The organism is Pedobacter psychrotolerans (genome assembly GCF_004340665.1).
In the GTDB taxonomy this organism is placed as follows: domain Bacteria; phylum Bacteroidota; class Bacteroidia; order Sphingobacteriales; family Sphingobacteriaceae; genus Pedobacter; species Pedobacter psychrotolerans.
On record NZ_SLWO01000005.1, the window covers coordinates 172,727 to 288,069 of the forward strand.

General features: G+C 37.1%; 93 protein-coding genes (1 of these 93 cut by a window edge). 31 read left to right on the forward strand and 62 right to left on the reverse strand.

Features of this window, described 5'->3' with window-relative positions:
* On the forward strand, positions 1–163 hold the 3' end of the coding sequence (htpG, locus tag EV200_RS13865) for a molecular chaperone HtpG (protein WP_208864551.1). It extends 1,724 nt beyond the left edge of the window; only the last 163 of its 1,887 coding nucleotides appear in the window; its start codon lies beyond the left edge, outside the window; the stop codon is at positions 161–163.
* Positions 164–309: 146 nt separating this feature from the next.
* On the opposite strand, the gene EV200_RS13870 is transcribed toward htpG, so the two are convergent.
* Positions 310–798, reverse strand: a complete 489-nt coding sequence (locus tag EV200_RS13870) for a type I restriction enzyme HsdR N-terminal domain-containing protein (RefSeq protein WP_051666673.1) — start codon at positions 796–798, stop codon at positions 310–312.
* Between the two features lie 449 nt (positions 799–1,247).
* Here EV200_RS13870 and EV200_RS13875 point away from each other — a divergent pair, with 449 nt between their 5' ends.
* On the forward strand, positions 1,248–1,991 hold the full coding sequence (locus EV200_RS13875; RefSeq protein ID WP_132533612.1) for a LytR/AlgR family response regulator transcription factor: 744 nt from the start codon (positions 1,248–1,250) through the stop codon (positions 1,989–1,991).
* 152 nt (positions 1,992–2,143) lie between these two features.
* On the opposite strand, the gene EV200_RS21785 is transcribed toward EV200_RS13875, so the two are convergent.
* Complete coding sequence (locus tag EV200_RS21785; protein WP_165877933.1) at positions 2,144–2,284, reverse strand: hypothetical protein; 141 nt, start codon at positions 2,282–2,284, stop codon at positions 2,144–2,146.
* 140 nt (positions 2,285–2,424) lie between these two features.
* On the opposite strand from EV200_RS21785, the gene EV200_RS13880 reads away from it, so the two are divergent.
* Positions 2,425–3,540 carry a sensor histidine kinase gene (locus tag EV200_RS13880; protein ID WP_132533614.1) on the forward strand — a complete coding sequence of 372 codons (1,116 nt, stop codon included), beginning with the start codon at positions 2,425–2,427 and terminating at the stop codon, positions 3,538–3,540.
* On the opposite strand, the gene EV200_RS13885 is transcribed toward EV200_RS13880, so the two are convergent.
* The 4 genes from EV200_RS13885 to EV200_RS13900 form a co-directional block, all read right to left on the reverse strand.
* Positions 3,524–6,328 (reverse strand): lantibiotic dehydratase, encoded by a 2,805-nt coding sequence (locus EV200_RS13885; RefSeq protein WP_132533616.1) that lies wholly within the window; start codon positions 6,326–6,328, stop codon positions 3,524–3,526. The two genes, EV200_RS13880 and EV200_RS13885, sit on opposite strands and share 17 nt — an antisense overlap.
* A 119-nt stretch (positions 6,329–6,447) precedes the next feature.
* Positions 6,448–8,448: an OmpA family protein gene (locus EV200_RS13890; protein WP_229676838.1), complete on the reverse strand. Its 2,001-nt coding sequence runs from the start codon at positions 8,446–8,448 to the stop codon at positions 6,448–6,450.
* 11 nt (positions 8,449–8,459) lie between these two features.
* Positions 8,460–9,461 carry a PorP/SprF family type IX secretion system membrane protein gene (locus EV200_RS13895; protein WP_229676839.1) on the reverse strand — a complete coding sequence of 334 codons (1,002 nt, stop codon included), beginning with the start codon at positions 9,459–9,461 and terminating at the stop codon, positions 8,460–8,462.
* A 41-nt stretch (positions 9,462–9,502) separates the two neighbouring features.
* Positions 9,503–23,023: an Ig-like domain-containing protein gene (locus EV200_RS13900; protein ID WP_132533620.1), complete on the reverse strand. Its 13,521-nt coding sequence runs from the start codon at positions 23,021–23,023 to the stop codon at positions 9,503–9,505.
* Positions 23,024–23,248: 225 nt separating this feature from the next.
* Here EV200_RS13900 and EV200_RS13905 point away from each other — a divergent pair, with 225 nt between their 5' ends.
* Entirely contained in the window at positions 23,249–25,828 is a 2,580-nt protein-coding gene (locus EV200_RS13905; protein WP_132533622.1) for a hypothetical protein, read from the forward strand.
* A gap of 139 nt (positions 25,829–25,967) precedes the next feature.
* On the opposite strand, the gene EV200_RS13910 is transcribed toward EV200_RS13905, so the two are convergent.
* From EV200_RS13910 to EV200_RS14035, 26 genes are all read right to left on the reverse strand, one after another.
* The gene (locus EV200_RS13910) at positions 25,968–26,807 is read right to left on the reverse strand and encodes an OmpA/MotB family protein (protein WP_132533624.1); all 840 of its coding nucleotides are present in this window, start codon (positions 26,805–26,807) and stop codon (positions 25,968–25,970) included.
* A gap of 58 nt (positions 26,808–26,865) precedes the next feature.
* Complete coding sequence (locus tag EV200_RS13915) at positions 26,866–27,528, reverse strand: DUF2461 domain-containing protein (RefSeq protein WP_132533626.1); 663 nt, start codon at positions 27,526–27,528, stop codon at positions 26,866–26,868.
* A 140-nt stretch (positions 27,529–27,668) separates the two neighbouring features.
* Entirely contained in the window at positions 27,669–28,064 is a 396-nt protein-coding gene (locus EV200_RS13920) for a DUF983 domain-containing protein (protein ID WP_132533628.1), read from the reverse strand.
* A 3-nt stretch (positions 28,065–28,067) separates the two neighbouring features.
* Complete coding sequence (locus EV200_RS13925) at positions 28,068–28,340, reverse strand: hypothetical protein (RefSeq protein ID WP_132533630.1); 273 nt, start codon at positions 28,338–28,340, stop codon at positions 28,068–28,070.
* A 97-nt stretch (positions 28,341–28,437) separates the two neighbouring features.
* A complete protein-coding gene (locus tag EV200_RS13930; protein ID WP_165877934.1) occupies positions 28,438–29,754 on the reverse strand; it encodes a DUF4302 domain-containing protein in 1,317 nt (438 codons plus the stop codon).
* Between the two features lie 16 nt (positions 29,755–29,770).
* Positions 29,771–31,150, reverse strand: coding sequence for a zinc-binding metallopeptidase (locus EV200_RS13935; protein WP_132533634.1), 1,380 nt, complete (start codon positions 31,148–31,150; stop codon positions 29,771–29,773).
* Between the two features lie 2 nt (positions 31,151–31,152).
* Positions 31,153–32,613, reverse strand: coding sequence for a RagB/SusD family nutrient uptake outer membrane protein (locus EV200_RS13940; protein WP_132533636.1), 1,461 nt, complete (start codon positions 32,611–32,613; stop codon positions 31,153–31,155).
* A 10-nt stretch (positions 32,614–32,623) separates the two neighbouring features.
* Complete coding sequence (locus tag EV200_RS13945; RefSeq protein ID WP_229676840.1) at positions 32,624–36,244, reverse strand: SusC/RagA family TonB-linked outer membrane protein; 3,621 nt, start codon at positions 36,242–36,244, stop codon at positions 32,624–32,626.
* 344 nt (positions 36,245–36,588) lie between these two features.
* Positions 36,589–37,767 carry a FecR family protein gene (locus tag EV200_RS13950; protein WP_132533640.1) on the reverse strand — a complete coding sequence of 393 codons (1,179 nt, stop codon included), beginning with the start codon at positions 37,765–37,767 and terminating at the stop codon, positions 36,589–36,591.
* A gap of 64 nt (positions 37,768–37,831) precedes the next feature.
* Positions 37,832–38,425 (reverse strand): RNA polymerase sigma factor, encoded by a 594-nt coding sequence (locus EV200_RS13955; protein ID WP_132533642.1) that lies wholly within the window; start codon positions 38,423–38,425, stop codon positions 37,832–37,834.
* Between the two features lie 158 nt (positions 38,426–38,583).
* Positions 38,584–39,126: a DUF420 domain-containing protein gene (locus tag EV200_RS13960; RefSeq protein WP_132533644.1), complete on the reverse strand. Its 543-nt coding sequence runs from the start codon at positions 39,124–39,126 to the stop codon at positions 38,584–38,586.
* A gap of 72 nt (positions 39,127–39,198) precedes the next feature.
* Complete coding sequence (locus EV200_RS13965) at positions 39,199–39,894, reverse strand: SCO family protein (RefSeq protein WP_132533646.1); 696 nt, start codon at positions 39,892–39,894, stop codon at positions 39,199–39,201.
* Entirely contained in the window at positions 39,894–40,241 is a 348-nt protein-coding gene (locus tag EV200_RS13970; RefSeq protein ID WP_132533648.1) for a cytochrome C oxidase subunit IV family protein, read from the reverse strand. The genes EV200_RS13965 and EV200_RS13970 overlap by 1 nt, the downstream gene beginning before the upstream one ends.
* A gap of 24 nt (positions 40,242–40,265) precedes the next feature.
* A complete protein-coding gene (locus EV200_RS13975; protein ID WP_132533650.1) occupies positions 40,266–40,973 on the reverse strand; it encodes a cytochrome c oxidase subunit 3 in 708 nt (235 codons plus the stop codon).
* Positions 40,974–41,004: 31 nt separating this feature from the next.
* Complete coding sequence (locus tag EV200_RS13980) at positions 41,005–41,571, reverse strand: cytochrome c oxidase subunit 3 (RefSeq protein ID WP_132533652.1); 567 nt, start codon at positions 41,569–41,571, stop codon at positions 41,005–41,007.
* A 16-nt stretch (positions 41,572–41,587) separates the two neighbouring features.
* Positions 41,588–42,496 (reverse strand): heme o synthase, encoded by a 909-nt coding sequence (cyoE, locus tag EV200_RS13985; protein WP_132533654.1) that lies wholly within the window; start codon positions 42,494–42,496, stop codon positions 41,588–41,590.
* Positions 42,497–42,508: 12 nt separating this feature from the next.
* On the reverse strand, positions 42,509–43,567 hold the full coding sequence (locus EV200_RS13990; protein ID WP_132533656.1) for a COX15/CtaA family protein: 1,059 nt from the start codon (positions 43,565–43,567) through the stop codon (positions 42,509–42,511).
* 82 nt (positions 43,568–43,649) lie between these two features.
* Positions 43,650–45,530 (reverse strand): cytochrome c oxidase subunit I, encoded by a 1,881-nt coding sequence (locus tag EV200_RS13995; RefSeq protein ID WP_188754120.1) that lies wholly within the window; start codon positions 45,528–45,530, stop codon positions 43,650–43,652.
* A 23-nt stretch (positions 45,531–45,553) separates the two neighbouring features.
* On the reverse strand, positions 45,554–46,789 hold the full coding sequence (locus EV200_RS14000; protein WP_132533668.1) for a cytochrome c oxidase subunit II: 1,236 nt from the start codon (positions 46,787–46,789) through the stop codon (positions 45,554–45,556).
* A 72-nt stretch (positions 46,790–46,861) separates the two neighbouring features.
* The gene (locus EV200_RS14005) at positions 46,862–48,085 is read right to left on the reverse strand and encodes a quinol:cytochrome C oxidoreductase (protein WP_132533670.1); all 1,224 of its coding nucleotides are present in this window, start codon (positions 48,083–48,085) and stop codon (positions 46,862–46,864) included.
* Positions 48,086–48,100: 15 nt separating this feature from the next.
* Positions 48,101–48,718: a c-type cytochrome gene (locus EV200_RS14010; protein ID WP_132533672.1), complete on the reverse strand. Its 618-nt coding sequence runs from the start codon at positions 48,716–48,718 to the stop codon at positions 48,101–48,103.
* Positions 48,690–49,226 (reverse strand): DUF3341 domain-containing protein, encoded by a 537-nt coding sequence (locus EV200_RS14015; RefSeq protein ID WP_029286947.1) that lies wholly within the window; start codon positions 49,224–49,226, stop codon positions 48,690–48,692. Before EV200_RS14015 ends, EV200_RS14010 begins: the two co-directional genes overlap by 29 nt.
* 2 nt (positions 49,227–49,228) lie before the next feature.
* A complete protein-coding gene (gene nrfD / locus EV200_RS14020) occupies positions 49,229–50,701 on the reverse strand; it encodes an NrfD/PsrC family molybdoenzyme membrane anchor subunit (RefSeq protein WP_029286948.1) in 1,473 nt (490 codons plus the stop codon).
* Positions 50,702–50,727: 26 nt separating this feature from the next.
* Positions 50,728–53,748, reverse strand: a complete 3,021-nt coding sequence (locus tag EV200_RS14025) for a TAT-variant-translocated molybdopterin oxidoreductase (protein ID WP_132533674.1) — start codon at positions 53,746–53,748, stop codon at positions 50,728–50,730.
* A gap of 48 nt (positions 53,749–53,796) precedes the next feature.
* Positions 53,797–55,098, reverse strand: a complete 1,302-nt coding sequence (locus tag EV200_RS14030; RefSeq protein WP_132533676.1) for a c-type cytochrome — start codon at positions 55,096–55,098, stop codon at positions 53,797–53,799.
* A gap of 253 nt (positions 55,099–55,351) precedes the next feature.
* Entirely contained in the window at positions 55,352–56,332 is a 981-nt protein-coding gene (locus EV200_RS14035; RefSeq protein ID WP_057931708.1) for a deoxyhypusine synthase family protein, read from the reverse strand.
* A gap of 230 nt (positions 56,333–56,562) precedes the next feature.
* Between EV200_RS14035 and EV200_RS14040 the strand changes: the two genes are divergently transcribed.
* Positions 56,563–57,690: a BamA/TamA family outer membrane protein gene (locus EV200_RS14040; RefSeq protein WP_132533678.1), complete on the forward strand. Its 1,128-nt coding sequence runs from the start codon at positions 56,563–56,565 to the stop codon at positions 57,688–57,690.
* Between the two features lie 79 nt (positions 57,691–57,769).
* Here EV200_RS14040 and EV200_RS14045 read toward each other — a convergent pair whose 3' ends face one another.
* Together EV200_RS14045 and EV200_RS14050 are read right to left on the reverse strand one after the other, a co-directional pair.
* Positions 57,770–58,660 (reverse strand): hypothetical protein, encoded by an 891-nt coding sequence (locus EV200_RS14045; protein ID WP_229676841.1) that lies wholly within the window; start codon positions 58,658–58,660, stop codon positions 57,770–57,772.
* Positions 58,661–58,756: 96 nt separating this feature from the next.
* Positions 58,757–59,461: a DUF2490 domain-containing protein gene (locus EV200_RS14050; RefSeq protein ID WP_132533680.1), complete on the reverse strand. Its 705-nt coding sequence runs from the start codon at positions 59,459–59,461 to the stop codon at positions 58,757–58,759.
* A gap of 241 nt (positions 59,462–59,702) precedes the next feature.
* Here EV200_RS14050 and fabV point away from each other — a divergent pair, with 241 nt between their 5' ends.
* The 5 genes from fabV (at position 59,703) to EV200_RS14075 (ending at position 63,754) form a co-directional block, all read left to right on the forward strand.
* Positions 59,703–60,896, forward strand: a complete 1,194-nt coding sequence (fabV, locus tag EV200_RS14055; protein WP_132533682.1) for an enoyl-ACP reductase FabV — start codon at positions 59,703–59,705, stop codon at positions 60,894–60,896.
* Positions 60,897–61,005: 109 nt separating this feature from the next.
* Positions 61,006–61,539 carry a GNAT family N-acetyltransferase gene (locus tag EV200_RS14060; protein ID WP_132533684.1) on the forward strand — a complete coding sequence of 178 codons (534 nt, stop codon included), beginning with the start codon at positions 61,006–61,008 and terminating at the stop codon, positions 61,537–61,539.
* A gap of 223 nt (positions 61,540–61,762) precedes the next feature.
* Positions 61,763–62,215, forward strand: coding sequence for a cold-shock protein (locus tag EV200_RS14065; RefSeq protein WP_132533686.1), 453 nt, complete (start codon positions 61,763–61,765; stop codon positions 62,213–62,215).
* Between the two features lie 435 nt (positions 62,216–62,650).
* On the forward strand, positions 62,651–63,343 hold the full coding sequence (locus EV200_RS14070) for an SIMPL domain-containing protein (RefSeq protein WP_132533688.1): 693 nt from the start codon (positions 62,651–62,653) through the stop codon (positions 63,341–63,343).
* 96 nt (positions 63,344–63,439) lie between these two features.
* Complete coding sequence (locus tag EV200_RS14075; RefSeq protein WP_132533690.1) at positions 63,440–63,754, forward strand: hypothetical protein; 315 nt, start codon at positions 63,440–63,442, stop codon at positions 63,752–63,754.
* Positions 63,755–63,943: 189 nt separating this feature from the next.
* On the opposite strand, the gene serS is transcribed toward EV200_RS14075, so the two are convergent.
* Positions 63,944–65,215 (reverse strand): serine--tRNA ligase, encoded by a 1,272-nt coding sequence (serS, locus tag EV200_RS14080; protein WP_132533692.1) that lies wholly within the window; start codon positions 65,213–65,215, stop codon positions 63,944–63,946.
* A 100-nt stretch (positions 65,216–65,315) separates the two neighbouring features.
* Between serS and rsmI the strand changes: the two genes are divergently transcribed.
* From rsmI to EV200_RS14110, 6 genes are all read left to right on the forward strand, one after another.
* Positions 65,316–66,026, forward strand: coding sequence for a 16S rRNA (cytidine(1402)-2'-O)-methyltransferase (gene rsmI, locus EV200_RS14085; RefSeq protein ID WP_132533694.1), 711 nt, complete (start codon positions 65,316–65,318; stop codon positions 66,024–66,026).
* Positions 66,027–66,047: 21 nt separating this feature from the next.
* A complete protein-coding gene (locus EV200_RS14090) occupies positions 66,048–66,692 on the forward strand; it encodes a PH domain-containing protein (RefSeq protein WP_132533696.1) in 645 nt (214 codons plus the stop codon).
* A 193-nt stretch (positions 66,693–66,885) separates the two neighbouring features.
* Positions 66,886–68,502, forward strand: coding sequence for an apolipoprotein N-acyltransferase (gene lnt, locus EV200_RS14095; protein ID WP_132533698.1), 1,617 nt, complete (start codon positions 66,886–66,888; stop codon positions 68,500–68,502).
* 162 nt (positions 68,503–68,664) lie between these two features.
* Positions 68,665–69,171, forward strand: a complete 507-nt coding sequence (lspA, locus tag EV200_RS14100; protein ID WP_132533700.1) for a signal peptidase II — start codon at positions 68,665–68,667, stop codon at positions 69,169–69,171.
* A 132-nt stretch (positions 69,172–69,303) separates the two neighbouring features.
* Positions 69,304–70,053, forward strand: coding sequence for a M57 family metalloprotease (locus EV200_RS14105; RefSeq protein WP_132533702.1), 750 nt, complete (start codon positions 69,304–69,306; stop codon positions 70,051–70,053).
* A gap of 206 nt (positions 70,054–70,259) precedes the next feature.
* On the forward strand, positions 70,260–70,676 hold the full coding sequence (locus tag EV200_RS14110) for an OsmC family protein (protein WP_132533704.1): 417 nt from the start codon (positions 70,260–70,262) through the stop codon (positions 70,674–70,676).
* A gap of 101 nt (positions 70,677–70,777) precedes the next feature.
* Here EV200_RS14110 and EV200_RS14115 read toward each other — a convergent pair whose 3' ends face one another.
* Both EV200_RS14115 and EV200_RS14120 read right to left on the reverse strand, forming a co-directional pair.
* Positions 70,778–72,418, reverse strand: coding sequence for an NAD+ synthase (locus EV200_RS14115; protein WP_132533706.1), 1,641 nt, complete (start codon positions 72,416–72,418; stop codon positions 70,778–70,780).
* Positions 72,419–72,465: 47 nt separating this feature from the next.
* The gene (locus tag EV200_RS14120) at positions 72,466–73,155 is read right to left on the reverse strand and encodes a porin family protein (RefSeq protein WP_132533708.1); all 690 of its coding nucleotides are present in this window, start codon (positions 73,153–73,155) and stop codon (positions 72,466–72,468) included.
* Positions 73,156–73,180: 25 nt separating this feature from the next.
* Here EV200_RS14120 and gldB point away from each other — a divergent pair, with 25 nt between their 5' ends.
* Both gldB and EV200_RS14130 read left to right on the forward strand, forming a co-directional pair.
* Entirely contained in the window at positions 73,181–74,215 is a 1,035-nt protein-coding gene (gldB, locus tag EV200_RS14125; protein ID WP_132533710.1) for a gliding motility lipoprotein GldB, read from the forward strand.
* 113 nt (positions 74,216–74,328) lie between these two features.
* Positions 74,329–75,099 (forward strand): patatin-like phospholipase family protein, encoded by a 771-nt coding sequence (locus EV200_RS14130; RefSeq protein WP_132533712.1) that lies wholly within the window; start codon positions 74,329–74,331, stop codon positions 75,097–75,099.
* A 65-nt stretch (positions 75,100–75,164) separates the two neighbouring features.
* Here the strand turns inward: EV200_RS14130 and EV200_RS14135 are convergent, their stop codons facing one another.
* A complete protein-coding gene (locus EV200_RS14135; protein ID WP_132533714.1) occupies positions 75,165–75,881 on the reverse strand; it encodes a 2-phosphosulfolactate phosphatase in 717 nt (238 codons plus the stop codon).
* 78 nt (positions 75,882–75,959) lie between these two features.
* The gene (gcvT, locus tag EV200_RS14140; RefSeq protein WP_132533716.1) at positions 75,960–77,039 is read right to left on the reverse strand and encodes a glycine cleavage system aminomethyltransferase GcvT; all 1,080 of its coding nucleotides are present in this window, start codon (positions 77,037–77,039) and stop codon (positions 75,960–75,962) included.
* Between the two features lie 172 nt (positions 77,040–77,211).
* On the opposite strand from gcvT, the gene EV200_RS14145 reads away from it, so the two are divergent.
* Entirely contained in the window at positions 77,212–77,775 is a 564-nt protein-coding gene (locus tag EV200_RS14145) for a DUF4256 domain-containing protein (protein WP_132533719.1), read from the forward strand.
* A gap of 25 nt (positions 77,776–77,800) precedes the next feature.
* On the opposite strand, the gene EV200_RS14150 is transcribed toward EV200_RS14145, so the two are convergent.
* A complete protein-coding gene (locus EV200_RS14150; protein ID WP_132533721.1) occupies positions 77,801–79,003 on the reverse strand; it encodes a glycosyltransferase family 4 protein in 1,203 nt (400 codons plus the stop codon).
* 22 nt (positions 79,004–79,025) lie between these two features.
* On the reverse strand, positions 79,026–79,634 hold the full coding sequence (locus tag EV200_RS14155; protein WP_132533723.1) for a ribonuclease HII: 609 nt from the start codon (positions 79,632–79,634) through the stop codon (positions 79,026–79,028).
* 221 nt (positions 79,635–79,855) lie between these two features.
* Between EV200_RS14155 and EV200_RS14160 the strand changes: the two genes are divergently transcribed.
* A complete protein-coding gene (locus tag EV200_RS14160; RefSeq protein WP_132533726.1) occupies positions 79,856–80,248 on the forward strand; it encodes a GxxExxY protein in 393 nt (130 codons plus the stop codon).
* Between the two features lie 223 nt (positions 80,249–80,471).
* Here EV200_RS14160 and EV200_RS14165 read toward each other — a convergent pair whose 3' ends face one another.
* The 3 genes from EV200_RS14165 to EV200_RS14175 are packed head-to-tail and all read right to left on the reverse strand — an operon-like array spanning position 80,472 to position 83,705.
* Positions 80,472–81,614, reverse strand: a complete 1,143-nt coding sequence (locus tag EV200_RS14165; protein ID WP_132533728.1) for an ABC transporter permease — start codon at positions 81,612–81,614, stop codon at positions 80,472–80,474.
* Entirely contained in the window at positions 81,614–82,750 is a 1,137-nt protein-coding gene (locus tag EV200_RS14170; protein WP_132533730.1) for a glycosyltransferase family 2 protein, read from the reverse strand. Before EV200_RS14170 ends, EV200_RS14165 begins: the two co-directional genes overlap by 1 nt.
* Positions 82,728–83,705 (reverse strand): lysylphosphatidylglycerol synthase domain-containing protein, encoded by a 978-nt coding sequence (locus tag EV200_RS14175; RefSeq protein WP_132533732.1) that lies wholly within the window; start codon positions 83,703–83,705, stop codon positions 82,728–82,730. The genes EV200_RS14170 and EV200_RS14175 overlap by 23 nt, the downstream gene beginning before the upstream one ends.
* A gap of 41 nt (positions 83,706–83,746) precedes the next feature.
* Between EV200_RS14175 and ruvC the strand changes: the two genes are divergently transcribed.
* Positions 83,747–84,334 carry a crossover junction endodeoxyribonuclease RuvC gene (ruvC, locus tag EV200_RS14180; protein ID WP_132534128.1) on the forward strand — a complete coding sequence of 196 codons (588 nt, stop codon included), beginning with the start codon at positions 83,747–83,749 and terminating at the stop codon, positions 84,332–84,334.
* A gap of 260 nt (positions 84,335–84,594) precedes the next feature.
* On the opposite strand, the gene EV200_RS14185 is transcribed toward ruvC, so the two are convergent.
* From EV200_RS14185 to EV200_RS14195, 3 genes are all read right to left on the reverse strand, one after another.
* Positions 84,595–85,482 carry a DUF4349 domain-containing protein gene (locus tag EV200_RS14185; protein ID WP_132533734.1) on the reverse strand — a complete coding sequence of 296 codons (888 nt, stop codon included), beginning with the start codon at positions 85,480–85,482 and terminating at the stop codon, positions 84,595–84,597.
* Positions 85,483–85,809: 327 nt separating this feature from the next.
* The gene (locus tag EV200_RS14190) at positions 85,810–86,028 is read right to left on the reverse strand and encodes a hypothetical protein (RefSeq protein ID WP_029287390.1); all 219 of its coding nucleotides are present in this window, start codon (positions 86,026–86,028) and stop codon (positions 85,810–85,812) included.
* A gap of 58 nt (positions 86,029–86,086) precedes the next feature.
* Positions 86,087–86,851: a 5'-nucleotidase, lipoprotein e(P4) family gene (locus EV200_RS14195; protein ID WP_132533737.1), complete on the reverse strand. Its 765-nt coding sequence runs from the start codon at positions 86,849–86,851 to the stop codon at positions 86,087–86,089.
* Positions 86,852–87,035: 184 nt separating this feature from the next.
* Here EV200_RS14195 and EV200_RS14200 point away from each other — a divergent pair, with 184 nt between their 5' ends.
* Positions 87,036–87,773, forward strand: coding sequence for a hypothetical protein (locus EV200_RS14200; protein ID WP_132533739.1), 738 nt, complete (start codon positions 87,036–87,038; stop codon positions 87,771–87,773).
* A 53-nt stretch (positions 87,774–87,826) separates the two neighbouring features.
* Here EV200_RS14200 and EV200_RS14205 read toward each other — a convergent pair whose 3' ends face one another.
* From EV200_RS14205 to EV200_RS14245, 9 genes are all read right to left on the reverse strand, one after another.
* Complete coding sequence (locus tag EV200_RS14205; protein WP_132533741.1) at positions 87,827–88,954, reverse strand: ATP-binding protein; 1,128 nt, start codon at positions 88,952–88,954, stop codon at positions 87,827–87,829.
* A gap of 199 nt (positions 88,955–89,153) precedes the next feature.
* Positions 89,154–90,041, reverse strand: a complete 888-nt coding sequence (gene atpG, locus EV200_RS14210; protein WP_132533744.1) for an ATP synthase F1 subunit gamma — start codon at positions 90,039–90,041, stop codon at positions 89,154–89,156.
* Between the two features lie 87 nt (positions 90,042–90,128).
* A complete protein-coding gene (gene atpA / locus EV200_RS14215) occupies positions 90,129–91,703 on the reverse strand; it encodes a F0F1 ATP synthase subunit alpha (protein WP_132533746.1) in 1,575 nt (524 codons plus the stop codon).
* A 179-nt stretch (positions 91,704–91,882) separates the two neighbouring features.
* Entirely contained in the window at positions 91,883–92,422 is a 540-nt protein-coding gene (gene atpH, locus EV200_RS14220; RefSeq protein WP_132533748.1) for an ATP synthase F1 subunit delta, read from the reverse strand.
* Between the two features lie 120 nt (positions 92,423–92,542).
* Positions 92,543–93,037 carry a F0F1 ATP synthase subunit B gene (gene atpF, locus EV200_RS14225; RefSeq protein WP_132533750.1) on the reverse strand — a complete coding sequence of 165 codons (495 nt, stop codon included), beginning with the start codon at positions 93,035–93,037 and terminating at the stop codon, positions 92,543–92,545.
* Between the two features lie 86 nt (positions 93,038–93,123).
* The gene (atpE, locus tag EV200_RS14230; protein WP_088299481.1) at positions 93,124–93,336 is read right to left on the reverse strand and encodes an ATP synthase F0 subunit C; all 213 of its coding nucleotides are present in this window, start codon (positions 93,334–93,336) and stop codon (positions 93,124–93,126) included.
* Between the two features lie 40 nt (positions 93,337–93,376).
* Positions 93,377–94,540, reverse strand: a complete 1,164-nt coding sequence (atpB, locus tag EV200_RS14235; protein WP_132533752.1) for a F0F1 ATP synthase subunit A — start codon at positions 94,538–94,540, stop codon at positions 93,377–93,379.
* 14 nt (positions 94,541–94,554) lie between these two features.
* Complete coding sequence (locus tag EV200_RS14240; protein WP_229676843.1) at positions 94,555–94,983, reverse strand: hypothetical protein; 429 nt, start codon at positions 94,981–94,983, stop codon at positions 94,555–94,557.
* A gap of 236 nt (positions 94,984–95,219) precedes the next feature.
* On the reverse strand, positions 95,220–95,441 hold the full coding sequence (locus EV200_RS14245; protein WP_132533754.1) for an AtpZ/AtpI family protein: 222 nt from the start codon (positions 95,439–95,441) through the stop codon (positions 95,220–95,222).
* 108 nt (positions 95,442–95,549) lie between these two features.
* Here EV200_RS14245 and porW point away from each other — a divergent pair, with 108 nt between their 5' ends.
* From porW to EV200_RS14270, 5 genes are all read left to right on the forward strand, one after another.
* Positions 95,550–98,324: a type IX secretion system periplasmic lipoprotein PorW/SprE gene (porW, locus tag EV200_RS14250; RefSeq protein ID WP_132533756.1), complete on the forward strand. Its 2,775-nt coding sequence runs from the start codon at positions 95,550–95,552 to the stop codon at positions 98,322–98,324.
* 110 nt (positions 98,325–98,434) lie between these two features.
* Complete coding sequence (locus EV200_RS14255; RefSeq protein ID WP_132533758.1) at positions 98,435–100,657, forward strand: transglycosylase domain-containing protein; 2,223 nt, start codon at positions 98,435–98,437, stop codon at positions 100,655–100,657.
* A gap of 113 nt (positions 100,658–100,770) precedes the next feature.
* Positions 100,771–102,573 (forward strand): excinuclease ABC subunit UvrC, encoded by a 1,803-nt coding sequence (uvrC, locus tag EV200_RS14260; RefSeq protein WP_132533760.1) that lies wholly within the window; start codon positions 100,771–100,773, stop codon positions 102,571–102,573.
* Between the two features lie 131 nt (positions 102,574–102,704).
* On the forward strand, positions 102,705–103,103 hold the full coding sequence (locus tag EV200_RS14265; protein WP_132533762.1) for a nuclease A inhibitor family protein: 399 nt from the start codon (positions 102,705–102,707) through the stop codon (positions 103,101–103,103).
* A 37-nt stretch (positions 103,104–103,140) separates the two neighbouring features.
* Entirely contained in the window at positions 103,141–104,514 is a 1,374-nt protein-coding gene (locus EV200_RS14270; RefSeq protein ID WP_132533764.1) for a DNA/RNA non-specific endonuclease, read from the forward strand.
* Between the two features lie 163 nt (positions 104,515–104,677).
* Here the strand turns inward: EV200_RS14270 and porN are convergent, their stop codons facing one another.
* From porN to EV200_RS14300, 6 genes are all read right to left on the reverse strand, one after another.
* Positions 104,678–105,586, reverse strand: a complete 909-nt coding sequence (gene porN, locus EV200_RS14275; RefSeq protein ID WP_165877935.1) for a type IX secretion system ring subunit PorN/GldN — start codon at positions 105,584–105,586, stop codon at positions 104,678–104,680.
* Between the two features lie 7 nt (positions 105,587–105,593).
* Complete coding sequence (gene porM, locus EV200_RS14280) at positions 105,594–107,126, reverse strand: type IX secretion system motor protein PorM/GldM (protein ID WP_132533768.1); 1,533 nt, start codon at positions 107,124–107,126, stop codon at positions 105,594–105,596.
* Between the two features lie 40 nt (positions 107,127–107,166).
* Positions 107,167–107,976, reverse strand: a complete 810-nt coding sequence (gene porL, locus EV200_RS14285; RefSeq protein WP_132533770.1) for a type IX secretion system motor protein PorL/GldL — start codon at positions 107,974–107,976, stop codon at positions 107,167–107,169.
* 39 nt (positions 107,977–108,015) lie between these two features.
* Entirely contained in the window at positions 108,016–109,341 is a 1,326-nt protein-coding gene (gene porK, locus EV200_RS14290; protein WP_132533772.1) for a T9SS ring complex lipoprotein PorK/GldK, read from the reverse strand.
* A 217-nt stretch (positions 109,342–109,558) separates the two neighbouring features.
* Positions 109,559–110,329 (reverse strand): uroporphyrinogen-III synthase, encoded by a 771-nt coding sequence (locus tag EV200_RS14295; RefSeq protein WP_132533774.1) that lies wholly within the window; start codon positions 110,327–110,329, stop codon positions 109,559–109,561.
* 14 nt (positions 110,330–110,343) lie between these two features.
* A complete protein-coding gene (locus tag EV200_RS14300) occupies positions 110,344–111,324 on the reverse strand; it encodes a DUF4271 domain-containing protein (protein WP_132533776.1) in 981 nt (326 codons plus the stop codon).
* A 97-nt stretch (positions 111,325–111,421) separates the two neighbouring features.
* Between EV200_RS14300 and hemW the strand changes: the two genes are divergently transcribed.
* The 4 genes from hemW (at position 111,422) to EV200_RS14320 (ending at position 115,257) form a co-directional block, all read left to right on the forward strand.
* On the forward strand, positions 111,422–112,555 hold the full coding sequence (gene hemW / locus EV200_RS14305) for a radical SAM family heme chaperone HemW (RefSeq protein WP_132533778.1): 1,134 nt from the start codon (positions 111,422–111,424) through the stop codon (positions 112,553–112,555).
* 98 nt (positions 112,556–112,653) lie between these two features.
* Positions 112,654–113,436 carry an SDR family oxidoreductase gene (locus EV200_RS14310; protein ID WP_132533780.1) on the forward strand — a complete coding sequence of 261 codons (783 nt, stop codon included), beginning with the start codon at positions 112,654–112,656 and terminating at the stop codon, positions 113,434–113,436.
* 202 nt (positions 113,437–113,638) lie between these two features.
* Positions 113,639–114,190 (forward strand): fasciclin domain-containing protein, encoded by a 552-nt coding sequence (locus EV200_RS14315; RefSeq protein WP_132533782.1) that lies wholly within the window; start codon positions 113,639–113,641, stop codon positions 114,188–114,190.
* Positions 114,191–114,471: 281 nt separating this feature from the next.
* Positions 114,472–115,257: a DUF3050 domain-containing protein gene (locus EV200_RS14320; protein WP_132533784.1), complete on the forward strand. Its 786-nt coding sequence runs from the start codon at positions 114,472–114,474 to the stop codon at positions 115,255–115,257.
* Positions 115,258–115,343: the final 86 nt, after the last annotated feature.

Sequence of the window (115,343 nt, forward strand, 5' to 3'; positions counted from 1 at the left end):
CATTAATGGTAACCATAAATTGGTTAGCAAAATTCTAAAGGCAGAAGGCGAAGAGCAAAGTAATCTTGCTAAGCAAGCTGTAGATTTAGCGCTTCTGGCCCAGGGCATGTTAACTGGTGCTGAATTAACTGCATTTGTAAGTAGAAGTGTAGCGTTAATTTAAAGAATATAATGATTTAAAAAAGGGAGAAATCGAAAGGTTTCTCCCTTTTTTGTTTTAAACAGATGGGCATAAAAAAAGTCCTGATAAATCAGGACTTAATTTCTGTAGAATTTTTCGGGAACGTTAAATTACTAATGAGTATATGTTTAGCTGGCTACATTTTTTTGATCAACATTGAAGTAATCTTTATGTTCTTCAATCATTTTAGCAATAGTAGCTGCTTTTGTATCGGTTAATTTAAATTCAAATAAAGGTTCTTGGTTTTTCTTCGATCTAACCATTTTCTCTGTATAAAAACGGTAAACCAAACCATTTGTCAATAGGCCATATTTGGCTTTTGTTTTACGGAAATATTTAGATAAACGTGAATCATGAATATCCAGACTATCCTCATGGTGTTTACATTCTACCAATATGGTTGGTTCGCCATCTTTCATAATGGTGTAATCAACCTTTTTGCTTTTCTTCACACCAAAATCTAAAACTGCTTCAGATTGAACTTCTGAAGGATCAAAGCCTAGGATTTGAATGAAAGGTAAAACCAACGCATTTCTGGTTAAGTCTTCTGTTTGAACTTGTGGGAGCATTTTTTTGATCCTGACAGCAAATTGCCCTATTTCGTCTTTAAGTTCCATGATAGTATGTTTGTTTTTAGAGGTATCAGTTTTTTATATGGTATTGTTGAATACGATATTCGCTTATCTATCTTTTACTGTAATCCGGTTCATCTGTTTGTTTGCAAAACCAACTCTATTTTAAGTGCTAAACCCTGTATTGTGTGGCCTGCTTAAAATATTTTTCAACAGGCTACACAAATTTGGGCAGGCAGATGTTAGGTTAATTAAAATGATAAACCATTAGAGATTAGTCATCTTAATTATTTGTTTTTGGCAAACATCTTAAAGATTAGAATAATATATCAAGCGAGAGATTTTTTTACATGAACCTACCAGTTTATTACACGAAACCCGTAGATCTTTAGACGAAACAGATGTTATGTTTTTTTTAAGACCGGAAGCTAAATAGAACCTAATTTTTATTTAACTTGCATAGAAATCATTTTAAGCATATTATTATAACTATCATGAATCTAAAATGCGTTGTTATCGACGACGAACAACATGCCATTGAGGTGATTACCGATCATATAACGGAAATGCCTGGTTTAACTATTTTTAAAACCTTTACCAGTCCTATTCAGGCATTAACAGAACTGAGCTTAAATGATGATATAGATTTATTATTTATGGATATTGACATGCCCGGTATTAACGGACTTGAATTAGCCAAAAATATCAGGGAAAAGGCGAAGTATCTTATCTTTACCACTGCACACCCTGACTATGCACTCCAGGCTTTTGATGTACAATCTGATCAATACCTGCTTAAACCAATTTCATTTGCAAAATTTGCTTTAGGCATAGATCGAATTCTAAAAAAAGAATCCAATAATGCCAGGGCTGCAAAAGAAACAGATCAAGCTGCTGCTGCGCTTTATATCAAAGGTGATCATAAATACGCTTTCTCTAATATTGCCATTGATGAAATACTTTACATCAAATCTCTTCAGAATTATATTCAGATCATTACTAAAGCAGAATCACACACTACTTACCTCACCTTAAAAGAAATAGACAAAGCTTTAGAACGACATCCGTTTATCCGTGTAAACAAATCAAATATTGTGGCCAAAGCTGCAATCAAAAAGGTTGATGGTAATATCATCCGCCTGGTTAATAATGAAGTAATTCAGATTGGTGAAGGCTATAAAGAAGCTTTCTTTACTTACGTCCAAAATAGTTTACTCAAATCAAACAGAAATCAGTAAAATCTAGATCACATACTTTATTATTAGGTGTTTTTTACTTCAATTAAATAGATAAAAAATATTTTAAACTTTATCTACAACAATTGCTTTGAAAACCTGAATAGCCTCTTCGTTTAAAGTATATAACCTACTGAATAAATTGATTAATAATACTAGTTTGCTACAATAAAGCTGGTGGCAATACTGTGGCTGATATCTCCGGTTGGATGAGTTGAAAAATTATCTTGTACCTTTACAGCTTTGTAAATAAAAACAGTTTTTTTTGTAATTTTAGAATGGCCTTGTGGTTTCATAATCGCTTTATTTAATTTATAGTAATTGTTCTTATTATTTATATAAAGGTGCACTGTAAACTTTTGAGCAACCACTTTTTTACACAAAACCTTAGTTTTAGAAGATAAAATCCATACTTTAATAGATTAACAAACCAAAAATGACCTCTTTTAATCTCAAAACATATTATAAAAACTACAGACTTCACCTATTAATTTGGAGTATTTATGTTTTTTATGACGTATTTATTTTAGGTTTCATATCTAAATTTCGTGAGCCGGGGGTTTATGTTATTGTCTACATTATCAACATTTTTACTTTTTATTTGCAAGCTTATTTCTTTAAAAAAATATTAAATAATAACAATAATTCGGTTAAAGTTGTAAAAGTCTTATTACTGGATACTTTGGTTGTGATTACCTACATCCTATCTACTCAATTATTGGTAATTGCTTTTGAACAATTTAAGTTAATTGACTCAGACACTTTAAGCATTTTTGACAGGGGTTTTATTCTCTCATGCATTTACAGATCTTTACTTTTCATTGGTTTTGCAACCGGATATGTATACATTTTAAAATCATTTGAAGATCAAAAGAAGGTTGAAAAATTAGAGCGTCAAAACCTGATCAGTCAGCTTGAAAAACAGAGCCTGGAAAATGATTTGGTTCAATCACAAAATAATTTTCTGCGAAGTCAGATTAATCCACACTTCTTGTTCAACACTTTAAATTTTATTTATAACGATACCCGCAAAAAGGCACCATTGGCTGCAGATGCCATTATGAACTTATCTGAAATGATGCGATATGCGTTAAAACTCCCCGAAGCTTCAGAGCTGGTACCGTTACGTGAGGAGGTGGAACAAATAGAACATTTAATTAATCTACATAAACTACGCACCGCAAATAGCATTAATTTATCACTTGAAGTAAATGGTGATTTATTTGGCCTGAGGTTTCCGCCCCTTATTTTGCTCACATTAGTTGAAAATATTTTTAAGCACGGAAATGTGTCGCACTCCACTCAACCTGCCCTCATTAAGATAGACTATAGTCTGAATACCTTAATGATCAGCACCATCAATATGGTAAATGATGTTAGAGGCAGGCATGAAAGTCATCATGTAGGGCTTGAAAATGTAGCCAACCGCTTAAAAAGTTTTTATAAGGATGATTATGTTTTTAAACATTACACAGATCCCTTAAACAGATACGTAACCGAAATATGTATCAATGTAATCAACCCACTGGCTAAGCTTAATATGACCCGATAGCTTTGCTGCGTTGAAAATCTTTTAACAAAAAATAATACATCACCATTTCATGCGTCCTTTGATTTTTATTGAAGAGACGGTTCACATGCATGTGTATTAAATCAGTAAACAATTTGGTTTTTCGGTTAGGCTCCATATCTTTCAGCAGCGCTACTAATGATTGCACCAGCCCTGTAAAACATTCCAGTTGATATTCGTCTAACGGTGCAACCGTATGGCTTTTGTAAGATTGGTATTGCTGATTCAGTTTTTTAAAGTCTGTTGCCTCTAAATGATGTTCATGGTTAAATGAGTCTGATGCAAGTTTGATTATCCGCCTGATCTCTTCACCTTCAAAAACCTCTCGTTGCAGTAATTGCGCTACAATTTCAGCACAAAAGCTGTATTTACTGAATGAATCTGTTTGTGACTGAAGCACGGATAGCACAAAATTACTATCAACACTAAAATGCATTTCTACATCTCCGATTAAATCGCTACCGTATCGTTCTATCTCCCGCTTATATGCTCTGGAATAGAAATCAGACACTAAGCCAGAGGTAAGATAAGGAAATAGATAGTCTGCAAATGAAGCATTAAGCTTTTGTCCATCTTCTTCATGATAAAGATTGGCCCGAAACCTTAAATGATTACCATTTTCATTATACCGAATAAAAAACCATGATTTGATTGCCTGACGATGTGCTTGCAAAAACTGATCAATTACACTGACCAGAATTTCGTCGGCACGTTGCTGATGACAAAATATTTCAAAATATAGCCATTCTTTACCAGGGAGAAAAACCTGCTGCACATGAGCTGTGCTATCCACATTTATTAATGAGGCTCCATTATAAATACGTTCATTATGTGTAATGCTAAGTATAAATTGGGTGAGGTAGGGTTTTGATTCTTCATCTACCACCACATTTTGTTTTGGCAAAATCACCTCTTCAAGGTAAATACTTTTTTGCTTTTGAATAAACTGCATCAATGCATTTAAATCCTCATTACTGGATAGATTGAAACACAAAGTCTGATCTGATAAACCAGTTTTAAAGAATCCAGATATACCTATTTTTGTGAGAAACTCACGGCAGGCATCAACAGACAACTGTACTTTACCAGGGAAAAAAGCTTCCTTATTTACTCGCCATTTTTGAGTGTTCAATACAATATTCTGATACTGTAATCGTGGGTAATAATCCAGATCTGGAAAGATACCATCCAGGGGCAGCAATAAACTGCTTTGTATTCCCTGATGCTGTAAATCACAAAGCAACCTGAACACAGCAAGATCCGATCTCGTATAATTATACGCTGAAGCCATGCGTGGCATCAAACGTTTGTTTAATGACTTGGAACGAAGAATCACCTGATCATTTCTAACCGAAATCTGAATATCGTTTAACAAAAGTGGGCTTGCCGATGTGTCATAATTCAGGATAGATAGTTGGTGATTGTAAACCAGTTTCCTGCGGTTAATATTATCTACATTGGCTTCAACCATGTATGCCACGTCAAAAAATAACACTTCAGGATTGGCACTTTCTTCTACATTGGAAATTTCTTCACAAAAATCCGTAACATCATCACTAGCCATTGAAAAACGACCAGCCAATGCATTTGCCGTTACCCCGCCTATCTGATCAATTATAACCAGATCATCAGCAATATGCATTAACACGCTGAGTGAATTGGGTAAGGGCACCGGCTTTTCATTTAAATCCAGATTGAGTTTATTGAGGAAAAGCGTTTTACCATGTTCAAAATTTTCTAATGACAAGGTTTTTTTTAACCTCGCCTTAAAATCGTTGCTGGCTTTGTGATCATTTCTTTTGTTGTTAAACTGAATGATAAAGTCATATCCTTCGCTACTTTGCTCCAGCTCATCGTAACCAATGCCTATTTCCGGATCAAGCGCCATTAAAAGCGAAACTTCACGCTGTTCAAATTTCTTTTTAAACTGCCGGATGAATGTGGTTAATGCTGCTTTTTCTTCCTTTGGTATTATTTTCCGCAGCAAGTCGAGTGCATTTGGAATCGCCTTTAGCAGGTTTTGGTCAATTTCTCCATGATATGCTTTACGTTCTGCGATAAGGTATTCTGGTGTATTTCCTGCAATCTCCTTACCCGTTCTTTTAAAGAAATCTTCACCGATAATGTTCGGATCCTGATCTGTAAAAAGGAGTTGCAGATCATGCATATCATTTAAAAGCATCAATAATTCTGACTCACGCTCATCTTCCCATTGCAGTTTTGAAATCAAATCCTTCAGCCGGATTGGCTGCATGCAGGCATTCAGAATTTGCATTACGAAATCATCATGATCAATTTCGGCAAGCTCAAAAACACCTTCTGAACAGGCAATATACCTGATCCCATTTAGGGTGACATAAAAACTACTGTTGCTGAAAAGATACCCATTTTGTTGTATGGTATGCTCAAAATCAAATTCTAGTTGATTGCGATATGGCCAATCGATAAGGCGATGTATAATTTGTTCTTCGCTAACCTTCACCTTAGACTCAGTTTGCTTAATGGCATTTTTCAAAATACCGAAACTTGCGAATGTTCCGTAAGGTGTAGAGCGATATTTCGCCCGGTTAAAATATTTCCAGATTGTAAAATAAATTCTCGGTGGCAGATTACCTAAATCCTGCGCCTCAACGTCTTTAATCGTTTCATAGAAATCACCCGATGAAATCGCAATGGCATTTTTCAAATCACCCCAACAATCCTGCAAATTGGCTTGGTGGGAAAACATTGGTGTTCGAAAAATGAGTGTAGCGTGCAGATTAAGTTTCATAAAATGGTATAGACAGCGAAAATTACAAAGATTAATGATAAAACTGCCATCTACACCCAACTAAAAAAGCCACTTCCATAAAATGAAAGTGGCCATCAGCGGGAGCAATAGATGAGCGTTTACTTTTTTGTCACTTTAAATTCAGTCCTTCTGTTTTTGGCTCTTCCATCCGGATTATCTTTTTTCCTCTTGCCCCGACCTATCTCATTTGACGCAATTGGTGTTGATTCACCATAGCCTTTGGAAGTCATCCTGGATGAAGCAATACCTTTACTGGCCAGATAATCCACGCAAGACTGCGCTCTTTTATTGGATAATTCCAGGTTATATTCATCCGTTCCAACGTTATCGGTATGTGAACCCAATTCAATTTCCATATCGGGGTTATCTTCCATAATCGGAATCAGATAATCAAGTACTTTTTTAGAGGGCTCGGTGAGTTCTGCACTATTAAATTCATAATAAACATTATCTATGGCAATCGGAATGCCCATTTTAAATGGACTTAAGCAATAATCTTTATAAATCATGGTATCGGCTTTCGCCAACTCTTCATAAACATAGTTTTTAATAATAGAAAAATAGTTCTCCTTAGAGAAAGATAGCTTTACAGGGCGCTTGGAATCAGCCCTAAAATCATATTTACCGTCGATACCCGTTACGGCCTTTTGTGTTCCTTCTGCATTGGTAAAGGTTACCGTAGCATCTGCCATTGGCAATTTTGTTTTACAATCGGTTAATATACCATTGATGGAAAAGAATTCTTTTTTAATTTCGAATACCTCTAAACAGCAGGATGATTCGCGATCTGAACTGATGTATCCTTTCGTATCATCGGCATTGGCAGAGGTGAAATATAAATCGTCTTTTGAGGAATTGAACGGATAACCTATATTTTTAGGTTCAGACCAGGTAACCAGATCGCCTTCCGATTCGAAAAAATCTAAGCCGCCTAAACCGATTCGTCCATCGGTACTGAAAATTAATTTCTTGGTGAAAGGGTTGTAATAAGGCGCACGCTCATCATCTTCGGTATTAATGGTTGGCCCAAGGTTTACGGGCTGCCCCAGCGATCCATCACTGCGAATGGCACAAAACCAAAGATCCAGTTTACCATATCCGCCGGTACGATCTGATGCGAAGAGCAGAAATTTACCATCTCTGGTTACAAATGGCTGCAAGGAATTAAAATCCTTACTATTAACTTCAAGCCCTACCGGCTGAGGTTCTGCCCATTTATCGTCATTTTTTTTTGAAGTGTAGATGGAGTATTGCGATTTTTCTTTCCACCCGGTAAAATATACCGTATTGCCATCAGGTGAGAAACTTGCGGCAGCTACTTCCATATTCTTTGGTAAATTCAGGTTCATCATTTTGACCGGAATTTCATTTGCCGTGAGTTCATTTTTGGCGGTGTAGAGCGTATTCAGGAATGGGTTAGCTTTGGTAGATACCTGCACCTCGCCGGTTTCCGTTTTCACGATATCACGCTTGCCAGCTACATTAATGGGCCTTGAGGAGGTAAAATAAAAGCTCTGATCTACTTTAACCGGTGCATAATTTGAACCTAAACCATTAACATTTGCCGGTGCTCTTTTTACCTGTACCATTCTTGGAAACCGCATTTCTTCCATTGCAAATTTGCAGGAGGCAATTTCTTTTTGAGCATCTTTAACCAGGGGATTACTTGGGTTTTTGCTGATAAATGATTCAAAGTTGGTGATGGCCCGATCAAATTTTTTATTCGCCCTTAAGCTTTCTGCATAATAAAAAAGTGCCCTTCTGTACCTGGTGTTGGTAAAGGTTATGGCAATAGCATAATATTTTTCGGCCTCTGCAAATTCACGGTATAAACGGCTTGATTCTGCCAGGTTATAAATTGCCCCTTCATAATCTTCAATCACTTTTTCCTCTGATGTACCCTTACGCTCCTTACCATAAGGCAGAATGGCCTGAGTACTGTCACCCGTAATTCTTAATGCCTTTTTATAAAAGGTAGACGCCGCATAATAATCCCTATTTTCAAAGTAGGTGTCAGCAACTCTTTTGTAATTTACTACATACTGAGCTTTAGCTAAACCTCCCACTGCTAATAACAAAAACAATAGTATTTTTCTCATTTGATGATTAATTATAAGCGTGGACAAAAGAAATTCGGGCCAATAATACCATTGCGACCAATTAAAGAAATGGATAGTTCTATACCCCCATTGCTATTGGATGCCCGGTTAAAGGTGGAGGTATTCACATCATAACTTAATCCAAATACCATATTGCTGAGTTGTAAACCCACAAATGCAATTGCAGCATCTTTAACGCGATAATTGCCGCCAAATAAAATATTGGAAGATTGATTCACATTAAGCTGTGCGTAAGCACCAACAGAAACTTCACTGGTATTACCCTGATACATCACCAATGCATTTGGAACAAGATCTAAAAAATCTGACGCCCGGATTCTGGCTCCTCCATGCCCGGTTAAACGAACGGGAATTCTCGATTCAGTTCCGCTAAACCGGTCAATTGGCCGGGTTAAGTGGGCAGCACTTGCACCAATAAAAACGTTTACGTTCTGGTTTGGGTTACCATCAAAATACATTACTCCAAAGTTAACATCGGGCACCAATGTAGATTGCGATTGGAAAGTTTCACCACTGATCATACCACCATCATAACCGGTAATAGGATTGAATTGGTTGCCAAATCTACCTTGTGAGTAATCGAAACTTCTGTTGATAATACCTGCCTGCAAACCAAAATTTATGGTTTGCAAACCTTCACGGCCAAATCTTAAACGATACGAACCTGATACCAAGGCGGTGAGGTAATTAAAATCAAGTTCACCAGCACGCTGATTGAGGATGGTGCCGCCAAATGCAAAGTTTTTCTTAGGTGCCAGATCAAAGGATGCTCCACCAGTTAAAAAAGAACTGTTTAGAGCACCCCATTGCTGTTTAAAATTCACTGATGCACGATAATCACCATCAATAACCCCTGTTAACGCAGGATTTAACCAAAGCGGGTATGCATAATATTGCGAAAAGTGTGGATCAGTTTGTGCAAATAACCCGGATGTGCAGAGTAGCAAGCTTAGCATTGCCATCAATGATCTTAAAAACGATGGTATTTTCATGGTATTTAATTTTGTCTGTTTATTTTTTATCCTGCTCATCATTATCTAATTAAGGTTACTGTTCCTTTTTTCATGGTGTCGGTACCATCAGAAAACTGAACTTCCACCATGTACACGTATACCCCAATCGGTTGATTTATTCCTTTAAATGTTCCATCCCAGCCATTAGCCATATTATCAGACTGATATATTAATTGACCCCACTGGGTAAATACCGACATTCTGGCTGATGCGATGGTTGTTCCATAAATCAGGAAGGTATCATTCTTACCGTCGTTATTTGGTGTGAATGCATTTGGAATATAAATCTGGTTTCCAAGTGGATTGGCAGCTTTTCCGGTTACCGGACTTGAATTGGCACTGGTTTGACAAGCCAACTGACCTTTAGCCCTTACGATAATGGTAACACTTTGGTCTGGTCTTAAACCCGTAGCCAGATAACTCGTTCCGGCAGTGGCTTGCCAGGTTAATCCGTTATCAGTAGAAATTTCATAACCCAATGCACCATTTATGGCTACCCATGCGAATGTTACACTATTTGCAGTGGTAGATTGTACCACAACTGAAGGTGTAGCTAATACAGGAAGAACCGTTACCGTAACTGGTGTTCTCGTAGCACTTGCGCAACCACCAACTGCAATACTTTCTACATAAAAGATGGTTGTCGCAGTGATATTCGGTGTGGTAAACGTAACGCCTTCACCTAACACATTTCCATTAGAACTTACATTGTACCATCTGTAAATGATTCCCGGTACCGGATTATTCACAGTTAATGTGGTATTGCTGCCCGCACAGATTATTCCATTGGCAGCCGTTGCTAAAGCTGGCGCAGCAGGCACAGGTAAGGCCACCACACTTACAGGAGTTCTTGATGCTGAACTACAAGATCCGTTTGCTCCTTCAACATAGTAGGTTACATTGGTTGTGATGGTTGGCGTGGTAAACGAAATACCTGTTCCCGCAATTGTACCACCAGTTGCCGAAGTATACCAATTGTAGACTACACCAACTTGTGGATTAGTTACCGTTAGGATGGCTACATTTCCAATACATACATTCACATTGGCAGCGTTAACAACCGGAACTGCAGGTTTTTGATTTACAGTAACCGTAACTTTCACTCTGCCCCCATTGTTATTACAGCCTCCGGCATTTACTGCTATCACATAATAATCGGTAGTAGTGGTTAAAGCTGGGGTACTGTAAGTTGAGCCTGTGAATAATAAGTTTCCACCTACAGCAGCACTATACCATTCGTAAGTAACGCCAGTTTGCGCATTGCTGATCACCAATTGCGAGGTCTCTCCAGAACAAATACTGGTTCCCGTATTGGCAACCACAGGATTATTTGGTGCACTGTTTACAGTAACGGCTATTGCCAAACCATTACCCGAAGCATTTTCGCATTTATTATCGCCTTTAACACTTACATAATAAGTGGTATTGGCCGTTAATACTGGTGTGGTAAATACGCTGCCCACAAATACTGGTGAGGTTAATGCAACATCACTATACCAGGTAAATACCGGATTAGTTACTGTTGTACTACTAGCTGTTAAGGTTGCCGCAACATTTCCGCAAACTGATCTGTTTCCACTTACGGTAACATCAGCTTGTACGGCTCTTGGGTTTACGGTAACTGTTATGGTTTTGGCATTAGCAGCTGAATTTTCGCATTTATTGGTACCCTTAACTGTTACATAATAAATGGTACTGGCCGTTAATGCTGGTGTATTAAAGATTGGACCAACGAAGGCGACACTGGTGAGTGAAGCATCATTGTACCAGGTAAATACCGGATTGGTTACCGTGGTAGAACTGGCATTAATGGTTGCGCTTCCTGAACCACATATTACCGTTGGTGCAGATAAGGTAATATCCGCAGCTGTTGCTGCTTCATTTACATTTATAGTAACTATTCTGGCTGTAGATGCAGAACTCTCGCATCTGTTGTCGCCTTTAATTGTGAGGTAATACCTTGTCGTTGCATTTAATGATGGCGTATTAAATGTTGCTCCAACAAATGCTACGGATGTTAGGGCCGCATCAGTGTACCAGGTGAACGTTGGATTGGTAACCGTTGTGGTCGTTGCGATGAGTGTAGCACCTGAACCCGCACATATGGTGGCATCATTGGCTGAAACATCTGCAGCACCTGCAATTGGCGTAACGGTAAGCGCTACTGCCAAGGCACTTCCCGATGCGTTTTCACATTTATTATCTCCCCTAACGGTTACATAATAAGTAGTATTGGCGGTTAATACCGGAGTGGTAAACACACTACCAGTAAATACGACTGATGTTAAGGTAGCGTCACTGTACCAGGTAAATACCGGATTGGTTACTGTAGCGCTCGTTGCGGTTAACACAGTTGCTACGCTTCCGCAAATTGATCTTGATCCGCTTACGGTAATATCAGCTTGTACCGCTCGTGGATTAATGGTTACTGTAATTGGTTTAGCATTTGCAGCCGTATTTTCACATTTATTAGTGCCTTTAACAGTCACATAATAAGTGGTACTTGCAGTGAGCACTGGTGTATTAAAGATTGGCCCCACAAAGGCAACGCTGGTTAGTGAAGCATCATTGTACCAGGTAAACACCGGATTGGTTACCGTGGTTGAACTGGCGTTGATGGTTGCGCTTCCTGAACCGCATATTACCGCTGGCGCAGATAAGGTAATATCAGCTGCTGTTGCTGCTTCATTCACGTTTACCGTAATTATCCTGGCAGTAGCTGCTGAACTTTCACATTTGTTATCACCTTTAATCGTAAGGTAATATCTAGTGGTTACATTTAATACAGGTGTATTAAATGTTGCACCGACGAAAGCTACAGAAGTTAGGGCTGCATCGGTATACCAGGTAAATGTAGGGTTGGTAACCGTTGCGGTACTCGCCACTAACGAAGCTGATGTACCCTGACAAATGGTTGCATCATTGGCGGTAACATCTGACGCACTTGCAACTGGCGTAATGGTGATGGTTACCGATTTACCTGTATTTGCAGCATTCTCACATTTGTTATCACCGCGAACGGTTACATAATATGTGGTTGTTGCATTTAAAACTGGAGTGGTGAAAACGCTGCCAATAAAATTAATATTGGTTAGAGCGGCATCACTATACCAGGTAAATACCGGATTGGTTACTGTTGGAGAGCTGGCAGTTAAGGTTGTACCCACTCCTGCACAGGCATTCGTATTGCCATTTACAATTATATCGGTAGTCGTTGCCAGCGGATTAACGGTTACCACCACTACTTTAGCATCAGCTGCAGTATTTTCACATTTATTTGCCCCCTTAACGGTTACATAATAGGTTGTAGTGGTAGTTAAACCACTCACCGTAAATGTCGGCCCTACAAATGCTACACTGGTTAAAGAGGCATCGTTGTACCAGGTAAATACTGGTTGAGTTACCGTTAAGCTCGATGCCATCAACATTGTGGTAGAGCCAGCACAGATTTGAGTATTGGCTACCGTAATATCTGCAGCCGTGGCATATGGTTTTACTGTTACAGTAACCACTTTTACAGCATTTGCCGGATTCTCACATTTATTATCACCGCGAACGGTTACATAATAACTGGTTGTGTTGGTTAATACTGGTGTGGTAAATGACGTACCAACATAAGCTACTGAAGTTAGAGCCGCATCACTATACCAGGTATAAACCGGATTGGTTACCGTAGTGCTTGACGCCGATAGCTGAGTGGTAGAACCCTGACAAATCGAAGTAATTCCATTCAGGTTAATATCTGCATCGGTAGCAAAAGGGTTTACTGTTATGGTTATTGCCCTAGCCGTTGCTGCTGTATTTTCGCACCTGTTGTCGCCTTTTACAGTTACATAAAAGGTGGTGGTAGCGGTTAATACAGGTGTTGTAAATTGAGCCGTTGTATTTACCGGAGTAGGTAAAGCGGCATCACTATACCAGGTAAATACCGGATTAATAACGGTTGTACTGCTTGCTGATAAGGTAACGGTTGAACCTCCACAAATGGATGTTGGTCCTGCCAGAATCAGATCGGATGGTGATGCTACCGGATTAGTGGTAATAGTCACTTCCTGTGCATTTCCTGGTGCATTCGCACATTTATTATCGCCCCTAACGGTTACATAATATTTGGTCGTGGCTGTAATGGCTGGTGTGGTAAATGTGGCCGAATTACTCACCACTTGTGTTAAAGCAGCATCACTATACCAGGTAAATACCGGATTTAGAACTGATGTGCTCGAAGCAGTTAAAGTAGTGTTTGCTGAAGCACATAATCCCGTATTTCCTGCAACTGTGATATCAGATGCTAATGCCGCTGGAAGCACTGTTATAGATGCCTTTGTTCTGGTTGGATTGCTACAGCCATTTGCATTTACAGCTTCTACATAGTAATCGTAGGTTCCGGCAGGTAAACTGGCAGACGTTACAAAATTGCTGTTATTGGTGACCAACATATTGCCGTTTACCGCAGCATCGTACCAGTTATAGGTGTTGCCCGCTACAGGAACAACAGTTAAGGTAGCAGAAGAATTGATACAAGTGGTTACCGGATTGGTCGAAGAAAGTACTGGTGGCGCTGGGGGAGCCAAAATGGTTACTGTAACTTTTACTTTAACGGTTTCGCAACCATTTGCATTAGCACTTACTGCATATTCGTAAACACCTGCTGCTAAAGCCGGATCAGTTATAAAGGTTATTCCATCCTTACCGTTTTGATATACGCCAGCTAAATACCATTTATAAATGATTCCTGGTTGAGGATTTTGTACACTTAATGTAGCTGAAGTGCCCTGACACGCACTAACCGTGGTGGAAGTTACCGTCGGAGCCAGTATACTTCTTTGCGCATAATCAAAATTCACAGAATTTAATGCACCGAGTAATCCAGAACCTAACCTCAATTCTACACCATCAAAACGACTGGCTGGTACGAAAGTAAGTATGGCAGAATTTCCTCCGTTCAGTAAATTCAGACTAATTAATGGGTTAGAAATGGCGACGGCATCATTATTCGACGTTGTGCCTTGATAAGTTGTTAAGGTTAAGTTTGATAGTAATCCTACAGAAATTAATTGACCTGGAGTTGTAATTTTTACCCTCAAGGTATCACCAACATTTGATAATCCTGGAAAGCCTAATTGTTGGAACACTGACGAACCTAATAATCCAACCGGGATCACCAGACTTGATCCGGTATTAATGTCGCCATCAATTGCCTGAAGCGGATTAATTACACCTGCACCAATGGTAATTCCGCCAGCTACACCATTGGTTTGGGTAGTGGCTGCCCCACAAGGTGTTGGCACAGGAGTTCCATTCGGAATTACAGTTACCACAACTTCTGCTCTTGCAATGGCAGTACATCCGCCAGGAATAGTTGCTTCTACATAAAAAGTGGTCGTAGTTGATAAGGGATCCGTTACATAATTTTCTCCTGTAAATATTGGAGTAGTTCCGTTTGCTGTGGTATACCAGTTAATGGTAGCACCCGCAGTACTGGATGTTGCCTTTAGTGAAGCAACAGCACCTTGAGAAATGGTAATGGCAGATGGCGTAATTACCGGAATATCTATATTACCAATGGCAATGGTTGCAGTTGCTCTTGCAGATGCAGCACCACAACTATTAACAGACTCTACCGTATAAGTGGTGTTGCTGGTTACATTAGCGATGGTGAATGTTGCACCATCTAATCCTGCCTGGTATACATTTGCGGCATCATACCATTTATAAGTGGTGCCTGCAACAGGATTTTTCACCTGCAATACCACACCGGTATTGATACAGGTATTCACATCAGGATTTAATAGTTCTGGCTGAACAGGCGCTGGATTAGTCGTTACATTTACCCCTGTTTTAGCGCTTACACAGCCGGATGCCGATACCGCAGCTACGAAAAACCGGGTATCACCAGTTAACACCGGAGTAGTAAAAATAATTCCGTCTTTACCAGTTAAATATGTTCCAGCAGCATCGTACCACCTGTAAGTTAAGCTTGAAGATGGATTGTTAACCACCAGCTGCGTGGTCTGACCCACACATGCAGTTACATTTGGTGAAACCACCGCCGGGGCCACTAAAATGCGTTGGGCATAATTAAAGTTAATTGATGTAAGCACACCCAAAGCGCCGCCATTTAACCGCACTTCTACTGCATCAAAGCTTGTAGCAGGCACGAAGGTAACCAGTGCTTGTGTATCGCCATTTAATAACTGAACATTTAAAAGGTTGTTATTTAAAAATCTTGAATCGCCGTTACTATTGGTTCCAAGGTAACTGGTGATTTGTGCATTCCCCAATAAGCTGAGTGAAAGCAGCCTTCCTGGTGAAGAAACCAGTACCCGAACCGTATCGCCTGCATTTGAAACGGCGCCAAAGCTTGCTCTCTGGTAAACCGAAGCACCTAATGCCCCCACAGGTAACACTAACGAAGAAGCGGTTTGTGTATCATTATCAATTGCCAATGCTGGATTAAATACGCCTGCCAGCAATGCTACCCCAGTAACGCCATTGGTTTGTGCAACTGCGGCCTCACAAGGAACAACGTTTGGCGTATTGTTACCATTCACATTAATGGTTACCTGAATCCTGCTGGCTGAGGTACATCCGTTAGCCGATACAGTTTCTACAAAATAACTGGTTGTAGTAGTTAAGGGTGGTGTTACATAAGTAGCACCTGTATAAATTGGCGTAGTCGCATTTGCCGAATTGTACCAATTAAAGGTAACAGCAGGGTCTGTAGAAGTTGCCGTTAAAATAACGGTTTGTCCAGGCGCAACGGTTGATGCACTTGCAGTAACGACAGGCAACGCCGGACGTGGATTTACAGTTACGGCTACAGTTGCCCGGCTAGCGCTCACGCAACTTCCTTCGGCAGCTTCTACATAATAAGTAGTATTTGAATTCAATGCTGGTGTGGTAACCACTGCCCCGGTAAACAATAAGTTTCCGCCAGTTAGCGCATCATACCAGTTATAAGTAATCCCATTAACTGGATTGGTAACCGATAAAGTGGCAGGAGTACCCGCACAATAAGTAGCCACTGTTGCCACCACTGGCGTAGCCAGCGCAGGTGTTACAGTTATCGTTACCGGAATGCGTAAGGTATTAGGGCAATTACCTTTTGATACCTGTATATAATAAGTATTGGTTGCGGTTAAGGCCGGCGTGGTAAAAGTTCCACCAGTTGCCAGTTGGGTACCTCCTGTTGGCGCATTATACCAGGCTAAAGTGGTACCAGCACTTGCGGTAGCTGCAAGTGTAGCAGTACTACCTGCACAAATGGTTTGCGCACCAGCGGTAACAGTTGGGTTAGGATATACCATTGTTGCCCCGTAAATATCTAAGCTGGTTACCGCAGAAACCAGAGCACCAATTCGAACTTCTACACGATCAAAAGTACCACCCGCAGCTAAGGTTGCGGTAAAGCGGCTTCCGCTCAGTAACTGAAGATTTAATAAAGAAGAACCCAGTTGAACCGTTCTAACTACTGTTGTTCCATTCAGGATATTAACAGTTACATTGTTCAGCAACTGAAGATCCAACAATCCACCCGGCAAAGCCAGATCTAATCTTACGCTATCGGTAGCAGAACCAGCTGTTGGGAAAATTAATTGCTGATACCCTGTTGAAGCCACACCAGCACCTAAAGTAATCTGGGTGAAATTTGTCGCATCATTATCTGTTGAATTACCCGCACCAGTTATTCCGCATAACAGACATAAACCAGTGATACCGCTGTTTTGGGTATTTGCTGCATTACAGGCAGTACCTGTTCCGCCAGGAATTACAGTAACCGTTACCGGAACACGACTTGCACTCACGCAGCCTGCCTGACTGGTGGTTTCAACATAATAGGTAGTATTGGTATTAAGAACAGGTGTAAAGAAAGAAGTTCCGGTACCTACCTGTGTACCGCCTGTTGGCGCATCAAACCAGGCAATGGTATTTCCCGCATCAGCAGTTGCCAATAAAGTAGTAGACTGTCCGGCATTAATCACCTGGCTGTTCGTGGTTACCGTAGCTAATGTTGCTGATGGATTGACAGAAACTGTTACCGCCGTTCTAGGGCTTACCGCTGTACCAGATACAGCCTCTACATAAAAAACGGTTTGAGTAGTAACTGCTGGCGTTACAAATACACCAGTATTATTGGTAGCCAGAGGTGTATTTCCGGTAGCGGCATACCAGTTGTAAGTTACACCCGATTGGATATTACTAACTGTTAATGTGGCTGATGAACCCGCACAAACAGTAGCCGCAGCCACAATTGGTGCCTTTACGGTTACAGTCAGGCTATAACCTGTTGTTGCTTTATTGCCATTTGCATCGGTAGCCATTAAAGAAATGGTAAATGTTCCGCCTACAGTTGGCGTACCTGTAATTTCTCTTGTAGTGGTATTAAATGATAATCCTGCCGGAAGATTAGTAGCCAGATAAGTGTATGGCCCTGTGCCACCGGTTACAGCAGGAAGTGTTACCGCCGGATAGCTATCTCCAACCACGCCATTTGGCAAGGTTGCAGTTGGTAAGTTTAATGCACCAATTACTGTTAAGCCATAGTTATTTGATGCCGTTCTGTTTTGACTATCCGTAACGGTTACCGAAACAACATAATTACCTGCCTGAGTAGGCGTACCAGTAATGTTTCTGGTTACCGGATCAAATGATAAGCCCGGAGGAAGATTGGTAGCAACATAACTGTATGGTCCTACCCCACCAAGAGCGGCTGGAATATTCTGAACCGGATAAGCCACATTTTCATTTCCGTCAGCCAGGCTAGCCGGTGGCAATACCAAAGGATCCATGATTGAAATACTGTAATTCGTAGTAGCTGTTTTTCCTGTCGCATCAGTTACGGTAACCGGAATACTAAAGGTGCCAGACTCGCCGGGTGTACCTGTAATTTCTCTGGTAGTGGTGTTAAAAGCTAAACCTAAAGGAAGGCCTGTAGCCGAATAAGTATATGGTGCTGTTCCACCGATTGCCGATGGAATGCTTTGAGTAGGATAAACAGATCCTTTGGTTCCACTGGCTAAAGTAGCAGGTGGCAAAACCAATGGATCAGTAACCTTAAGTGTATAATTAGCTGTAAAGGTAATTCCATTTGCATCAGTTACTGTTACTGGAATAGTATAGTTGCCAATTTGTGTTGGAGTACCAGAAATTTCTCTTGTTGTCGGATCAAAAATTAATCCCGGAGGAAGACTGTTCGCCGTATAAGTATAAGGGCCAGTTCCTCCTGCTGCGGCTGGAATGGTTTGAGGAACATAAACTGTTCCAGTAACACCATCTGGCAATGTACCTGCGGCCAGCGATAAGGCCGGCGTAACAGTTAAGTTGAATGTTGCCGTTACACTACAATTTTTAGTGTCGGTAACCACCACAGAGAATGTAGGTGCGCCTGTTGCTGTTGGTGTTCCGCTGATTAAACCAGCTGAAGATAAAGTTAATCCGGCAGGAAGCGTACTTCCTGATGCCAGTGCATAAGTAAAACCTGGCGTTCCACCAGTTGCTATAGGAAGTGGTTTGCTGTATGGCGATGCAATCGTTGCATTAGTAAGTGTCGTTCCATTAAAAACAATAGCCGGATTTACCGTTACCACAACCGGAACGCGTGTGGTATTGGCACAATTTGCCTGATTAACCTGAATATAATAAGTGGTGGTTGCGGCAATTGCAGGAGTAGTGAAAGTTTCACCTGCACCTAATTGTGTTCCGCCAGTTGGCGCATTAAACCAGGTTAATGTTGTACCTTCATTTGCCGTGGCCGCTAAAGTAGCCGTGCCGCCAGCGCAAATTGATTGGGCACCAGCTGTGATGGTTGGATTTGGATAGATAACCGTAGCGCCATAAATATCTAAGCTACTTAATGCAGATACCAATGCGCCAAAGCTCACCTGAACCCGATCATAAACACCACCTGCCAATACAGTAGCGGCAAATCTGTTTCCACCTAATAGAGTGAGATTTAATACGTTTCCATTAATTTGGACAGTTCTGACAACGGTGGTTCCGTTTAATATACTTACCGTAATATTATTAAGAAGGCTTACATCTGCGAGACCTCCAGGCAAGGCAAGGTCTAAACGGATACTATCCGTTGCCGCACCTGCAGCAGGGAAAATTAATTGTTGATAGCCTGTAGCGCCCACACCAACAGCCAGTGAAATTCTGGTAAAATTATTCACATCGGCATCAGTGGAGTTACCCGCACCATTAACCGAACATAATAAACAAATACCATTTATACCTGTATTCTGACTGCTCGCAGCATTACATGCAGTATTACCTCCACCAGCGATTACAGTAACTAGAACTGGAACCCGCGTCGCACTGATACAACCTGCAGCACTTGTGGTTTGTACATAATAGCTGGTGCTGGTTTGTAGAGCTGGTGTGGTAAATGAGGCACCAACACCAACCTGATTTCCACCAGTAGCAGCATCATACCAGGCAATTGTATTTCCGGCATCAGCAGTCGCTGTTAAAGTAGTGGTTTGACCAGCATTAATCACCTGGTTGCTGGTGGTTACAGTGGCTAAAGTAGCTGGTGGATTAACAGAAACCGTAACGGCAGTTCTGGAACTCACCGCAGTACCCGAGAATGCCTCTACAAAAAAAGTGGTTTGAGAAGTAACTGCCGGAGTGGTAAAAGTACCTGCAGCGCTGGTTTGTAAAACGGTATTTCCTGCCGGGCCATACAACCTGTAAGAAACATTCGGCAATACATTACTCACCGTTAAGGAAGCAACCGAACCGGAGCAAACCGTTGTAGATGCCACAACCGGTGCATTTACGTCTACCGTTATGCTGTAAGATGTGGTGGCCTTATTGTTATTCGCATCTGTTGCCGTAACCTGAACATTAAAAGTACCTCCAACCGTTGGTGTACCAGTAATGACTCTTGTTGATGGATCAAAGGTTAAACCCGAAGGCAGATTTACCGCAGCATAAGTATATGGTGCAGTTCCACCGTTTACCGCAGGTATGGTTTGAGCCGGATATCCGGTTCCAACAATTCCATTTGGTAAGGTAGATGATGGTAAATTAAGCGTTCCAATTACTTTAATCGGATAGGCATTAGTTGCTGTTCTGCCTTCGCTATCAGTTGCAGTTACTGATATGGAATAATTACCAGCCTGAGTAGGTGTACCGGTTAATTGTCTGTTTGCTGGATTATAGCTTAATCCGGCAGGAAGGTTGCTGGCAACATAAGTGTATGGTCCAACACCTCCTGTAGCTGCAGGAAGAGTAGTCGCTACATAAGCAACATTTTCATTTCCATCCGGAAGTGCAGCAGATGGCAATATTAGCGGATTAATTACGGTAAGCGCATAATTAGTCGTTACCGTTTTCCCATCTGCATCAGTGGCCGTAACCGCTACTGTAAAAGAACCATCAACAGTCGGTGTACCCGTAATTGCCCGGGTAACCGGATTAAAAGTTAAACCTGCAGGCAAACCTGTAGCCACATAGGTATAAGGTGTTGTTCCGCCTGTTGCCGATGGAATAAATTGTGGCGCATATACCGTTCCTTTGGTTCCCATGGCAAGCGTTGCAGCAGGCAACACAAACGGATCGGTAATTTTAATGGTGTAATTTGCTGTGATGGTGTTTCCATTGGCATCAGCTACCGTTATCGGAATGGTATAATTGCCCGGAGTGGTAGGTGTTCCGGTGATTTCTCTTGTTGCCGGATTGAATGTTAAACCAGACGGAAGGGGATTTGCAACCGAATAAGTGTAAGGGCCGGTTCCGCCTGCTGCTGCAGGAATAATTTGAGTTGGATAAGCAATACCAGTAATGCCTTCGGGCAAGTTTCTTGATTGTAAAGTTAGGGCAGCGGTAACCGTAAGCGTGTAAGCAGCGGTAACCGTACAACCTTTTGAATCCGTTGCAACGATAGAAAAGTTATATACATTGGGTACCGTTGGTGTACCACTGATGGTTCCATTGGTAGAAAGCGATAAACCAGTTGGCAAAGTACTGCCAGAGGCTAAAGTATAGCTAAAACCAGGCGTACCACCAGTTGCTGCAGTAATTTGCTGATTGTAAGCAAACTGGCTGGTTGCATTTACTAAGGTAGCCCCTGCAAATGTGATTTGTGGATCTACAGTGATCACCACAGGTACCCGAACCGATTCATCAGTACAATTTAAACGTCTTGCTGCTACATAATAAGTTTTATTGGCAGTTAAAGCAGGTGTGGTAAAGCCACCATTATAAGGAACTGTTGCCAATGGTGTACCCCCTTGCAAAGCATCATACCAAATTAATTCATTTGTATTGGCGGTTGTAGCAGTTAAAACTACCGGAGCATTGTAACAGGCAGCTATTGCATTACTTGCAGGAGCCGTAAAGGTGGGTCTTCCTGCAGATCGTGTTAATCCATGAACATCAATCGTCTGCGTTAAATTTGCATTTACAAGTGATGAGAGCGTAACTTTTACCCGATCGAAAGATCTCCCGGGTGAGAATGGAATCGAAACAATTGATCCGTTATTGAGTAGCGTAAGTAACTCGAGGTTTAGTAACGCAGGATCTAGTGTTTGTGTAAAAACTTCATCAATTCCATTGTAAGCCGTAACCCTGATGTTATTTAAGAGACCCAGTGTTAAAAGTGCAGGAGAAGCTTTAAACCTTAAATTAAAATCATCGGTAGCATTGGAAGAAGTGGTAAAATAAAAAATCTGACTGGCTGTTCCACCTACCGCGGCAACACCAAGGCTGATCTGAGAAAAGTTATTTTGATCTGCATCTATTGCCCTTTCACTATTAATCACACCTGAATTTCCTAAGCGCAAAGCATCCAGGCTAATCCCTGTTCCTTCGAAACTCGTGGTAAAGGCTTGTGCACAAGGATCTGTTCCAGAAGTGTAGAATGCATAATATACTTTAGTGTTATTATTTGCACCAATTAAGGCTGCATTGGTAATGTCGCGGATAAATACCCGATCATAAATTTGGTTCGGCGTAATGGCCACATAAAACCGACCTAAACCATCTTTAACCAAACGAAGGTTATTATTGGTAAACTGCCCGCTACTGGCCCCATCTGTAACGATAGTACCAGAGGCATTTTTAGCTGCGATATAAAAACTGTGATTTCCTAAAACTACGTTCCCTAAAACGTTAGCCAGCAAGCCACCTAAATTACCCCCTACAAGCGCATTTAATAAATCAGGATCAGAATCTATTCTGATGTAAGTAGTCGTATTCGCCGGAATATTAGATGGAAACTTTAATTCAAGTTCACCACTGTACGCTAAAATATTTAAAGCAATACCTCCCGACGACTTTACAGTTGCAAAAGTATTTTCATCATTGGTAATGGCATTTGTAGCATTATCTATCGTAGTAACTGAACATGCACCTAAACCCAATGTACCACAACCTGTAAGGCTGGTGGCATTGCCTGATGCCGTTACCGAATTTGCATAAATTTTTGTTTGTGCATACGATTCTGAATATAAGAGCGTTATTAAAACGATAACTAAAATTTTAAACAAAACGCGGTTTATCCCTGTTAAAGATATAGTGGTAAAGGTTTTTATCATTTCAGGCGTTATTTAGGGTGACAATTGAAATACTTCAGTACCATTATTTTTAGAAGTACCTAGTAACAAATCTACATTCCGGACTATAATCTGTCTTATCCATTCCTATTCATTACTTGCCTGGGGTTTTCCATTCATTTCATTCATAGCTGCATTTGTTACTCAAATCATTTCTGCTATTGTTAAAATTTGATGACATTAGCGTAGTCATCATCTCTATAATTAATGAACTCAAACGAACTCCTTATTGAACTCAGGAAGTTTGTACTTACAAAATCAGGATTGAGAAATATTGATCCAGCTCATTGTAAGGTAATTTCTGAGTACGTATTCCAGGAAACGAAAAACTATGTTAGTGAAACCACTATCAAGCGTTTCTTTGGTTTTGCAAACACACTGCATAAATTTTCTTTGTTCACATTAAATAGCTTGTCTCAATATGTTGGCTACTCAGACTGGGATGCTTTCAGGAGAGACAAAAAAGATAATATCACTGTTACCCAAAGCTTATGGCAAACCTTAAAACTAAAGGCAAAGTCCATTACTGACGCTTCTCTGGTGATTAAGAAAAACAATTCAGGTGTGCCATTTGAGTTTACAGCAAAACGAAGTTTCTATTATCCCGATTTCGATTACTTTTTAAAGAATAATTATCAGTTTGCTACGGTAAGTGCGCAGCCAGGCCATGGTAAATCCATACTAATGGCTCATTTAGTGGAACATTTTTTTCATTCAGAACAAGCGCTTTATAAAAATGATATTGTTTTATTGATCAATTCAAACGTAATCATGTCTACTATTCAGGCAGGATTAACGCTAAAAGAATGGTTTGCAAGAGAATTTAACTTTGGGAGTGTGAGTGAGATGATCACTTATTTAAAGGACAATCCCCTTCAAAAAGAGGGACGATTTATCATTATTATTGACGGAATAGATGATTACCTGGCCAGCAGTAACAGATTTAAATCATTTGTAGACTTCCTGTATAGCATTGAGGAGAACAACTTTTTAAAGACGGTAATCAGCGTAAGAACCCATACCTGGATCAATCTTCAACCAGCATTAACGGGCTCCGCTTTTTTAACCAAATCATGGTATACAGGTGTATATTACGATGAGGAAACTTTATGTAATGTTCCACCGCTCAGCACTAAAGAAATTTTATATACACTTAGCCATATTGAAAAAAAACTGGTAATGATAGATGATATCAGCCAGTCCTTAATTACACAGCTTAAAACCCCTTTTTGGCTACAGGTTTATTTTAAACTTTCAAACGAGATCAAAAATCTGGAGCTTGAAGATCCATTATTGTGCTATGAGTTAATCAATTACTTTCTGGAGAAAAAAATCTTACTAGCCAAAAAAAGTACTGAAAAAATATTCTTGTTAAAAAAAATTACCGAACACATATCTATAGGTAACAAGGGGTTGCGGGTGGCTAAAGAAAATGTACTTAGTTATATAGACAGCTATCCCGATGCATATGAAGAACTACTGTATACCGGAATTTTAATTGAAGAAAAGCGATTAAGTACAGTTGTACCGACGGAAATAGTTCGTTTTCTAAATAATGATATTTATACTTATTTCGTATTCATACAAATTACGGAGAACTTTAAATATAAGTCGAGCAAAGCTTTTTTCGAATACATCCTACAGAATTTTGATCCCAAAACGGCATTAAGAAATAACATTCTGAATTGGTCTGTAAGGTTTTGCGTGAACAGAAACGAAATTGCCGAACTCAAAAATATTTTAATGTTGCCGTTCACCAATGAAGAAAAGAACAAAGCCTTCGACTTCATCTGCAGCGTTGCAAAATATGAGCTAAGTAAGTCCAATTCCATGTTTAATAAACAAAGCATCGGGCAGGATTTTATCGACCTCATGGCTTCTGGAAGAACCATGAGCAAGTTATACAAGGAAACGATCAAGAACATTTCTGATAATGTGCTGAATCAGGATATACAAATCATGTTGCATATTATTGAATGTAATATTCTTTTAATTGATATTGATAAGGCTTCATTGGTGAACACCATGCAATTATTAAAGCGAAACTATAAGAGACTGAATGAACTTTTCCCAATAAACCCTTATGATTTAATCTTATACTTTTATAACAACCTCATTAATAAGCCAAATGAGGGCCGCTCATTTGAAGATAAAATCATTAAACTTTGCCATCAGATAGACCAGAGTCCACCATTAAGGAATGAAGCACTTACCACTACAGAAATACTTTGCTATCGCCTGGTTTTACTTACCCTGTTTACACAAAAAAATTATGCAGAATGCCATCGGTTTATTATGGCAATCCTGAATAAATATCCAAATATTTTCTACATCAGGAATTCTGTATTCTCTCCATTTTTATTAATTCATTTAGGTCACACCTATCTTAAACTGAATTATTATAAAAAGGCGCAGAGAATTGTTGATTTTGTTGATAAAATCATCAGAAGTGATTACACTTACTACACGCCATTTATTTCGGTTGGATTTTTTATTTTCAAAGCCAGTTTTTACAATTGCATTCACAACTATGAACAGGCAGTTATTGAAAGCGATGAAGGGCTAAAAATAGCAGAAAAAGAAGATTTTAAAATGTTAGAAGTGACACTGTACCTATTAAAAATAGATTCACTTAAACATACTGATGTATCTGAAGAGGTATCCAATATCATCAAGCAACTGCTAAACTTTTTATCCTATCATAAAATTTCCATGCCCGATTATACAAATTTAAACGGAGGAGATTTTGAGCAAACATTTAAAGTGTTAAAATCATATCGAAAATAAAATAATCTATGTCATAAACACAAAATGTCATCCTGAGCCTGTCAAAGTACCATTAAAAAATTTCCTTAACGGTATTTCGACAAGCTCAATATGACAAATCTTGATATCAATTAATACTTATGATACAACATTCAATCTTTTATTTGATCAGGTTGTAAAGCTCATCCAGTTTTGGCGACAGTACAATTTCTATCCTTCTGTTCTTGCTTCTACTTTCAGCAGTATTATTTGCACCCAGAGGTTGAAATTCACCTTTTCCTGTAGCCGTCATCCTTACACTTTCTACTTTTTCATTTTCAGTTAAATAACGCACAACAGATGTTGCCCTGAGCACGCTCAAATCCCAGTTATCTTTAATCTGACCCAGGTTATTAATTTTTTGATTATCAGTATGACCTTCTACCGCGATATTGATTTCTGGCTGTTGCTTTAACACATTAGCCAGCTGGGTTAAGGCTTGCTTACCTTTTTCATCAATAATGATACTTCCCGAAGGGAATAAAAGTTTATCTGTTAAGGAAACGTATACCTTACCATTTTTAATTTCTACTGTTAAACCATTTTTCGTAAAGCCTAATAAAGCCTGTTGCAGTTTTTCTTTTAATGAATTGGTAGCTTCATCACGTTTACGCAACACTTCTTCTACTTCTTTTAAACGCTTTTCCCTTGCAGCTAAATCACCTGATAACTTGGTTATTTCGCTAGTCGAATTGTTTTTAAGTTTTTTGTAATTGGCATCAACTTCATTATAGTTATTCTGCAAATCCCTCAACTCCTCAGCCATCATCGTGGTATCCTTTTTAAGCCTCGAGACTTCTTTATCCAGATTTTCTATTTTAACCAGGCCTTCATTAAAAGCGGTGTATAAAGAATCTTTACTACCTAACAATGCCTTATACTTTTTGGGCGAAAGAACCACACATGATGTTAGGGATGAAATAAACAATAGAAGTGCAAAAGCTAAAAAGGTATTTTTCATTTTTTAGTGTTGAAATTTATTTGAGTAAAGAATATTAAGTGTTATGCCCCCTTGAAGGTTATTGGTCAATAGCATTTCGTAAAAATGCAACTAATGGTTTAACAGTTGCAAAAGAACTTATCAACTTATTAACGAGTTCAGGCTTAAAAAATTCTTCATCATCTAATTTCATCGTTGCTTCGAAACTTTTGAGTTTTAAGTATTCAATGTTTGGATCAGCGGGATCGTAACCCTTAGGCGCATTTTTTAAGGCATTTGAAGTGCCTAATTTGAAATTGCTTTTAAAATCTTTATGGTTAATGATCTCTTTAAAATCACTGATATTATAATCAATCTCCTGTCTGATCAGTTTAACATCTGGTGCATCAGGCATCCAATAACCCCCGGCTATAAAGCTATTGCCCGGTTGAATATGCAAATAATAGCCTGGTCCGTTACCCCCCTTGCTTTTTGCAGAGAACCAGATTCCAAAGTTATTTTTATAAGGGTCTTTATTTTTGCTGAAACGAACATCACGGTAAATGCGCATTAGGCTTTTCTTGGCATCAGTATCTGCAGAAATGAATGGATCTATTTTGGCAAGTTCAGGAATAAGCGCAGCAACCATATTTAAAACGTCTTGCCTGGCATCCTCATATTTTGATTTATTCTCGGCGAACCATTCCCGGTTGTTGTGGCTGGCCACATCTTTTATGAATTTTAAAGTTTCTTTCTTTAACATAGGTGAGGTATTAATCTGGTAAGCTGTGAAGGTGGTAAGGTGTAAAGGTGGTTATCTGGTCAGATGGAGAGTTGGACTTAATTGATTGAATAATGAGCTATCAACATCTCACCAAACCTACAACTAACCAACTTGCTTCCTTACTTATCGTAATATGGCTTATACTTGATATTAGGCGATAAGACATGTAATAATATCATTCGCGAATACCGGTAATTAAAAGGATATAAAATAAAGCATCCCGCAAAAATGACAATCAGATAATGCCAGAAGGTATCATCTGTTAAAGGACCAAAGATGAGGTAAGTAACAAAACTGGCGATGAGCATTTCAATCACATTCATCGCATAACTCACATACATGGCCGCATAAAAATAGCCAGGTTCTATTTCTATCCTTTGCGCACAATGACTGCAGACTATTTTTGTATGCTGAATATTCCACCCGTACATGCTGCCTGTAAAAACATCACCCCTGCGGCAATGCGGACATTTACAATGTACAATGGCGTAAATTTTTGATGTTTGTTCAGCCATGTGTTAATTCAAATGAAATGGCTCCTTCTTCATTTCCAGATGAATATTTTTCTTACGATATTTTTTATACCAGACTACACCTACAACAATAGCCATTAAATATGGAATGGCTAACAGATAAAGCACACCTGTATTTAAACCGGCAGAAACAGTGTTGCCATTTTTATTACCTTGCTCTGCGTTAATGCTGCACATGGCACATTGTGCATTCACCTGTAACGTACTACCGAAATTAAGTAGGGCTAGAAATAAGACGAAAATAATTTTCCTTTTCATGTTTACAAATATAACGATTTAACGAATGGAGGGAGTTAAAAATTATGTCATAAAAAAACCCTCGCTGTTGGGCGAGGGTTGAAAGCATAAACTTAACTTATTGTAAAGAGCCGGAGAATGTAAAGTTTGGATGTTCTACACTTTTAAACTGACCTAAGATCTCACCAGTTGTTGGATTTGTAAAATACGCCAATGTGAAAGTATCTGCATTAATGCGTTGTGTAGTGAGTGGTGCCATTTGCGTTACAATTAAAGCAGCATTCCCAGTTGGTGCTGATGCTGTAAATTTGTACACACCTGCTGTGGTTTTATTAAAAGTATACGGAAAATCTGCAACAAACCTATTTGCACCCTGATAAACATCTGCACTTAACAACATGGTATTGTTTATGGTATTAAAATTAAAAACCATTCGATCTAATCTTAAATTATATCCAGATGCCAATGTACCTGCCGCAGCCGCTGCTCTTCTTGTAATAAACTCTGTTCCCCACCCTGGGTAATTCGTACCATTTGGAACGATAATTTCAGAATATTGTATACCCAAAAGTAAATGTAAAGGATAAATTGAAGTTGTTGAGGAAACGATTTCCAGCCTTGCTCCACCCACTGTGGTAAAATATACCTGCTTAGCCGGATCCCAGGTGAGTTCACTAATGGCTTTATCTTTATATATCAAAGGCTCTTTAAATCTTATTCCTGTTAAGGTAAAAGCAAACCCGGTTGAAGTCGTGTTTACGCCACCATTACCGTTATCCCAAATAAATGTAATTACTTTTTGGAGGTAGTTGATAGAGGTTTGAACTTTTACCGCATCAACCAATGTAAAATAGAGGTTGCTGTTAGCATCAATATAACCTACAGATGTCAGGATAGCATTCAATAAACCTTTCTCATTATAAAGTTTTTTTTCAGCTGGCGTTGCTTTTACTAAAACCAACTTACTTTTTAAAAGCTTACCCGAAAGCATAATCGAATCACCCACTTGTTTATCGAATGTAAACTCAAAATCTGAAAAAACACCCCACCCGGCAACACCTCCAAAAGTATTTGGATCAGGATCAGCCAGAATATGCATATAATTGTAGGTATCAAATGATAATGTTGGATTTTGGAGTGCCTTGATTCGATAGGTACTTTCCATGCTTTCGCTGGCAGGATCAGAATCTAAATCAGCGTACATGCTTACCTTATTATCTTTTGTGAAAGTAAAATAAAAGGAATAGCCACCACCACCTTCGGGATATAAAAATGCTTTCCAGCCGTTTGTACTCCCGGTTAATTCATCATTATACTTTGTTATGGCAGTAGAAACCCTTTCTTCAGGTCTTTCGCCATCAATCAATACCTCTTCCTTTTTACAACCCGTAAATAAGGCAAGAGAAAAAAGTGTATATATTAATATTTTTTTCATGTTGATTTCTCTTAAATTATTGCCCCATTGTTCCATAAAAATAGGAGTTAGCGTTTGTGGTTTTATAAAATGCGCCTAATGAACCCAAGTATCCTATTTCGCCAGGTATAATCTGATTAATCCAGTTAGCCCTGAATGACCCCGTTGAAAAGTAACTATTCACCCCTGCCATTCTTGCATTAATTACCCCCATGTTACTGTAGGGTACAGGATCCACAGCTGGAACTGTAGCGGTAGGTTGTGTTGCATTTAAGGTAAAAGTAGTAGTTCCGGTAGATGCATTTAATGCCAAAGTATAGTCAGCATCGGCAGAGTAGGTTGTCGTACCAGCAGCATTTGTAAAAGTATATCTTAAAGTCATCAGATTAGTAGCTCTAAAAGTCATTTTAAAATCTTTAAGTACAAACCCGCCAGCAGCCATAGAATTTCTTGCGGCGTTCCACAACCCTAAAAATTCAGCAGATTGATTTGGATCCGTGGTTGGGTTCGAATATAATGTAGTATAGCCTACACCATAACCAGTTAACCTTGATAAAACAGGGGGAGACACCTTAAATAATGCCTTTTGAACTTCCTTCTGTAACTGATAGAAATCAATATTAAATGCAGTCTTAAAATAGTCTACCACATATTGTTCTTTTTTCTTCAATTTAACCTGAGCATCTGCAGGTGTTGTGGCTACAATGGCATTATATTGTACCCTTCCCATCATCAACATATTTGATGACTGCTCGGCAAAATCTTCTATTGGCGATACCCTGGCATATTGTGTAATGAAACCCAAAGAATATGCTTCAGAAAGCGGTCGTTGAGTCCAGTTTGCTTCATAACCACCACGAGATACCGTTTGATATTCCGGAGAAAAATCAACCGTTTGATTTAAAATGTGTGTGTATTCATGTTGAATCACCTGGATCATCTGTTTTACAGAATTGATATTGGTTTTATCGAATGAATTAATAACATAAAGAACAATTTTACGTCCACCTTCGGCAGTACCTAAAGTGATTGATCCATTACTATTATATTCTGCACTACCAGCTAAAACGAATTGTTTAGGGGAGATTTTTTTTATAAAATCTCCTCCTCCGGCAACTTCGTATGGCCTGATCCACACATCCCGAACCATTTCCATTGCAGGGATTACCTGTTCTACTAATGGAGGAGTAATATTCTTTCCTGAGGCCAATTCAAATCGGTCAAATCGGTATTTAGTTTCAATATTATACGGATTCAAAAAGTTTTGATCTAACCAGATATCAGTCGAATTTTTATCTTTTATTATATTTTGGTCTATCGCATCCAGATTGGCATTTAGCTTAGATTCCTTTTTACAGGATGCGAGGATTGTAAGCAGGACTAATGCAACAAATCCATATTTAAATGTTTTCTTCATAATTATCTTGGATTTTGGTTAATACCAGAAAGTGTAACCTGTGTAGGCAGTTGAAATAATCTTCTAGGATCATTAGCCGTAAGTTCGATGGTTGTAAATGAACCATTTACAGCGTAAATTCGATGTGTTACCGGTATTTTATACCTTAAAATATCAAACCAACGCAAACCTTCCTGAGTAAATTCTTTTTTCTTAAAATCAAGGATAGTTGCAATTAATCCTTCTTTCGGATCAGTAATACCATAGTAAGCAGCAATTTTAGCCAATGTTACCGCATGGATAGTAGCACTATAATTTAAAATCCTGGTACTGGCATATGTATTTAAATCCTGTAATGCCAGTGTATTTTGTCCTGATGATGCATAAGCTTCTGCTCTATTTAATAACGTCTCATCTGCTGTAAGTACAGGAACTATAGTGTATGGTTCTCCAATGGTGGCGTTAGGACTCGTTTTTACAAAATATTCCTTCCATTTAAGCATACTATAGTGGGGTTGCCCATAATAAGCTGATTTATACGACCAACGGGCACCAGTTACATTATTGGTAAAAACCTCATTATTAATCACCTGGCCATAACCAAAACGGGGAGTAAGGGTTCTTGCCCAAGAAGAGGCCGTTTCAATTAATAATAAAGTAGAAGGCTCCGAAGCTTGTGTAAAATACAGGTACATCTCATCAAGGGTATAAGTGTTATATCGAGTATTCCACGGCCTCAAAATGTTCGCAAATGAATTTCCAGGAGATACGGCACTGGCATATTGAATTACTTTATCATAATCTTTTTTAAACAAAAAGAATCTGGCGGCAAATGCGTTACCGGCTGAAATATTAAAGTGATATTTAGGAATTTTATATGCCGTGTTCTTTAAAAGAGGCAACCCTTCTGTTAAGTCTTTTTCTATATTCGCATATACGGATGCAACAGTACCTCTAGAATATTGGCCAACTACAACCTTCTCTGGCGAGGTTACATACGGAATTCCAGGAGAATCATTGGCGGTACCAGCTTCATAGGTTTTTGAGAAAAGAGTAACCAACATAAAGTGAGCGTAAGCTCGGGCAAGTAACGCTTCGCCTTTATAAGGTAAATAAGCCGTTTGATCAGGTACCTTACCAATAGCCTCTAGTGCTGCATTAGCAGCTGCAATAGCAGTATAACAGGCATTCCAGTAATTAGTAGGTGTATCTTCGGTATAATTGTCGTTATCTCTCCAATTGTAAGGAAAAACAATTTCCCTATTTTCATCACCTATACCCGGTCCTTTATCTTCTACATTATCTGATGATGTTTCCGTAAAAGCAATATAATTCCCTTCCGGATAAGCACTGGTTAATAATTCTGCTACTTTATCAACTGAATTTAATTGCGTTCTTTGATCTGGAGATTGCTCTAAAAACTTCTTGCATCCCAGGTTTGAAAGAAGAGAAAGGGCAACAATAGATATAAATATTTTTTTCATGATTTTTTATTTAGAATCCTACTTTTAAAGACAATGTGAACTGACGCGGTATCGGCAATGCAACACCACCTGACCCGAAGAATTCTGGATCTTGCCCATTCAACTTTTTATCCGAATAAATCAAGAATAAGTTGTTACCTACAGCACTTATTGAAGAATTGGTTAACCCAAGTTTCTTAGTATATTTTGAAGGGATGTTGTAGCTTAAGATGACTTGTTTCATTCTTACAAAACCTCCATCTGCTACACGTTCAGTAGAATAATTATAATTATTATAGGCATAAACACTTCTAAAGTCAACGGCTTCAAGTGCATCCAAAATAGAAGGCACATTAGTTTTAAGCTCATCCCCCTGCATTTCCCAACGGCTTAAGAAAGCTTTAGGCATAGCATCTAAATCGGTATAACTGGTTTTGAAGGCTGGAGCAAGACGTACCTTATTTCCTGCAGCAAAAGTAACCAGTGTAGAAAGTGTAAAATCTCTATACTTAAATGTGTTTGAAAAACCACCAGTGTATTTCGGATCAATTGGTCCTTCATATTTTAAATACTTAACCACATTGCTCTGCAAATAAACATCGCCACTAACCACACCCTCGTTATTCAGAAATTTCGGAGAACCATTTACCGGATCTAATCCCTTGAAATCGATTGAAAATAAACCGCGTTGGGCATAACCTTCCAAAGCACCACCATCTGGCCCGATTAAGTCAAAAATTAATGGCTGGTTCTTAAGATTTGTGATTTCATTTTTATTGTATCCAAAAATTAATTGTGATGACCAGCTAAAGTTACCTGTCTTTAAAATTCGGGCACCAAGAGATGCTTCTATACCGTGTGACTTCATATCTGCATAATTGGCTTGCTTCACTGCTTCACCACCTATGCCACCATTTCTAAATTCTCCTATTAAATCAAAACTCTTTCTTTGATACGCATCTACAGTAAGTGTTAATCGATCACTAAATAAACCTAAATCTAAGCCAAGATTTAGCTCATTAAGTTTTTCAAATGTTAACTCAGAATTCTCTAGTCCATCTATATATAATTTGGTTTCTTTTTCCGGAATGTACGGCCTGCGTGTAGCCATACTTCTCAACACAAGACTAGAATTTTGCGCTGTACCCATACTTGCAACTAACCCATAAGTAGCACGAAGAGTAGCCCGATTAATTACCTTTTTAATCCGCTCAGATTGCATAAAATTTTCTGTATCAATATTCCATGCACCAGATACATTCCAGGTAGGTAGCCATCTTGCCGTAGGTGATTCGCCCAGAAGATTTGATCCGTCATAACGCCCTGTAGCGTTAATACTGTATTTTCCTTTATAAGAATAAGCCCCTCTTAAAGAATAGTTTAAGTATCGTTCGTAACGATAACCCATGCTGTAATAGTTAAAACCACCTTCTACATTTGACTTTACGATATTTGGATCGATAAACGGAATACCTCCCTTATCATATTGGTACCCATATCCGTCAAATACTTTATTCTGACGGTTGATGTATCTCATTTCCTGAGTGGCAAAAAAGTTGACTAAATGGTCTGCATTAAAAGTTTTATCATACTCCAAACTGTTCCTTACATAATAATTAACAATATTATCATCATTGGTTTTATAGAAACCACCATAAGGCAATACACTAACCGGTAGCGCATTTGGATCATCAGGATCGCGGTATAAAAATTTATTGTTTGATCTAACCGTTGCATCATTTGGACTTATACCCGCACGGTAAGCCTCAGCCATATTGGAGTTTTCAGTAATTTTATGTTCCTGACTGGTTTTAGCATAACGATATGCGCCATCAAATGAATACTTTAAATCCTTTGTGATTTTATACCTTACTCCGCCCTGAACCTTAAAATCAATTAAATTAAGCTCTAAAGTATTATTTTCAAGTTCATGTAAAATATTGAACGGCGCATAGTTCTGGGTAAAAAATTCTCGGTTTCCATTTGTATCAAAGGCAGTTAGTGCACGGCTGGTATTAAGCGAATAACTGAATGGGTTAATATCAAAATCGCGATCATATGTTCCATAAACCGGATTACCGTTTCTACCCAATGTACCTGGGGCTTTTTGATCACGGATTGATCCTTGCGTAATGAGTTCGATACTTAATCTGTCATTAATTTCAAAGTTTCCACGAACATTGCCTGTAAAACGTTTCACATTATCGCCAACAGTCCAACCATTATCCTGCAAATAACTGGTTGATGCATAAATCTTTGATTTTTCAGTACCTGATGAAATTCCTATTGAATGTTCCTGCATAAAAGACTGTTTGAATAAGATATCAAACCAATCTGTATTGGCATCCGCATAACGTTGCAAATATTGTTTTTGACTAAGTGCATCATTCTTTAATCCATATGTTCCTGTTGCGGCATCATACTTATACATTTCATTGTACATTTTAGTAAACACGCCTCCATTTGCACTACGTGATGAACTTGAATGATTTAGCCAACCCTTATTTTGCATTTCCAGATAAACATTCATCTGATCTGCAGAATTTAAAATATCAAAATTATCATATGAGGGTTTCATGTAGCTGGAGAAGTTACCTGTGTAAGAGATCACGGGCTTACCTTGAGTATTTCTCCCTTTTTTAGTTGTGATGATAACTACCCCATTCATTGCTCTTGCACCATATTGTGCAGTAGCAGCTGCATCCTTTAAAATATTGAAGCTTTCGATGTCATCAGGATTTAGCCCGGCTACTGAAGATCCAACCAGAGTTGAAGGATCACCAGTGGATAATTGTTCGTTGGAAATGTTTACAACATCTTCAAGAATAATCCCATCTACTACCCATAATGGCTTATTATCTCCGGAGATCGAAGTTGCACCACGAACGCGGATTTTTGGTGCAGCACCAAATGTACCTGATACGTTCTGTACGGAAACGCCGGCAACACGCCCCTCCAGCATTCTGCTAACGTCATTGATACCATCTCTTTTTACATCAGATGCCTTAAGCGAGGTGGCAGCACCTGTAAATAACTTTTTATTCAGATCCTGATAGCCGGTAGAAACTACATTTACCTCACTAAGCTGTTCAGCATCTTCCTCTAAGGTTATATTTATAAGTGTCTTACTTCCAATTTCAACCTCTGTTGATTTATATCCAACGTAGCTAAAAACTAAAGTAGCCCCCTCCTTTACTGTGATTGCATAATCACCTGATGAAGTAGTAGAAACAGCATTTGAGGCACCTTTTTCTCTTACACTAACACCAGGGAGCGCATTACCACTTTTATCTTTAACCTTACCTATTACCTTTACGGCAACAAAATAATCAACTACTTTATCTAAGATGGATTTATCTTTTGGCTTGATCAAGATCGTTTTATCTTCAATGGTATAGCTTAAATCCTTACCAGCAATAATCTTAGCCATCACTTCTGCAATGGTTGATTGATTAAAATTAGCATTGAATGTAGTGGTACTTTTAATCTTATTGGTTGATAATAAAACATCGTAACCAGATTGCTTTCTGATTTCTTTAATCATTCTTTCCAGTGTTACATTCTTTTCCTTCAATGTAACAAGCTGGCCAAACGAAGCTGCACTAACCTGCATCAGGGAGGCAAGTAATATGACCGTAATTAACTTCATCATCAATAGCAATTTAGGTATGTAGCGGCGATGCGTACATAAAATTCTTATATAAATTTTGTACATTTAATAGTCTGTTTTTTAGCGATACACACTTATTGTTTAAGCGCATAATGTGGTATCGTGGTTATTCAAGAAATAATTGATTTTTTTGATCGATTCCGGTTTACCGAAATAGCCAGACAGCAAAATTAAAGGGGTGTTGCAAGCACTCCTTTTTTATTTCGTTGGCTTTTCGAACATCAGGGGTATTGTCGAAGTTTGTACATAGTTGTTGGTTTAGGTTAAGGTTGATAGTTAGTAATATTTTTATAGATAAGAGTTAGTTATGCCCTCATCTTTATGCTTTAATCTTTGTAAACAATAAGCTTATTGCCTTGCATCTCAAAACGAACCTCACCGGTCTGTTCAAATTTGTGTAACACCTGAGAAATTTTATCAAATCTGCTCACAGTTCCATAATACATCACATCTTTAGCTTCTTCGTCAGCGTATTCAACTTTGATATTGTACCACCTGGATATCTTACGTAGGATACTTTCCTGTTTTTCGTTATTAAACATAAAATACCCTTTTTTCCAGGCAACAGATTCATCAGTGTCCACTGTATTTATTTTAATTCCCTGCGCTGATAATACCGATTGTTCGCCCGGTTTTAAAACCTCATATTCAGATGTATTAGTGAGTGAGGAAACTCGGACACTTCCCTCTAACAACGTTGTTCTGGTTGCACGTTCATCCGTATAGCTATTAATATTAAAGTGCGTACCTAACACCTCTAATTTTTGCTTTTCAGTTTCCACAACAAAAGGATGAGCGCTGTCTTTAGCCACTTCAAAATATGCTTCTCCTTTTAATTTTACATTTCTTGTTGTGGCATTACCAATATTTAAAGGATATTCAAGTGATGATGCAGCATTTAACCATACATCGCTACCATCTGGCAAGTGTATTTGCCATTCACCTCCATTAGGTGTTGTAATCGTATTGGTTTCATTCTCACTAGCCGACAAATCCCCATTCACAACATTATAAACTAAATGGCCACTAGCTGTTTTTGAAATAGATAAGCCAGCTTCTTTAATCAGATCCCCATCAGCCACATCACTTAATGAGATTTTTTTTCCATTGGCTAGGGTAAGAATCGCCTTGTTCCCGCCTGGCGCTATGTCTGCGGTAAAAACATGTTGTTTTTCACGTATTTTATAAATGAATATAGATGCAAAGGCTAGAATTAACACTGCAGCAGCAGCCCATCTGAAATAAACAGAAATTGAAGTTTTCTTCGGATGTTTAAATTGATCTACAGCAACAATTTTATTGAAGACTAAATTCCACCTGTTCTGATCAATATCCATTTCTTCATCACCCACATGTACCAAATCATGTGCACTAAGCAAATTCAAAATTTCTCCACTAACAGTATCTGGGTGGTTTTCTATAAAATTGAGTAATTCAGTTTTTTCAGCATCAACCATTTGGCCTGCCTCAAACTTATTGATAAGAAATATTACTCTTTCTTCCATAGATCTGATACTAAGAAGCACAAAAGACAAATTAGGACTATCGAAGAATTATTTTTTTTTCATTTTAATGAATACCCCTGATAAAATAAATCAAGAAAAGAGATATACCATGCTTAATTAAGTTCTCACGGATACTTTTTAGCGCAATAACGAGTGCATTTTTAACAGTACTAGCTGATAAACCCAAAATTTCGGCTATTTCAGGAATGCTTTTTCCCTCTCCTCTACTTAATTTATAGATTTTCCGGCGTTGGCTGGGTAATTTATCAACTGCAGCAATAATAATTCGATTTATTTCATTAAGATGGATCGCATCAAGGGTTACATTCTCCAGTTCGGAGTAGCGGGTTTTCAATAAACCTATTGCTTTTTCCTCCTTTATTTTTTTTCTGATGAAGCTTAAGCATTCGTTTGATACGTATTTATACAAATAGGCCTTGATATTGTCAACGTGTTCAAGTTTATCACGATTTAACCAAATACGTAAAAAGGCATCTTGGATGACTTCTTCAGCAGCATGCTCAGATTTTGTGAACTTAAGCGCAAAAGATTGTAGAATAGGTAGATAATTAAAAAAAAGAATAGAAAATGCTTTCTCACTTCCTCCAACAATTTCTATAATCAGTTCTCGCTCTTTGTTACAATCCTTAAAGGCCATATATCAATTGGTCATCATTCGTTTTCATTAATTAAAGTCACGAGGGATATCAAAAGAGATATATTTATTCATCCGTATCAGGATGCCATAAACATTAGCCAATAATACATAATATTGCCTAATGTTTCACGAAAAACAAGCTAAAATTCAGAAATGTATTAATACTGATAATAAGGCGAAATCATCAAATACACCACCACACCGGTAATGGCCACATAAAGCCATAGAGGAAAGGTGATTCTTGCGATTTTGCGGTGTCGGTCAAAACGTTCTGCCAATGCCCTTACATAAGTAACCAATACCAAAGGAATAATGGCTATAGACAATAGAATATGAGTCAACAGAATAAAGAAATAAACATATTTTATGGCACCATCCCCCCCAAACTTAGTGGAAGGTGTTGTCATGTGGTATGCAATATACATCACCAAAAACAATAAAGAACAACCAATTGCCGATTTCATCAGGTTTTGATGTAAAGTGATTTTACCATTTTTAATCGCCCAAACAGCTATCACCAACAACACAGCAGTAATACCATTAATCGTGGCATAAATAGGTGGTAAAAAAGGTAGGGTGGGCGCATCTATACCTAAATCCTTTAGCTTCACCACAAACAAAAAAGCAACGGCTACAGGTATAAAGATCGAAAGAATGATGATCCACTTACTATACTTTTTTTCAATTGGGCTATTTTCCATGAATATTTTAAATCTCTTTATTTTTTGTTACTGTAATCAATCCTGACTTTAGACTAGCGACTAAAGACTCTCCTACCTGCCGTCATTAACGTTTCTTAAATACTCTGCAATAAGTACTTTTATCTCATCTTCAAGCTTTGCAGTAGCATCCGGACTATCAGTTTCGTAAATTCCTCTGATGCGATGCTGAACATCAATCAATAAAATTTTATTTCCGAAAATGAAGTGTGGCTTATCTTTTCTATCGTCTTCAATAACATCAAGCAGTAAACCATTTCTAATGAACGGATAAGTAACAGCCGTATCACCAGCTAAAAAATTCCATTGATTAGATTTTGCGTTTAGAGTTGCTGCATAATCTTTAATTTTGCTTTCATCAGACGGATCTACCGAAAGACTTACAAATCTAACTAGCGGCTTCTTTTCGTAGCCTTCAGATAATTGTTTAATGTATTTAGTAACACTGGTATTATTGGATTGGGTATAAAATAAGTTTAATACCACGATCTTATTTTTTAAAGACGCCCAGGAAACAGTGTCACCAGATTGATTAGCCAGTTTAAAATCTGGAATCTGATGATAAATAGTATCTGGTATTTGTTTCCCCTTTACAGTATGAAAAGTAGACGAAACAACTTTCTTTCCATATATGGGAAGGCTCTTATACCTATTCTTAGCAAACTGTGGCAATAAGTAAAAAAACAAAAATCCCGGTACAGCTAGAATGCTTACCAGGATTAGAAGTTTTTTGATAGAGTTACCTTTCATTAATGACTCATCATATGGAGATTTAAAAATCCTCCTTCAATTAACATTAAAACAATAAAGTACATAATGAAAATGAATGATACAGTTAGTGAAAGCTGTAAGCCTAATTTCTCATATTTTAAGTGCATAAAATAGGCAACGATATAGAAAGCTTTGACTAATGTTAAAGCAATATAAACGAAGTTTCCAATAGCATGAGACATGTAACCGTTTGGTAAAACCCAAAGGGCAACAATAAATTCAATAACAGTAATTAATAAAAGGATACCAAAAACCTGCCAGATTTTACCTTTAGATAAACCTGCATGCTCCTCGTGCCCTTCTGTATGTGCGTGATGTTCTGACATGATAATATTTTTAAAGATGATAAATTAAACCAAATAGAAGAATGTAAATACAAACACCCACACTAAATCAACAAAGTGCCAGTATAAACCAACTTTTTCAACCATTAAATAATGACCTCTTCTTTCAAAAGTGCCATTGATCGTCATAATTAAAATGATAATATTAATGACTACCCCACTAAATACGTGAAATCCGTGAAAACCTGTAATGGTAAAAAATAAGTTTGCAAACTGTTGTGCAGCAACTAAAGATACATCACCCGTAAATAAGTGCTTTAACTCTTCAGCACTTGGAATTTCACCCCACCAGAAACCTTCATGATGTAAGTGTGTCCATTCTAATGCCTGGCAACCTAAGAACATGAAACCACCAATGATAGTAGCAACCATCCACCAAATGACTTCTTTTTTAGCACGACGATGACCTGCTTCAACAGCTAAAACCATTGTTACAGAACTCATGATCAAGATAAAAGTCATGATACCCACAAATACTAATGGTGCACCAGTATCCTTAATACCTGGAATTGATTGGAAAACCAAATCCGGATCTGGCCATGTTAATTTAGAAAAGCGTTGTGCGCCGTAGTAGATCAATAAAGAGGAGAAGGTAAAAGCATCTGATAATAGGAAAAACCACATCATGATTTTACCATATTCTACCGACCACGGAGAACGGCCACCATTCCATGGCCCGGTTTTAACTTGATCTAATTGTGATACTGAATTCATTTGGAAATAGTATAATAGTTTGTTAACAAATTTAACGGTTCAAAAGTAAAAAAACATACAGATATATCCATAATATATCTATAAAATGCCAAAAAATAGAAGCAATTTCCATTCTGTAATTGCTTTTAGCAGGAGAAATATTTTTGTAGCTGCCTGCCAATGCATTAATAATCAATCCAACACCCCCAATAATGTGTAACAAGTGTAACCCTGAAACCACATAAATAAAGGAAATTGCAGCATTATTACCCACTAAAGTAGCACCGGTTTTTACCATACTGCTCCAGGCGCTAAACTGCATAACACCAAATGCTACCGCTAAAATAACTGTCAGCCATAACATATTCCGTTGAAGGCTAAAGTTTAGCTTCCGCATGGCCTTAGAGGCCAGTACAAGCGTGATGCTACTGGCAATAATAACTAAGCTGCTGTAGATAAAGGCATCAGGTAAAACTAAACCATGGCCTTTGCCTTTTGATGCGGCAAATACCAAATAATAACTGGTAAATCCACCAAACATAATCGTTGATGATACCACAAACAACCAGACAATAAATTTTCTGGGTTTAGGGTCAAATGTATCTTGGATCTTTTCCATTGTTAGAACCATAAAATTATTGGGCTATAAAATTTAATAATAAACCCAGCTGTACTGCTGGTATGTAAAAAAACGAACAAAACATCACCTTCTTTGCATCAGCAAGTTCCCTGTTCATTAATAATTTAAAGGCAAGCCAGCTGAATATCAAACCAGCAATTAATGATAAGCCACCTACATAATAACCACCGAAACCGTATAATGTTGGTAATAAGCTTACCGGAATTAAAATTAATGTTGTTAAAAATGTAAGCAATGCTGACGTTTTATCTCTTTTCTTAGTCGGTAGCAATCTAAAGCCGGCTTTTTTATAATCATCATCCAATACCCAAGCAATCGCCCAAAAGTGTGGGAATTGCCATACAAATTGAATTAAAAATAAAATTCCGGCAATGTAATAATCAATCTCATGAAACATTTCAGCTTTCAAACTTCCAAAAGCAGCCAGATAACCGATCAGTGGTGGCAAAGCACCGGGTATAGCACCTACAAAAACAGCTATAGGTGATTTTCTCTTTAAAGGAGTATAAGCAAAAGCATATAACAAAATAGAAAAGACAGAAAGTAAGCCCGTTTCAAGATTTAGTTTACCCAATAACCAGGTACCTAAAAATGCCATAAAAACACCCAAAATTAATCCTTGTCCGGTGGTCATTCTACCAGCCGGCATAGGACGATCCTTTGTTCTGGACATTAATTTATCCAGGTCCTTCTCTATAATTTCATTAAAGCAATTGGCTGCAGCAGTAACTAAAAAACCACCCACAATCAATATCAACCAGTTCCCCCAATCTATAGATGGAATATGATTTCTCCCTACCTGCATTTTCTGTCCGATCAGAAAAGATATAGACGCAGAAAAAACAACCGTAAAAGACAGCCTGAATTTGATGAGCTTAGAAAAATCTGAAAAAACTTGTTTCAACTTCCTTAAATATTATTGCTTATAAGTACTCGTCCGGTAAACCAACAAGTAGAGATAAAACTGTAAACTAAATAATAACGTAGAAAACAAAATATGCACTGCCTGCGCTGCTGGCGGAAAGGCTAAATATGCTAATGCAAATCCACTTAATAATTGTATGAGAAGCGTAACTAAAATACATCTTGCAGTTAACAGAGGTGCAGCTTTACCACTAAAACGATCAATCACCATCTTGTATACAATTGCGTTGCAAATAATCACTAAAATGGCTAAATCTCTGTGATAAGAAAATATAGCACCTAATTTTGAAATCCAGGTATCTCTTAAACCACTGGCCAATGACTTAGCAACAACATCAACAGATTCCCTTACTTCTGTACCTAAAACAATCTGTAGGATACTGATGAATACCGTAAATAACAAAAATCCTTTAAGCCAAAGTATCCGATACATAATTACCGAAGGTGTTTTGCTTAGCTGTTTAGCATAATTGTAGGTATAAATCGAAATCGCTAAAATAACCAATGCCAATAACATGTGTACTGTAACCACCCATTGTGCCAGATTGGTAGAAACTACAATTGATCCCAACCAAGCCTGATATCCAACAACAAAGATATTTAACAAACTCAGTACGATAATGCGCTTTGCACTTTTCTTGTAAGTAAAGGAATAAACAAAAGTCAGTAGCAAAAACAAACCTGCCAAAACCCCTACCAACCTGTTTATATATTCAACCCAAGTTTTGGTTGGATTAAACTCTTCAGGAATAGTAATGCTTTTATCATGTCTGATGCGATCAGCCAATTCGGCTTTACCCATACTTTCAAGATACTTCGCAAACTTTTCATTCTTTTTTAATCTGCCTTCAACATATTTCTGTTTGTAATTTGCTGGAAGCTGTGAAATATCTGTAGGAGGAATATACCGATCAAAGCACTTCGGCCAATCAGGGCAACCCATACCAGATCCTGTACTTCTTACAATACCGCCGGCAAGTATCACCATCAAAGTAACTATAATGGTGATAAAATTAATCCTGATAAATCGTTGTTCTGATCTGCTGACCATATACCTTTTTAAGTGAAAAGGGTATCTGGATAAGCAGAAACTTAATCAGATACCCCTTTTAAATTGTATGGAAGACTATTAATTAGCCTTTGTTTTCTTCAACAGGGTTAGCTAATTCCCAATCCTGCTGTATTTTTTCTGCTTCTGCATTTCCTTCAAAGTCATGAGGCAAATTAGAACTCATGGTTTGAGAGAAAGGAACCGTTTGTGGAATGAAATCTTCATCATGACCAGGTTTACTGTAATCATATGGCCATCTGTATACTGTAGGGATTTCTCCTGGCCAGTTTCCGTGAATGTGTTCTACCGGAGCAGTCCATTCCAGTGTATTGGCTTCCCAAGGATTTTGAGGAGCTACTTTACCTCTAAATATGGAGTAGAAAAAGTTGAATAAAAACGCAACCTGTGCAAGTGCAGCCATAATAGCAGCCCAGGTAACAAATACGTTTACAGTTAACCATTTCTTCATAAATTCAAACTCAGTAAAGGCATAGTAACGACGAGGTACACCATCTAAACCTAAAAAGTGAAGCGGGAAAAATACTAAGTAAGCAGCAATAAAAGTTAACCAGAAATGTAGGTATCCTAATTTCGCATTCATCATTTTACCAAACATTCTAGGGAACCAATGATAAACACCCGCAAGCATACCAAAAATAGCAGCAGAACCCATTACCAAGTGAAAGTGAGCCACTACAAAATAAGTATCATGTAAGTTAATATCCAAAGAAGCGTTACCCAGGAAGATACCCGTTAAACCACCAGAGATAAAGAATGAAACTAAACCAATAGCAAATAACATTGCAGGTGTAAAACGAATATTACCACGCCATAAAGTAGCTAGATAATTAAAGGTTTTTACAGCAGATGGTACAGCAATAATCAAGGTAGTAATCATGAATACACCACCTAATAAAGGGTTCATCCCGGTTACAAACATGTGGTGACCCCACACAATAAATGAAAGTACAGTAATACCAATTAACGAATAAACCATCGCATGGTAACCAAAGATTGGTTTACGTGAGTTAACAGAAATTACTTCAGATGAAATACCCAATGCTGGCATAATTACGATATATACCTCAGGGTGACCTAAGAACCAGAATAAGTGCTGCCATAAAATTGGAGAACCACCCTCATTTGGCAAAATGGTTGTACCCATCACAATGTCAGACAGATAGAAACTAGTACCGAAACTACGATCAAATACCATTAATACCACACCCGCCACAAGAACAGGGAAAGATAAGATACCTAAAATAGCGGTTAAAAAGAAAGCCCAGATAGGTAACGGCATTTTCCAAAGGTCCATTCCTTTAGTACGCATATTTAAGATCGTACTTACATAGTTGATACCACCCATTAAAGATGATGCCACAAAAAGTACCATACTAATTAACCATAAGGTCATTCCCATACCAGATCCAGGCATTGCCTTAGCTACAACCGAAAGTGGAGGATATACCGTCCAGCCACCAGATGCAGGTCCGGTTTGAATGAAGAATGAAGACATCATGATCACACAAGCGCTGAAGAAGAACCAATATGAAAGCATGTTTAAGAATGGCGATGCCATATCTCTTGCTCCGATTTGAAGCGGAATTAATAAGTTACTAAATGTACCACTTAAACCCGCAGTTAATACGAAGAATACCATAATGGTACCGTGAATCGTTACCAGTGCTAAATAAAAGTCTGGCTTAATACGTCCGCCTTCAGCCCATTTACCTAAAAATGTTTCCAGGAAAGGGAAGTTTTGATCTGGCCAGGCCAGTTGAATACGGAATAATATTGATAAGCCCATTGCAATAACTGCCATGATAATACCCGTGATTAGGAATTGCTTAGCAATCATTTTGTGATCCATGCTGAAGATATACTTGGAAATCAAAGTTTCCTTGTGGTGTCCATGATCAGCGTGATCGTGATTGTGTTCGTCGTGTAATGCTATTGTTGACATAATTCTTTCGCTCTGCAGTAATATTATTTATTTAAAGCCATTTGGTTAGTTTTCACAGCTGCTGAATCTTTAGCTGTTGAATCTGATGCTGCTTTTGGAGCAGCAGGAGCAACCGGCAAATTAAATTGTTTTCTTAAATCATCGTTTAAGTATGTTTTCTGTTCAGCTATCCACGTTTTGTATTCTGCATCAGAAACAACCCTTACAACTTTTTGCATGTTGTAGTGACCTGATCCACAAATTTTAGCACATAAAATAATGAACTTAAAGTTTGGATCATTCGTTTCCTGCTGCATCTGAGCAGTAGTTTTAGTTGGCGTAAATTCAAAGAAAGTTTTCATACCTGGAACGGTGTTTAACTGTACCCTGAAATGTGGCATATAAAAACTGTGAATAACATCCTTACTCGTTAAAATCAACTTCACTGGTTTCCCAACCGGAAGAACCATTTCATCAGCCATTTCATCATCACGAGAGTTAATGTCTTTGAAATCGATACCTAATTGATTGGTAGCTGTAGTTAATTTATAGTTTTTAGTACCTACAATACCGTCAGCTCCAGGATAACGGAAAGACCATTTAAACTGCTCTGAAGTAACTTCAATTTGTAAAGGCTTATGATTTGGATCTTCAACTTTGAAGAAAATTGATCTCCAGGTTAAGAAACCCATTAACACCAATACAGTTAAAACCAAGGCTGGAACAATTGTCCAGATTTTCTCAATAGTATTATTATGAGGATAGTAGTAAGCTTTTCTTTTAGCAGAATATCTGTAGATATAAGAAAATCCGAATAATAAAATGTGTGTAGCAATGAATACGATCGTAGTAATGATTAATGTTAAATTGAACATCTCATCAATTTTCTTACCATGCTCAGAAGCTGCATCCGGTAACAACATTGAACCATGAACCGTATATTCCCAATACACACCATACAAACCTAAAACAAGGAACAATGCAAATAAACTTGCATGAACTCTGTTCCAGTTGATCCCTACAGGTTTACCTTGCGCTTCGCGGCTTAATTCATATACCTTTATTGATTTACCAATAATTGCAATGAATAAACATACGGCCAGGAAAATCAGAATGTAAAAAATTACTGATTTATAAATCTCACCCATATCAACTTTCGGTGCCGCGGCAGCACCTGCTACGGATGCATCCTGCGCAAATGCGCTCGTGTTTGCAAAAACAGTAAATAGTACTGCTAAAGCTGCGGTCGTTTTATTCGTGATAAACTTTCTTAAACTCATTTTCTTAAAAGTAGTACGCTGTACTGCTAATTATAATAATAATATAAATATTTGCCCTTATAATATCACCTGCTATAGTTGGTGATGCAAACTTTCTTGTAATAATGGGTGATTCTTTGCAATCAAAGGTTTTTTACTTAACGATGTTAAGACCGTAAAGGTAAACAATCCTACGAAACCTATTGCAGTTCCGATTTCAACAATACCAAATCCATTATGACCATCTTCCACTGCACCTGGCATAATCATCTGGTAATAATCAACCCAGTGACCCAACAACACTACAATTGATACGAACAATAATTTCACATCAGTTCTTTTGTTATCTCTGTCCATTAATAATAGTACTGGAGCTAAGAAATTCATGGCCAGGTTTAAGAAGAACCAGAATTTGTAATACTCAAAACGTCTGTAGAAATAAACAGTTTCTTCAGGCATGTTTGCATAGTAGATTAGTAAAAACTGCGCAAACCATACATATGTCCAGAAAATAGAGAAACCGAAGATAAACTGACCTAAGTTATGTAAGTGACTATTGTTAACCCATTGCATGTAACCAGCTCTTCTTAATAAGATAAGAATAATAGCGATAGTTGCTAAACTGCTTACCCACATGGCAGCAAAATTATACCAACCGAACATAGTAGAGAACCAGTGCGCTTCTAATGACATGATGGTATCGAAAGCAAAAATTGGCGTAGTAAAACCGTAGATTACTAAAAAGATACAAGCATTTTTAAATCCTTTCCTGTATGATTCAAGTCCACCAGCTAAATCTTCATTATAAGATAGTTTAACAAAGAGCATGGCGAAAATGCTATACACACCTAGAAATACCACCTGACGACCTAAAAAGAAAGGCACATTTAAGAAAACCGCTTTCCCTGCAATTAGAGAATCATAGTTTGGGCTATTTGGATCAGTTAATCCATCGGCATGCCAGTGATGATAGAGATTATGTGTGTATAAACCAGCTGAAATAATTACAACCAGTATTACAGCTGCAATTGGCAAAGTTTTAGCCATTGCTTGTGGTACACGTAAAATAGATGCAGACCAACCAGCCTGAGCTACATATTGAACAGCAAGGAAAAACATACCCGACATACAAACGCATGCAAAGTAGTATCCCATAAGCAACAGGTTGGCAAAAGTACGCTCATGCATTACTTTATCTCCAGCAATAAAACCATAAGCAACAGCAGCGATACCTAAAGCGATACCAACTATACTTAAAGTTTTTACTTTTCCTGTAAACTCAAATTGTTCACTAAAATTAATATTGTGAGTTCCCATTTATATTCTGCTTTACTATTGTCCTTTTTGTAATTGTTGAACATACATCACTACTTTCCAACGATCTATTGGTGTAATTTGTGAAGCATGCGAGCCCATGTTATTTACACCATAAGTAATGGTGTGATAAATTTTACCAGCAGTAAGATCTACCATGTTGCCTCCTCTTGATGAAGCACCCGTTTGATAAGCAGGAACACCGCTAAATTTCTCAATTTTCACTAAGTGTCCTTGTCCATCACCCTTATCGCCGTGGCAAGGACTGCAAAAAACGGTGAACAAATGTTTACCAGCCGCCAGGTTAAGCGTATCAACTGTTAACGGGTTAACCATACTTACACCTGCCGCTTCATATCCTTCTTTTGTATTAGGATACTCATCATATTCTGTAAAACCTACAGGTTTCGTGTTCGCCGGTGGTATCTGAGCCGCGTGACCTTTAAAACTAGGTACGTGGGTAGTATCAACTGGCTGATCCGGATTTAAAGCAATCGGATCATACATATTCCTGGCATATTCTAAACCAGTACTGCGTTTATCTTTACAAGCGGTGAAGGTAGTTGCAAAAGCAATAGCTAAAAGCGCTGTACAAACAAATTTATTCTTATTCATAGCTAATGTACTTCCTTTCATTATACTTTACTTCTAAAGCACCTGCATCTTTTAATAATCCATCAATTACAGTATGTGCTGCATTATCTTTAGCATCAATTGCGATCACAAAACGATCATCAGTTGCACGAAGATCCATTACTCTTGGAGCCCTTCCTGGAAACAAATGCGTAGATGCATAATAGGTTAATACCATACCGAAAGCACAAAATAGTACCGTCAACTCGAACATTATCGGAATAAAATCTGGTAAGGCAAAAGATGGCTTACCACCGATATTTACTTTCCAGTCAATCACCGCACAGAAATAAATCAATGCAAATGCTGCGCAGGTTCCGGTAATACCAAAGCAAAATGCTGCGATATCAATCCTTGATCTTTTAATTCCCAATTTGGCTTCTATTCCGTGGATAGGCATTGGGGTGTATACATCATGAATGCTGATGTTATTTTCCTGAAGCTTTTCGATGCCATGCATCATTTCATCAGGATCGCCAAAACTGCCTAAAATATATTTGATATTACTCATTGTTATATTTTTGCGTAATCTTCTTGTTTAACACTATCAAATTTCTGTAAAGACTCTACGTATTCAGCAACGTACTCTTTATTCTCATGACCTTCTTTAATCTGTTTCATTTTGGCTTGCTCACTCGCAGATTTTAATAACAATTTAACCTCTGCAATAGCAATTGAAGGTAATACCCGCAAGAACAATAAGAATAAAGTAAAGAATAAGCCGATTGAACCAACAAATACACTTACATCAACCCAGGTTGGATAAAACATTGCCCAACTTGAAGGAATATAATCACGGTGTAGTGATGTCACGATAATTACGAAACGTTCAAACCACATACCGATGTTTACCACGATTGATAAGATCCAGGTTGCACGAATGCTTAAACGGATCTTCTTGAACCAAAGTAATTGCGGTGAAATCACGTTACAAGTCATCATCATCCAATATGCCCACCAGTAAGGACCAGTAGATCTGTTAATGAAGGCATATTGCTCATATTCTGACCCAGAATACCAGGCAATAAAAAATTCAGTTAAGTAAGCAACACCAACGATTGATCCGGTTAAGATGATGATTTTATTCATCGACTCAATGTGGAACATGGTGATATAGTTTTCAAGACCTAATACTTTACGGGCAACCAATAATAAGGTTAATACCATCGCAAATCCAGAAAAAATCGCTCCAGCCACGAAGTATGGAGGGAAGATAGTAGTGTGCCATCCAGGGATTACAGATGTTGCAAAGTCCATTGATACAATCGTGTGTACCGAAAGTACCAGTGGTGTAGAGATACCAGCTAAGATTAACGACACCGCTTCGAAACGTTGCCAAGTTTTAACACTTCCACTCCATCCAAAAGAGAAGATAGAATAGATTTTTCTGCGTGTGCCCACCGCACGGTCACGAATAGTTGCAATATCTGGTAATAAACCTGTGTACCAGAATAATAATGATACAGAGAAGTAAGTAGAGATGGCAAACATATCCCATACCAATGGTGAGTTAAAGTTTACCCAAAGTGAACCGAATTGGTTTGGCAATGGTAAAACCCAGTAAGCTAACCACGGACGGCCCATGTGTGATACAACATAAGTTGCGGCACAGATAACGGCGAAGATCGTCATCGCCTCTGCAGAACGGTTAATGGAGTTACGCCAGTTTTGACGGAAAAGTAAGAGTACTGCTGAAATTAATGTTCCAGCGTGACCGATACCAACCCACCATACGAAACCGGTGATATCCCAAGCCCATCCAACAGTTTTATTTAAACCCCATGCACCGATACCATTCCAAAAAGTGTAGCTTACGGCTACCACCCAAAGTAAAGCACCCAATGAGGCAAAAATGAACCCAATCCACCAGGCTTTATTTGGCTTATTTTCTACCGGTCCTAAAATATCATCCGTAATTTTAGCATACGTGATATTATCGCCGGTAATTAATGGTTCTCTAAGTATTGATTCGTTATGTCCTGACATAATTTGTATTTTCTTTATGCTAAAGCTTACGCTTGTACTGATGGATCTGTATTTCTAATTTTAGTCATATATCCGATACCTGGTTTCACGTTAATTTCTTCTAATACGTAGTAGATACGCTCAGAACGTAAAGCTTTTGAAACTTCTGAATTAGGATCGTTTGCATCACCAAATACAATTGCATTTGCTGAACATGCTTCTTGACAAGCCATTTTAATATCGCCATCTTTTAATGGACGCTTCTGTAATTTAGCTGCTAGTTTACCTGCTTGAATACGTTGGATACACATCGAGCATTTTTCCATTACACCACGTGAACGTGTAGTTACATCAGGATTTAAAACCAATTGTGTAAACTCGTTATTTAAGTAGTTATCGAAACGTGAATCATTCCAGTAGTTAAACCAGTTGAAGCGACGAACTTTATATGGACAGTTATTTGCACAGTAACGGGTACCAACACAACGGTTATAAGCCATTTGGTTTAAACCATCTGATGAGTGAACAGTTGCCAATACCGGACAAACTGTTTCACAAGGTGCATGGTCACAGTGCTGACATAACATGGGTTGGTGAACAACAGAAACATGATCTAAATCTTCCAACTTAGCAATTTCCTTTTCCTTAGTTACATCACCATCCTTGGTTTCGTAGCTGTAATAACGATCGATACGAATCCAGTGCATCTCACGGCGACGGCGAACCTCATCACGACCTACAACAGGAATATTATTTTCTACGTTACAAGCCACTACGCAAGAACCACAACCAGTACAAGCATTCAAATCGATTGCCATTACCCAGTTGTTACCTGGTTTTTCATATTGATCCCAAAGATCGTAATCTTTATGTTCACCTTTTTCGTTACCAGCCGCAGGGTCTTTTAAGAACTCTTTGAAAGTAGCTTCCTTAATTACTGCACGACCTTCGAAAGAGTGGTGAGTTTGTGTTTGTGCCAATTCATAATAACCGCCTGTTGGGGTAATGGTTACTGAACTCGCATACTGCATGGTACCATTCACAAAAGAAACAAAAGGGAAAGCATTTTTACCAACATCATTACCAGCCTTACCAACTTTAGTACGGCCATAACCTAATGCGATAGATGCTGTTCCTTGTGCTTGTCCAGGCTGGATCAATACAGGTAAATCTATTGAATATCCGTTTGTACCTTTTACAGTAACAACATCAAATTCTTTAATTTTTAATTTCTCAGCGTATTTTGGAGCAAGGGCTACATAATTATCCCAGGTTACTTTAGAAACCGGATCAGGTAATTCCTGTAAGAATGCATTGTTTGCATTTTTACCATCACGCATTGGGATGTTTTCATAAACCTGAAGTTCCACCTCTTTAGCCAATGCCTTGCTGCTACTTACGATAGAAGTAGCTACTTGCGCTAATGATTGTGTAAATGAATAAGCTGCTGCAGGCTTTGGTGCACTAGATACAACACCTTTTTCTAAAATATCATTCCATTTTAATCCAAGAGCAGGTAACATTTTAGCTTCCCAGTTGCTGCGAACAAACTGATAATAGTTCTTAACGGGAGCATCTGCCCAGATTAACATGCTTTCTTCTGCCTGACGGCTATTGAAAACAGGGTTAATGGTTGGCTGAACGATTGAATAATAACCTTCGTACGCATTTGCATCACCCCAAGACTCTAAATAATTGTGGTTAATCGCAATGGCGTCACAAAGTGAAGCAGTTTCATCAGCCCTGTCTGCAAATGAAATCTTTGCAGGAACATTTTTCAATGCTGCTTCAAATTTCTTAACATCCAGATAGTCATAAGCCGGGTTGCTGTTCAAGAATAAAACTGCACCTACTTCTCCACGACTCATTTCAGCAACTAAACCATTAAATTCAGCATCGTTACCAGCATATAAGTAACAAGGATTATCTAAATCAATAGTAGTACCATAACTGCCAATTGCAGCATTGATTGCATTAACCAGGATTTGAGTTGAAACATCGTTCGAACCGCAAACCACAAGTCCTTTACCTTTATTTTGTGCTAATTCTTTTGCCGCTAATTTGATTACTTTATCTGCAGTAGTATTATTACCTAATGTTCCGCCTGGTAAAGATTGACCAGTAATAGCATTATATAAAGCAATTAATGCAGGTCCTTCTTCTGATAATTTAACCGGAACACGCGTATCTGCATTAGTACCTGTTAAGCTCATACCACTTTCAAACTGAATGTGGCGGCTCATTTTTTTGCTTGCTAATGATTTGTAATTACGGTTAGCAGTATATTGAGCTGTAAACTCTTCTCCGCTAATCCATGTACCTAGAAAATCAGCACCGAAACTTACAATTAAGTCAGCCTTATCAAAATTGTATTTTGGTAAAACAGCTTTTCCGAAACTATTTTGATTGGCCTGAATAATTCCTGTATAAGAAACCGCATCATACTGAACCAATTTAGCTGCAGGATATTTAGCAACAAATTGTGCAATAACCGCATTGGTAGAAGGACTGTTTACAGTAGAAGCTACTAAACGGATTTTCTTGCCAGAAGCTTGTGCTTTAGCCAGTTCAGTTTTAACAAAACCATCTAATTTAGTCCACGTAGTTTCTTCATTCTTAAGAACAGGTGCCTTTAATTTAGAAACATCATATAAATCTAAAACTGAAGCTTGTGCTCTCGCATCTGTTCCACAATTGAACTCACCTGCATTAGGATTTGGTTCAATTTTAATCGGACGACCTTCTCTTGTTTTAACTAAGATACTCTGGCCATTAAAGCTAGAAGTATAATAGTTAGGAATACCCGGAGTAACCTCTTCAGGTTTTACCAGGTAAGGAATAGATTTATGAATCGGGGCTGTTTGACATGCAGCCAAAGTAACCGCTCCTAAACCAAAACCTAACGCCTTTAAAAAGTCGCGGCGTGGGGTAACGGTGCTTAACCCTGCTTCATTTAAAACATCTTCTATTGGAAGTGGCTCGGCGAATTCGTTTTTGTTATTCTTAACAAAATCGGGTGTATTGTTATACTCCTCTAAGCCTTTCCAGTATTTTTTATTGCTTTCCATTTAAGCTATATTACTGTTTATCGAACGTTCTTACTAAAACTCTAATTATTAATAGTGGCATTTACCACACTCTAAACCACCCAATAATGCTGGTGTGATTTTCTCGCCTTTTTTAATTTTCTCATGCGCTTCGATAACCTTAGCGTAGAAAGCATTATTTTTCTGACCAGAAATATCAGTTTCCTTGTGGCAGTTAATACACCATTTCATGGTTAGTGGAGAATATTGATAAATTTCTTCCATTGTATTAACCGGACCATGACAAGCAAAACATACTGGCTCATTTGGCTGTAAACCTTTTGCTTTACGAATCGCATCCTCAGCAACCACTACGTGTTGAGAGTGATTGAAGTAAGCAAAATCAGGAAGGTTGTGTACACGTACCCACTCCATTGGTTTTGATTTACTTTCATCGTACTTCTGAGTTTCAGGATCGTAACCTAAAGCATTATAAATCTTTTTGATTTCCGGAGAAATTTCACCATCATACTTATCTCTCGCCTGTACCGCTTTATGGCAGTTCATACAAACGTTTAAAGATGGAATGGTTGCATTTTTAGATTTAAAAGCACCGTTGTGACAATACTGACAATCGATTTGATTGATCCCCGCATGTAACTCATGAGAGAATTTAATAGGTTGTACTGGCTGATAACCGGTGTGAACACCTGTATTCCACATACCCATCCAACCGAATGAACCCAATGCAATGATTAAACACAAGATGAAGAACATAACGAACTTCTTGTTTTTGAACATCTTGCGGATACCCACTTTCAATGGCACATCTTCTTCGATTTCGATACCTTGTTTTTGAAGAATTAAGCGCTCCAGTAATTTGCTGGCACGACCTAAAATAACCAAAATCACAATTGCGATAGCCACAATAGCAACGATACCTGCAATAGATAAACCAGAAGTACCTTCATCTTTAGCTGAAGCACCTGCTGCACCTTCAGTACCTGCAGCCGGTTTTGGCTCACCTTCCTGAATGTACGCTAAGATATCTTTAACCTTAGCTTCGTCTAATTCAGGGAAAGAAGTCATCGCTACTTTTCCATTATCATTAAACAATTTAACAGCCTCTGGATTTCCAGATGCAATTAATGCCTGAGAATTAGGAATCCATTTCAAAAGGAATTCTTCTGAATGGCGATCGGTTACTCCGGTTAAGGCCGGACCGACTAGTTTCGCATCTAAGGCGTGGCATGACGAACATTTAGCTCTGAAAAGTGTTCTCCCCTCTTTAGCATCCTGCGCGTTAACAGTCGAAACCGCTATTACAGAAATTGCTGAAAATACGAATAACGACTTCCAAACGCTTTTTAAAATCATCGAGATATCTCTCATAATGAACACTTTATACTTATTTAATTTACTTTTTGTTGTGAAATTGATGCCTGAGCTAAGGTAGCCCCATCAAAACTTGAACAAAAGTATAACTTATTAATAAATCCCATGACATAATAGTGACTGGAAATACAATTTATAATCATTCTAAACAAATGTCGATTCTAGCCACTGAGGCAAGAAAAATGCCCATTTTTGATCATCATCTCAAATGGGCATTACCAAATCAATTTGCAAAAATCGATTTTACTTATTATTGTTTTAATATCCAGGCGAACATTAGTGGCGCAACGATAGTCGCATCGCTTTCTACAATGAATTTTGGCGTATGGATATCTAACTTACCCCAGGTAATTTTTTCATTTGGTACCGCACCGGAATAAGATCCGTAAGAAGTAGTAGAATCTGAAATCTGGCAGAAATAACTCCAGAAAGGAATGTTCTCCATTTCCATATCCTGATACAACATCGGCACAACACAAATCGGAAAGTCACCCGCAATACCACCACCAATCTGAAAGAAACCAATACCCTTACCTCCGCTGTTTGCAATATACCAATCGGCTAACCAACCCATATATTCAATTCCACCTTTAACAGTGGTTGCAGTAAGCTCTTTCTTCATGACGTAAGAGGCGAAAATATTACCCATGGTAGAATCTTCCCATCCTGGTACAACAATTGGCAAATTCTTTTCAGCCGCAGCCAGCATCCATGAATTTTTTGGATCAATTTCATAATATTGCTCCAAATCACCACTTAAAAGCATTTTATACATAAATTCATGTGGGAAATAGCGTTCGCCAGCAGCTTCTGCATCCATCCAGATTTTTTGAATGTGCTTTTGCAAACGACGGAAAGCTTCTTCTTCCGGAATACAAGTATCTGTAACGCGGTTGTAATGGTTTTCTAAAAGATCCCATTCATCCTGCGGACTTAAATCGCGATAATTAGGTACACGTTTATAATGTGAGTGGGCAACCAGGTTCATGATATCTTCTTCCAGGTTGGCACCAGTACAAGAAATGATAGCCACTTTATCCTGACGAATCATTTCTGCAAGTGAAATTCCCAATTCTGCAGTACTCATCGCACCAGCAAGCGTAATCATCATTTTACCGCCTTCATCCAAATGCGTTTCGTAACCTTTAGCCGCATCCATCATTGCTGCAGCATTAAAATGGAGGTAATTACGCTCCATAAACTGAGATATCGGTCCTCTTGTATTGCTCATTTTGTTTTGTCTTATTTGGCGCAAAAATAGGCATTTAGCTTGAAATTTAACCGCAAACGCCATAAAGTTTTTCGCCAGGTACAAAAAAAGGACTGATTACGCAAGATGTACAGCAATTAACCTAAATATAAAACTAAATTACTCCAACAAGGAACATATAGCAAAGAACTAATGAACCAATGACCGATGAACTGATAAATTTTAAATAAAAATTCAGTTAATTTGCGGCAATGAAAAAATACTACCTGATCATTGTTCTAGCCTTAATTTCTGGAAGCTCATTCGCACAAATGAAATTAATTAAAAAGCTACTTTCCAATGAGAAAGACACCCTGCGCAAGGCCAGCTTTTTACCCCTCCCCTCTTTTGGATATGCGCAGGAAACCGGATTTCAATTCGGCGTTGGAGCCATTGTAGGATTTTATACAGATCGGGCAGATACTACAAATCGTCCTTCTTCCTTAACATTAAACCTTAACTATTCAACATTGAAAGCCTATAACATGAGTTCGATGATTGATATTTGGGGCAAAGGAAATAAGCTCCATTACATAGGAGAATTACGTTTCAAAAGGATGCCTTTTAATTTCTATGGGATTGGCAACAGTACGCAGGAAGCAAATGAAGACAAATTGCTTCAGCAGCAAATAAAGGTATTATTTCAGGTAGAAAAGCAGCTGTTACCCAAAGCTTATACAGGCTTTTCTTTAGGCTTTGAAAATTATAAATATCGTGATTTTGTAGCAGATGGGATTTTTAGTCGAGATCCTTATTATAACAACAGAAGCGGAAGCGTTTTTTATTTAGGCGTATCGCAAAGTTATGATACAAGAAATAACAATAACTACACTACGAAAGGCCTTTTTGTAAGGGGAACCTATCAATATGCGCCTAATATTTTCGCTGATGGAAACTTTACAGGCAGTCAGATTAAAATCGACGCCAGAAACTTTTGGACTTTAAATAAAAGCTTCGCCATAGGTGTTCAGGGATTATACAACACCGTTATTGGCAAAAATACACCCATCTATTTGCTTCCGCAGATGGGCACTGATGAAATGATGCGCGGCTATTATAACGGGCGTTACCGGGATAAAAATCTACTTGCCTTCCAGGCAGAATTGCGGTACCGCTACAGCAGCCGTTTCGGGGCAACGGTTTTCGGAGGTACAGGAACCGTTTGGGGAATCGATGATTTTTCAACTAATTCATTCAAACCTAATTATGGTGCAGGATTTAGATACTTCTTCGATCCGGAGAAAGGCATTAGCGTACGTTTAGATTATGGCATTGGAGAAAAAAGGCCGAACGAAAAACGCCAGAGTGGATTTTATATCAGTATTGCGGAGGCTTTTTAAACGAAGTGAGATTATTATTATATTAGCATAATTGAAAAGCTCGACCTATCTTGTATATCAATTTGGTTATTTACGCTCACTAAAACTGAACACCAAGCAACCACATATTTTCAATGTAATTAATCTTCTGACTGGCTTTATCATATTCGTCCCAGCCTGTAGTATGCACCTGTGTTAAATTAGTTGCACCAAATTTAGTGGTATTTTGAAGGTACACATTCTTCCAGATATAAAACTTCAGTCCAACCTTTGCAGACACTCCATAGCCAGAAATATTCCAATGGTTATTTCTCCCTAACCCAAACAAACGAACATCAGATCTAGGAATCATTAATCCACCGCCTAGGCCAGTTTCTAATGTTAAAGAAGTGTTTCCACCAGGAGCTACCCAAATATCATCATAACGTTCTACCTCGATATTGGCATAATTAAAACCATCTGTATGCTCATAGGTTAGCATGCTTTCCTTCACGTTGATGTTTTGTCCGTTATAATCTCCGGCTAAAGAACCAGTTGCTACATTTTCAGGCGTAATATTCGCACCAATGTGACCAGTTATAGCAACTGTTTGAGGAATATCCATCACGTATTTCATGTGATCCCAACCAATAGAAACGCTATAATTATCTTTAATGAAGTAACCAACGCGAATGTTATATTGTGGAACGGTTACTAAACCTGGATTTAACCAATCCCAGCTTAATTTAGATTGTCTATCGTGTGCGACTACATCTTTAAGCGTAAAATCATAATTAGGACCAGTAAACCTGATATCACTTTTTCCATACCAGGAGTTATTATACCCCCAATGAACATAGAAATCGCCTTTACGGGAGAAATTTCGTTTATGCTCTGGGTTAAAGATGCTTTTAGAACTTGGAGTATTGGGATTAGGGGAATCTTGGTTCTCTTGCGCCTGCATCCGCCTTGCAAACAAGAGTGTAACAACCAATATAAAATATTTCTTCACGCCGCAAATTGAGCAAAAAGGAATTTAATTTACAAAAACTTTAACATATCTATATTAGTAATTTATAAAAAATGACTTTAAGATATTAAAATGAAATTAGAATCTGGTGTACACAGCCAGTTGAATAATATTGTTGTTGGTATGATTATTTATATTTTTCACAGCCTGATTCATATATCCCACTTCAAGATCCATTTTTTTTGAAAAACGGTATCCAGTAGCTAGATAAAGTCTGTTCTGATCAAAAAAACTGTTATTGAGCTGATCCTTATTCTGAAGATTTAAAAAAATTTCGTTTTGTAACGCCACAAACATCCCATTAGTGAAGGTTGCCTCTGTTTTTTTTAGGGGTTGAATAAGCCTAAAGAAATAACGGAATCGCTGTGCAAACACATCATCATTTGCCCGACCAATAAAACGCTGTTCTACTCTAAACCTATGACTGGCATATATAGATTTGAATTTATGGTTCAAAATATACTGTTCAAAAATACGATGTTCATGTAAAAGATTATTTGAAGACCCATCAAGCCAATTTTGAGTCGTTTGCCACAAATAACCCAGCGCAACATTATTTTGATCGTTAATAAAATATTGAATTGCAGGTCGTACCAGTGTATTTCTTACATTACTCCAATCATCCGCCGAGCGCACCTGAAGGTCAAACTGCAAACCCCATTTATCATTAAACTTTGTGTTGTTTAAAAACATGAACCAACCAGTATTCTGATGCTGCGTTTGTGCCGAAAGCTTTCCATTTAGAATAAAGAGCAGGAAGAAAAATAATAAAATGTTTCTCATGAATGATAAATGTTGGTTGTAATGACTTAATAAAAGATGTAAAGCTAAGCAGTTTACCTTAAAGTAATTTAACTAAAATTTCGAATTAGTTTTGGGTTGTACGATTGCTTTATTTGAATTTCATTTAATGTTACGCAATTAAAAATTTATCTTCGTTGAAGAAAGAGGATTTCAATATCAGCATAATTACTGAAATTGATCCTTTTTTTTAAGCATTACAAAAACGTAAAATAAGAGCAAAATGATTATTGAACCAAGAATGAGGGGCTTTATTTGTTTAACTGCGCATCCTGAAGGTTGTGCACAAAACGTAAAGAACCAAATTGAATATGTAAAATCTAAAGGTGCCATCAACGGCCCCAAAAAAGTATTGGTAATTGGCGCATCTACAGGTTTTGGTCTGGCTTCACGCATTACTTCAGCCTACGGATCTAATGCGGCTACGATTGGTGTATTTTTTGAAAAGGCACCTTCGGAAGGTAAAACAGCTTCGCCAGGATGGTATAACACAGCAGCATTTGAAAAGGAAGCACATGCCGCTGGCTTATATGCCAAAAGCATTAACGGTGATGCTTTTTCAAAAGAAATTAAACAAAAAACCATCGATTTAATCAAAGCAGATTTAGGTCAGATTGATTTAGTGATTTATAGCCTTGCTTCTCCCGTAAGGAAACACCCGGAAACTGAAGTTTTACACCGCTCTACTTTAAAGCCAATCGGTAGCACATACACCAATAAAACAGTTGATTTTCATACCGGAAATATAACTAACATTTCTATTGAGCCAGCTACAGATGATGATATTGCAAATACTATTGCGGTAATGGGTGGTGAAGACTGGACCATGTGGATTGAAGCCTTAAAGGCAGAAAACCTATTGGCTGAAGGTGCTACTACAGTTGCTTATTCATACATCGGCCCCGCTTTAACTGAGCCGGTTTATCGTAAAGGAACTATCGGCAGGGCTAAAGATGATTTAGAAGCCACTGCATTTAAGATTGCTGATCAATTAAAAGATATTAACGGAAAGGCTTTCGTTTCTGTAAACAAGGCTTTGGTAACACAAGCAAGTTCAGCGATTCCTGTAATTCCGCTTTATATTTCTTTATTGTACAAAATCATGAAAGAAGAAGGTATACATGAAGGAACAATAGAGCAAATTCAACGATTGTATGCAGAAAGATTGTATACAGGTGCTGAAGTTCTGGTTGATGAAAAAGGAAGAATCAGAATTGATGATTTGGAAATGCGTGAAGATGTTCAGGCTAAAGTGGCGAAGCTTTGGGAAGAGGCCACAACTGAAACCTTACCTGCAATAGGAGATTTACCGGGCTATCGTTCAGATTTTTTAAGCCTTTTCGGTTTCGAAGTTGATCAGGTTGATTATCAAAAAGAAACCAATGAAATGGTAAAGATTGAAGGATTAGTAGATTAATAAACTTTCGTTCTTTCTACGGAAAACATTCATGAACTGATTTTTTATCGGTGCAAATAATATCTAAATGGCTGGCTTATTGCTGGCCATTTTTATAAACAAATAAAAAATGAATTTCGATTTACAACCTACGTTAGAAGATAATTTAATAAAAGTGGTTCCATTAAAAGAAACTGATTTTGAAAATCTTTATGCGGTAGCTGCCGATCCGCTAATATGGGAGCAACACCCCAATAAAGACCGCTTCAAGAGAGAAGTGTTCGAGATTTTTTTCAAAGGAGCAATGGATTCAAAGGGAGCATTTATCATTTATGATCAGGCTACTGGTGAGGTGGTAGGTAGCTCAAGATATTATGAGTTGAATGAAGAAGAAAAATCCATTGCAGTTGGTTATACTTTTATAGGCCGTAAGTTTTGGGCTAAAGGTTATAACACTGCGCTAAAAAAACTGATGTTTGATTATGCTTTTCAATTTGCAGACCAGATCATCCTTCATATTGGTGCAACTAATTTTCGCTCGCAGAAAGCAACAGAAAAATTAGGTGCGATAAAAACCGCCGAGATCGAGGTTGCTTATTATGGCGAACCTGTAAAATGGAACTTTCTTTATCAAATTAATAAAATAACGTGGAATAGCAGATAGTTGGTTTATTTCTGGTATTTAATTATAATGCATCAACAATACTGCTCTTAAATTAACCAGAACATCTATTTGAATATTTTAGGATAGCCAAATATTGAGCAACAATTAGTTATCTATGCTCACGTTGATGGGAATAAAATCGTATTTCTGATTTAGTATTCTTATATTTGTATAAATCTCAATTCCACTTACCTTTTAAAAAAAACAAAACAATTATATATTTATGGCTAAATCTCAGGCAACATACAGTAAAAAAGAGAACGAAAAAAAACGATTAAAGAAACAAAAAGACAAACAAGAGAAAAAAGAAGAGCGTCAGTCTAACGCAAAAAAAGGCCAAGCTCTTGAAGACATGATGGCTTACGTTGATGAAAACGGTAACATCTCCTCTACTCCACCAGATCCGAAAAAGAAAAAAGTATTCAACATTGAGGATGTTCAAATTGGTATCACCAGACAAGAAGACATTATCGACGAAAATCCGGTTAAAAAAGGTACTGTTACTTTCTTTAATGATAGTAAAGGTTACGGCTTTATAAAAAATACCGAAACTCAAGACAGTATTTTCGTACATGCAAATGGCTTGGTTACCCAAATTAAAGAAGGTGATAAAGTTACTTTTGAAGTAGAAATGGGTCAAAAAGGTCCTACAGCTGTTAAAGTATCTAAAATCTAATCGTTATTAAACGCTCCAATTGCTTTCTCAACAGCAATAAGATAAAAATCTGCAGATCAAATTCTGCTGCGCCAGGTTTTATAAACATTTATATTTCCGTCTATTTAGCATAAAACCTAGCGCATTTTTTCTTTCTCAAATCGGACACAATTTAGTTCTTGATCCAATCTCATCCTTACGAAGGCATTCAAATTATATTCGAACCTAAGGGTAGAATTCATTTTAAAATGAAAATTCTTTGTTTTTTGATATTCAATTTTTGAATTAAATTAAGCGTTATCAGCCTGTTTTCAATCTGATTAACCAAAATAATAAGGCAGATTTCACAGATAAGAAAAGAGATAACTCATTCGCATTTTTAAAAAATTATTAATCTCGGTGTGGAATTTGCTTTGAATTTACATCATTACAGTACACACAAAGACAATATATCATATGAAAAAATTAATTGCAATTGCACTCGTTGCATTTTTAGGCTTATCTTCAGCCATGGCTCAACAAACAGATTTACGTAGAAAAATCAGTGTTAGCGGTAACGCAGAAACAGAGGTAACTCCTGATATCATATACATTGGAATTTCCTTAAAGGAATATTTAAACGGGAAGAAAAAAGTAGAGATTACTGAACTGGAAAAACAACTTTATGCTGCGGTACAAAAAGCGGGCATTGCGAAGGAAAATTTAACGGTCAGTAATTTAAGCAGCTGGAACGATAATACCTCAAAAAAGAAAAACCCTGATTTTTTAGCCAGTAAACAGTATCGTTTGAAGGTGAATGATTTAAATAAATTTAACGCTATCCTTGAGGAACTGGATGCTAAAGGGATTGCTAATACTAATATTGAAAGTTATGATTATTCGAAAATTGAAAGCCTAAAAAAAGACTTAAAAATTAAGGCCCTATTATCAGCAAAGGAAAAAGCAACCTACATGGTTGAAGCACTAAATGGCAAATTGGGTGCAGCAATTGAAATTCAGGACGGTGGAGACAATATTATACAACCCGTTTACAGAAATTTCATGGTTCAGTCTGCAATGGCCGAAACTTCAGCAGATACAGCACCTGAAATTGATTTCAAGAAAATCAAGTTAAACTTCACCGTTAATGTAGTTTTTGAAATAAAATAATATAAATAAAGTTAAAAAATCTCTTTTTAGAACCTACCAGAACATTTTGGTAGGTTTTTTGTTTAGTAAACATCGAACACTAAAAACTTTAAAATTATGAAAAAATTCATTTACACTTTAGCCCTTATTTTCTCTTTAGGCATTAGTTTCAATTCAGTACAAGCTGCAGATAAACCTGCAAAAAACCCTACTGAATTAACTGCTGAGCAGACACTGAAGTTGGAAAAAATTAAAACTCGTGTGGAAGAGATCAGAGACATGGATAAGTCTAATTTAACCAAAGCAGAGCGCAAAGCTTTACGTAGCGAGTTAAGAGAATTAAAAGGTCAGGCACGTGCAGTATCAGGTGGTGTTTATCTTTCAGTAGGAGCGATTATCATCATCATCTTATTATTGATCCTGATTTTATAATAAAAAACAACATCTATCTATAAAAACAAAAAAGCTTTGCATTGCTGCAAAGCTTTTTTTATGTGGAATAATATCGTTAAATCTAGTTTTAGCGTATCAAAATTTGGTTGTAGCGTCTCGCTACGATCCAACTCATATAGCGATAGCATTAAGATTGCTTCGTGCCTCGCAATGACGATTTATCTAAGTTTAATCAATAAAATCAAAACCTGTATATTTCACTAATGCTTCCGGAATTTTAATCCCATTTTCAGTTTGATAATTTTCTAAAATTGATGCTACAATACGTGGCAAGGCTAAAGCACTTCCATTTAGTGTATGTACCAATTGCGTTTTACCTGTAGCGCCTTTAAAACGAATTTTTGAACGGTTACTTTGGAAAGTTTCGACATTTGAAACAGAAGAAACCTCTAACCATCTTCCTTGCGCTCCACTCCAGGCTTCCATATCATATGTCATGGCAGAACCAAAGCCCATATCACCACCACATAACAATAAAACACGATAGTGTAATCCTAGTTTTTGTAATAATGATTGAACATAAGTGCTCATATCTTCAAGGGTTTGATAAGATTGATCAGGATGTGTGATTTGCACCAACTCCACTTTATCAAACTGATGTAAACGATTTAAACCACGAACATGTGCGCCATACGAGCCAGCTTCTCTACGAAAGCAAGGCGTATAGGCTGTATTTTTAATGGGTAAATCTTCTTCTTTCAGGATTACGTCACGGTATAAATTGGTAACCGGAACTTCTGCAGTAGGAATCAGGTATAAATCATCCACAGTAGAGTGGTACATCTGTCCTTCCTTATCGGGCAACTGACCGGTGCCAAAACCAGACGCTGCATTTACCAAATGAGGCACCTGCACTTCGTTATACCCCGCTTCAATAGCCTGATCTAAAAAGAAATTAATTAATGCCCTTTGTAATCTTGCACCTTTGCCCTTATATACCGGAAAGCCAGCACCTGTAATTTTTACACCTAATTCAAAATCAATGATATCGTATTTAGCTGCAAGCTCCCAGTGCGGCAAAGCCTGAGCAGGTAATTCAGCTGGCTCGCCAAAAGTATAAACGGTTTTATTTTCTTCTGGTGTAGTACCCTCCGGTACCATATCATGTGGTAAATTTGGTAACTGAACCAGTAAGTTAAACTGAGCTGTTTCCAGTTCGGCTAACTTATCACCCATGTTTTTTATATTTTCTTTATGAGATGCCGTTTGTGCTTTAATTGCCTCTGCTTCTTCTTTTTTACCAGTACGCATTAAATCACCAATTTGCTTGGCTGCTGCATTTGCCTCTGCGGAAATTGCATCTAGGGAAGTCTGAGTGGAACGACGCTCTTCATCAATTTTGATGATTTCATCTACCAACTCTGGTTGTTTAAAGTTACGTACACTTAAACGATCTAAAACTTTCTCTCTATTTTCGCGGATATAATTAACTTGCAGCATTATTTTATTTTTTTCACAAAGATAGAAAGAGTTTTCAGTTTTCAGTTTGCAGTTTTCAATCATGCACATCTTGATACTTAATTCTTGATACATTTAGACTATGGATGGCAAACTTTTCCTCGTACCTACACCAATTGGGAATTTAGAAGACATGACTTTTAGAGCCATACGGATTTTAAAGGAATGTGATTTAATCCTGGCGGAGGATACCCGTACCAGCGCACCAATGCTTAAACACTTTGGCATTGATAAACGCGTTTTCTCTCATCACCAGCACAACGAACATAAGGCAACTTCGGAAATTATTAAATTCTTAAATGAAGGGCAAAAAATTGCTTTAATCTCTGATGCGGGTACGCCTGCCATTTCTGATCCTGGGTTTTTCTTAGTTCGTGAAGCGATTAAAAATGATATTGCAGTAGAATGCCTGCCGGGTGCCACCGCTTTTGTACCTGCACTCGTTAACTCTGGATTACCAGCTGATGCCTTTACCTTTGAAGGATTTCTTCCGGTTAAAAAAGGACGCCAAACGAAGTTTAAAAAACTGGCAGAAGAGGAACGTACCATTATCCTTTATGAAAGTCCGCATCGTTTACTGAAAACGCTGGAAGAATTTGCACAGTATTTGGGTGAAGATAGACAGGCATCGGTAAGCCGCGAATTAACTAAAATGTTTGAAGAGACCGTTCGAGGCACATTAGTAGAAATAAAATCACATTTTGAAAACAATACTTTAAAGGGAGAATTTGTAATTTGCATAGCAGGAAAACCTGTAACAAAAAGTAAGAACAAATATGAAGATGCTGAATAGCATGGCAAACTTATACAATATATGAATAGCATAGATAGATTCCTTAGTGACGAACAAGATCCTAAGACTGTAGAAAAAGTTATTGGAAAATTAAATGACCTTTTAACCACGGGTGAAGAACTGTTGTACCTGGCAGTACAGAAAAAACCAGCCGTTAACTTGCTTCCAGATAGCATTGCCATTTCAAATAAAAGAATTTTTTATTGCGAACCGGGCAACTTGGGTTTGACCATGAATTTTAAAGATATTTCCTGGAAAAGCATTAAGGAGGTATCATTTAAAGAAGAACTTTTTGGTTCGAAATTTATCTGTGTTCCGCAATATGGTGAGAATATTGTAACGGAGTTTATACCAAAAATACAAGCAAGAAAATTACACCAGGCAGCCAATCAGCAATTAGAAGAATATAAAGAACTGTTACATCAGCAAAAGCTGGAAGAAAATCGTGCTACGGCATCAGCAATAAACATGAGCGCACAGCCAGTCGCAGAATTACCAATCGAAGAACCTAAAACTCCTGAATTCATTCAGATTGCTGAAGTGGTGGAAGAGCCAGAAGATGAAACGACTTTGAAGTTACGTAAACTGAAAACCTTGTATGACAAACACTTGATCACACAGGAAGAATACGAAACCAAAAAAGCCAATATTTTAGAAAGCTTGTAGATATAAGTGTTATGTCGAGTTATTTGAACGCTTCGTATTCTTCAATAAGCTACTATTGACGTTTTTATTTTCCTTCATTCAAAAATAGACTTTCATCAACTGAAGCAATCTCATTCGTTCAAGCAAAAGAGATTGCTTCGTACCTTGCAATGACGAGTGCATAATGCTCCAGGACGACAAATCACCTTAAAAGATGAACCCCAGACAAACTTACCTCCTTGCCTTAATAAGTGCATTTTTGCTTTGGCTAGCCTGGCCACCCATTCCCTTTACAACCCCATTGTTATTAGTTGCATGGGTTCCTTTATTAATAGCAATTGATGAGATCGCTAAGGATAATCTGAAGAAGCAAGGTAAACGCATTTTTTTAACGGCTGGTTTAACGTTTTTGGCATGGAATTCTGCATCAATTTATTGGGTATATAATGCCATCAGTGCTTATAACGGCGCAATTGTGGCCATTCCGGTATCATTAATTCCATTTGGTTTAGGTGCGCTCCTCATGACCTTTGCCTTTTGGTTATATTATCGCTTGGGTAAATATGTAAACAAAAAGATTGCCTACCTGGGACTAATTTCCTTTTACATCGCACTGGAGTATTTACAACAAACTTGGGATTTAGCTTTCCCCTGGATGACACTTGGCAACGGATTAGCTGGAATGCACCAATTGGCACAATGGTATGATTACACAGGTATTTATGGTGGTTCACTTTGGATTATAACGAGTAATATCCTTGCTTTTGAAGCGTACAAGAAACTAAAATCAGCGTCAGGATATTTAAGATTCAGACCCGCTCTTATCTGGGCACTTGTGGTTATTATTCCTGTTTCCATATCGCTAACAAAATATTATACAGCAACAGAAAAAGGCACCCCCAGTAATGTGGTGGTGGTGCAACCCAATATTGATCCTTATTTAAAGCTTAGTTCAATTCCTCCCGCAGCGCAAATTAAAATCCTTACTCAATTATCAGATTCGATTGCACAACCCAATACGGAATATTTTATCTGGCCAGAAACGGCAATTCCTAATTATGCGGATGAAGATCATATTCGAAGCAGCGAAGATTTTATCACGCTGCAAAACTTTTTAAGCAAATACAAGAATGGTACGCTAATTACAGGAATAGAAAGTATTAAAGTTTATGCCACAAAAAAGACGATCACATCGAAATATGATGAGCGTCAAGGCGTATATTTTGATAATTTCAATACAGCCATGCAGGTAGAAAACTCAGCAAATGTTCAGTTTTATCATAAATCGAAATTGGTTCCCGGTGTAGAGAAAATGCCTTTTCCGAAATTATTTTCATTCCTTGACGGTGTTTTTGCCCAATTAGGTGGAACAGTTGGCGGCTGGGGTTGGCAAGAAAAACCTAGTGTATTGTATGCACAGAGTGGAATTGGCGCAGCACCTGTAGTGTGTTATGAAAGTTTGTGGGGTGATTGGGTTGGACAACAGGTTAAGGATGGGGCTCAGTTTATTGCGATCATCACTAATGATGGTTGGTGGGGCAATACTTCCGGAAAAGACCAACATGCCATGTATGCCAAACTTCGGGCTATTGAAACACACCGTGATATTGCAAGATCTGCCAACACCGGGATTTCCTGTTTTATTAATCAACGAGGCGATGTAACCCAAAGCACTAAATGGTGGACAAGAACGGCGTTAAAAGGCGACATCAATCTAAATGATGAAATTACATTCTATGTAAAAAGTGGTGATATCATCGCAAAAATTTTAAGCTTTCTCGCGATTTTGTTGGTATTAATTATACCTTATAAAAAATGGGTGAAAAAATAAGAGTCCTTTTTATGGTAGTTTTATGGGTACACTGTTTAAGTATAAAGCACGAATATATTTGGATAGCTTAAATAGAATGAGGCCTAAAAAATTAATCCAGAGATAAATAAAGAATTGGTTATTCCACCGATGCAAATAACTAATGATTCTTATTAAAAACATATGCAGTACCATAAAAACTTTACCAGATTTTTCCTTATCATTTTCTTAATCTTAAATATCGCAATAGATCAGATTTCAAAGTTTGTTGTAAGATTAGAGATTTCTGATTACGAGCACATTGCCATAATTAAAAATTTCTTTACCCTTACAAGAGTTGAAAATAGTGGTGCCTTTTTAAGTTTAGGTGATAACATGCCCTATATTTTCAGGCTAATTATTTTAACAGGCTTGCCTCTTTTATTTCTAGGTTATGGCTTGTACTACCTATTTTCAAAACCTAACCTGCCTGGTAGCATGCAAATTGCATTATGTTTTTTAATTGGTGGTGGTATTGGCAATTTATATGATCGGATTGTACATGGATCAGTAACTGATTTTATGCACTTAGATTTTCATATTTTTCAAACAGGCGTATTTAATTTCGCCGATATTTCCATCATGATTGGTGTAGGGATTTTACTTTTCCTATCCATTATTGGAAATGTTATCAAAAAGAAAACTGAATAGTTTAGGAATTTTTATCGCCTGGCTTTAATACATCAAAATTATTGATGTAGAATTAAAATATACATATTTGTATATTTTATACTATATTTACTATAGTAATATAAGCCATTACGATCAACTAAAAACTAAACTATGAAAAATCTAATCAAAAACGCCGCATTAGTCGCGTTACTCTCCATTTTCATTATTTCCTGTTCAAAAAAGAATGAAATGCCACAGGATACACAAACTGAAACCACCCAACAGAATAAGGTTTTATCTTACATTAAAAACCTTGGATTTTCGGATGCCCAAATTGTTGACAAGGGTAGTAATTATGTTGTAGACGGAGATATTGTATTCAGCAAAACCATGGAAGTTCCTGCAGATAACGGAAAATCTATAACAGAGCAGTATTATAACGGTTATATTGTAACCAACAGTAGGAATATACGCGTCAAAATCGATCCATCAATAACCAGCATGACCAGTGAGATAAACGGTGCAATTAATCAATGGAATACGGTACCTAACTCTAGACTCAGATTTGTAATTACCACAGGTACCGTTTATGATATTCTGATTAAAGTGGATAATACCATTGGAAGCTCAACCTGCGGACAGGCTTATCTGTCAACATCTAATGGTCTGGCAGGCAATACGGTTTGGATTAATCAGGCACTGATTCAAAACAATTCAGCTGCACAACGTCAAAGAACAATTGCACATGAATTTGGGCACACCATTTCATTTAAGCATACCAACCAATCTACAACCACTAACGTACCTGGCGTTGGCGGAACAGATGCTCAATCCCTAATGAATGGCGGACAATGTGGAAGTGGTGCCACTGTTTTATCAACAAAAGATAAACAAGCTACAGCCGCATTATACCCATTATAAATAAAAATCAAATAAGTAACCAAAAGATCGTAATGTCATGGAAGCTGTTTCTTAGAGACAGCTTCTTTTTTGTAAGAAATCTTATCTATTCAGGATTTGAAATTGAATTAACTTCAGGTTTTCTTAACATAGAATAGTCGCCATTATACAAACATATATTTATATTTAGGTATTAAATAATCTTTAAATAACCAAAAAAAACAATCATGAAAAGAAATGCAACAGCCGTATGGCAAGGTTCTATAAAAGAAGGTGCTGGTAACATTACCACACAAAGTACCACGCTAAATAATACGCAATATTCATTTAATTCACGCTTCGCTGAAGGTGTTGGTACTAATCCTGAAGAATTAATCGCTGCTGCACACGCAGGTTGTTTCACCATGAAATTATCAGCCAATCTGGGTGAAGCTGGATTTACAGCAGATAAGCTGGAAACCAAATGCGAAATCAATTTAGATCCTTCAAAAGGTGAAATTGTTGAATCTCACCTTACTCTAACCGCAACTGTTCCAGGTTTATCTCAGGAAAAATTTGATGAATTGGTTGCCGACGCAGAGAAAAACTGCCCGATATCAAAGTTGCTTAATACTTCAATTAAAGTTGATGCGACTTTGGCTTAAATTCCTATAAACTTTGACAACTTTAATGAGCATCGTGCTTACATGTTGTCAAAGTTTATTCATTATATTACTACAAAACCCTCATAGCTATAGGTTTTATATTACGCCATATATTTTCCAACTATTGGCATTCTTCTGCCCATTCCAAATGCTTTTGGCGAAACCCTTAAAATTGGTGGCGTTTGGTAGCGTTTAAATTCCGCTATATTAACCATCTTTAAGATTCGTTGAACTAAAGCCTCATCAAAACCCTTTGCGATGATAGACTTCGAGCCTTGTTTCTCTTCAATGTGGTGATATAAAATTTTATCCAAGACATCATATTCTGGCAATGAATCTGAATCTTTTTGATCTGGTCTGAGTTCTGCTGATGGTGGCTTAACAATAGTATTCACCGGGATTAATTCTCTTTCGTTATTGATGTATTTCGCCAGTTCAAAAACCTGAGTTTTATAAACATCACCAATTACCCCTATTGCACCGCACATATCGCCATATAAGGTACCATAACCCACCGCACATTCGCTTTTGTTGGAGGTATTAAGCAAAATATAACCAAACTTATTACTCATTGCCATTACAATGGTACCACGGGTTCTGGCCTGGATATTTTCTTCCGTCAGATTAAAAGGCAAACCATTAAATGCTTGTGCTAAAACAGAATCAAATGCACTTGCTACCGCTGCAATTGGGATAATTTCATGCATACAACCAAAGTTATTCACCAAATCAATTGCATCCTGAACGGAGTGATCAGAAGAGAATTTGGATGGCATTAAAACAGCCATTACGTTTTCTGCTCCCAAAGCGCGGCAGGCCAGCGCACAAACTACGGCAGAGTCAATTCCACCAGATAAGCCCAGAACAGCCTTAGTAAAACCGGATTTTTTGAAATAATCCTGAATACCGAGTACCAACGCATCATGAATTTGCTCAATATCAGTTAAGCGTTCGGGTTGTGGATATTTATTGCGAACGTTTTCAATTTCTTCCAGATCAAAAACCTGAAGATCTTCTTCAAAGTATTTCATTTCTGCCTTCATCGCACCATCTGCATCAAAAACAAGTGAGCCTCCGTCGAAAATAATTTCTGTTTGTGCGCCCACCTGATTGACGTAAAAAACAGGAAGGTGATATTTTTTCGCATTATCAGACAGTACTTTTATGCGCTCATCATCATGGGTATATGAAAAAGGAGATGCAGCAATGTTAATCATTACATCAGGTTCTTCTTTAATCAACTCATCCATGGGATTTGAAACATAAAGTGGATTATCATTGATGTTCCAAAGGTCTTCACAAATGGTTAAGGCAATTTTCTTTCCCTTAAATTCAATACAGCTAAATGTTCTTGACGGTTCAAAATATCGGTACTCATCAAAAATATCATAAGTAGGTAGCAATGCTTTTTTTGCAATTGCTTTAATCTCTCCATTTTCGATAAAATAGGCGGCATTATATAAATCCTTCCCCTGTAAAACTTGATTTTTAACAGGTAAGCCAACAATACAGGCAATCTTTGTACAATGTGTAGCAATTTCTAATGCCGCTGCCTCGCAGAAGGATATAAACTCTTCAAATTCTAAAAAGTCTCTTGGTGGATAACCACAAATGGCAAGTTCTGCAAATACAACAAGATCAGCTCCTTTATCTTCTGCCAGTTTAATATGATCTATGATTTTCTGCGTATTTGCCTCGAAGTTTCCAATGTGATAATTAAGTTGAGCTAATGCTATTTTCATGTTTGTTGAGTCAGGTAGCGAGTGTTAGATAAAAAACAAGCTATAAATTAAAAGAATACACCGAAATTTAGTGCCAAATAATGATTTCTTACATCACGGTTTTTATCAGTAGTGATATTAGTGAAACCATTATTAAAGGTTAAACCAGCAACAAAACTCGTATTTGCTGAAATATCAAACTCACCGCCGCCACCAATGATCAATCCTGCACGATAAAATTTAGTATAATCTGAAATTTTAACGTTATCTAATTGAGCAGTGCTACTTACAGCATCTTGTTTAGCACTAAGCAAAAATGAATTTGACAGACCAAACTGTCCATAATATCTTCTGCCGTTATCTTTTACCGTTTTCAGTTTAATAGTTAATGGCAACTCAAGGTATTGAACTTTATATTTTAAATCATATGCCACAGGGATACTTTTATTGGCAGCCAGATCAAGGCTTTTAATATATGTAGGATCAACCTCTGTACTTTTTCCATTCATGGTGGTGATGGTTAGCGCCGTTGAAAAACTGTAATTAGGTGCGAAGTTAAAATCTCCCATCAACCCATAAGAGAAACCTAAAGCTATCCCATCGCTTTTGCCTTGTTCGGGTTTAACCCAGCCAATGGTTGGTGATGCCGTTAAACCTAACCGGAAGCCATAACTTGTAAGTTGTGGAAGTTTTGGGATTTGTGCAAAGGCACTAAAACTGAAAAGAGATAAAATTAAAATCGTTGATATTTTTTTCATACTGATGTGTTTATATTTGTTGAACATGATTGATAACGTAAAACACAGACAAATTTATCTAATTTTTCTCTTTGCTATCGCATTTATTTCTTGCAAACAAGATAACAGACCAGATGTGAGCCATATAAATCTGGATATTAAAATTGATCGTTTCGATAAGTCATTGTATGCTAATAAATCTAAAAATCCGTCAGAAGTTGATAGGCAGATGGCTAAAAATTATGGCTTTTTTTATGATGATTATATTCACCGAATGATTGGCTCTCCTGAATATAGCAATGATCAGGTACTAAACACTTTATTTAAAGATCAGGCTTATACAGATTTAACTAAAGATGTGGACAGCATTTTCCCTAATCTGAAATTACAGGAAGCTGGTTTAACAGAAACATTTAAATACATTAAATATTATTATCCGAAGGCTAAAATCCCTAAATTCATCTCATTTGTATCAGGTTTTGCCTATCAAATGCCAGTAGGCGATAATTATCTCGGAATTGGTTTAGATATGTTTTTAGGGAAAGACAGTAAATTTTACAAAGCTATTGTTCAGAGTGTTCCACTATATCTGTCAAGACGTTTTACGCCTGAATATATTGTACCCCGTGTTGCTGAAACCTATGCACATGAAGAACTGTTTGTGGAGCCGGATGAAAACCATACGCTGCTCTCAAAAATGATTTTCCAAGGAAAGATTCTCTATTTTCTTGATCAGGTTTTGCCAGAAAGCACCACTGATTCTATTAAAATTGGGTATAGCACCGAACAGCTGGAATGGGCCAAGCAGTTTGAAGGCGACATTTGGGCATATTTTTTGGAAAACAATTACCTTTATGAAACCGACTATCAGAAAATTCAGGTATTTTTATCTGAGGGGCCATTTACACCTGGCTTAGGGGAAAATAGAAATTCGGCACCAAAATTAGGCACCTGGACAGGCTGGCAGATTGTACGAAAATACATGGAGGAAAATCCAAACGTTACTTTACAACAATTAATGGCTGATCAGGATGCACAGAAAATTCTTAATCAGTCGAAATATAAACCTAAGCAGAAATAGCACGCTTAGTTGGTGAAACAATAAACATTTTAAATAAAGTTAGATGCTTTTCGCAACAATTATTCAATTTAGTCATCTAACCATCCATTGAGCCATTAATCTTAAACAATTTTATGAAAGTCGGCATCGTTTTATCAGGAGGAGGAATAAGAGGTATTGCTCATTTAGGCATTTTAAAAGCATTTAGCAATTTAGGCATTACTTTTAGCCACATCAGTGGTACCAGTGCGGGCGCCATTGCTGGTGCTTTTTTCGCTGCTGGAATAGATCCTGAAGAAGGACTAAGTATTTTTCTTAAAACAAAATTATGGCGATTTATTCGCCCTGCTGTTGGCTCACTAGGCCTGATTAATATTGAAAACACCTCTCTCATTCTGAAGGAATATTTTCCGGAAAATACGATTGAAACCCTTAAAATCCCTTTAACCATTGCTGCGGTAAATTTTAGCGAAGGCCGTCTGGTATATTTTACAAAAGGACCATTAATCAGGGCCATACAGGCATCGAGCTGTATTCCAGGTATTTTTAAACCCATTATGATTGATGGACAGATGTACGTTGATGGCGGAATTTTAAATAATTTCCCAGTTGAACCTTTAATGGAAGACTGTGATTTCATTATCGGTTCATCATGTAATCACCTCAAGCCGGTAGATAAAATTACTGGTATCACCAATTTAATGGGACGAGCCGGTATTATGTCTATAAACCATGATATGGAAAGAAAAGCAAAGTTTTGTAATGTACTTATTGAACCAAAAGGCCTTGGAGCCATTAGCACATTTGATATGAAACGTGCTGAAGATATTTACTGGTTGGCACATGAAGAAGCTTTAATTACGATCAAAAACAACCCGATAATTTCTCAGCTAATCACAAAATAAATTGGCCATCATTTATAAATGAAACAGCTCTATTAAAGTTAACCTGGTAGAGCTGTTTAATCTTTCTATGCATTTAAAGCGATTAGCTTTTCACCTACTAATACAGGGATTGCCTCACAAATATTCATTTGTAAACAGAAAACAACATCTTCTTCTATATTAAGCTGCGCCAGGCGATTGCTATGAGATGACTTGTGTAAGTATTTCCTTAAATCATCTTTTGCTAAAGCATACAAATCTTCAGCGGCTACACTAGAATCATCAAAGTGATTAAAATGCTGGCGGAGTTGACCTACCACCGCCCCAGCAAATAAAGTATCTTCTAGATTAAACTGATCCTTCCAGCCGGCACATAATAACAATACATTTTTATCCTGACTTTTTAAATAGGAACAAAGTGAATCCAGATTAAGGAATGAACCAATTACAACCTGATAGGCACGTTTTTGTGCCAGGTAAAGTGCTTTGGTTCCATTAGTTGTCGTCAATACAACCGTTTTGCCTCCCACTTTTTCTTTTGTATAAGAAAAAGGTGAGTTCCCGAAATCATAACCTGTTACCACTTCCCCATTCCGTTCTGCAGCTAGCAAATAACCTTTATCGGCATAAGTTAAACAATCTTCCACATTGGCTACCGGAATAATGGCTTCAGCACCATTGTTTATACCATAAGTTATAGATGATGTAGCCCTTAAAATATCAATCACCACTACGATACTTTCTTCTATATCGTATAAATCGATTAAGGCCGGTGTTAAACAAACTTCTATTTTTTTAGACATACTTTGAGATTTGAGTATTGAGATTTGCGACATGAGATTTAAGTATAGTTCTCAAATCTCACGTCTACTGTCTCAAATCTATTTATAAAAAGGAAATTTAACCACTTTAGCTTTGATAGGCGTATTGCGGATGTTAATGAAAATTTCTGTTCCTTCTTTTGAAAAATCTTTTGTAACGTAGCCCATGCCTATTGCCTTTTGCAAAGAAGGTGCTTGCGTTCCGGAAGTCACTTTACCAATAATATTTCCTTCAGCATCAGCTATTTCATAATCATGACGTGGAATACCACGGTCGATCATTTCAAAACCTACCAGTTTCTTTTGAATACCTGCCTCTTTCTGTGCTTGCAAAGCTTCAGAATTGGTAAAAGATTTAGAGAATTTAGTAATCCAACCCAAACCGGCTTCAATTGGCGAAGTGGTATCGTCAATATCATTTCCATATAAACAGAAACCCATTTCTAAACGCAAGGTATCACGAGCGCCCAAACCGATAGGTTTAATGTTCTGCGCTTTACCTGCCTCAAAAATAGCGTCCCAGATTTTGTCAGCATGTTCATTTTCAAAGTAAATTTCAAAACCACCAGCGCCTGTATAACCCGTTGCTGAGATCACTACATTATCAACACCTGCAAATGTTCCCTTAACGAAAGTATAATACTCCATTGATGCTAAATCTACATCAGTTAAAGTTTGTAATGCATCGGCAGCTTTTGGACCCTGAATGGCCAATAAAGATGTTTGATCAGATATATTATGCATTTCCACATCACGGGTATTAAACTGCTGAATCCAGTTCCAGTCTTTTTCTATATTTGATGCATTCACCACCAGCATATAGGTTTTTTCATCTATACGATAAACCAAAAGATCATCAACAATTCCACCATCTTGGTTTGGTAAACAAGAGTATTGAACTTTTCCATCATATAATTTTGAAGCATCATTACTAGTTACCCTTTGAATTAAATCTAAAGCATTTTCACCTTTTAAAATGAATTCACCCATATGGCTTACATCAAAAACACCAACCCCGTTACGCACAGTTGCATGTTCTGCATTAATGCCTTCGTAAGTAACAGGCATATTATAGCCTGCGAATGGAACCATTTTAGCGCCTAAAGCGATGTGTTTTTCTGTTAATGCCGTATTGTTCATGCGAATCTTTATTTGCCGCAAAAGTACTAAGAAAACAGCAATGTTTAATGTCTAATTTCGGAAGATACATAACTGTTTTCATACTGATGGTTACTCAAATATTAGTAAAATAGAAATCAAATTGCTGAAAATGTATATTCTTTCGTAAATTCAAAATAAATATAAACCTATTATGAGTACCGGAACAAAATTAACACCAGAGCGAGCAGTAGTACTAATCAACATACTGAAAAATCGTTTCACTGCAAACACGAAACGACATGCGGATTTGAACTGGGTTGATATAGAAACCAGGTTAAGTGCAAATCCACAAAAGCTATGGTCGCTCAATGAGATGGAAGAAACAGGCGGAGAACCAGATGTAGTTTTGTTCGATACCACCTCTGATGAATACCACTTTATGGATTGCTCACCTGAAAGTCCAAAAGGTCGCAGAAGCTTATGTTATGATCGTGAAGCACTGGATGCCAGAAAAGAGAACAAGCCACAGCACAATGTGGTTGATTTAGCCTCAGAAATGGGAATTGAGCTCCTATCAGAAGAACAATACCAATATTTACAGACACTAGGAAGGTTTGATGAGAAAACATCAAGCTGGATTAAAACGCCCGAAAAGATTAGGAAACTTGGTGGTGCACTTTTTGCTGATTTTCGATATGATACTGTTTTTGTTTACCACAATGGTGCACAATCTTATTATGCCGCCAGGGCATTTCGAGGCTTGCTAAAACTTTAATGATGATAAGAGATATATGAATACCTTAAGTACTGATCAACTCTTTATAAATTTCAATCATTTTAGATGAAATTAAATAAACACCATGATCAGTTTCTACCGTTTTACGGGCATTTTCACCAATCTCCATCCAACGTTTAGGGTTAATGATACATTGTAAAATAGAACGATAAAATTCATCCGCAGAATCTGCTATCAAAATATCATATCCATGTTTATAGTTTATACCTTCTGCTGCGATGGTGGTGGCAATAACACATTTTTTCATGGCCATGCCTTCAATAATTTTTACCCGCATTCCCGTTCCGGAAATTAGAGGTACAATCATAATGGCCTTCGAATTCATAAAATCTACGGCATCAAATACTTCACCTTCCACAATCAGGTTTTCTGAATCATATTCAAAGAAATGCCGCTGCATATTTTTGCCTGCAATATAAAAACGCAAATCCTTATTTAACTTTTCAATATCAGGCCAGATGTCATCCAGAAACCACTCCAGGCCTTCCTGATTTGGCCGCCAATCCATTGCGCCGAGATGAAATAATGTCGGAAAGCTAGTCTTGGTTTTATCTACCTTATACCTATCCAAATCAATGGCTACCGGAAAAACAGTCATGGGCACTTCACATCCAAACCTGAGAATACTCTGCCTATCGGGCTCACTGATGGCGAAAATTTGATGAAAGCGATTAATTTGATCCGTTTCATAAGCCTTTAATCGCTGCGCAAGAAAGGCGAGATATTTCCTACGCAATAAAAAAGTTTCAGAATGAGCTAAACGTTCCCACAAAGTAAACTCAATATTGTGTGCCCTATAAATGAGTTTGGCAGCGCTATTTGCTTTAACAATATCCAGATAGGGAACTACAAAAAGCCCTTCAAACTGAATGATATCGAAAACATTTTCACGAAGTATATTTTCGAGTTGACGACCAGCCTCATCACTATAAAACCTGGAAACGTTATAAGACTGATTGGTGAAAATATTGAAAAAGGCAGACCAAACATTTACATCTGTATCTAAATCAACTGTATGATGCTTGATCTTTTCAAAAACGGGATCGTAAATATCTTCAATATCAATCTTTCCTTTTGATGGATTCAAACTGAACAAGGTAATATCTGCACCAAGATGCAGTAGACCTTTCATGGTGTTATATACCACAATCGGATAACCACTATTTGGCGGAAAAGGAACCCGCTTAGTTATTAATAAGATCTTCACAATGCCGTGAAAATACTAAATTTTAAACGTTTTTTGTAAACAAATCTAATTGCGGATCGCGAACATTAAATGTTTTTCTGTGAAACGGAGAAAGCCCTATTTCCATCACGGCTTTTCGGTGTGCAATGGTTGGATAGCCTTTATTCTTTTGCCAGTTATAATGAGGATAATCGGTATGCAAATTGGCCATAAATTCATCACGATGTGTTTTTGCCAATATAGAAGCGGCTGCAATATTTAAATATTTGCCATCGCCTTTTATAATGCAGCAATGCGGAATTTGAGGATAGGCCTTAAAACGGTTTCCATCAATAACTAAATATTGTGGTTGAGTGTGCAACTTCTCTATAGCACGATGCATTGCCAAAAAGGATGCATTAAGAATATTGATCTGATCAATCTCTTCATGATCACAAGAAGCTACTGCCCAGGCCAAAGCTTCCTTCTCAATTATCGGGCGTAACAAATCACGTTGATTGTGGCTTAACTGCTTAGAATCATTTAACCCTTCCAAACAAAAACCTTTCGGGAGAATAACAGCCGCCGCGAATACAGGTCCGGCTAAGCAACCTCTTCCCGCTTCATCACAACCTGCCTCTAAAAATTCTTCCTGGTAACAACTTAATAACATCTACTGTGATTTATTATGATTTAATGAGTACTATGATTAAACAACCTACTATGATTTATAGTGATTTAATGAACACTATAATTAAACAACCTACTATGATTCAATAAGCATTATGATTAATTAGCACTATTATAGATCTCAATTATTATACAAAGATAACTCCTAAAGATAAATACCTGTAATATTTTATCTAATTTGTAGTTGACTATAATTTAAAAGTGATGATTGATACTCAATATGCTGAAAGCGAATTAACTGGAAAGATAATCGGCTGTGCGATGGAAGTACACAAAGCTTTAGGTAATGGTTTTCAAGAAAAGATTTATCAGAAAGCTTTTGCTATAGAATTAAATAATCAGGGCATAAATTTCGTACAAGAACATGAAATGAGCATTTACTATAAAGGCCATTTTCTTGGTAAACGGAGGGTTGATCTGTTTGTTGAAAATAAAATTATGGTCGAGTTGAAAGCCGTAATTTTACTGGATGATGCTCACTTGGCTCAAGCAATAAATTACTTAGAAGCATCAGGTTTTAAAATTGGCTTACTGATTAATTTTGGTTGCAGAAGTTTGCAGTTTAAACGGGTGATGAAACCAGGTACAAAACTATGATTTGGAAAAGACTTATGATCTAAACTAATGAAGTTAGAATTATTGAATAATAGTAATCTAATAATCAAAAAAATTATAACTTATTCTATTACATCCTTATAAATCATAGCTATCATTTAATCAAACAATCATATCCTAAGCAATCATTTAATCAAAAAAGTAATCCTATATTTTTACATCACTAAAGAATCATAGCTATCATTTAATCAAGAAAATCATAGTCTTACACCGTAACATTCTGCCCTTTCACATCAAAAGCATCTCTTAAGCCAATTGCTAACACATTAAAGGCATAAACAGTAAACATGATCGCTAATCCTGGCAAAACAGCTAAATAAGCTGCATCCATAATAATGTATCCATAGTGCTCCTTAATCATGCCGCCCCAACTTGGCATTGGCGGCTGGGCACCAAAGCCTAAAAAGCTCAAGCCAGTTTCAAGTAAAATAGCAGATGCAAAATTTGATGAAGCCACTACTAAAATAGGTCCCGCAATGTTGGGTAAAATGTGTTTAATAATTGTTCTGCTTGTGCTAAAGCCAAGGGCCCTGGCCGCTTCTACAAACTCTACTTCTTTTAAGGCCATCACCTGACCACGAACAAGCCTGGCCACATCTACCCAGGTTGATAAACCTACGGCAATAAAGATCTGCCAGAAACCCTTTCCTAAGGCAAAAGAAATGGCGATAACCAACAATAATGAGGGCAATGACCAAACCACATTCATGAACCAGCTAATAGCATCATCAACTTTACCCCCAAAATAACCAGCAATAGCACCTAAACTGATCCCTATAAAAAGGGAGATGAATACGGCCATTAATCCCACAGATAAAGAAACACGGATGCCCAAGATTAACCGACTTAATAAATCCCGTCCATATATATCTGTGCCAAAAAGAAACTTTTGTTTGTAGATGTTCGTTTTTTCAAAGCGCTGTTCAGGTGTTCCCTCCTTACTTGGAATGGCGCAATTGGCACAAAGTTCTTTCAGACTGTAAACTGATTCTTTACTGGTTTCTTCCTTTCCAATATACTCATGAACTAAAACCTGATTATTAATAATTTTGTAAGATGTTATCGGGATGCTTTTAAATTGTGGCTTTTGCCCATACAGCATTTTTTGGAGAAAATTTACCTTTTCTACATTTGGATATTTTTGGATAATCAGAAACGTGAATTTACTCCCCGGAGGCACTTTGCTGATCTGAACCATTTGCGTGTTTGCATCTGGAGAATCTATGGGCGTAATGAGGTATCCTAAAATCCCCATTGCCATTAATAACAGAATAAAAATTAATCCTGCAAATGCAAACTTATTCCGTTTAAATTTTAACCAGACTTTTCTCGAGGGGCTGTTATCCATTACCTAACCATTCTACCTTTCCAATTGTATTTACCGCTATTTCCCGCGATGCCAATATAAACCATATAAAAAATATGTAAAACAGTTAAAACCGGCGTTAATAAAAGCAGGCTTCGTCTCTTTGCGAAGCCAGTAACATCCCATAAAAATAAGCTTTCCAGAACCAATTTAATTACCAACTGATAACTTGTAACTAATAAAAGTCCTGGAATAAATAAGCCCGCAATAAAATTTGCTAAAATACTTACATTAAAAACCCAGACAAAAACCCCTAGAACAATAATGGCTTTATTCTTATATCGGGTGCTTTTTGATGCCCATCTTTTCCGCTGCTGGAGAAACGACTGAAGATTTTCCTTTGCATGAGTATACACAATCACAGCTCGGTTTTTCAGAAAACCGATTTGATCAGGATATTTAGCAGCAATTTTGTGAAGTAAAAGCTCATCATCACCAGAAGCCAGGTCATCAATCCCCTGAAAGCCACCAACCTCATAAAAAGTTTTTTTCTCATAAGCTAAATTAGCGCCATTACATGTTGACGGTTGCTTATTGCCTATCGTTGATGCACCTAAGCCGATCAAATAAAGAAACTCCAAGGATTGCAAACGTTCAAAAAAGCTTTTTTCCTCAAAATAAGCCACTGGCGAGGAGATCATTTTGTAATGCTGCGTTTCATAATAATTTATAATAGTAGCTAACCAGTTTTCGCCCATTCGGCAATCTGCATCAGTGGTAATGATAAAATCACCCGAACAAGTCCCTATAGCAGTTTGAATGGCTTTTTTCTTATAAGAATTAAGTGCCCGGTCCTCGTTCAGCTTGATTAATTTCACTCCCTGATCTGCATAGCTTAATACAATCTCAGCTGTTCGATCGGTTGAATGATCATCAATAAAAATAATTTCCGTTAAATGCTTTGGATAATTTTGAGCAACCAGATCCTCAATTGTTCCGGTGATATTTTGTTCTTCATCACGTGCAGCTACAATAATCGATACCTTCGTTATAGGTGTGCTTTTATTCGGATGAAAATTGACTAATTTATGCCAGCCTCTTAGAAAAGTGAGTACCAGAAAACCATAAACCAGAGTCAATACAGCGGATAATAGATTAGTGAGATTTAGAAATTCCAAAAAAATTGAGTTTAAAAACGAAATATGTGCCTAATATAGCAGGAATAATAATATTTATCAGCCAAATACTTGCCGTGCAAGCAATCACTGCCACGTGTTGATCTGTAATGTGCTTAAACAATTCCACTGCAGTAATGCTTCTGATCCCAACATCAAAGAGATCTAAAGAGGGTAATGCAGATTGAATAAAGAACAATAAGCAAGTCATCATTACGATGTCCAGATAATGTAAACCAGGAATAAGCCAGGCAAACAGAATGAAATATTGAGAGCTAAAAACTAAATAACGGGCCAGACAAAAAAGTATTATTTTAAAAAGTTCAGCTTTTCTGTATCGACCTAAAATACTATAGAACTTTTTATATTTCCTGGTAAACTTAAAGGATAATAAGATCCCATTTAACCAATGAATATTGAAATAAAAGACGATAAAAAACAGGCAAAACATTGAAGCAAAAACCACAAGTGCGGTGAAGAATAGATTATCTATAGGTACAAACTGATAAACGAAAAAGCACGCTGCAATAGCACCGAATACATTGGTGAGTACCAATTGACCAATATTTCCAACCGTCATGGCTACAATCCCTACAATTCGTCTTTTCGGAGAGAGAAAGAAAACGCGTCCACCATATTCTCCTAAACGGTTTGGCGTAAATATAGCCAATGTTAAGCCACAAAATACTGACTCTATTGCCCGGTAGAAGCTAATGTTTTCGATATGATTCATTAACCTTTTCCATTTGGCCGCCTCTAGAAGCCAATTGACCAACATCAACAGTAATACTAAACCAATGATGAAAATGATTTCTATCTGCGGGATATCAGTTAAAAGTGTTTTAAAATTACTCAGGTTTTTATTGGCCACAAGCTTATGGTAAATAAACCAGAAAGCAAAAACAACAATAGCCGCCTTAATTACAATAGATAATGTTTTTTTATTCTTGTCTGTCAAGATTATCATTTTAGTTTGCAAATATGCTTAATATTGCTGTAATGTTGAATGAAAAAAAGGAACGGGTAATTATGGGCATAGATCCCGGCACGGCGGTGATGGGCTATGGTATCATTTTAGAAAAAGGAAATAAAACAGAATTAATCAGCATGGGTGTTGTAAAAATGACACATCTAGATGATCCATTTCTTAAGCTTCAACGCATTTTCGAAAAAACCGTTGTACTGATTGATCAATATAAGCCAGATGTTTTGGCTATAGAGGCACCATTTTATGGCAAAAATATACAAGTACTTTTAAAACTTGGCCGGGCACAAGGCACAGCGATTGCAGCAGCACTTTCGAGAAATATTTCTGTTACCGAATATTCACCACGAAAAATCAAACAATCAATTACCGGAAGTGGAAACGCCACCAAAGAGCAAGTGGCAGCCATGTTACAGCGCTTACTTAACTTTAAAGAAACACCAGAATTTTTAGATGCTACAGATGGATTAGCCGTAGCCCTTTGTCATTCATTTCAAAAAATTTCTACTGGCGGGAAATCTAAAACCTATTCGGGTTGGGAATCTTTTGTAACAGATAATAAAACTAAGGTTAAGGGTTTAGCTGTAAAGGCTAAGAAATAAATCTCTACCAGTAGGCATATTATCTGAGTTGTTCGGAAGATTATGGTTTATCAATTGGGCTGCCAACAGAATGGCTAACCACCCCCTGCCCCTCCTAAATTAGGAGGGGAGTTCCAATCATAGCTGTATAATGTAATCTATGAATTAATCTTCCAAGCAATTAGGCGTAATATTAACAGATATAGAAAGCGATCTATGAAATAAAGCAATTAAAAAATCATCAAAAAGGCTGCTTGTTGACTTATGGCTATTTCAACATATTAACTTTGGTTATTAACCAAACTTCTGGTGGCATCTGCTATCTTAACTTTATCTTTTCTGATAAAGTACCTGATGAGCAGAAATATGCCAATTCCTAATAAAATTAATGCCCAAATGTTAGCCAGACCAATAATAAGCTCTTTAAATATAGTCCATCCATTTATAATGCCCATCCATAATCGGTTTCCAAAAGCAGGCTTGTAATCATAAATATCATCATTAGCCACTAGAATTGTTTTAATGGTATTATCCTGATAAAATTTGAGCGTAATGTTGCTATACCTCACACGATTATCAATAGATAGATTTTGTACTTTCTTATCTACATAATCATCTTTAAGATTAAGGGAAGTTTCTACATTTGAGCTTTTCTTGCCTGCGATCTTATTCATCTGATTCACAGCTTCTACCCTATTGTTCGACTTCATTCTATTCCCCAAATAGATCAAGCTTTGGTCATCCAACTTTAAGGATTGGTTATCAACAAATACAGCCATTTTCGCAACTGTATTGGTAAACTCATCTAATTTTTCAGATGGAACTTTTGCAACAAGATATCCTTCTGTGCGATATGAAGTAATTTCTTTAAGGGAATCAACAGATTGTTTAATTTTTTGAGTTTCCTGAATAACGCTTTCGATTGAAAATTCAGCAACTGTGCCACCTTGTGCTTTAATGGTTTGACTTAGCTGCTCTTTTGTATTTTGAACGTTTTTTACGCGAAACCGCATATCTGCAGTTTTGATGATTTTAGGTTCGGTTAATGGAGCTGCTGTATCAGTTGCAATCATTAATTCTTTAGCTTCAGCACTTTCATTGTTTTTATTTGCGTTGTTGCAGCCGAAAATTGTTAAAATGATGGCTATAGCAATTATATTCCTTTTCATGATTTTGTGGTTCTAATAAAATAATCATTTTAAATATTTGCTTCAAATGGCCATTTAAAGTTTCGACGTTTTTTGGTTAGTTTATCACATCGTATTTTCTCTTTATACAAAAAATAGATTAAGGTAACCCAACTCGTAAAAGCGTTTATTTCTTGATGATTTTTTTAAGAAAATTCCATAAACAGAATTAATACTTTGAGAAGTAGCGGAGGCAGCCATTGGAACTGAATTATATTTTAAAATAAATTTGAATTAAAAACCCACTTCAACAAAAAAGCCAATCACGTATTTAACGTAATTGGCTTTTATATTTGAAAAGAGAATATTTTATGCGTCTAATATTTTGAATACCCCTTTAATGGCAATAATTGCACCTATAAATAAGATAATCCATGAAACCAAAGATAAAACCCAAGAGTCGAATGCGAAACGTAAGTAAGTACCTAATATGGCAACAAGTACACCAAAAATCATTAGTTTATAAATTCCCGGCTGATTTGCCGTTTTCATACTCTCTGTATTATGCTTTAATTCGTTGTTCTCCATAATGTTTATTTCTATGATGCAGCAAAAGTAATATATATTGACGAATAAATTATAAAGTTTAGTAACTTTTTAATCGTTCTAAACGTTGTTTTGCTTTATCCTGATCATTTGGTTTTTCTCCCTGATATAGTGGCTTTTCCCAATCGCCATACATCGGATTAGGCAATACAATGTATTTAACTCCAAATAAGGTTTGATTCGTGTTAACCTGCTCAATTGTATTTTTATTTTCCCGATAAAAAATATTACTGAAATCACTCAGATTATCACCACATAACATTAAGATATTATGGGTATCAGCAATTTTTTGCCGCCGAGTTTCTTTATCTGATGTTCCTTTTGAAACCATTAAATGAACATCATCAGCATAAGGAAAACCAAATGCCTGAAGGTTTTTTAATGTAGCAGCATAATCCTTTTCATTCCGGTTACTAACATAAAAAGTTTCGATATTTTTTAATGCGGCAAATTTTAAGAAAGCCAATGCACCTGGAACAGTATCGGCACGAGCCAAGCTTGTCCATTCGGTCCAATCTTTTGCATCATAACTCAGGCCTTTTTTAATTTCATGACCTTGAAAAGCAGAATTATCTAAAACCGTTTCATCAATATCAACAATAATACAGTTTGGCTTTTTACTGGTATCAGCCCATAAAGCTTCTTTTAATGATAAGCGGGCGAAGTTATAGGCTTGAAAGCATAAAGCCCTGTATTCACCTGATGTTTGTTGCCAAAGTACCGCATTAGTATAATCCCTGGCAGGGTTTTGGGCATTTGCTAAAAAAGGAATTAATGCGAGTAATGTGAATATGTATTTTTTCATTTCTTCAATTGAATAACAAAGGTATTACTCCTTTTTAAGCATAGTGAATTTATTCTGATTTAAATCAATTCGTTATCAACCCTTTACATTTAAGACACAAATTATTTACATCAATAACCAAGCTTTTGATTTTTTAGCAAGGAGGTTTTACTATTTTTAAACACACACAAATAAAACTATTGATATGAAAATTAAGAATTTTCTAGGGCTTGCTATGGCATTAATGTGCCTTTCTGCCTGTAAGAAAGAAAACCCCGTAAAAGAGCCAATTGAACCTCCAACCGTTCAGAAACCTGACCCTTTAGAATTGTTGAAAGATTCAGTATCGTACATCATTGATGGGAATCAAATGATACAAATGGAAAATATAACCAGAGGATTAATTAACGCAGAGCCAAATAAAAAATTAGATTCTTTAGTTAAGCAAAAAGAATACACATCAGGAGACAGAGATTCTGTTATGTTTGGAAGATTTTTTAAATTTTCAGATCAGAATAGAAGTGGGATCACGATATCTTTCTTAAAAAAATACAATAAGAATCAAGCCCAGCCAGCCAATAATTTAACTTCTTTGTTTATGCCTGTAAATAAACTTGAATTATTTACCGTAGGCGAACGTAAATTTGCATTGGATTTTCAAAGAAACAATTCACAAAATGGAATCGTTTTAGAATTACAGGGAGATAATTATGGATTCCAAACAAATGGATATCCAAGTTTAGTTTACCATGCCCTTTTAAAACCAGAATTACAAAGTCAATCTAAGTTTGAGATAACCAATTTGCAAAAGCTAAAATCGGGCAAATATATCCTTGAAGCAAAATTTAACGCATCAGTATATTGGGGAGACGGTACTCACCTAAAAAAAATCGAGAGCGGTTATATTAGGATAAAGGTTAATCCAGAAAGCATTTATTTTTAATTAATAAGGCCCGTTTCAACATTGAAATGGGCTATATTATTATGTTGAGTAATCTAATTATTCAAAAAACCTCCTCTATCTGCTTTAGACAAGATCAATGCTTCCGCTTCTGGATAAGCCTGAGTAAATGTAGTTGGTATTTTATTTTTACTTCTCTCGTTCCATTTAAATTCTACAGCCAAAAGTTTATTAGCGCTTTTTTCAATGTAATCTATTTCTTGCTGTTGCGTCGTACGCCAAAAAAAGCAATCAGCCTCCATTTGATTTTGGTGTAAAAATTTCATGCGTTCTGCAATCATATAATTTTCAAATAAGGCGCCAACGTCGTTTCTATTGGTTAGTGGATTAAAATTTCTAGTAATGGCGTTTACGATACCGGTATCATAGAAATAAATTTTCTTATTTTTTTTAATCTCATTACGCACGTTTCCTGAAAAAGCAGGCAAGGTAAAAACTACAAAAGATTTTTCGAGCAGACTAATATATTTATCGACTGTTTTCTGATCGGCTTTAACCAATTGGGCCAATTCAGAAAAATTAACCTCACTTCCTATTTGCAAAGCCAAAGCCTTCACAATCTTCTCAAAAAGCAAAGGCTTTTTCACCTCTTCTAGCGCAAATAAATCTTTATACAAATAACTATCTGCCAATAATTTTAAATGTTCTTCAGCATTTTGAGGATCGTTAATTACTTCAGGATAAGCTCCATAAATTAAACGCTGTTCTATTGATCGCTCTTCTGTAATGAAATCTGTAGCATTTACCAATTCTGCATAGGAAAAAGGCAACAGCATCATTTCATATTTACGCCCGGTTAAAGGTTCGTTAATTTTACCTGATAGCTCAAAGGCTGAAGAACCAGTAGCAATTACCTGAACACTTTTAAAACGATCTACTATGATCTTTATCAGCAACCCGACATCGTTTATGCGCTGAGCTTCATCTAAAAATAGCACCTCATAATCTCCAAGCATTTGTGCAATCTGACTTGCATTGGGCTTAGCTAATGTTTCTCTAACATCTGCATCATCACCATTTAGGTATAGTGTTTTTTTATTTACCCTTGCTAATAACTGTTCTACAAAAGTGGTTTTTCCAGTTTGCCGTGGCCCAAAAACGATAAAGGCTTTGCCTTTAAAAAGCCTTGCGATGGCATAATCTAGTTGTTTCCTTGTAATCATAATTGATAGGTATCATACAAATGTATAATAATTTTGGATTACGATCCATAAAAAACATAATAATTTTGGATTACAATCCATAAAAAACATAATAATTTTGGATTTTAAAATCATTACTCACAAAAAAACCCACTTCAATTAAGAAATGGGCCTTATATTATTTGACTGAAGATTAAAGACTTTCGACTCTAGACTACACTTATCCGTTCAATGCAGCTGCACCACTTACAATCTCAGTTAACTCAGTAGTAATAGCCGCCTGACGGGCCTGGTTATATGAAAGTTTCAAGGCTTTCAATAATTCACCTGCATTCTCTGTTGCTTTATCCATTGAAGTCATACGTGCGCCATGCTCAGATGCATGAGAATCCAATACTGCTTTGTACAATTGTATTTTAATTGACTTAGGAATCAATTGCTCAACAATCTCTTCTTGTGAAGGCTCAAGAATATAATCTACATTAGAGGCTTTTGTAGGCTCTTTAGCTGGTTCATCAGCTTTCGGTAAAGGAAGTAACTGCTCTGTTGTAATAAATTGCACTGCTGCGTTTCTAAAACGATTATAAACCACTTCTACTTTATCAAAGTCACCTTTGATAAAACCAGCCATGATGAGATCAGTAATTTTGGTAACATTTTCGAATGTTAAAGCCGCATATACCTCATTATTATTTCCAATAACATTGTATTTACGTTTCTCATAAAAATCCTGAGTTTTCTTACCAATAGAAATAATACTTACATTACCGTTTTTCAACTGCTCACTGTATTTTTCAGCAATTAAATTATTGGCAGCTTTAATCACGTTCATGTTAAATGCACCAGCTAAACCACGGTTTGATGATACAGTTACAATTAAAACCTTATTGGGCTCACGCTCCTGAATAAAAGGTGATGAAGATCCTTCTAAACTTGCAGAAAGATTTTCTAAAATTTCTTTCAGTTTAGTTGCATAAGGACGTAAAGCGATAATTGCATTAGTAGCACGTTTCAACTTCGCAGCCGAAACCATTTTCATAGCCTTCGTAATCTGCTGTGTTGATTGTACCGATGCAATTCGGTTTCTTACTTCTTTTAAATTAGCCATTTTTTAAGTATCGAGTATTAAGTATCAAGTATCAAGATTGAATTTGTTTAGCAGTCTTGATACCTGATACTCGCTACTTGTATCTAATTAGTATTTACTTGAAATCTCTTTTGCTACTGTATCTAAAACGCCAGTGATGTTATCATCAAATTTACCAGCTTTTAAGGCCGCTAAAATATCTGCATGACGCATTTCAAGTTGAGTTAAGAATTCAGTTTCAAATTCTTTAACCTTGTTAACTGGTACGTTACGCATTAAGTTTTTAGTACCTGCATAAACAATTGCAACTTGTTTTTCTACACTGAATGGAGAAAATTGCGCTTGCTTTAACATTTCAACGTTACGTGCACCTTTATCTAAAACTGATTTCGTTGCAGCATCTAAGTCTGAACCAAATTTAGAGAAAGCCTCTAATTCGCGGTATTGAGCCTGATCTAACTTTAAAGTACCTGCTACTTTTTTCATCGATTTAATTTGAGCATTACCTCCTACACGTGATACCGAAATACCTACGTTAATTGCAGGACGAATACCAGCGTTAAACAAGTTCGACTCTAAGAAAATCTGACCATCAGTAATTGAAATTACGTTGGTTGGGATATATGCTGAAACATCACCTGCCTGAGTTTCGATAATTGGTAAAGCTGTTAATGAACCGCCACCTTTAACAATATGCTTAATTGATTCTGGTAAATCATTCATCGCTTTAGCAATATCATCATTCGCGTTGATTTTCGCAGCTCTTTCTAACAAACGACTGTGTAAGTAGAAAACATCACCTGGATATGCTTCACGGCCTGGTGGACGACGAAGTAATAAAGATACTTCACGATAAGCTACCGCTTGTTTAGATAAATCATCATAAACAATTAAAGCTGGTCTACCTGTATCACGGAAAAACTCACCAATTGCTGCACCTGCAAAAGGAGCGTAGAATTGCATTGGAGCAGGATCTGCAGCCGAAGCAGCAACAACAACAGTATATGGTAAAGCACCGTTTTCGTCTAGTGTACGAACAATGTTAGCAACGGTAGAGTTTTTCTGACCAATAGCTACATAAATACAAAACACAGGCTGGCCTGCTTCATAAAATTCTTTCTGGTTAATGATGGTATCAATACAAACAGCAGTTTTACCAATCTGACGATCGCCAATAACCAACTCACGCTGACCGCGACCGATTGGAATCATTGCATCAATAGCTTTGATACCAGTTTGTAAAGGCTCATTTACCGGCTGACGATAAATTACACCAGGTGCTTTACGCTCTAAAGGCATTTCGTAAGTTTCACCTAAGATTGGACCTTTACCATCTAAAGGCTCTCCTAATGTGTTAACTACGCGGCCGAGCATACCTTCACCCACTTTAATAGAGGCAATCTTTTTGGTACGTTTAATGGTATCACCTTCTTTGATTTCGTCTGATGCACCTAAAAGTACCACACCTACGTTATCTTCTTCAAGGTTTAATACAATGCCTTGGAGGCCGTTTGCAAATTCAACCAACTCTCCCGATTGAACTTTAGTTAAACCGTAAACACGGGCAATACCGTCGCCCACTTGCAAAACGGTACCAACTTCTTCCAGTTCGGTTTCTGATTTGAAGCCCGCCAATTGCTGTCTGATAATTGCCGATACTTCGTCTGGTCTTACCTCTACCATAATTTTACTTTATCTCTTTTTGTAAATGTTTAGTGCTTGGCGCATGGCGGTTGGCGTTCAATGCCACACGCTCAGCGCATCCTTATTTATTATAGCCTTTAATAATTAGTAATAAATACTTTTTACCTGGCAAATTATGTTCTTTTTTCGGTTTGGCTTTGCTATTAGTGCTTAATGCATTAATTCGCCAATTCTTTTTTAAGCTTATTTAAGCTACTGGCAATACTGGCATCAAATTGCTTATCACCAACTTTTAAAATAAAACCACCAATTAATTTATCATTAACTTTTTCGTTAAAGATAACTTCTTTAGCGCCAAGTTCTCTTTTTACTGTAGCTACAATTTCATCCTTTGCTTCATTACTTAATGCTGTAGCGCTAATTACATCAGCAGTAACGATTCCCTTAATTAGGTTATATTGTTGAACAAATTGCTTGGCTGTAGCAAATAGTATGGATGAACGACCTTTGCTTACTACAATTTTGAAAAAGCTAAGCGTTAACTTGCTTACCTTATTTGTAAAGATACCGTTCAGAATACCTATTTTTTTATCAAGAGGTACAATTGGGTTTTTAAGTATTGCTTCCAGTTCAGGGGTTTCATCAACCACTTTTTCAAACAAAACCATATCATTATAAGATTCGGCTAAAACGTTGTTTTCAACGGATAGATCGATTAATGATTTAGCATACCTGCCTGCAACTTTAATTTCTGACATATTTTTAGGTGTGAGACGTGAAATGTGAGACGTGAGACGTGAGATGTGAGCGTTTAGAGTTACCACTCTATCTCATATCTAATATCTCCAATCTAGTATCTCCAATCTATTTTCTCAAAACTAGTTTAATTCAACGTCCTTTAACAAATTAGCTACTAAAGCTTCTTGTTTCGCTTTATCATCCAATTGATTACGCAGTATACGTTCGGCAATTTCCAATGATAATGTAGAAACCTGACCTTTAACCTCTGCTAAAGCAACTTTCTTTTGGTTTTCTATTTCGATTTTGGCTTTTTCAATCAACTTAGCACCTTCAACCTGAGCCTGTTTTTTAGCTTCGTTTAAAATACCGTCTTTAAGCGTTTTAGCTTCCTTCAAAATCTCGTCACGTTCTGCACGTGCCTGTTGCATTAAATCCTGGTTTTGAGCGGTTAAACGTGTCATTTCCTGTTTAGCCAATTCAGCTTTATTTAACGCTTCATCAATACTCTGCTCACGATCGTGGATAGCACCTAAAATAGGTTTCCATGCCAGCTTTCTAAGTAATATTAATAAGCAGATGAATGCAAGTGCCGTCCAGAAAACTAATCCAATGCTTGGGGTTACTAATTCCATTTTATATATTTTTTTACTTAATTTTTTTGTTAAAACCGGAAAAATAACCAATCGTTAAATTTCCGGTTTATAATTCTGAATTGCTATTAAACTTGTAAGCCTAATAAAGCAACTACCACACCGAATAAAGCAGCACCCTCAATAAGGGCAGCAGCGATAATCATTGCAGTTTGAATTTTTGATGCAGCCTCTGGTTGACGAGCAATACCTTCCATTGCTTTACCACCTACATGACCGATACCGATACCTGCACCAATTACTGCTAAACCGGCACCAATTGCCGCGATTGAACCTACCATAACTAATTTAATTATATAATTTGTAAAAAATAGTTTTTCGTTAATGATGCTCTTCTACCGCCATTCCGATAAACAAAGCAGATAATAATGTAAAAATAAAGGCTTGTAAAAATGCAACCAATAATTCAAGCACATCCATAAACAAAACGAATGCTACTGAAACCGGCGCAATAGCCAATGTTTTAAAAATAAATATTAATGATATTAAACTTAATACGATAATGTGACCCGCAGTGATATTGGCAAATAAACGAACCATTAAAGCGAATGGTTTCGAGATAATACCAATTAACTCCACCGGAATCATAATTGGATATAACCACCAAGGTACATCTGGGGTAAGAATGTGTTTCCAATAATATTTATTGCCATTTAAGTTTACCACCAACATGGTTGCGGTAGCCATCACAAATGTTAACGCAATATTACCAGTTACGTTTGCACTACCTGGAAATATTGGAAATAAACCCAATAAATTGTTAAATAAGATAAAGAAGAATATCGTCAATAAATACGGCATGAACTTAGCATAATTATGGCCAATATTTGGCTTAGCGATATCATCTCTAACGAAGATAATTACAGGCTCAAAAAATGATTGTAAACCCTTAGGCGCTTTACCAACACGTTTCTTATAACCAGCTGCAACAGCTGAAAAAACAATCACAATTAAAGCTATAGCAATAAACATGGCAGCAACGTTTTTAGTAATAGAAAAATCAATTACGGTATCTGATGCTGCTTCATCAATTTGACCATCAGCACCGACTACTTTAATGTTCTTGTTAAACATATCTTTAGTCATGCTTTGTTTCAAACCAGTTACCAAGCGATATTTATTGTATTTACCTTGATAATCATGTTCTCCGTGATGAAAATTAGCTGAAGAAAAAACTTCTAAGCCTCCTGAAGTATATAAGATAACCGGAAGAGGAATTGAAGTATGCCCCCATAAATGCCACACATGCGAATCAGCAATGTGTTCCATAATCACTTTAGTCGGTTCAAATTTCTCTTCTCCATGCTCAGTCGCACCGTGTTCACCTGAAACAGCATGAGCTGATTCTGCAACAACACTATCAGGAGAAACAGCACTTTCAACTTGAGCAAAAGTATCATTTCTGATAGATAAAAACGCGATTAAAAGCGTAAAAACAAAGATTACCTTCTTAACTTTCAACACAAAAACTTGGTTACAATCCATTTATTGGCAGTTTTTTACTTTAAATTTTGGTGGCGCAAGTTACGTAACAAACAGTATATTTCAAAGGCAGTAAACAATAAATACACAGAAAAAAAATTAAGTGCAAAAAGCAGCCCTTGTCCCTTTGCTTTTATACTGTAAACCAGCACAAAAGCCATACAAAAAATCATCTTTACAGCAATCGATCCCATTATCGCCATTACTCCAACCTCTGGATCTCTTTTTATTCCAATATCCACCAACATATACGCGATGTAGGTAATCCCAGCCATGAAACCGAATAACACCCAAAAATTCTTTACAAATAGTTGTTCTGTCGGAAACATGAATGGTAAAACTGCTACAATAGCGATTAAAATACCAACAAAAATGAAATAGATGCTTGTAAATTTGGCTAGCGTCAATGGAACAATTTCTTTACGAATAAAAACTTTTGCAAACATAAGGTTTTTAGCAGCAAGTATCTAGTCTGCAGGAGAATTATTCTTGGGTTGTTTTGTGATTAACCCACACAAATTGTTCGATGGTTGAATAATTAGATGTTATCAACCTGCGAAATCCTTAACCGAAATAGATTGTTTAATTGCCAGTTTTCGAATCAGAAATTGAAAATTATAAAATGATAACCATATCATTATCAAATTATTACTAAATAATAGTAATTATTAATTTTTTCTATCTATCTCGTAACTTGCTTAATAGCTTGATACAAGGCAATGCCAACACCCGCAAGTGCAAAAGCTGCTGTAATGATTTTGCTTTTACTGTTCCGATGCTCATCAATCTTATATCCAATAAAAGTTAATAACCCAATTGTAGCAATCATCTGGAAACCTATAGCCGAGTATTTGGCGGCTGCATTAACCTTTTGCCCTGGATTTTCTTCCTTAGGATTTTCCATTTTTTAATAAGATAATTAAATTAACTTTGAATAATTAAAATTTGTTGCCAAATAAATATTTTTCTATATATATTGTTTACGATATCAACTTAAAGAGATTTAGCATAATTGAAAAAAAACGCAAACAAAAACTTAAATCCCTTCATCCTACTTTTTAGCTCACTTCTTATTTATGGCTGTGTTGCAAATAAAGATACCACAATAGACCGCAGGTTTCAAAACTTAACGGCAAGGTATAACTATATCTATAACTCAAAAGTTTTACTTACGGAACACAACGAGAGTTTATTACAAAGTTATACAGACAATTACGAAAAAATACTACCTGTTTATCTTGATCCAGAGCCACAGGTAAATTTAGTGCTTACACCAGGCGTTGCCAACAAACAGCTCGACGAAGTAATTACAAAAGGTCAAACGATCATCAATGATAAAAGTTTTAGTAATTATATTGATGATGCCTACATGCTTTTGGGTAAAGCAAACTACCTTAAAAGAAACTATTTCATCGCATCAGAATATTTTGATTACACCGCTAAAACATACAGCAATGATCTGAAAACTTTCATCATGGCCATGAACTGGAAAGCGCGTAGCCAGATGGAACTTAATAATATGGTATTTGCAGATAAAATTCTGGATACCATGTTGCGTGCCGAAGACTTACTAAAAAAAGATCTGGCAGAGCCTTTGGCCACGACTGCCCAAATGAGGATTTACCAGAAAAGAAATAAAGAGGCTATTTTACTTCTTGAAAATGCAGTTAGGATTGGGGATGATAAACAATTGCGCATTCGCTGGAGATACATTTTAGCGCAGCTGCAGGAACAGGAAAACGATCTCCAAAATGCTTTCACCAATTATACCAAAGTTGAAAATAGCAATGCCCCTTTTGAAATGTACTTCCATGCCAATCTTCAGCGCATCAAGTTAAAGGCGTTAATTAGTGGTTATAAAGTTGATGAAGATACCGCATTACTAGCGCTATTAAAAGATGATAAAAACTTTGACTACACCGATCAAATATATTATCAGGTTGGAGAGCTATTTTCAAAAGAAGGCAACTTCACTAAAGCAGAAGAAAATTATTTAAAGTCGATACAGAAAAGCACTAAAAATCAAACGCAAAAAGCGTTATCATATTTAAGGGTTGCAGATTTAAATTTTAAAGAGTTCAACAAATACATTAAAGCCAAGCTTTATTATGATAGTACAGTAACCATTTTGCCTAAAAACTTCATTGATTACGATAACATCGTTAAAAAGGCGAATAATTTACAGTATCTGACTGATCGATTTACCATTATCTCCAGAGAGGATACAGCGCAGGCTTTTGCTAAACTTCCTTTAAGTGAAAGGGAGGCTAGAGTGAAAGCGCATTTCACTAAAAAAGTAGAAGTAGCCACAGCATCAATAACTGGTAATCAATTTTTAGACAATCCGGATTTCCCTAATCAGTCTTTAAATTCGGCCATAAGTAGCACTGGAAATACTTTTTATTTTAATAACAATGCAGCCATCAGTAATGGTTTTTCAGATTTTAAAAAACGTTGGGGAAACAGGCAGCTGGAAGATAACTGGAGACAAAGCACCCGATCATCAGCTCAGGAAAATAACCAGGTAATGTCTGGTGGTAAAGTTGCCAATGAAATTACGCCAGCAAATGAAGCCAACACGCAAACCGATCAGGACCAAACTTCTTTAGAAAAACAGTTCCTGAGTGCTTTACCAACCACTCCTGAACTTATGCTGGCTTCAGATCAAAAAATAATTGATGCCTATTTTGAAATCGCCAGCTTTTATCAGCAGGAATTAAACGATAAAGCTGAAGCAAATAAAATTTATTTAATCTTATTATCCAGGTATCCTGAAAATAATCACCTGGCTGCCATTTATTATAGCTTATACCTTAATTTCCGTGGGATTGATGAAAACAAATCCAATGAATACAAACAATTGGTGCTGACTAAATATCCACAAACTAATTTTGCTAAAACCCTTCTCGATCCTTCTTATTCTGCTAAACAAAGCGAACTGGAAAATATTTCGATTAACAATTACAATGTTACGTTTGATGCCTATGCAAGAAAAGATTATCCAACGGTGATCAATCAGGCAAACATCAATATTTCAGCATCACCTGAGAACGGACTGGCACCACAATATGCTTACCTTAAAGCGATTGCTATTGGCCGAACATCAAAGTTAGATGGTTTATTGAAGGAGTTTAATTCGATCAATACGAATTATCCAAACGATATGATTATTACGCCGCTGGTACGTGATCACTTAAAATATATTGAAGCAAACCTGGAAGAATTTAAACAAAGACCGGTGGCATTAATCGACTTTGATTCTAAAGAACCACGTTTTGTAAGTCAGGCCAAACCTATTGCCGTTCCAGCCAAGCCTTTAAATACAGATATAAATGCCGCCATACCAGCGGTAGAAAAGCCAAAGGTTAATGATCCTGAAAAAGTAGCAGAGATTAAGCCTGTTGATATCAATAAGCCGGCGAGTATATTCAGTGATGCAAAATCTGAAGAATATTATTATGTAATTGATGTGGCAGATGCCACCTTAACGCTTAGTTCTTCACGCTTTGGAATTGGCCAATTTAACCGGGGTAATTATCCTGATAATGATTTGGCGCATAAATTGATTGAGTTGGACAACGACCAGTTAATCTATATCACTAGCTTTATTGATTTGGAAGACGCCAAAATATATGAATCAAGCATTTCAGGCCAATTGAAGAACATCATGAAAGTTCCGGCAAGTCTTTATAAAGGATTCATTATCAGCAGGGAAAACTTCGAAAAGCTTACCAATAGGCAACGTATAAATGAATATCTGGAGTTTTTAAAAGACAGTTATAAATAGAACTATACGCTTAATAAAAAGCAGAAAGGTTCATTTCTTTAAAAATTAATAAATTTGCAGCTTAAAATCGGCTTGGTAGCACGCCTTTTTTGAACTAATTACAACACAAAATGAATAAATCCCTTTCTGAACAAGAAACAAAAAAATACAGTTTAATCATTTGGAAAATACTCATCACAGGAATAGCGCTATTTGCTATTTTTATTTCCATGATTGGTTTAGGTCTTTTCGGTGAACTGCCTTCTTTCCGAGATATTGAGCATCCAAAAAGCAATCAGGCATCAGAAATTATCGCTGAAGACGGCCGTCCACTCGGAACTTATTTCGTACAAAACCGATCCAATGTTACCTATAAAGATATTTCTGAAAATGTAATTAACGGACTAATTGCCACAGAAGACACGCGTTTTAAAGAACACTCCGGAATTGATTTTAAACGTACATTTACCATCATCGGTTATAACCTGATTGGGAAAAAACAAGGTGCCAGTACTATTACCCAACAGTTAGCGAAAAACCTTTTTCCGAGAGAGTCTAACCTTAACTTTTTTTCATTGGTACTCACCAAATTTAAGGAGTGGATTGTTGCTGTTAAACTGGAGAGAAATTATACTAAAGAAGAGATCATCACCATGTATTTAAATACAGTTGATTTTGGTAACCAGGCCTATGGAATAAAATCAGCTGCCAGAGTTTATTTTAATACTACTCCTGATAAGTTAACTTTAACACAAGCTGCTACCTTAGTTGGGATGCAAAAAGGAATTACCATGTACTCTCCTACCCGGCATCCGGAGCGCTCAAGAGACCGTAGAAATACTGTAATGGCTATGATGGTGAAATCAGAATTATTGAGTCAGCAGGAATTTGAAGAACAAAAAGATAAACCTCTGGGCTTAAAATTTAACGCAGCCACTGTTAATGATGGTATTGCGCCTTATTTTAGGTCTGTTTTAAAAAATGATATTAAAAACATCTTTCAGGAACAAGGCATTACCAAGCCTGATGGATCGGCATATGATTTGGATCGCGATGGATTAAAAATTTATACGACGATTAATTACGATATGCAAAAATATGCCGAAGAGGCACAAAAAGAATACATGAAAGTTTTGCAGGCACAGTTTTTAGCAAGCTGGAGAGGAAGAAATCCTTTTAAAGGCAAAGATTTACAAATTCAGCAAGGTATTAAGAGGTCTGACCGATATAAATCTTTAAAGCTGGAAGGGAAATCTGAAGAGGAGATTAAAGACGATTTTAATACCAAAACAGAAATGACCATCTTCACCTGGAAAGGTAATGTAGATACGGTGATGAAGCCAATTGACTCTGTTCGTTATTATAAAATGTTACTGCGTAATGCCATGATGACCATGGATCCAACCAATGGCCATGTTAAAGCTTGGGTTGGTGGGATTAATTACGAGCACTTTAAATATGATCAGGTTAAAATGGGAACAAGGCAGGTAGGCTCAACAGCTAAACCATTTACTTATGCCGTGGCCATTGAAAACGGATATTCACCATGTTTTACAGTAGCAAATGTTCCGGTAACTATTGATGGTTATGGCGAACCATGGACACCAAAATCTTCAGGAAAACCACTTGCGGGTTCAATTACACTTCAAAAAGCATTGGCATTTTCTCAAAACTATGTTACAGCATACCTCATGAAACAGGTTGGCCCCGTTGCAGTTTCTACCTTAGCCACCAAAATGGGCATTCCGAATGTTCCGGCTTATCCTTCAATTGCCTTAGGCACATTCGATTCATCAATTTATAATATGGTTGGTGCTTATGGCGCATTTGCGAATAAAGGTGTTTACACGAAGCCAATCTATCTGCTTAAAATCGAAGATAAGAATGGTGTGGTGCTATTTTCACAAAAAGAAATACCCAAGCCTATTATGAGTGAAGAGGTAGCTTACGTGATGACGAGAATGCTTAAAGGTGTAGTTTCCGGTGGTACAGGTTCGAGGCTAAACTATAAATATAAAGTCAATGCCCCAATAGGTGGAAAAACAGGTACCACACAAAATAACTCAGATGGTTGGTTTATGGCCATTACGCCTCAGTTGGTGACTGGTGTTTGGACAGGTTGTGAAGACCGTGCCTTTCACTTTATTAGTACCAGCCAGGGTGAAGGTGCCAATACAGCGTTACCCATTTTTGCTGGTTTTATTAAAAGGGTTTATGCTAATCCTTCATTAAAAATAAGTCATGCTGATTTTGATGTACCTAAATCGGGGGTTTCTATTACTTATGATTGTAACCAGTATCAGCAACAGCAGGAAGAAACAAACCCTGAACTAGATGAAAAATTAGGTTTTTAACGCCTCACTGTATGCATGCGTTTAAAGTATTAATAAATGCTATAATCGCCGAACAAAATTAATTCCTAATCCGTTTTTAGGTAAAGTTTCCCTTTAACTCTATTATTGAAAGCATGAGCAGTTTCGACCATAAAACAGCATTAACGGCTATTCCTCATAAACCAGGCGTTTACCAATACTGGGATGTGGATGGAAAGTTAATGTACATTGGTAAAGCAAAAGATCTTCGAAACCGTGTTGGCTCCTATTTCAATAGTGATAAGCAACAGTTTAATGGAAAAACGAGGGTGTTGGTTTCTAAAATCAGGAAGATCACCTTTACCATTGTTGATACTGAAATTGATGCCTGGTTATTGGAAAATAGCTTAATTAAAAAGCATCAGCCAAAATTTAATATCAATTTAAAGGATGACAAAACTTATCCATGGATTATTGTTAAAAACGAACCATATCCCAGAATCTACTGGACTAGAAAAGTAATCAAGGATGGGTCTACCTATTTTGGCCCTTATGGATCGATTGGGATGATGCACACCATTTTAGATCTAATTAAAGAGACTTATCCACTCAGAACATGTACTTTACCCTTGAACGATAAAAATATTGCTGAGGGAAAATTCAAAGTTTGTTTAGAATACCAGATTGGTAATTGCAAAGGACCTTGTCAGGCTTATCAAACAGAATCAGATTATGATAAAAACATAGGCGAGATTAAGGAAATTCTGAATGGAAAGATTGGCAATGTGATACGAGATGTTAAAGGAATTATTAAATCTGCATCTGAAGATTTAAATTTCGAACTGGCACATCAATACTCCAGGAGGCTACAAGTTTTAGAAAAATACCAAAGTAAATCGACCGTTGTAAACAGTGCCATTACAAATGTAGATGTGGTGAGTATCGCTTCTGATGAACGATATGCATTTGTCAACTATCTTAAGGTAATGAATGGAACTATTATTCAAACCCAAACCATTGAGATTAAAAAACTGCTTGATGAAAGCGACGATGAGTTATTAATTACAGCCATGCTGGAATTCAGAACAAAGTTTAACAGCACATCTAAAGAAATCATTGTCCCGTTTGAGCTTTCATTAGAAGATGAAAACTTAAAATTTACGGTGCCCAAACTGGGAGAAAAAAAGAAGTTATTAGAACTTTCGCAAAAGAATGTATTGTTCTTCAAAAAAGAAAAGCTGAATCAATATGAGAAGTTAAATCCGGATTTAAGGACTGACCGCATTCTCACCACCATGCAAAATGATTTACGATTAACCCAATTGCCAAAGCATATCGAATGCTTTGATAACTCCAACTTTCAGGGCAAGTACCCCGTTTCTGCGATTGTGGTATTTAAAGATGCCAAACCATCTAAAAAAGATTACCGCCATTTTAACGTGAAAACAGTTGAAGGACCCAATGATTTTGCAACAATGGAGGAGGCTGTTTTTAGGCGTTACAGAAGAATGTTGGAAGAAGATCAATCCTTGCCACAATTGATCATCATCGATGGTGGTAAAGGCCAACTCTCGTCTGCAGTTAAAAGCCTTAAATTGTTAGGAATTGAAAATAAAGTTACTGTGATCGGTATTGCTAAAAGATTGGAAGAATTATTCTACCCCGGAGATTCGTACCCACTATACTTAGATAAGAAATCAGAAACCTTAAAAATCATTCAACAACTTCGTGATGAAGCGCACAGGTTTGGCATTACCTTCCACCGCAAGAAACGAGATCAAGGTACTTTGAAAACAGAACTCGAACAGATTGAAGGTATCGGCAAAACAACTGCCGATAGATTATTAACTCATTTCAAATCGGTTAAAAAAATAAAAGAGGCTACAGAAAAAGAGCTGGCAGAAATCCTCAACAAAAAGCAAGTTGTTACTTTGCTAAATCACTTTAAGGAAGCATAAATTCAGATCGTAAACCACAATGTCTTTGAGCTAAAGGTTAACACAATCTTAATCTTACCTTTGTTTCACTTCCATATTTTTTCTTTAAATTAGGCTTGTTAATATCAGTAAACATCATCCCCTAATTTTACATGAATAACAACATCCTGGCTATAATGACCAAACTTTTATTGGGTGCATTATACTTTACCGAAACGGAAAGCCCTTTTACAGTGGCCGACTGGGGCAAAATTCCTCCTACAGAATTATTATCAAAAATTGCCACACATTACCATTCGACTCCATCTAACTTAAAACAGATCAATCCAGCTGATTTTTTCAATCATTTAATTTCCAAGGTAGATCCATCTGATGCACCCATGGTTGAAAATGCAAAGAAAATTCAGACCATCTATACCCACTTAGAACAAAACCTATCCAGCCTTAAGGTAATCAGAATAGAGGGCGCTAGCAGAATTCCGGTGTTAATTACCGGCTATTTACCAGATGGCACCTGCGTGGTGATTGAAACCCTCGCAGTAGAAACCTAAGAAATCAATTCCATTCAAAACCATATCCCAAACAAAAATGAAAGCACTAAAAAAATTAAGCTTAATGGCCATGTTGTGCCTTGGCCTGGCTGCCTGTAAAAAAGAAAATCAAATTCAGCCAGAAACAACTCTATTTGAACAAAAATTAAACAACAAAGCAGTTACTGCCAGTGCCCAGGCAATTGCTGCTGGTTTTCCAGAAAACTTTGAATCCGGTTCAAAAACAAGCTACACTACGGCATCAATCACTTTAAGTAGTGGAAGCTGGAATCTTAACGATGCCTTGATCGGCAACCTTGCAGCAGACGCGAAGAATGGCAGTCAATCCGTTCGCATCCGGAATACTGGCATATTAAGCATGAATTTCGATGTAAATGGTGCTGATGTAGTGAGTATTGCCCATGCTAAATATGGTACAGATGCAAGCAGTACCTGGCAGCTTTGGTATTCAACAAACGGTGGTTCGAGTTGGCAACAATCTGGTAGCACAGTTACCAGTAGCACCACAACATTGTCTACCATAACCTTTAACACAACAATTTCTGGCAATGTCCGTTTTCAAATCCGTAAAATTAGCGGCGGTACAGCACGCATTAACATAGATGATTTTAGCATTTCTACTGGCGGCGGCACCACTACTCCTCCTACTACAACCCCTGGAGATAATAGCCACCTTCTACTTGGAAATCCAAGCAATGCTGTTGCAAGCACCTCATATCCTGAAAATTATTTAATGGAACGTACTTATTATACAAGTTCTTACAGCAAAAGCAGGGCTACACCAAACTGGGTGAGCTGGCATATCGGGTCATCTGATTTGGGTTCTGCATCTCGTCAGGATGATTTCAGGGCTGATAATACCTTACCTTCAGGCTGGTATCAGGTATCAAACAGTAGCTATTCGGGTTCTGGTTTTGATCGTGGACACAATTGCCCTTCGGCAGATAGAACATCTTCAGTTACTGCAAACTCTTCTACCTTTTTAATGAGTAATATGATGCCGCAAGCACCTAATAATAACCAGGGGCCATGGGCTGATTTGGAAAATTACACCCGTTCATTGGTAACAGCAGGAAACGAAGTTTATGTTATTTGTGGTTCTTACGGATCAGGTGGAACAGGAAGTAATGGTGGCACTACTTATACCATTGATAACGGACGGGTTAATGTGCCTTCCAATACCTGGAAAGTTATCTTAGTACTATCAAATGGCAATAACGATTTAAACCGTATAACATCTACCACGAGGGTAATTACTGTAAACATGCCAAATACAAATGGTTTAAATACAAACTGGAAAACCTATCGTACCAGTGTTAATGCGGTTGAATCTGCCACAGGTTATGATCTTTTATCAAATGTGCCTGTAGCGATTCAAAATGCGATTGAATCAGCAACAGATAATTTATAAATCGGCTTTTTATTACAAATGGCTTTATAATGAAAGTGAAACAAAGCAGCAATGTTTGCTAAATCCCAGCAGACATTGCGCTTTAAAATTACGATACTTTGTATTATTATTTTAAAAAGATTGGCATAACAAAAAAGGCTTCGAAAATTCGAAGCCTTTTTTGTTAATATTCCCAAAGTCCTTGTTCGTAATCAAGAACAGATTTTTTAATCCTCTCAGATTCGTACAACCTTTGCTTAGGGTCTGCAATAATATCTCTAAGCTTATTATCTCCGGGGTTAGATTCTTTAACAATATAACTGCTAAATAACCTCCGGATAAAGAAATCATCAAAACTTAATGTTGAAGCATCATTGTTCGTATTAACCAAACGTTTCTTGGTTAAAATCTCTCTCGCTTCAGGATAATAAATCCAGAATACCGGTTGCCATTGCTTAGAAGATTCAATAAATTTCATTGGAGCAATACCCACAATACGAGGTTCGAAAATAGAACGCTTAACGTCGAAGATCCAGTCCTCTTTGATTCTGAACTTTAAAAAAGATTCAGGATTAAGGTCATTGGCTACTGTTGTAACCGTACCAGCTTTTGAATCCGTAACCTCGACAGTTCCCGCTGCCTGCATCATCGCTGAATCCGCTGCTAAAGGATTTGTAAAGGCATCATCCTCATTATTTACACTATCAAAAGGAGAATAGGCTGTAAGCTCTTCTGCTTTAACTGCAGCAATTAATACATCTATTAATCTTGATTTTGGTGATCTTAATGCAGAATTTACGGTATCACGTAAATCGATTTCCCTCCAAATACGTTTGGCATAAAAAACGTCTTCCTCTCTAACATCAGCCAAAGGTACCATTTCTGTACTATCAATGTCTTTACGTGCATAAAAACCATCTTTTGGCGGAACCTTAAGTTTCTTTTTAGCTGTTTTTACCGGTGCCTTTACCGTATCTACTGGAGCCGGAGCTACTGTTGCAGCCTTCTTAGGTGCCAGCTTAGTCGGCCTTCTTTGTGCAAAAGCCAATGTTGTAAATAAAATAAAAACAGCAATACTTAAAATCCTTTTCATCTTTTTCTTATTTAACAGTAAATGCTAATGAAGGTAACACATTCTGACGGCCATCTGGACCAACAGAAACAATATCCTCAAAAAATACTCTTGTTCCTGGAGTGATAGAGTTTATTGCCGCTCTAACCGGACCGGCAAAACTTCCGCCACTACCTGAAATGGTAATTGCATCAGAACGTGGTTTAATAATCGTTAACTTGTAACGTTGAATTTTGAATTTCACATCAAATGGAAAATCATCAAGATCGGCCTCAATTTCGCTTTCGCTTTTCAATTGAACTGAAGCTACATCACCACCTGATCTTCCACCAACCTTTGCAATTGGTTTAGGTATGGCCTTAACCCTGAATTTTTGAGAACCCAGACTAACTGTTTTACCTGCATTTGAAGCACTCACATTAATTGAAACTTCCTGACCAACCTGGCTACCAGCAAGATTAACATTATAATTTCCGTTTGAACCAGACATTGAACCAGATGAAATCGATGCCTTAATACTTTCTAAAGGGAAACCTGCTGCCGAAACCGTAAATGGATTCGGAATACCAGCATAAATCACATTCATTTTTGTAGATGATACTGTTGCAGATGGTTTTGCTACCTGATATTTTTGAGGTTGTGTTTTATACTCTTTTACTTGACCATCAGTTTGACGAACACGAACCGTACCTACCCAGGTAAATTCACCTACACTTCCAGTTCCTCCCGAATAAGTTCCTTTTCCTTCTTTAACAGATAATTTATTTCCGTTTACAGTGATATCTGGTGTAGACCTGGAATCACTGGCTGTTAAAAATACTTCAGCGGTATAAGGCTGGCCCTGGATAACATATGAAGTTGGTGCCACAGCAACTGCAGCGAACTGATCAAGGTTAACCTGAGCCTTATCCATGTTTCCGAACAACTTTTTAACCACTTCTGCTTCAGCATTTTTAGTATCTGCCTGAAGTTTAGTTAAAACAGTCATTGCAGCTGTTAACGGTGTGCCCTCTCCAAAATAAGTGGCCTGCCAATTACCTTTTCTTTTTCTTTCCGGATCTTTAGCTTCCAATGAAAAAGCGACATTAGCTCTATCAGCCGGATCAAGTAAAGAAATTAATTTCTCACGTGTGGCGTTGATTTTCGCTTTTAATTTATCAGCTTCTCCCTTATTGATCATGATGTCCTGTGCAATATCCAGGTTATCCCTGTTTACAAGGTCGTCCGTTTCCGGATTAATTCCATCGCCCGCTTTAATAAATTGTTTTTTTATCCCCTCAATATAATTATCCAATTCATCAGCAGCAGCTTTAGCTTGTTGGGCCTTTTCGTAAATAGGCTTTGCACGAGCAGGCTCTTCTTTCAATTTTGAATTTTCAAAAGCTGAGAAAAGTTGATTAATACTAGAGTTTACATTGTTTTTTGACGTGTCCAAACTATCATTGATATTTTTGAATGCATCTAAAACAGTATCTGATACGTTTAAGGCCAGCATAGCCAACAATACCAAATACATGATATTGATCATCCGCTGCCTGGTTGTTTCTTTTCCGCCTGCCATATTGGTGTAGCTTTTTCTTTAAGATTAAAAACTAAACAAATTATAGACGTGGGCCATTCATAGCCGATAGCATATTGCCATAAATTGCATTTAATGATGACAGGTTTTTAGCCAGCTTATTCACTTCTTCTTTGAACTGTTTAGAATCTTCCATTGATTCATTGAAGTTCTGCATGGTTAGTGATAAGTTGGAATAAAATTTATTCATTGATTTTAAATGAGCGCTAGAATCCTGTAATTCTAATTCATAAACAGCATTTAAAGCTGATAAATTTTTAGATAAGTTATTAACCTGTTCATGATAAGCCTGAGAATCTACATTACTCTCGCCCATTGCTTTCAAGTTAGCCGTAGCTTTTTCAAAAGATGCACTTAAGTTGTCGAAACCAGCAGAAGCTGTTTTCACTTTGCTTGTAAATTCATTTGTTGCGGTAGAGGCATCTGCAACATTAGATATTGCGGCAACCTTATCACCAAATGTACGCAAGCCATTCCCTAAACTTTCAATTAATTCAGGTCCAACTTTAGCATCAGATAACATTTTATCTAGCGCAGCTGTATTTGCCGGAGCTGAAACGGTGGCTACTGGTCTGGCCGATGCTTTTGGCAGTTCTCCTGTAAAATCTGTCCTTAACTCTGGATAAACCCTTTCCCATGCTGGTTCTGGCTCTGGTGGGAAAAACCCTGTTAAAAAGAATAAAATTGCTTCAATACCTAGCCCTATTCCAATCATGTAACTACCATAGATTCCACCGATGTGCAAAATCTTAAATAATGCGCCAACGATTACAATACTTGCTCCCCATGAAATCGCTACATGTAACCACCCCGGTTGTTTTTTTGCTGCCATAAAATTGATGTTTTACTTTAAGTAATAGTTTGTTTGGTTTTAGTTTCTTAAATCGGTACCAGGGTAAGATGACACGCATCTGAAGCCGATATATGATCTTTGTGTATCCTGATATTCATAAGTAGATACGGCATTTTGAAGAAAGTAGCCTGTATCTTTCCATGAACCACCTTTTACCACTTTTCTTTTCAGGTATTTACTATCATTCGGTCCCGCAACATAGGTAAAGTTGGGGTTTAAATCATGTAATAGCGGTGCTGCACCTTTGTTGTAAGCTGTTAGTGTCCATTCGGATACATTTCCAGACATATTATACAAGCCATAATCATTTGGGAAATAAGATTTTACACCAACAGTGTAAATACCGCCATCACTCGAATAATCACCACGCCCAGGTTTAAAGTTAGCCTGCAAACACCCTTTTGTATTTCTGATATAAGGGCCGCCCCAAGGGTATTTTGTTTTAGTATTTCCACCTCTTGCAGCATATTCAAATTCCGTTTCTGCAGGTAATCTATAATCAGATCTTGACCCAGCAGGCATTTTCCTAGACTGCGCAACACCATCGTATAATCTTGTTCTCCAGTGAGAAAAAGCTTTAGCCTGTTCCCAACTTACACCAACTACCGGATAATCATCATATGAAGGATGGTTATAATAACCCCGCACCATCGGATCGTTTTGAGAATAAGAATAATCTGTTTTCCAAACCATGGTATCAGGATAGATGGCGATGTTATAACGATCAATGTAATCCTGACGTTTGCTATTCGGATTTTTATGTCCTAAAGCAGCCTTATCCATATTTAATTCTGCATAGTTGTATTCAAATTTACGGACATCAAATTCCTTTCTTCCTGGTAAAGCATCTAAACCAGAATAATACATCCCATCTAACTGAGCAGTTTCAGCACCAGCACCTTTACCTTTATTACGCCAGATATTAGCACCATTTACACCAACAGCCTTCCAATTGATATATTTCTCTCCGCCTAGCGCATCAGCTGCACCCTTTCCTTTAGGATTCATCATGAATTTTTGAGGATTTCCCATCATTGAAATGGCAATAGAATCTCTTACCCAATTGGTAAACTGACGATACTCTGCATTAGAAATCTCAGTTTGATCCATGAAGAATGCACTTATCGTTGTCATTCTACTTGGCCCATTCTGAGAAAACGTAATGTCCTCATCAGAACCTCCAAGTGGTGTATGACCCGGTGGAATGTAAACCATTCCCAAAGGAATACGGTTATTTTTAAATTTTCGGTTGTAAGCGCCCACTAACTCGCCCTGGCCTCCGTGACCACAACTCGCAAGAAACACTGTTACACCAACAATGGCCAGAAGGTAGATTTTCTTCATACTTTTTATAGCGTGCCGAGCACAATTAGGAGCAATTTTATCAAAAATCACTACAATAATCAACAAATGCAAATATTTAGTTAAATAGTTTATACTAAAGCTTACAACCAAAAATTGCGCTTAAAACCTTAATTAAACCTACTAGGATAGAGATGTAACTTTTGCTTTAACACAAAAGTTATGTTTTTATTATGAAAACTTTAAAAAAATAATCTTCTTATTTATTAGATGTTTTTATATAGTTTTCAATTGCCATTGTCATGGATGGAACACCAGGAGTAGGTGCTGCAATATCAACAATTAAACCCATATCTACACAAGCTTTACTTGTATTTATTCCGAAAGCTGCAATACGGGTATTGTTTTGTTTAAAATTTGGAAAATTTTTAAATAAAGACTGAATGCTTGATGGGCTGAAAAACGCAATGACATCATAGAAAACTTCAGCCAAATCTGATAAATCGCTAACCACCGTTCTGAAAAGAACTGCCGGCGTAAAATCATAGCCACTTTTTTCTAAAAATTTCATGGTATCTTCTGTAGCAACATCAGAACAAGGATACAAAAACTTTTCATTGGCATGTTTTTTCAAAACCTCCGCTAAATCTGCAGCTGTTTGCTTACCGAAAAATATTTTTCGTTTTCTGTATTGAATGTACTTTTGAAGATATAACGCAATAGTTTCAGATAGACAGAAATATTTTAAATCTACAGGGACATCATAACGCATTTCTTCACAAATTCTGAAGAAGTGGTCTGCTGCATTTCGGCTGGTAAAAATTACTGCTGTGAAATCACCTAAATTGATTTTATCCTTTCTAAAATCCCTGGCAGGCACACCTTCAACATGTATAAAAGACCTGAAATCAACTTTTAAATTGTGTTTTTTGGCCAAATCGTAGTAAGGAGATTTTTCTGCATCAGGTTTTGGCAATGTAACCAAAACACTTTTCACTTTGCGAATTCTAGAGTCGTTCTTTTCTTGCATTTTCCTTGGTCGTGCTACAATCCTATAGTTTTAATTAGTATTAAAATAGGACATATTTCGAGGGCGCAAAAGTACAGAATTAAATGCATTTTAGAAAACTTATTATTAGAAAGTATAGTAATCCCCGCTCTAAGCAACTGAAAGGCAAAGATTACCCCTAAAAGCAAGAAGGCTAATGCAATATAAACCACACCATATTTTAGTGGTGATAATGCAAAGGCAACAACCAACGGAATGAACAATAAGGATGCATTAAAATAACTAAGATATAAGATAGAAATGTATTCGCCAACCGGTTTTTGAACATTAAACAGGTAACCTATAAATCGTAGTATAAGTAGCTTTAAAGCATAGAATACGATAATAGTAAGGGATATAGTGAAAAAAAACTTAAACCCATGTTTAGCCTGATACATATCATAGTATTGTGCCACCAGGAAAAAAAACATACCCAAAATGAAACCGAATTGAATAAATAATAACAAGAACGGCCAGGAACTAAAGAGGTTATCTTCCTTATTAATATTGTTAAGTATCCGGTTACTAAAAAAAGATTGCACAATAGCAGAAAGCTGCTTTGAAAAGGCATTTTTTAATACCGCAAAGATAATCAGCATGGCAAAAATAAACCCCAGCAAACCTACATTTCCTTTAGGGATTTGCTTACCCAACTGATAAGGATTGGCTTTCTTTTTAAACTGTGCATATTTTTTTTGCCAACCCTGAAAATCCAGTTTAGGAAACAAAAACTCTTTCTGAACACTATCCATCATCGCATTTTTGTTAATCATGCTATCGGGTATAATCCAGGTATGGCTAAGAATAGAATCGGTAACTGCCTTTTGCCTCGCAAGCGTAGCTGAATCCAAGCGGTAGCGCTTAAATTTATACTGATTGACCACTTTTACACTATCTACAGGAGCAGGAATTTCTTGTGCCGAAGCAAAGTTTGCTAGCCAAATGATGGTAAAAAAAGTGAGAATAAATTTCGGCATGCTGTACATCAAAGCTTATGGATGCAAAAGTAGCTGAATAATCATTGTTTACCTAAAGAAAATAATTGCATTTAGAATATGCTGTATCTTTGCGGTTATGTCCGGCATTTATATCCACATCCCATTTTGCAAAAAGGCTTGTCACTATTGTGATTTTCATTTCAGCACTTCATTAAAATATGAAAATGAAATGGTAGATGCCATCTGCCGGGAAATTAAGATGAAACTGGATCGAATATCAGGTCAGGTGGGGAGTATTTATTTAGGCGGAGGAACACCTTCAATATTGTCGGAAAGCGCTTTGCAGCAAATTTTTGATACCATCAATCACACCTTTTCTGTTGATGCACAGGCAGAAATCACCATCGAAGCTAACCCTGATGATTTAACTGCTGATAAACTAAAAACATTAAGGCAACTTCCGGTCAATAGATTTAGTGTCGGGATTCAATCCTTTTTTGATGAAGATTTACGCTGGATGAACCGTGCTCATCATGCAATGGAAGCAGAAAACTGTATTAAAAGAAGTCAGGATGCAGGTTTTGAAAACCTTAGCCTCGACCTCATTTACGGTTATCCCCTACTTAGTGATTCAAAGTGGCTTGATAATATCCAGAAAACAATAACACTTCAGGTTCCACATATATCAGCTTACGCATTAACTGTGGAACCAAAGACGGCATTGGCACATGCAATCAAAAACAAAAAACAGCAGCCAGTAAGTGATCGCCAGAGTGCCGAACAATTTGTAATGTTAATGAATGAATTGGTAACCGCAGGCTTTGAACATTACGAAATTTCCAATTTTGCCAAGCCCGATCACTATGCCGTACACAATACCAATTACTGGCGAGGGGTAGACTATATTGGCATTGGCCCATCGGCACATGGTTTTGATGGACAAAACAGGTACATGAATCCGGCGAACAATGCGCAATACATGGAGGTATTGGCTCAAAATAAACTCCCGGAAATAGTGGAAGAATTATCACTGAATGATCGATTTAACGAATATGTAATGACTTCCCTAAGAACGATGTGGGGTACAGATTTAAAAAAGATCGAATCTGATTTTGGCTCGGAGTTTTTAGCAGAAACCAATCACAATTTGAAGGCTTTTGAAGAAAAAGATTGGTTGATTATCCAGAATGATCAAATTAAACTAAGCGAAAGGGGTAAACTTTTTGCCGATCATATCGCTTCAGAATTATTTATAGTGGGAAATGAATGAGTGAATTGAAAATGATTGAATTAGAGAATGAGTGATTTCGCAAGTAAAATAACATTCACTCATTCAAAACTCACTCATTCAAAATTAATTAATAAGATATGTCAAAAATTGTATGGATTACAGGTGCATCATCTGGAATTGGGGAAGCCTTGGTTTATGAACATTTTAAAGCGGGGGATAAACTCATTATTTCAGGGCGTAACCGCGATGAACTTTTTAGGGTAAAAGGCAATTGTCAAAATTCTTTTAATGTTCATGTGCTGCCATTTGATTTAAGCGAAACAGAAATGTTAGCTGCAAAAATAGAGGATGCTATTCGTATTTTTGGAGCCATAGATCTTTTAATTAACGCGGGAGGCATTAGCCAACGCGGATTAGCTCTTGCTACTAGCTTAGAAACCGAACAGCAGATCATGAATACCAATTTTTGGGGAACCGTAATTTTAAGCAAAGCAGTTCTGCAATCAATGATTAAAAATGGCAGTGGTCAAATCGTGGTGATTAGCAGCCTGGTGGGGAAATTTGGAACAAAGTTACGTTCTGCATATGCGGCATCAAAACATGCTTTGCATGGGTATTTCGATTCTTTAAGATCAGAAATTGAGCATCAGAATATCCATATTACCATTGTTTGTCCAGGATTTATTAAAACCAATGTTTCCGTTAATGCTTTAACTGCAAATGGAAATAGCCAGGGAACTATGGACGATGCACAAGCGAATGGGATGAGCGCAGCAGATTGTGCCAAACAAATTGTGGCAGCTGTTAAAGCCAAAAAAGAAGAAGTATATATCGGCGGAAAAGAAACCAAAGCAATTTTTCTGAAACGGTTTTTCCCATCCTATTTCTCAAAAAAGATAAAAAATGCAAAGGTAACGTAGTCAAAAACACGATTCATTTACAACAAATTTACCATCTAGAGTTGTAGAATAAAGATCAATTCACCTAAAATCATTTCGAAAAAAAATAATTTTAAGTCACTTATAATCAGTATTTTAATAAAAATTTTCAAATTTTAAAAATCCAAGTATCTGTGATGTGTCGTAAATGAAGGCAAATAACAAAAACTTAAAATTTAAAATAATGAAAAAATTAATCTTATCGGCAATTGCAGTAGTTACTATGGCAGTTACCACTCAGGTTTACGCACAAAAAAATCCTATGGTTGGCGGTGCGGCAATGTATCCAACTAAAGACATTGTAGATAATGCGGTAAATTCTAAAGACCACACTACTTTGGTTGCAGCAGTTAAAGCAGCAGGTTTAGTAGAAACGTTAAAAGGCGCTGGTCCGTTTACTGTTTTTGCACCAACAAATGCAGCATTTGATAAACTTCCTGCAGGTACAGTTGCTAATTTAGTGAAACCAGAAAATAAAGCAACCTTGACAAAAATTTTAACTTACCACGTTGTAGCTGGTAAATTAGATAGCAAAGCAATCGCTGCAGCCATTAAAGCTGGTGGTGGTAAAGCAGAGCTTACAACAGTAGAAGGTGGTAAACTTTGGGCTTGGATGGAAGGCAAAAAATTGGTTTTGAAAGATGAAAAAGGCGGAATGAGCACCGTTACAATTGCTAATGTATATCAAAAAAATGGTATTATCCATGTAATTGATTCAGTTTTAATGCCTAAATAAATATTAGTTTAGTTTGAATATATAAGAATGCTTTTGCCTCGGCAAAGGCATTTTTTTTTCGCCCATTTGCCCTTTATTTCTTCTCTGAACTTAAGTTTCAATGTATTTTCAATGAGTAGTTTGTCAGCCGTTTTTCAGGTTTTTGATTTTTAGAGCGTTATCGCAAATTACTACTTAATTTTGACGCATAAAATTACATATGAAAGCGGGCAAAACATTTGGTATGGTTAATTATTAATCGCACACATTTATCTACCTGTCGATCATTCAAATACAAAAATATGCATCCTAATATTTTAAAAATCAAGGAAAACATTGAACCGCTTAGAAGGCAGATTATCAACCATAAGGTATACAATGCCATTAGTGAGGTAGAAGATCTACAAATTTTTATGGAGCACCACATTTACGCCGTTTGGGATTTTATGTCGCTGCTTAAATCTTTACAAATCAATTTAACTTGTACTACATTACCTTGGTTTCCAGTGGGTGATGCGATTACCCGTCAACTCATCAATGAAATTGTAGCAGGTGAGGAAAGTGATGTCGATGCAACCGGTAATGTTAAAAGCCATTTCGAACTGTATTTAGATGCGATGGAACAATGTGGTGCTAACGTAAATCCTATAAACAATTTCTTAATTTCATTAAAAAATGGAAGCGATTTTAACACGGCTTTTGAATTAGCGAATGTTCCTCAGGCTGCCAGAGATTTCATGAATGCAACATTTGACACCATTAATAGTGGCAAAACACATTTACAAGCGGCCAGTTTCACATTCGGTCGAGAAGATTTAATCCCCAACATGTTCTTTAGCATGGTTAATGATTTAAATAGCACTCAACCTGAAAAAGTCTCGATTTTTAAATATTACCTGGAGCGACATATTGAGGTAGACGGCGACCATCACAGTCATTTAGCTTTAGCCATGACAGAAAAGTTATGTGAAAAAGATGATTCTTTTTGGACAGAAGCCGAGGAAACAACTAAAAGGGCTTTACAAAACCGGATAGATTTATGGAATGCGGCTTACGCTGAAATTATTAAAAACAAAGTTTCGGCTTAAACGATCAAATTATTATACTGTTAATTCAAATACGTGATTTAAGTCACATTTAATACATACACTACTATTTGTAAAATAAAATTTAC

Bases quoted from the DNA above. Each gene is read 5' to 3' on its own strand.
- EV200_RS13870 (WP_051666673.1), bottom strand. From the start codon at position 798: ATGGAACTTAAAGACGAAATAGGGCAATTTGCTGTCAGGATCAAAAAA.
- EV200_RS13875 (WP_132533612.1), top strand. From the start codon at position 1,248: ATGAATCTAAAATGCGTTGTTATCGACGACGAACAACATGCCATTGAG.
- EV200_RS21785 (WP_165877933.1), bottom strand. From the start codon at position 2,284: ATGAAACCACAAGGCCATTCTAAAATTACAAAAAAAACTGTTTTTATT.
- EV200_RS13880 (WP_132533614.1), top strand. From the start codon at position 2,425: ATGACCTCTTTTAATCTCAAAACATATTATAAAAACTACAGACTTCAC.
- EV200_RS13885 (WP_132533616.1), bottom strand. From the start codon at position 6,328: ATGAAACTTAATCTGCACGCTACACTCATTTTTCGAACACCAATGTTT.
- EV200_RS13890 (WP_229676838.1), bottom strand. From the start codon at position 8,448: ATGAGAAAAATACTATTGTTTTTGTTATTAGCAGTGGGAGGTTTAGCT.
- EV200_RS13895 (WP_229676839.1), bottom strand. From the start codon at position 9,461: ATGAAAATACCATCGTTTTTAAGATCATTGATGGCAATGCTAAGCTTG.
- EV200_RS13900 (WP_132533620.1), bottom strand. From the start codon at position 23,023: ATGATAAAAACCTTTACCACTATATCTTTAACAGGGATAAACCGCGTT.
- EV200_RS13905 (WP_132533622.1), top strand. From the start codon at position 23,249: ATGAACTCAAACGAACTCCTTATTGAACTCAGGAAGTTTGTACTTACA.
- EV200_RS13910 (WP_132533624.1), bottom strand. From the start codon at position 26,807: ATGAAAAATACCTTTTTAGCTTTTGCACTTCTATTGTTTATTTCATCC.
- EV200_RS13915 (WP_132533626.1), bottom strand. From the start codon at position 27,528: ATGTTAAAGAAAGAAACTTTAAAATTCATAAAAGATGTGGCCAGCCAC.
- EV200_RS13920 (WP_132533628.1), bottom strand. From the start codon at position 28,064: ATGGCTGAACAAACATCAAAAATTTACGCCATTGTACATTGTAAATGT.
- EV200_RS13925 (WP_132533630.1), bottom strand. From the start codon at position 28,340: ATGAAAAGGAAAATTATTTTCGTCTTATTTCTAGCCCTACTTAATTTC.
- EV200_RS13930 (WP_165877934.1), bottom strand. From the start codon at position 29,754: ATGAAAAAAATATTAATATATACACTTTTTTCTCTTGCCTTATTTACG.
- EV200_RS13935 (WP_132533634.1), bottom strand. From the start codon at position 31,150: ATGAAGAAAACATTTAAATATGGATTTGTTGCATTAGTCCTGCTTACA.
- EV200_RS13940 (WP_132533636.1), bottom strand. From the start codon at position 32,613: ATGAAAAAAATATTTATATCTATTGTTGCCCTTTCTCTTCTTTCAAAC.
- EV200_RS13945 (WP_229676840.1), bottom strand. From the start codon at position 36,244: ATGATGAAGTTAATTACGGTCATATTACTTGCCTCCCTGATGCAGGTT.
- EV200_RS13950 (WP_132533640.1), bottom strand. From the start codon at position 37,767: ATGGAAGAAAGAGTAATATTTCTTATCAATAAGTTTGAGGCAGGCCAA.
- EV200_RS13955 (WP_132533642.1), bottom strand. From the start codon at position 38,425: ATGGCCTTTAAGGATTGTAACAAAGAGCGAGAACTGATTATAGAAATT.
- EV200_RS13960 (WP_132533644.1), bottom strand. From the start codon at position 39,126: ATGGAAAATAGCCCAATTGAAAAAAAGTATAGTAAGTGGATCATCATT.
- EV200_RS13965 (WP_132533646.1), bottom strand. From the start codon at position 39,894: ATGAAAGGTAACTCTATCAAAAAACTTCTAATCCTGGTAAGCATTCTA.
- EV200_RS13970 (WP_132533648.1), bottom strand. From the start codon at position 40,241: ATGTCAGAACATCACGCACATACAGAAGGGCACGAGGAGCATGCAGGT.
- EV200_RS13975 (WP_132533650.1), bottom strand. From the start codon at position 40,973: ATGAATTCAGTATCACAATTAGATCAAGTTAAAACCGGGCCATGGAAT.
- EV200_RS13980 (WP_132533652.1), bottom strand. From the start codon at position 41,571: ATGGAAAAGATCCAAGATACATTTGACCCTAAACCCAGAAAATTTATT.
- EV200_RS13990 (WP_132533656.1), bottom strand. From the start codon at position 43,567: ATGGTCAGCAGATCAGAACAACGATTTATCAGGATTAATTTTATCACC.
- EV200_RS13995 (WP_188754120.1), bottom strand. From the start codon at position 45,530: ATGTCAACAATAGCATTACACGACGAACACAATCACGATCACGCTGAT.
- EV200_RS14000 (WP_132533668.1), bottom strand. From the start codon at position 46,789: ATGAGTTTAAGAAAGTTTATCACGAATAAAACGACCGCAGCTTTAGCA.
- EV200_RS14005 (WP_132533670.1), bottom strand. From the start codon at position 48,085: ATGGGAACTCACAATATTAATTTTAGTGAACAATTTGAGTTTACAGGA.
- EV200_RS14010 (WP_132533672.1), bottom strand. From the start codon at position 48,718: ATGAAAGGAAGTACATTAGCTATGAATAAGAATAAATTTGTTTGTACA.
- EV200_RS14015 (WP_029286947.1), bottom strand. From the start codon at position 49,226: ATGAGTAATATCAAATATATTTTAGGCAGTTTTGGCGATCCTGATGAA.
- nrfD (WP_029286948.1), bottom strand. From the start codon at position 50,701: ATGTCAGGACATAACGAATCAATACTTAGAGAACCATTAATTACCGGC.
- EV200_RS14025 (WP_132533674.1), bottom strand. From the start codon at position 53,748: ATGGAAAGCAATAAAAAATACTGGAAAGGCTTAGAGGAGTATAACAAT.
- EV200_RS14030 (WP_132533676.1), bottom strand. From the start codon at position 55,098: ATGAGAGATATCTCGATGATTTTAAAAAGCGTTTGGAAGTCGTTATTC.
- EV200_RS14035 (WP_057931708.1), bottom strand. From the start codon at position 56,332: ATGAGCAATACAAGAGGACCGATATCTCAGTTTATGGAGCGTAATTAC.
- EV200_RS14040 (WP_132533678.1), top strand. From the start codon at position 56,563: ATGAAAAAATACTACCTGATCATTGTTCTAGCCTTAATTTCTGGAAGC.
- EV200_RS14050 (WP_132533680.1), bottom strand. From the start codon at position 59,461: ATGAGAAACATTTTATTATTTTTCTTCCTGCTCTTTATTCTAAATGGA.
- fabV (WP_132533682.1), top strand. From the start codon at position 59,703: ATGATTATTGAACCAAGAATGAGGGGCTTTATTTGTTTAACTGCGCAT.
- EV200_RS14060 (WP_132533684.1), top strand. From the start codon at position 61,006: ATGAATTTCGATTTACAACCTACGTTAGAAGATAATTTAATAAAAGTG.
- EV200_RS14065 (WP_132533686.1), top strand. From the start codon at position 61,763: ATGGCTAAATCTCAGGCAACATACAGTAAAAAAGAGAACGAAAAAAAA.
- EV200_RS14070 (WP_132533688.1), top strand. From the start codon at position 62,651: ATGAAAAAATTAATTGCAATTGCACTCGTTGCATTTTTAGGCTTATCT.
- EV200_RS14075 (WP_132533690.1), top strand. From the start codon at position 63,440: ATGAAAAAATTCATTTACACTTTAGCCCTTATTTTCTCTTTAGGCATT.
- serS (WP_132533692.1), bottom strand. From the start codon at position 65,215: ATGCTGCAAGTTAATTATATCCGCGAAAATAGAGAGAAAGTTTTAGAT.
- rsmI (WP_132533694.1), top strand. From the start codon at position 65,316: ATGGATGGCAAACTTTTCCTCGTACCTACACCAATTGGGAATTTAGAA.
- EV200_RS14090 (WP_132533696.1), top strand. From the start codon at position 66,048: ATGAATAGCATAGATAGATTCCTTAGTGACGAACAAGATCCTAAGACT.
- lnt (WP_132533698.1), top strand. From the start codon at position 66,886: ATGAACCCCAGACAAACTTACCTCCTTGCCTTAATAAGTGCATTTTTG.
- lspA (WP_132533700.1), top strand. From the start codon at position 68,665: ATGCAGTACCATAAAAACTTTACCAGATTTTTCCTTATCATTTTCTTA.
- EV200_RS14105 (WP_132533702.1), top strand. From the start codon at position 69,304: ATGAAAAATCTAATCAAAAACGCCGCATTAGTCGCGTTACTCTCCATT.
- EV200_RS14110 (WP_132533704.1), top strand. From the start codon at position 70,260: ATGAAAAGAAATGCAACAGCCGTATGGCAAGGTTCTATAAAAGAAGGT.
- EV200_RS14115 (WP_132533706.1), bottom strand. From the start codon at position 72,418: ATGAAAATAGCATTAGCTCAACTTAATTATCACATTGGAAACTTCGAG.
- EV200_RS14120 (WP_132533708.1), bottom strand. From the start codon at position 73,155: ATGAAAAAAATATCAACGATTTTAATTTTATCTCTTTTCAGTTTTAGT.
- gldB (WP_132533710.1), top strand. From the start codon at position 73,181: ATGATTGATAACGTAAAACACAGACAAATTTATCTAATTTTTCTCTTT.
- EV200_RS14130 (WP_132533712.1), top strand. From the start codon at position 74,329: ATGAAAGTCGGCATCGTTTTATCAGGAGGAGGAATAAGAGGTATTGCT.
- EV200_RS14135 (WP_132533714.1), bottom strand. From the start codon at position 75,881: ATGTCTAAAAAAATAGAAGTTTGTTTAACACCGGCCTTAATCGATTTA.
- gcvT (WP_132533716.1), bottom strand. From the start codon at position 77,039: ATGAACAATACGGCATTAACAGAAAAACACATCGCTTTAGGCGCTAAA.
- EV200_RS14145 (WP_132533719.1), top strand. From the start codon at position 77,212: ATGAGTACCGGAACAAAATTAACACCAGAGCGAGCAGTAGTACTAATC.
- EV200_RS14155 (WP_132533723.1), bottom strand. From the start codon at position 79,634: ATGTTATTAAGTTGTTACCAGGAAGAATTTTTAGAGGCAGGTTGTGAT.
- EV200_RS14160 (WP_132533726.1), top strand. From the start codon at position 79,856: ATGATTGATACTCAATATGCTGAAAGCGAATTAACTGGAAAGATAATC.
- EV200_RS14165 (WP_132533728.1), bottom strand. From the start codon at position 81,614: ATGGATAACAGCCCCTCGAGAAAAGTCTGGTTAAAATTTAAACGGAAT.
- ruvC (WP_132534128.1), top strand. From the start codon at position 83,747: ATGTTGAATGAAAAAAAGGAACGGGTAATTATGGGCATAGATCCCGGC.
- EV200_RS14185 (WP_132533734.1), bottom strand. From the start codon at position 85,482: ATGAAAAGGAATATAATTGCTATAGCCATCATTTTAACAATTTTCGGC.
- EV200_RS14190 (WP_029287390.1), bottom strand. From the start codon at position 86,028: ATGGAGAACAACGAATTAAAGCATAATACAGAGAGTATGAAAACGGCA.
- EV200_RS14195 (WP_132533737.1), bottom strand. From the start codon at position 86,851: ATGAAAAAATACATATTCACATTACTCGCATTAATTCCTTTTTTAGCA.
- EV200_RS14200 (WP_132533739.1), top strand. From the start codon at position 87,036: ATGAAAATTAAGAATTTTCTAGGGCTTGCTATGGCATTAATGTGCCTT.
- EV200_RS14205 (WP_132533741.1), bottom strand. From the start codon at position 88,954: ATGATTACAAGGAAACAACTAGATTATGCCATCGCAAGGCTTTTTAAA.
- atpG (WP_132533744.1), bottom strand. From the start codon at position 90,041: ATGGCTAATTTAAAAGAAGTAAGAAACCGAATTGCATCGGTACAATCA.
- atpA (WP_132533746.1), bottom strand. From the start codon at position 91,703: ATGGTAGAGGTAAGACCAGACGAAGTATCGGCAATTATCAGACAGCAA.
- atpH (WP_132533748.1), bottom strand. From the start codon at position 92,422: ATGTCAGAAATTAAAGTTGCAGGCAGGTATGCTAAATCATTAATCGAT.
- atpF (WP_132533750.1), bottom strand. From the start codon at position 93,037: ATGGAATTAGTAACCCCAAGCATTGGATTAGTTTTCTGGACGGCACTT.
- atpE (WP_088299481.1), bottom strand. From the start codon at position 93,336: ATGGTAGGTTCAATCGCGGCAATTGGTGCCGGTTTAGCAGTAATTGGT.
- atpB (WP_132533752.1), bottom strand. From the start codon at position 94,540: ATGGATTGTAACCAAGTTTTTGTGTTGAAAGTTAAGAAGGTAATCTTT.
- EV200_RS14240 (WP_229676843.1), bottom strand. From the start codon at position 94,983: ATGTTTGCAAAAGTTTTTATTCGTAAAGAAATTGTTCCATTGACGCTA.
- EV200_RS14245 (WP_132533754.1), bottom strand. From the start codon at position 95,441: ATGGAAAATCCTAAGGAAGAAAATCCAGGGCAAAAGGTTAATGCAGCC.
- EV200_RS14255 (WP_132533758.1), top strand. From the start codon at position 98,435: ATGAATAAATCCCTTTCTGAACAAGAAACAAAAAAATACAGTTTAATC.
- uvrC (WP_132533760.1), top strand. From the start codon at position 100,771: ATGAGCAGTTTCGACCATAAAACAGCATTAACGGCTATTCCTCATAAA.
- EV200_RS14265 (WP_132533762.1), top strand. From the start codon at position 102,705: ATGAATAACAACATCCTGGCTATAATGACCAAACTTTTATTGGGTGCA.
- EV200_RS14270 (WP_132533764.1), top strand. From the start codon at position 103,141: ATGAAAGCACTAAAAAAATTAAGCTTAATGGCCATGTTGTGCCTTGGC.
- porN (WP_165877935.1), bottom strand. From the start codon at position 105,586: ATGAAAAGGATTTTAAGTATTGCTGTTTTTATTTTATTTACAACATTG.
- porM (WP_132533768.1), bottom strand. From the start codon at position 107,126: ATGGCAGGCGGAAAAGAAACAACCAGGCAGCGGATGATCAATATCATG.
- porL (WP_132533770.1), bottom strand. From the start codon at position 107,976: ATGGCAGCAAAAAAACAACCGGGGTGGTTACATGTAGCGATTTCATGG.
- porK (WP_132533772.1), bottom strand. From the start codon at position 109,341: ATGAAGAAAATCTACCTTCTGGCCATTGTTGGTGTAACAGTGTTTCTT.
- EV200_RS14295 (WP_132533774.1), bottom strand. From the start codon at position 110,329: ATGCAAGAAAAGAACGACTCTAGAATTCGCAAAGTGAAAAGTGTTTTG.
- EV200_RS14300 (WP_132533776.1), bottom strand. From the start codon at position 111,324: ATGCCGAAATTTATTCTCACTTTTTTTACCATCATTTGGCTAGCAAAC.
- hemW (WP_132533778.1), top strand. From the start codon at position 111,422: ATGTCCGGCATTTATATCCACATCCCATTTTGCAAAAAGGCTTGTCAC.
- EV200_RS14310 (WP_132533780.1), top strand. From the start codon at position 112,654: ATGTCAAAAATTGTATGGATTACAGGTGCATCATCTGGAATTGGGGAA.
- EV200_RS14315 (WP_132533782.1), top strand. From the start codon at position 113,639: ATGAAAAAATTAATCTTATCGGCAATTGCAGTAGTTACTATGGCAGTT.
- EV200_RS14320 (WP_132533784.1), top strand. From the start codon at position 114,472: ATGCATCCTAATATTTTAAAAATCAAGGAAAACATTGAACCGCTTAGA.